Origin of the sequence: Sulfitobacter litoralis, from assembly GCF_900103185.1 — a bacterium.
Taxonomy (GTDB): Bacteria; Pseudomonadota; Alphaproteobacteria; order Rhodobacterales; family Rhodobacteraceae; genus Sulfitobacter; species Sulfitobacter litoralis.
The window spans coordinates 1-113,689 of the sequence record NZ_FNJD01000003.1 but is presented as its reverse complement, the minus strand read 5'-3'; the positions used below and the strand labels follow the sequence as shown (position 1 = coordinate 113,689).

The 113,689-nt window shown below is 59.6% G+C and carries 109 protein-coding genes (1 of these 109 cut by a window edge); 48 read left to right on the top strand and 61 right to left on the bottom strand.

The annotated features are described in order from the left end of the window. Positions 1-400: the 5' portion of an AAA family ATPase gene (locus tag BLQ98_RS03960; RefSeq protein WP_093732046.1), read on the bottom strand. The gene continues 608 nt to the left of window position 1, outside the view; 400 of the gene's 1,008 nt are visible here — the first part of the coding sequence; its start codon is at positions 398-400; its stop codon lies beyond the left edge, outside the window. Positions 401-470: 70 nt separating this feature from the next. Here BLQ98_RS03960 and BLQ98_RS03955 point away from each other — a divergent pair, with 70 nt between their 5' ends. Next, entirely contained in the window at positions 471-1,049 is a 579-nt protein-coding gene (locus tag BLQ98_RS03955) for a DUF1285 domain-containing protein (protein ID WP_093732045.1), read from the top strand. 134 nt (positions 1,050-1,183) lie between these two features. Here BLQ98_RS03955 and polA read toward each other — a convergent pair whose 3' ends face one another. The 3 genes from polA to BLQ98_RS03940 all read right to left on the bottom strand — a co-directional run bounded on the left by polA (position 1,184) and on the right by BLQ98_RS03940 (position 4,958). Then, positions 1,184-3,982: a DNA polymerase I gene (gene polA, locus BLQ98_RS03950; protein ID WP_093732044.1), complete on the bottom strand. Its 2,799-nt coding sequence runs from the start codon at positions 3,980-3,982 to the stop codon at positions 1,184-1,186. A gap of 119 nt (positions 3,983-4,101) precedes the next feature. Continuing rightward, a complete protein-coding gene (locus BLQ98_RS03945; protein WP_237272605.1) occupies positions 4,102-4,728 on the bottom strand; it encodes a TIGR02117 family protein in 627 nt (208 codons plus the stop codon). A 50-nt stretch (positions 4,729-4,778) separates the two neighbouring features. Then, positions 4,779-4,958 carry a zinc-finger domain-containing protein gene (locus BLQ98_RS03940; RefSeq protein WP_093732042.1) on the bottom strand — a complete coding sequence of 60 codons (180 nt, stop codon included), beginning with the start codon at positions 4,956-4,958 and terminating at the stop codon, positions 4,779-4,781. Between the two features lie 185 nt (positions 4,959-5,143). Between BLQ98_RS03940 and gpmI the strand changes: the two genes are divergently transcribed. Genes gpmI through BLQ98_RS03925 form a run of 3 tightly spaced genes read left to right on the top strand, consistent with a single transcriptional unit; the run spans position 5,144 to position 9,129 of the window. After that, entirely contained in the window at positions 5,144-6,661 is a 1,518-nt protein-coding gene (gene gpmI / locus BLQ98_RS03935) for a 2,3-bisphosphoglycerate-independent phosphoglycerate mutase (RefSeq protein ID WP_093732041.1), read from the top strand. Further along, positions 6,658-7,788 (top strand): murein hydrolase activator EnvC family protein, encoded by a 1,131-nt coding sequence (locus BLQ98_RS03930; protein ID WP_093732040.1) that lies wholly within the window; start codon positions 6,658-6,660, stop codon positions 7,786-7,788. Before gpmI ends, BLQ98_RS03930 begins: the two co-directional genes overlap by 4 nt. Before the next feature lie 3 nt (positions 7,789-7,791). Next, a complete protein-coding gene (locus BLQ98_RS03925) occupies positions 7,792-9,129 on the top strand; it encodes a S41 family peptidase (protein ID WP_093732039.1) in 1,338 nt (445 codons plus the stop codon). Between the two features lie 138 nt (positions 9,130-9,267). On the opposite strand, the gene BLQ98_RS03920 is transcribed toward BLQ98_RS03925, so the two are convergent. The 4 genes from BLQ98_RS03920 to ilvD form a co-directional block, all read right to left on the bottom strand. Further along, positions 9,268-9,639, bottom strand: a complete 372-nt coding sequence (locus BLQ98_RS03920; protein WP_093732038.1) for a hypothetical protein — start codon at positions 9,637-9,639, stop codon at positions 9,268-9,270. A 9-nt stretch (positions 9,640-9,648) separates the two neighbouring features. Further along, positions 9,649-10,422: a DUF6478 family protein gene (locus BLQ98_RS03915; protein WP_093732037.1), complete on the bottom strand. Its 774-nt coding sequence runs from the start codon at positions 10,420-10,422 to the stop codon at positions 9,649-9,651. A gap of 97 nt (positions 10,423-10,519) precedes the next feature. Next, complete coding sequence (locus tag BLQ98_RS03910) at positions 10,520-11,116, bottom strand: hypothetical protein (RefSeq protein WP_093732036.1); 597 nt, start codon at positions 11,114-11,116, stop codon at positions 10,520-10,522. Then, on the bottom strand, positions 11,097-12,863 hold the full coding sequence (gene ilvD, locus BLQ98_RS03905; RefSeq protein WP_093732035.1) for a dihydroxy-acid dehydratase: 1,767 nt from the start codon (positions 12,861-12,863) through the stop codon (positions 11,097-11,099). Before ilvD ends, BLQ98_RS03910 begins: the two co-directional genes overlap by 20 nt. A gap of 154 nt (positions 12,864-13,017) precedes the next feature. Between ilvD and BLQ98_RS03900 the strand changes: the two genes are divergently transcribed. The 5 genes from BLQ98_RS03900 to BLQ98_RS03880 all read left to right on the top strand — a co-directional run bounded on the left by BLQ98_RS03900 (position 13,018) and on the right by BLQ98_RS03880 (position 20,065). Beyond that, entirely contained in the window at positions 13,018-16,119 is a 3,102-nt protein-coding gene (locus BLQ98_RS03900; protein ID WP_093732034.1) for an ABC transporter transmembrane domain-containing protein, read from the top strand. Then, complete coding sequence (locus BLQ98_RS03895) at positions 16,116-17,006, top strand: CPBP family intramembrane glutamic endopeptidase (RefSeq protein ID WP_093732033.1); 891 nt, start codon at positions 16,116-16,118, stop codon at positions 17,004-17,006. The genes BLQ98_RS03900 and BLQ98_RS03895 overlap by 4 nt, the downstream gene beginning before the upstream one ends. A 58-nt stretch (positions 17,007-17,064) precedes the next feature. Next, positions 17,065-18,051, top strand: a complete 987-nt coding sequence (gene accD, locus BLQ98_RS03890) for an acetyl-CoA carboxylase, carboxyltransferase subunit beta (RefSeq protein ID WP_093732032.1) — start codon at positions 17,065-17,067, stop codon at positions 18,049-18,051. After that, positions 18,048-19,322 (top strand): bifunctional folylpolyglutamate synthase/dihydrofolate synthase, encoded by a 1,275-nt coding sequence (locus BLQ98_RS03885; protein ID WP_093732031.1) that lies wholly within the window; start codon positions 18,048-18,050, stop codon positions 19,320-19,322. Before accD ends, BLQ98_RS03885 begins: the two co-directional genes overlap by 4 nt. Before the next feature lie 95 nt (positions 19,323-19,417). After that, the gene (locus BLQ98_RS03880; RefSeq protein WP_093732030.1) at positions 19,418-20,065 is read left to right on the top strand and encodes a hypothetical protein; all 648 of its coding nucleotides are present in this window, start codon (positions 19,418-19,420) and stop codon (positions 20,063-20,065) included. Here BLQ98_RS03880 and zapE read toward each other — a convergent pair. Continuing rightward, a complete protein-coding gene (zapE, locus tag BLQ98_RS03875) occupies positions 20,062-21,120 on the bottom strand; it encodes a cell division protein ZapE (RefSeq protein ID WP_093732029.1) in 1,059 nt (352 codons plus the stop codon). The two genes, BLQ98_RS03880 and zapE, sit on opposite strands and share 4 nt — an antisense overlap. A gap of 181 nt (positions 21,121-21,301) precedes the next feature. Here zapE and BLQ98_RS03870 point away from each other — a divergent pair, with 181 nt between their 5' ends. Then, on the top strand, positions 21,302-22,486 hold the full coding sequence (locus BLQ98_RS03870) for an MFS transporter (protein ID WP_272903463.1): 1,185 nt from the start codon (positions 21,302-21,304) through the stop codon (positions 22,484-22,486). Here the strand turns inward: BLQ98_RS03870 and BLQ98_RS03865 are convergent. From BLQ98_RS03865 to paaI, 8 genes are all read right to left on the bottom strand, one after another. Further along, complete coding sequence (locus BLQ98_RS03865) at positions 22,483-23,406, bottom strand: alpha/beta fold hydrolase (RefSeq protein ID WP_093732027.1); 924 nt, start codon at positions 23,404-23,406, stop codon at positions 22,483-22,485. The two genes, BLQ98_RS03870 and BLQ98_RS03865, sit on opposite strands and share 4 nt — an antisense overlap. Further along, positions 23,403-24,323: an ornithine cyclodeaminase family protein gene (locus tag BLQ98_RS03860; protein ID WP_093732026.1), complete on the bottom strand. Its 921-nt coding sequence runs from the start codon at positions 24,321-24,323 to the stop codon at positions 23,403-23,405. Before BLQ98_RS03860 ends, BLQ98_RS03865 begins: the two co-directional genes overlap by 4 nt. Next, complete coding sequence (locus tag BLQ98_RS03855) at positions 24,320-24,940, bottom strand: HAD family hydrolase (RefSeq protein WP_093732025.1); 621 nt, start codon at positions 24,938-24,940, stop codon at positions 24,320-24,322. The genes BLQ98_RS03860 and BLQ98_RS03855 overlap by 4 nt, the downstream gene beginning before the upstream one ends. A 47-nt stretch (positions 24,941-24,987) precedes the next feature. After that, positions 24,988-25,437 (bottom strand): YaiI/YqxD family protein, encoded by a 450-nt coding sequence (locus BLQ98_RS03850; protein ID WP_093732024.1) that lies wholly within the window; start codon positions 25,435-25,437, stop codon positions 24,988-24,990. Between the two features lie 9 nt (positions 25,438-25,446). Continuing rightward, positions 25,447-26,280: an S-formylglutathione hydrolase gene (gene fghA, locus BLQ98_RS03845; RefSeq protein WP_093732023.1), complete on the bottom strand. Its 834-nt coding sequence runs from the start codon at positions 26,278-26,280 to the stop codon at positions 25,447-25,449. A gap of 100 nt (positions 26,281-26,380) precedes the next feature. Beyond that, on the bottom strand, positions 26,381-27,310 hold the full coding sequence (locus BLQ98_RS03840) for an AEC family transporter (protein ID WP_093732022.1): 930 nt from the start codon (positions 27,308-27,310) through the stop codon (positions 26,381-26,383). A gap of 201 nt (positions 27,311-27,511) precedes the next feature. Then, positions 27,512-28,822, bottom strand: a complete 1,311-nt coding sequence (paaK, locus tag BLQ98_RS03835) for a phenylacetate--CoA ligase PaaK (RefSeq protein ID WP_093732021.1) — start codon at positions 28,820-28,822, stop codon at positions 27,512-27,514. Beyond that, positions 28,819-29,256, bottom strand: a complete 438-nt coding sequence (gene paaI, locus BLQ98_RS03830) for a hydroxyphenylacetyl-CoA thioesterase PaaI (protein WP_093732020.1) — start codon at positions 29,254-29,256, stop codon at positions 28,819-28,821. The genes paaK and paaI overlap by 4 nt, the downstream gene beginning before the upstream one ends. A gap of 113 nt (positions 29,257-29,369) precedes the next feature. On the opposite strand from paaI, the gene BLQ98_RS03825 reads away from it, so the two are divergent. Next, entirely contained in the window at positions 29,370-29,720 is a 351-nt protein-coding gene (locus BLQ98_RS03825) for a DUF2794 domain-containing protein (protein WP_093732150.1), read from the top strand. Between the two features lie 31 nt (positions 29,721-29,751). On the opposite strand, the gene BLQ98_RS03820 is transcribed toward BLQ98_RS03825, so the two are convergent. The 3 genes from BLQ98_RS03820 to BLQ98_RS03810 form a co-directional block, all read right to left on the bottom strand. After that, entirely contained in the window at positions 29,752-30,561 is an 810-nt protein-coding gene (locus tag BLQ98_RS03820) for a C40 family peptidase (RefSeq protein ID WP_093732019.1), read from the bottom strand. After that, positions 30,558-31,940 carry a leucyl aminopeptidase family protein gene (locus BLQ98_RS03815; protein ID WP_093732018.1) on the bottom strand — a complete coding sequence of 461 codons (1,383 nt, stop codon included), beginning with the start codon at positions 31,938-31,940 and terminating at the stop codon, positions 30,558-30,560. The genes BLQ98_RS03820 and BLQ98_RS03815 overlap by 4 nt, the downstream gene beginning before the upstream one ends. Positions 31,941-32,007: 67 nt before the next feature. Next, a complete protein-coding gene (locus tag BLQ98_RS03810; protein ID WP_167354503.1) occupies positions 32,008-32,385 on the bottom strand; it encodes a hypothetical protein in 378 nt (125 codons plus the stop codon). 149 nt (positions 32,386-32,534) lie between these two features. Between BLQ98_RS03810 and BLQ98_RS03805 the strand changes: the two genes are divergently transcribed. Both BLQ98_RS03805 and BLQ98_RS03800 read left to right on the top strand, forming a co-directional pair. Further along, entirely contained in the window at positions 32,535-33,185 is a 651-nt protein-coding gene (locus BLQ98_RS03805) for a carbonic anhydrase (protein WP_093732017.1), read from the top strand. Positions 33,186-33,225: 40 nt separating this feature from the next. Next, complete coding sequence (locus BLQ98_RS03800; RefSeq protein WP_093732016.1) at positions 33,226-33,825, top strand: NYN domain-containing protein; 600 nt, start codon at positions 33,226-33,228, stop codon at positions 33,823-33,825. Positions 33,826-33,906: 81 nt separating this feature from the next. On the opposite strand, the gene BLQ98_RS03795 is transcribed toward BLQ98_RS03800, so the two are convergent. From BLQ98_RS03795 to BLQ98_RS03775, 5 genes are all read right to left on the bottom strand, one after another. After that, positions 33,907-34,929 carry an aspartate-semialdehyde dehydrogenase gene (locus BLQ98_RS03795; protein WP_093732015.1) on the bottom strand — a complete coding sequence of 341 codons (1,023 nt, stop codon included), beginning with the start codon at positions 34,927-34,929 and terminating at the stop codon, positions 33,907-33,909. Positions 34,930-35,005: 76 nt separating this feature from the next. Then, the gene (locus BLQ98_RS03790; RefSeq protein WP_093732014.1) at positions 35,006-36,181 is read right to left on the bottom strand and encodes an MFS transporter; all 1,176 of its coding nucleotides are present in this window, start codon (positions 36,179-36,181) and stop codon (positions 35,006-35,008) included. Further along, positions 36,178-36,954 (bottom strand): aldolase/citrate lyase family protein, encoded by a 777-nt coding sequence (locus BLQ98_RS03785; protein ID WP_093732013.1) that lies wholly within the window; start codon positions 36,952-36,954, stop codon positions 36,178-36,180. The genes BLQ98_RS03790 and BLQ98_RS03785 overlap by 4 nt, the downstream gene beginning before the upstream one ends. A gap of 124 nt (positions 36,955-37,078) precedes the next feature. Beyond that, positions 37,079-37,753 carry a winged helix-turn-helix domain-containing protein gene (locus BLQ98_RS03780; protein WP_093732012.1) on the bottom strand — a complete coding sequence of 225 codons (675 nt, stop codon included), beginning with the start codon at positions 37,751-37,753 and terminating at the stop codon, positions 37,079-37,081. A gap of 1 nt (position 37,754) precedes the next feature. Continuing rightward, entirely contained in the window at positions 37,755-38,048 is a 294-nt protein-coding gene (locus BLQ98_RS03775) for a hypothetical protein (protein ID WP_093732148.1), read from the bottom strand. Positions 38,049-38,235: 187 nt separating this feature from the next. Between BLQ98_RS03775 and BLQ98_RS03770 the strand changes: the two genes are divergently transcribed. The 3 genes from BLQ98_RS03770 (at position 38,236) to BLQ98_RS03760 (ending at position 40,821) form a co-directional block, all read left to right on the top strand. Further along, on the top strand, positions 38,236-38,814 hold the full coding sequence (locus tag BLQ98_RS03770) for a hypothetical protein (RefSeq protein ID WP_093732011.1): 579 nt from the start codon (positions 38,236-38,238) through the stop codon (positions 38,812-38,814). Between the two features lie 187 nt (positions 38,815-39,001). Beyond that, positions 39,002-39,619 carry a ribonuclease HII gene (locus tag BLQ98_RS03765; RefSeq protein WP_093732010.1) on the top strand — a complete coding sequence of 206 codons (618 nt, stop codon included), beginning with the start codon at positions 39,002-39,004 and terminating at the stop codon, positions 39,617-39,619. Positions 39,620-39,720: 101 nt separating this feature from the next. Continuing rightward, complete coding sequence (locus BLQ98_RS03760) at positions 39,721-40,821, top strand: site-specific DNA-methyltransferase (protein ID WP_093732009.1); 1,101 nt, start codon at positions 39,721-39,723, stop codon at positions 40,819-40,821. Between the two features lie 141 nt (positions 40,822-40,962). Here the strand turns inward: BLQ98_RS03760 and BLQ98_RS03755 are convergent, their stop codons facing one another. Both BLQ98_RS03755 and BLQ98_RS03750 read right to left on the bottom strand, forming a co-directional pair. Beyond that, on the bottom strand, positions 40,963-42,114 hold the full coding sequence (locus BLQ98_RS03755) for an alkane 1-monooxygenase (RefSeq protein WP_093732008.1): 1,152 nt from the start codon (positions 42,112-42,114) through the stop codon (positions 40,963-40,965). Between the two features lie 78 nt (positions 42,115-42,192). After that, positions 42,193-43,257, bottom strand: a complete 1,065-nt coding sequence (locus BLQ98_RS03750) for an A/G-specific adenine glycosylase (RefSeq protein ID WP_093732007.1) — start codon at positions 43,255-43,257, stop codon at positions 42,193-42,195. A gap of 84 nt (positions 43,258-43,341) precedes the next feature. Between BLQ98_RS03750 and BLQ98_RS03745 the strand changes: the two genes are divergently transcribed. The 3 genes from BLQ98_RS03745 to BLQ98_RS03735 are packed head-to-tail and all read left to right on the top strand — an operon-like array spanning position 43,342 to position 45,687. Further along, positions 43,342-43,851: a DUF721 domain-containing protein gene (locus BLQ98_RS03745; RefSeq protein WP_093732006.1), complete on the top strand. Its 510-nt coding sequence runs from the start codon at positions 43,342-43,344 to the stop codon at positions 43,849-43,851. A 13-nt stretch (positions 43,852-43,864) separates the two neighbouring features. Beyond that, entirely contained in the window at positions 43,865-44,575 is a 711-nt protein-coding gene (locus tag BLQ98_RS03740) for a DsbA family protein (protein ID WP_093732005.1), read from the top strand. After that, entirely contained in the window at positions 44,575-45,687 is a 1,113-nt protein-coding gene (locus tag BLQ98_RS03735) for a CaiB/BaiF CoA transferase family protein (protein ID WP_093732004.1), read from the top strand. Before BLQ98_RS03740 ends, BLQ98_RS03735 begins: the two co-directional genes overlap by 1 nt. A 46-nt stretch (positions 45,688-45,733) precedes the next feature. Here BLQ98_RS03735 and lpxK read toward each other — a convergent pair whose 3' ends face one another. The 6 genes from lpxK to BLQ98_RS03705 form a co-directional block, all read right to left on the bottom strand. After that, the gene (lpxK, locus tag BLQ98_RS03730; RefSeq protein WP_093732003.1) at positions 45,734-46,726 is read right to left on the bottom strand and encodes a tetraacyldisaccharide 4'-kinase; all 993 of its coding nucleotides are present in this window, start codon (positions 46,724-46,726) and stop codon (positions 45,734-45,736) included. Continuing rightward, positions 46,723-47,952: a 3-deoxy-D-manno-octulosonic acid transferase gene (locus BLQ98_RS03725; RefSeq protein WP_093732002.1), complete on the bottom strand. Its 1,230-nt coding sequence runs from the start codon at positions 47,950-47,952 to the stop codon at positions 46,723-46,725. The genes lpxK and BLQ98_RS03725 overlap by 4 nt, the downstream gene beginning before the upstream one ends. A 6-nt stretch (positions 47,953-47,958) precedes the next feature. Further along, positions 47,959-48,201, bottom strand: a complete 243-nt coding sequence (locus tag BLQ98_RS03720; RefSeq protein WP_005850395.1) for a DUF4170 domain-containing protein — start codon at positions 48,199-48,201, stop codon at positions 47,959-47,961. 42 nt (positions 48,202-48,243) lie between these two features. Next, positions 48,244-49,038, bottom strand: coding sequence for a 3'(2'),5'-bisphosphate nucleotidase CysQ (locus BLQ98_RS03715; protein ID WP_093732001.1), 795 nt, complete (start codon positions 49,036-49,038; stop codon positions 48,244-48,246). After that, on the bottom strand, positions 49,025-50,371 hold the full coding sequence (locus tag BLQ98_RS03710; protein WP_093732000.1) for a TldD/PmbA family protein: 1,347 nt from the start codon (positions 50,369-50,371) through the stop codon (positions 49,025-49,027). The genes BLQ98_RS03715 and BLQ98_RS03710 overlap by 14 nt, the downstream gene beginning before the upstream one ends. 95 nt (positions 50,372-50,466) lie before the next feature. Then, on the bottom strand, positions 50,467-51,996 hold the full coding sequence (locus BLQ98_RS03705) for a DUF2125 domain-containing protein (protein ID WP_093731999.1): 1,530 nt from the start codon (positions 51,994-51,996) through the stop codon (positions 50,467-50,469). Positions 51,997-52,230: 234 nt separating this feature from the next. Here BLQ98_RS03705 and BLQ98_RS03700 point away from each other — a divergent pair, with 234 nt between their 5' ends. The 3 genes from BLQ98_RS03700 to BLQ98_RS03690 all read left to right on the top strand — a co-directional run bounded on the left by BLQ98_RS03700 (position 52,231) and on the right by BLQ98_RS03690 (position 55,012). Next, positions 52,231-52,980, top strand: coding sequence for an SDR family oxidoreductase (locus tag BLQ98_RS03700; RefSeq protein ID WP_093731998.1), 750 nt, complete (start codon positions 52,231-52,233; stop codon positions 52,978-52,980). Continuing rightward, complete coding sequence (locus tag BLQ98_RS03695; RefSeq protein ID WP_093731997.1) at positions 52,977-53,612, top strand: enoyl-CoA hydratase/isomerase family protein; 636 nt, start codon at positions 52,977-52,979, stop codon at positions 53,610-53,612. The genes BLQ98_RS03700 and BLQ98_RS03695 overlap by 4 nt, the downstream gene beginning before the upstream one ends. A gap of 197 nt (positions 53,613-53,809) precedes the next feature. Next, on the top strand, positions 53,810-55,012 hold the full coding sequence (locus tag BLQ98_RS03690) for a TIGR03862 family flavoprotein (protein ID WP_093731996.1): 1,203 nt from the start codon (positions 53,810-53,812) through the stop codon (positions 55,010-55,012). Here BLQ98_RS03690 and BLQ98_RS03685 read toward each other — a convergent pair. The 5 genes from BLQ98_RS03685 to BLQ98_RS03665 form a co-directional block, all read right to left on the bottom strand. Continuing rightward, a complete protein-coding gene (locus BLQ98_RS03685) occupies positions 55,009-55,599 on the bottom strand; it encodes a glutathione S-transferase family protein (RefSeq protein ID WP_093731995.1) in 591 nt (196 codons plus the stop codon). The genes BLQ98_RS03690 and BLQ98_RS03685 overlap by 4 nt on opposite strands. A gap of 30 nt (positions 55,600-55,629) precedes the next feature. After that, on the bottom strand, positions 55,630-56,628 hold the full coding sequence (holA, locus tag BLQ98_RS03680; RefSeq protein WP_093731994.1) for a DNA polymerase III subunit delta: 999 nt from the start codon (positions 56,626-56,628) through the stop codon (positions 55,630-55,632). Then, a complete protein-coding gene (lptE, locus tag BLQ98_RS03675) occupies positions 56,625-57,110 on the bottom strand; it encodes an LPS assembly lipoprotein LptE (protein ID WP_093731993.1) in 486 nt (161 codons plus the stop codon). Before lptE ends, holA begins: the two co-directional genes overlap by 4 nt. Further along, entirely contained in the window at positions 57,097-59,643 is a 2,547-nt protein-coding gene (leuS, locus tag BLQ98_RS03670) for a leucine--tRNA ligase (RefSeq protein WP_093731992.1), read from the bottom strand. The genes lptE and leuS overlap by 14 nt, the downstream gene beginning before the upstream one ends. An 85-nt stretch (positions 59,644-59,728) precedes the next feature. Continuing rightward, a complete protein-coding gene (locus BLQ98_RS03665; RefSeq protein ID WP_093731991.1) occupies positions 59,729-60,226 on the bottom strand; it encodes a DUF3576 domain-containing protein in 498 nt (165 codons plus the stop codon). 286 nt (positions 60,227-60,512) lie between these two features. On the opposite strand from BLQ98_RS03665, the gene BLQ98_RS03660 reads away from it, so the two are divergent. Together BLQ98_RS03660 and BLQ98_RS03655 are read left to right on the top strand one after the other, a co-directional pair. Continuing rightward, complete coding sequence (locus BLQ98_RS03660; RefSeq protein WP_093731990.1) at positions 60,513-61,481, top strand: porin; 969 nt, start codon at positions 60,513-60,515, stop codon at positions 61,479-61,481. 103 nt (positions 61,482-61,584) lie between these two features. Beyond that, positions 61,585-62,238: a YggS family pyridoxal phosphate-dependent enzyme gene (locus BLQ98_RS03655; RefSeq protein WP_009825512.1), complete on the top strand. Its 654-nt coding sequence runs from the start codon at positions 61,585-61,587 to the stop codon at positions 62,236-62,238. Between the two features lie 9 nt (positions 62,239-62,247). On the opposite strand, the gene BLQ98_RS03650 is transcribed toward BLQ98_RS03655, so the two are convergent. Together BLQ98_RS03650 and ribA are read right to left on the bottom strand one after the other, a co-directional pair. After that, complete coding sequence (locus BLQ98_RS03650) at positions 62,248-62,739, bottom strand: L,D-transpeptidase family protein (protein WP_093731989.1); 492 nt, start codon at positions 62,737-62,739, stop codon at positions 62,248-62,250. Then, positions 62,736-63,824, bottom strand: a complete 1,089-nt coding sequence (ribA, locus tag BLQ98_RS03645) for a GTP cyclohydrolase II (RefSeq protein ID WP_093731988.1) — start codon at positions 63,822-63,824, stop codon at positions 62,736-62,738. The genes BLQ98_RS03650 and ribA overlap by 4 nt, the downstream gene beginning before the upstream one ends. Positions 63,825-63,989: 165 nt before the next feature. Between ribA and BLQ98_RS03640 the strand changes: the two genes are divergently transcribed. The 5 genes from BLQ98_RS03640 to BLQ98_RS03620 all read left to right on the top strand — a co-directional run bounded on the left by BLQ98_RS03640 (position 63,990) and on the right by BLQ98_RS03620 (position 67,534). Then, positions 63,990-64,676: a response regulator transcription factor gene (locus tag BLQ98_RS03640; protein WP_093731987.1), complete on the top strand. Its 687-nt coding sequence runs from the start codon at positions 63,990-63,992 to the stop codon at positions 64,674-64,676. Positions 64,677-64,918: 242 nt separating this feature from the next. Further along, on the top strand, positions 64,919-65,707 hold the full coding sequence (locus BLQ98_RS03635; RefSeq protein WP_093731986.1) for an exodeoxyribonuclease III: 789 nt from the start codon (positions 64,919-64,921) through the stop codon (positions 65,705-65,707). Positions 65,708-65,759: 52 nt separating this feature from the next. Continuing rightward, complete coding sequence (gene trxA, locus BLQ98_RS03630; protein ID WP_093731985.1) at positions 65,760-66,680, top strand: thioredoxin; 921 nt, start codon at positions 65,760-65,762, stop codon at positions 66,678-66,680. 27 nt (positions 66,681-66,707) lie between these two features. Then, positions 66,708-67,352, top strand: a complete 645-nt coding sequence (locus tag BLQ98_RS03625; RefSeq protein ID WP_093731984.1) for an LON peptidase substrate-binding domain-containing protein — start codon at positions 66,708-66,710, stop codon at positions 67,350-67,352. Positions 67,353-67,381: 29 nt separating this feature from the next. Next, positions 67,382-67,534 (top strand): Trm112 family protein, encoded by a 153-nt coding sequence (locus BLQ98_RS03620; protein ID WP_208596018.1) that lies wholly within the window; start codon positions 67,382-67,384, stop codon positions 67,532-67,534. A gap of 20 nt (positions 67,535-67,554) precedes the next feature. On the opposite strand, the gene BLQ98_RS03615 is transcribed toward BLQ98_RS03620, so the two are convergent. Further along, on the bottom strand, positions 67,555-68,781 hold the full coding sequence (locus BLQ98_RS03615) for an FAD-dependent monooxygenase (protein WP_093731982.1): 1,227 nt from the start codon (positions 68,779-68,781) through the stop codon (positions 67,555-67,557). An 89-nt stretch (positions 68,782-68,870) separates the two neighbouring features. On the opposite strand from BLQ98_RS03615, the gene BLQ98_RS03610 reads away from it, so the two are divergent. The 4 genes from BLQ98_RS03610 (at position 68,871) to BLQ98_RS03595 (ending at position 75,204) form a co-directional block, all read left to right on the top strand. Next, entirely contained in the window at positions 68,871-70,199 is a 1,329-nt protein-coding gene (locus BLQ98_RS03610) for an amidase (protein ID WP_093731981.1), read from the top strand. A 109-nt stretch (positions 70,200-70,308) separates the two neighbouring features. Then, positions 70,309-71,490: an aminotransferase class I/II-fold pyridoxal phosphate-dependent enzyme gene (locus tag BLQ98_RS03605; RefSeq protein ID WP_093731980.1), complete on the top strand. Its 1,182-nt coding sequence runs from the start codon at positions 70,309-70,311 to the stop codon at positions 71,488-71,490. Between the two features lie 17 nt (positions 71,491-71,507). Further along, entirely contained in the window at positions 71,508-74,429 is a 2,922-nt protein-coding gene (locus tag BLQ98_RS03600; protein ID WP_093731979.1) for a DNA translocase FtsK, read from the top strand. Positions 74,430-74,601: 172 nt separating this feature from the next. Then, positions 74,602-75,204 carry a LolA family protein gene (locus BLQ98_RS03595; protein ID WP_208596014.1) on the top strand — a complete coding sequence of 201 codons (603 nt, stop codon included), beginning with the start codon at positions 74,602-74,604 and terminating at the stop codon, positions 75,202-75,204. A gap of 57 nt (positions 75,205-75,261) precedes the next feature. Here BLQ98_RS03595 and BLQ98_RS03590 read toward each other — a convergent pair whose 3' ends face one another. Then, positions 75,262-75,852, bottom strand: a complete 591-nt coding sequence (locus BLQ98_RS03590) for a transglycosylase SLT domain-containing protein (RefSeq protein ID WP_208596013.1) — start codon at positions 75,850-75,852, stop codon at positions 75,262-75,264. Between the two features lie 424 nt (positions 75,853-76,276). On the opposite strand from BLQ98_RS03590, the gene hspQ reads away from it, so the two are divergent. Beyond that, positions 76,277-76,603 carry a heat shock protein HspQ gene (gene hspQ, locus BLQ98_RS03585; protein WP_005850331.1) on the top strand — a complete coding sequence of 109 codons (327 nt, stop codon included), beginning with the start codon at positions 76,277-76,279 and terminating at the stop codon, positions 76,601-76,603. Positions 76,604-76,639: 36 nt separating this feature from the next. Here the strand turns inward: hspQ and BLQ98_RS03580 are convergent, their stop codons facing one another. From BLQ98_RS03580 to BLQ98_RS03570, 3 genes are all read right to left on the bottom strand, one after another. After that, positions 76,640-78,217 (bottom strand): gamma-glutamyltransferase family protein, encoded by a 1,578-nt coding sequence (locus tag BLQ98_RS03580; RefSeq protein WP_093731978.1) that lies wholly within the window; start codon positions 78,215-78,217, stop codon positions 76,640-76,642. 314 nt (positions 78,218-78,531) lie between these two features. Then, the gene (locus BLQ98_RS03575; RefSeq protein ID WP_093731977.1) at positions 78,532-79,011 is read right to left on the bottom strand and encodes an ATP-binding protein; all 480 of its coding nucleotides are present in this window, start codon (positions 79,009-79,011) and stop codon (positions 78,532-78,534) included. Further along, entirely contained in the window at positions 79,008-79,349 is a 342-nt protein-coding gene (locus tag BLQ98_RS03570) for an STAS domain-containing protein (RefSeq protein WP_093731976.1), read from the bottom strand. Before BLQ98_RS03570 ends, BLQ98_RS03575 begins: the two co-directional genes overlap by 4 nt. 87 nt (positions 79,350-79,436) lie before the next feature. Here BLQ98_RS03570 and BLQ98_RS03565 point away from each other — a divergent pair, with 87 nt between their 5' ends. From BLQ98_RS03565 to rarD, 4 genes are all read left to right on the top strand, one after another. Continuing rightward, positions 79,437-80,609, top strand: coding sequence for a thiolase family protein (locus BLQ98_RS03565; protein WP_093731975.1), 1,173 nt, complete (start codon positions 79,437-79,439; stop codon positions 80,607-80,609). Positions 80,610-80,685: 76 nt separating this feature from the next. Further along, a complete protein-coding gene (locus BLQ98_RS03560) occupies positions 80,686-81,141 on the top strand; it encodes a GAF domain-containing protein (protein WP_093731974.1) in 456 nt (151 codons plus the stop codon). 35 nt (positions 81,142-81,176) lie between these two features. Next, positions 81,177-81,800 carry a LysE family translocator gene (locus BLQ98_RS03555; protein WP_093731973.1) on the top strand — a complete coding sequence of 208 codons (624 nt, stop codon included), beginning with the start codon at positions 81,177-81,179 and terminating at the stop codon, positions 81,798-81,800. Positions 81,801-81,894: 94 nt separating this feature from the next. Further along, positions 81,895-82,821 carry an EamA family transporter RarD gene (gene rarD, locus BLQ98_RS03550; protein ID WP_093731972.1) on the top strand — a complete coding sequence of 309 codons (927 nt, stop codon included), beginning with the start codon at positions 81,895-81,897 and terminating at the stop codon, positions 82,819-82,821. Positions 82,822-82,874: 53 nt separating this feature from the next. On the opposite strand, the gene BLQ98_RS03545 is transcribed toward rarD, so the two are convergent. Next, positions 82,875-83,285 (bottom strand): nuclear transport factor 2 family protein, encoded by a 411-nt coding sequence (locus tag BLQ98_RS03545; protein WP_093731971.1) that lies wholly within the window; start codon positions 83,283-83,285, stop codon positions 82,875-82,877. 59 nt (positions 83,286-83,344) lie between these two features. Between BLQ98_RS03545 and BLQ98_RS03540 the strand changes: the two genes are divergently transcribed. Further along, entirely contained in the window at positions 83,345-83,992 is a 648-nt protein-coding gene (locus BLQ98_RS03540) for a pseudouridine synthase (protein WP_093731970.1), read from the top strand. A gap of 76 nt (positions 83,993-84,068) precedes the next feature. On the opposite strand, the gene BLQ98_RS03535 is transcribed toward BLQ98_RS03540, so the two are convergent. Next, positions 84,069-85,508, bottom strand: a complete 1,440-nt coding sequence (locus tag BLQ98_RS03535) for an aldehyde dehydrogenase family protein (RefSeq protein WP_093731969.1) — start codon at positions 85,506-85,508, stop codon at positions 84,069-84,071. A gap of 164 nt (positions 85,509-85,672) precedes the next feature. Between BLQ98_RS03535 and BLQ98_RS03530 the strand changes: the two genes are divergently transcribed. After that, the gene (locus BLQ98_RS03530) at positions 85,673-86,326 is read left to right on the top strand and encodes a peroxiredoxin (protein ID WP_093731968.1); all 654 of its coding nucleotides are present in this window, start codon (positions 85,673-85,675) and stop codon (positions 86,324-86,326) included. A 100-nt stretch (positions 86,327-86,426) separates the two neighbouring features. Here the strand turns inward: BLQ98_RS03530 and BLQ98_RS03525 are convergent, their stop codons facing one another. From BLQ98_RS03525 to BLQ98_RS03480, 11 genes are all read right to left on the bottom strand, one after another. Further along, on the bottom strand, positions 86,427-87,227 hold the full coding sequence (locus tag BLQ98_RS03525) for an ABC transporter substrate-binding protein (protein WP_093731967.1): 801 nt from the start codon (positions 87,225-87,227) through the stop codon (positions 86,427-86,429). Then, on the bottom strand, positions 87,224-87,940 hold the full coding sequence (locus BLQ98_RS03520; protein ID WP_093731966.1) for an ABC transporter ATP-binding protein: 717 nt from the start codon (positions 87,938-87,940) through the stop codon (positions 87,224-87,226). Before BLQ98_RS03520 ends, BLQ98_RS03525 begins: the two co-directional genes overlap by 4 nt. After that, positions 87,934-88,638, bottom strand: a complete 705-nt coding sequence (locus BLQ98_RS03515) for an ABC transporter permease (RefSeq protein WP_093731965.1) — start codon at positions 88,636-88,638, stop codon at positions 87,934-87,936. Before BLQ98_RS03515 ends, BLQ98_RS03520 begins: the two co-directional genes overlap by 7 nt. 40 nt (positions 88,639-88,678) lie before the next feature. Beyond that, the gene (locus BLQ98_RS18565) at positions 88,679-88,810 is read right to left on the bottom strand and encodes a hypothetical protein (protein ID WP_272903163.1); all 132 of its coding nucleotides are present in this window, start codon (positions 88,808-88,810) and stop codon (positions 88,679-88,681) included. A 57-nt stretch (positions 88,811-88,867) separates the two neighbouring features. Continuing rightward, the gene (locus BLQ98_RS03510; protein ID WP_093731964.1) at positions 88,868-90,070 is read right to left on the bottom strand and encodes a formate dehydrogenase subunit gamma; all 1,203 of its coding nucleotides are present in this window, start codon (positions 90,068-90,070) and stop codon (positions 88,868-88,870) included. An 86-nt stretch (positions 90,071-90,156) separates the two neighbouring features. Continuing rightward, complete coding sequence (gene fdh3B / locus BLQ98_RS03505) at positions 90,157-90,750, bottom strand: formate dehydrogenase FDH3 subunit beta (RefSeq protein ID WP_005850298.1); 594 nt, start codon at positions 90,748-90,750, stop codon at positions 90,157-90,159. 13 nt (positions 90,751-90,763) lie between these two features. Then, entirely contained in the window at positions 90,764-93,742 is a 2,979-nt protein-coding gene (locus tag BLQ98_RS03500; RefSeq protein WP_093731963.1) for a formate dehydrogenase subunit alpha, read from the bottom strand. Between the two features lie 98 nt (positions 93,743-93,840). Beyond that, positions 93,841-94,029 carry a twin-arginine translocation signal domain-containing protein gene (locus BLQ98_RS03495; protein ID WP_093731962.1) on the bottom strand — a complete coding sequence of 63 codons (189 nt, stop codon included), beginning with the start codon at positions 94,027-94,029 and terminating at the stop codon, positions 93,841-93,843. Positions 94,030-94,087: 58 nt separating this feature from the next. Next, on the bottom strand, positions 94,088-94,696 hold the full coding sequence (locus BLQ98_RS03490) for a TorD/DmsD family molecular chaperone (protein WP_093731961.1): 609 nt from the start codon (positions 94,694-94,696) through the stop codon (positions 94,088-94,090). Then, positions 94,693-95,307: a DUF3306 domain-containing protein gene (locus tag BLQ98_RS03485; RefSeq protein WP_093731960.1), complete on the bottom strand. Its 615-nt coding sequence runs from the start codon at positions 95,305-95,307 to the stop codon at positions 94,693-94,695. Before BLQ98_RS03485 ends, BLQ98_RS03490 begins: the two co-directional genes overlap by 4 nt. Beyond that, positions 95,304-95,840, bottom strand: a complete 537-nt coding sequence (locus BLQ98_RS03480) for a DUF3305 domain-containing protein (RefSeq protein WP_093731959.1) — start codon at positions 95,838-95,840, stop codon at positions 95,304-95,306. The genes BLQ98_RS03485 and BLQ98_RS03480 overlap by 4 nt, the downstream gene beginning before the upstream one ends. A 366-nt stretch (positions 95,841-96,206) precedes the next feature. Between BLQ98_RS03480 and BLQ98_RS03475 the strand changes: the two genes are divergently transcribed. From BLQ98_RS03475 to BLQ98_RS03440, 8 genes are all read left to right on the top strand, one after another. Beyond that, a complete protein-coding gene (locus tag BLQ98_RS03475) occupies positions 96,207-98,159 on the top strand; it encodes a 4Fe-4S binding protein (protein ID WP_093731958.1) in 1,953 nt (650 codons plus the stop codon). Between the two features lie 36 nt (positions 98,160-98,195). Then, positions 98,196-98,396, top strand: coding sequence for a DUF6494 family protein (locus BLQ98_RS03470; protein ID WP_093731957.1), 201 nt, complete (start codon positions 98,196-98,198; stop codon positions 98,394-98,396). Next, positions 98,393-99,460, top strand: a complete 1,068-nt coding sequence (gene apbC, locus BLQ98_RS03465; RefSeq protein WP_093731956.1) for an iron-sulfur cluster carrier protein ApbC — start codon at positions 98,393-98,395, stop codon at positions 99,458-99,460. The genes BLQ98_RS03470 and apbC overlap by 4 nt, the downstream gene beginning before the upstream one ends. Further along, the gene (locus tag BLQ98_RS03460) at positions 99,457-100,158 is read left to right on the top strand and encodes a biotin/lipoate--protein ligase family protein (protein ID WP_093731955.1); all 702 of its coding nucleotides are present in this window, start codon (positions 99,457-99,459) and stop codon (positions 100,156-100,158) included. Before apbC ends, BLQ98_RS03460 begins: the two co-directional genes overlap by 4 nt. After that, on the top strand, positions 100,155-100,673 hold the full coding sequence (locus BLQ98_RS03455; protein ID WP_093731954.1) for a DUF6505 family protein: 519 nt from the start codon (positions 100,155-100,157) through the stop codon (positions 100,671-100,673). The genes BLQ98_RS03460 and BLQ98_RS03455 overlap by 4 nt, the downstream gene beginning before the upstream one ends. Positions 100,674-101,041: 368 nt before the next feature. Then, a complete protein-coding gene (locus BLQ98_RS03450) occupies positions 101,042-101,551 on the top strand; it encodes a hypothetical protein (protein ID WP_093731953.1) in 510 nt (169 codons plus the stop codon). A 57-nt stretch (positions 101,552-101,608) separates the two neighbouring features. After that, a complete protein-coding gene (locus BLQ98_RS03445) occupies positions 101,609-104,263 on the top strand; it encodes an NEW3 domain-containing protein (protein WP_093731952.1) in 2,655 nt (884 codons plus the stop codon). Between the two features lie 90 nt (positions 104,264-104,353). Continuing rightward, positions 104,354-110,116: a DUF11 domain-containing protein gene (locus BLQ98_RS03440; protein ID WP_093731951.1), complete on the top strand. Its 5,763-nt coding sequence runs from the start codon at positions 104,354-104,356 to the stop codon at positions 110,114-110,116. An 84-nt stretch (positions 110,117-110,200) separates the two neighbouring features. Here BLQ98_RS03440 and pnp read toward each other — a convergent pair whose 3' ends face one another. From pnp to rpsO, 3 genes are all read right to left on the bottom strand, one after another. Next, on the bottom strand, positions 110,201-112,336 hold the full coding sequence (pnp, locus tag BLQ98_RS03435) for a polyribonucleotide nucleotidyltransferase (RefSeq protein ID WP_093731950.1): 2,136 nt from the start codon (positions 112,334-112,336) through the stop codon (positions 110,201-110,203). Positions 112,337-112,551: 215 nt separating this feature from the next. After that, positions 112,552-113,025, bottom strand: a complete 474-nt coding sequence (locus tag BLQ98_RS03430) for a GNAT family N-acetyltransferase (RefSeq protein WP_093731949.1) — start codon at positions 113,023-113,025, stop codon at positions 112,552-112,554. 103 nt (positions 113,026-113,128) lie between these two features. After that, entirely contained in the window at positions 113,129-113,398 is a 270-nt protein-coding gene (gene rpsO, locus BLQ98_RS03425; RefSeq protein WP_093731948.1) for a 30S ribosomal protein S15, read from the bottom strand. Positions 113,399-113,689 lie beyond the last annotated feature (291 nt).

Below are 113,689 nucleotides of genomic sequence, written 5' to 3'. Positions count from 1 at the left end.
GCAACAACGCGGATTGAGTGCGCGGCGAGGCGCGGTTGATCTCGTCCGCCATCAGCAGTTGGCAAAAAATCGGGCCTTCGACAAAACGGAATGCGCGGGTGCCGTCGGCGGCGGTGTCCAGCACCTCTGACCCCAGAATATCGGCAGGCATCAGATCGGGCGTGAACTGGACCCGATTGCCATCCAACCCCATCACTGTGCTGAGCGTTTCGACCAACCGCGTCTTGCCCAGTCCTGGCAGACCGATCAGCAACCCGTGCCCGCCACACAGCAGCGCCGTCAGTGTCAGATCAACGACCCGCTCCTGTCCGATAAAGCGCCGGTTGATCGACGCCTTGGCCTCGGCCAGCTTTTCGCCAAGCGTCTCGATTTCTGCTACCATATCGCGGGCTTGGGTCATGACTTTTGCGTCCTTGGGGTTATATCAGTTAGATGTAAGTGTATCGTGTGAACAGGAAATGGCAAAAGCAATGAGTGGACAAAAAACCGTGACCCCAACAGCAGAAAGCCTTGCCGCGTCTGTTTCCGCCGCCAAAACACGCGGATTGCCGCCGGTAGAGAAGTGGAACCCCCCGTTTTGCGGCGATCTGGACATGGAGATCAAACGCGACGGCACCTGGTTCTATCAAGGCACTCCGATTGGCCGCATGGGGCTGGTAAAGCTGTTCGCATCGATTCTGATCCGTGAAGACGACGACTATTTCCTTGTGACGCCGGTTGAAAAGGTCGGCATCAAGGTCGAAGATGCCCCCTTTGTCGCCATCGATTTCGAGGCCGAAGGCAGCGGCACCGATCAGACGCTCACGTTCCAGACCAACCTTGGGGATATCGCGGTTGCTGGCCCCGATCTGCCGATCCGTATCGAGCGTGCCCCCGAAACCGGAGAGCCGGCACCCTACGTCCGTATCCGCCGCAACCTAGAGGCGCTGATCGACCGCAAAAGCTTTTACCGGCTGGTCGAACTGGGTCAGCACCACGAGGGCTGGTTCGGCGTATGGTCCGGCGGCAGCTTCTTTGGCATCATCCCGTCGGGCGAACTGCCTGACTGATTTCGGTGCGCGGAAAGCGCCCCGCTGCGACGCGCGACACTGAATGCCAAGATTGGGCCCGGTGCGAAACAGGTCTCGCGGAGCAAAGGCAGCCCTCACTGGATAGCGCTCACCTAGACAAACGGCAAAGGCGCTTAATGCGCCTCCGCCCAGTTTGACCCTATCCCTGCGTCCACCGTCAGCTTTACGTCCAGTTTGACCACCGGATCGGCTGCGTTTTCCATCACATGACGCGCGGCGTCGATCAGAGCATCTTCGGCCCCTTTTTCCACCTCGAACAGCAGTTCATCGTGCACCTGCAGCAGCATCGTGGCGGGCATGCCCTTGATCGCGTCGGGCATGCGGATCATCGCGCGGCGGATCACGTCTGCGGCTGTCCCCTGGATCGGCGCGTTAATAGCGGCCCGTTGGGCGAACCCCGCGCGGGGGCCTTTGGCGCTGATCTCTGGCGTGTGGATTTTGCGTCCGAACAGGGTCTGCACAAAGCCATGCTCTTTCGCAAACGCTTTGGTGTCGTTCATATAGGTGCGGATGCCGGGGAAACGTTCGAAATAACGGTCAATGAAGCCCTGTGCCTCGGCCCGCGGAATGCGCAGGTTGCGCGCCAGGCCAAAGCCCGAGATGCCATAGATCACGCCAAAGTTGATCGCTTTGGCCTGACGGCGCACGTCCGATGTCATTTCATCGAGCGGAACGCCGAACATTTCTGATGCGGTCAAGGCGTGAATGTCGATGCCGTCCTGAAAGGCCTGCTTGAGCTCAGGGATGTTGGCAATATGCGCCAGAATCCGAAGCTCGATCTGGGAATAGTCCAGCGCGACCAGCACTTTACCCGGCTCGGCAACAAAGGCCTCGCGGATGCGGCGGCCTTCTTCGGATCGGATCGGGATGTTTTGCAGGTTCGGATCGGTCGACGCCAGCCGGCCCGTCGATGCCCCCGCGATGGAGTATGAGGTGTGTACGCGTCCGGTGTCAGGGTTGATGTGGTCCTGAAGCGCGTCGGTGTAGGTCGATTTCAGCTTCGACAGCTGCCGCCAGTCCAGCACACGTGCGGGCAAGTCATGCTCTGTCGCGAGGTCCTCAAGCACGTCGGCACCGGTGGCATAGGCCCCCGTCTTGCCCTTTTTGCCGCCTTCCAGCGCCATCTCGTCAAACAGGATCTCACCAAGCTGCTTGGGCGATCCGACATTGAATTTGCGACCGGCGAGTTGATAGATTTCATCCTCAAGCCCTGCCATCTTCTGCGCAAAGGCATTCGACATCCGGCTCAGCGTATCGCGGTCCACCTTGACGCCAGACCGTTCCATCGCGGCCAACACAGGCACCAAGGGACGCTCAAGTGTTTCATACACCTTCGTCACCTCGACGCGGTGCAGCTGCGGCTTGAACAGCTGCCACAAACGTAGAGTAATATCCGCATCCTCGGCAGCATATTTCACCGCATCGGCCAGCGGGACCTTATCAAAGGTGATCGCGGATTTACCTGAGCCCAACAAAGGTTTGATCGGGATCGGTGTGTGCGACTGGTACCGTTCTGACAGCGTGTCCATCCCGTGCCCGTGCAGCCCGGCGTGCATCGCATAAGACAGCAGCATCGTATCGTCGATCGGGGCGACATTGATGCCGAGTTGCCCAAATATCTTGCTGTCGTATTTCATGTTTTGCCCGATTTTCAGGATCGCGGGATCCTGCAACATCGGGGTCAACAGGCGCAGCGCCTCTTCAAGCGGGATCTGCCCCTCGGCCAAATCGTCAGAGCCAAACAGATCATCGCTGCCACGCGCCTTGTGGATGAGCGGGATGTAGCAGGCTTTGCCGGGTTCGACGCAAAGCGAAACGCCGACCAGCTGCGCGACCATATCGTCCAGCCCCGTGGTCTCTGTATCGACGGCGACATAGCCGAATTCGTAAATCCGCTCGATCCAGGCCTGCAGGGCCTCTGTGTCGCTGACGTGTTCATACAGGTCTGCGTCAAAGGGCACGTCCGCCGCGGCGGGGGCATCGGCCGGGACCGGTGCGTCCGCGATGGTGGGGGCCTCTTTGCCCAACACCTCGGCCACGCGTTTTGACAGTGTGCGAAACTCCATCTCGGCAAGGAAACCGAGCAGCTGCTCGGCGTCGGGGTCGCGTACCTCGAGGTCGTCCAGCGTAAAGTCCAGCGGCGTATTCTCGTCCAGCTGAACCAGATCGCGGGACAGGCGGATTTGATCTGCGTGGTCGATCAAGGTCTGCCGGCGTTTGGGCTGTTTGATCTCGCCCGCGCGTTCAAGCAACGTATCAAGATCGCCATATTCGTTGATCAGCAGCGCGGCGGTCTTGATCCCGATTCCGGGTGCGCCAGGCACGTTATCGACGGAATCCCCGGCCAGGGCTTGCACATCAACCACACGGTCGGGGAACACGCCGAATTTCTCGAACACGCCATCACGGTCGATGCTTTTGTTCTTCATCGCATCCAGCATTTCGACGCCGCCGCCGACCAACTGCATCAAATCCTTGTCCGAACTAATGATGGTGCAGCGCCCACCCGCGGCACGGGCCTGCACGGCGAGCGTCGCGATGATATCATCCGCCTCATAGCCTTGCTTCTCCTTGCACGCGATGTTGAAGGCTTCGGTGGCGGTGCGGGTCAGGGGGATCTGCGGACGCAGGTCTTCGGGCATGGCCTCGCGGTTGGCCTTGTACTTGTCGTACATGTCATTGCGGAAGGTGTGGCTGCCCTTGTCGAAGATCACGGCCACATGGGTTGGCGCATCGGGCCCGGTGTTGCCTTCGACATAGCGCTGCAACATGTTGCAAAAACCGGCAACAGCTCCGATCGGCAGCCCGTCCGATTTGCGCGTCAACGGCGGCAGCGCGTGGTAGGCGCGAAAAATAAACGCCGACCCGTCGATCAGATGCAGATGGTGACCCTTGCCAAATGTGCCGGACATGTCGGTGCTCCTCTTTCAGACAAGCCTTCTTTTGTCACGAAGCAGCCAAACTCTCCAGCGGCCAATTGATAGGGACCGGCTTCATTTTGCCACTTAAACTCCCTGCGGAGCGTCCCACGTCAGCGGCGATCGCTTTGGTAAAGTTGATAGGACAGGCTGACCGAAAGAGGCAGCGGCGTCCAACGCCCAAAACGCAAGCCCGCCGCACGCAGCTGGTCGCCGATCCAGACATTACAGGTGCGCAGGATGCTAAAACGCCCCTCGGCCGCAAAGAATCCGTCTGTGGTGGTATACCCTGTGACCCCCACGCGTTCGGGCAGGCCATCGGGCCCGAGTGTAAACTCGGACCAGACATTATCTACCAGCGTGCGATACTGCCGTTCGGTCATGGCGACGCTCCGGCGTTTTATCTGCTGGTTTATTGGGCCGATCACGTCAATCCGCAAGACTGCGTCATCGCCGATAACACCGCGCCAGACATTGCCGGGCTTCAGCTCGCGATAGGTCGGGGTTTGCGTATAAAACTTGCGCGCGCCCCAGCCGATCACCAGCCAGCGCGCATCAGGGTGCGATAGCGGCACGCCACGCGCCTCGAGAGATGCAAAACGCGGCCGCGAAATGTCATCGAGCGGGATCAGCAGATCGTAATGGATCGGTCCGTGGATCAAAAGCACGTCGCGCGAGGGCATCGCACGGTCTTGGGCTACGCCGGGCGCCCAGACGGCACCGATAAGGGCAGCACTCACAAAACACACTGGCAAAAGCGCAAGTGCGCCCAGCCATCGTAACGCTTTGGTCAGACTTTGCCCTCAAACTCGGCGTGGATGAACTTGCAGTCGCAGTACCCACATTCGACCCAGCCTTTGTCTTGCGGGATTTGCAGCCAGACGCGCGGGTGCCCCAAGGCTCCCTCGCTGCCGTCACAGGCGACGCGCCAGGTGGTCACAATGCGGGTTTCCGGTGCTTGGAATGTCATGCTGTCGTCCTTGGCTTTGATGCGCCCATCTTATGACCAAACCGCGCCGGCAGGGCAAGGGTGCGCCGCGTGATTTGGCCAGCGCCAGCTTACAAGTTTGTAATCTGCAATGAATTAGGTTCACCATCCGTCTCAGAGCCGCTAAAAGACGGAAAACCACTGAAAATCTTCGGAGCGGTCTTAGGATGAACACCCCAAAACCTGTCGTATTATGCATTCTGGATGGGTGGGGCCTGTGCGATGATCCCAAAGGGAACGCACCGCTGCTGGCCAAAACACCGCATTTCGACCGGATCATGCAAAGCTGTCCCTCGGCCACGCTGACTACCTTTGGCCCTGACGTCGGGTTGCCACAGGGGCAGATGGGGAACTCCGAAGTGGGGCATACCAATATCGGGGCCGGTCGGGTGGTGGCGATGGATCTCGGTCAGATCGATTTGGCTATCGAAGAGGGGGCGTTTGCGAAGCATCAGCCTTTGATCGATTTTATTGCGACGCTGAAAAAGACTGGCGGTACGGCCCATCTGATGGGGCTGGTGTCTGACGGCGGCGTGCACGGGCATCTCACGCATATGATCGCCGCGGTGCACGCGATTTGCGATCACGGTGTTCCGGTGGTGATCCACGCTTTGACGGACGGGCGCGATGTGGCTCCACGGTCGGCACTGGGCTATTTCGAGACGTTGCAAGCCGCCTTGCCCGACGGGGCGTCCATCGCGACAGTGTTGGGGCGCTACTTTGCTATGGACCGCGACAACCGCTGGGACCGCGTGGCCAAAGCCTATGAGGCGATCGTGCTGGGCAAGGGCCGTGACGCGCCGACCGCGTCCGCTGCGGTGACGGATGCCTACGGGTTGGAAGAGAACGACGAATTTATTACGCCCACGGTGTTGCATGGCTATGAGGGTGTGCAAGATGGGGACGGGGTGTTTTGCCTGAATTTCCGCGCCGATCGCGCGCGCGAAATCATGTCGGCGCTTGCAGCTCCTGATTTTGATGCGTTCGACACGGGAGCGCGGCCAGCGTGGTCTGCGGTCATGGGCATGGCGGAATATTCCGATGCGCATATGGCGTTCATGACCACCATGTATCCCAAGCCCGAGATCGTGAACACGCTTGGCGCATGGGTTGCGCAGCATGGCCTGCGCCAGTTCCGTCTGGCCGAGACAGAGAAATACCCCCATGTGACGTTCTTCCTGAACGGCGGCGCGGAAACCCCGACGATAGGCGAAGACCGCTTTATGCCAAAGTCGCCTAATGTGGCGACCTATGATTTGCAGCCCGAGATGTCATGCGGCGAGGTGACCGACCATTTCGTGCAGGCGATCAAGGACCGTTATGACTTGATCGTGGTGAATTACGCGAACCCCGACATGGTGGGGCACACCGGCGATCTGGATGCCGCCATTGCCGCCTGCGAAGCGGTGGATACGGGCCTTGGCCGTGTGCTTGAGGCGCTAGAGGACGTCGGCGGTGCGATGATCGTCACCGCGGACCATGGCAATTGCGAGACGATGATTGACCCCGAAACCGGCGGGGCGCACACGGCACATACATTGAACCCCGTGCCGGTTGCGGTAGTGGGCGGGCCCGAAGGGGCCAGTCTGCGCACAGGTCGGTTGGCCGATCTGGCCCCCACGGTCTTGCAGCTGATGGGACTGGACCAGCCGGTAGAGATGACGGGAAAGTCCTTGCTCGAATGATCCGCCTTTGTGCCCTTGCTCTGATGTTCTGGCCCGTCAGCGTGTTTGCGCAGACAGAGGCGGCTGAGCAGGCACGTCGTGCGATGGCCGATCTTGAGGCGGCTTCTGCCCAGTTGGATGCAGCGGATGGGGCGCGGGACCGTGTTCAGGCACTCACCCAGACCATTCAGGCGTTTGAAACGGGTCTTGGTGCCATGCGCGAGGGGCTGCGTCAGGCGGCGATCAACGAAGCCCAGCTGAGCAAGAAACTACAGGCCCGCGATGGCGAGGTCGCGCAGTTGCTGGGGGTGCTCCAAAGCATTGGCGGCAACCCGTCGCCCACGTTGTTCCTGCACCCCGAAGGGCCTGTAGGCACGGCGCGCGCGGGCATGTTATTGGCAGAGCTGACACCCGCGCTGAACACCCGCGCCGATGTGTTGCGGCAGGATTTGCAAGACGTCCAGACGCTGCGCACCCTTCAAACCGATGCGGCACAGCGCCTGCAGGACGGGCTGACCGAAATCCAGCGGGCCCGTACTGAATTGAATCAGGCTATGGCCAACCGAACCGACTTGCCCAAACGCTTTAGCGAAGACCCGGTCCGCACCGCGATCCTGATTTCCTCCTCGGAAACACTGTCGGGGTTTGCCAGCGGCCTTTCGGAAATGACCTCTGAGCCAATCCCGGATGGGCCGGCTGATTTCGAAGGGCAGAAGGGCGAGCTCGCCATGCCGGTGCAAGGCGTGATCCTGCGCCGCGCCAATGAAACCGATGCCGCAGGGGTGACACGCCCCGGTATTATCCTTGCCACACGCCCGCGTGCCATCGTGACATCGCCAACAGCGGCAACAATCCGCTACACCGGCGCCCTTTTGGACCTTGGCAACGTGGTCATTCTTGAACCGCGGGCCGGCGCGTTGTTTGTGCTGGCGGGGCTGGATGTGGTCTATGGCGAGGCAGGACAGGTGATCGCGGCGGCAACGCCTATCGGTCTGATGGGCGGCCCGACCGGGGTAAATCAACAGGCGCTCTCACCAAATGGTGATGGGGCTGGCATAGAGCGTTCAGAAACGCTCTATATAGAAGTAAGAGAGAACAATGTTCCGCAGGACCCGTCAGACTGGTTCCGAACTGATAAGGATGGATAAACGATGAAGAAGTTCGTGATGGCTGCCGTGGGCGGTACGCTGGCAGGGGTAATTGCCACGACGCAGATTGCGGGCCCCTTGCTGGCACAGGAAACTGAAAAGAACAGCAACGTTTATGAACAGCTTGATCTGTTCGGCGACATCTTTGAACGCATCCGCGCGCAATACGTCGAAGAGGTCGACACCGAAGAGCTGGTAGAGGCCGCGATCAACGGCATGCTTACCTCGCTTGATCCACACTCCAGCTACCTGTCGCCGAAAGACGCGTTGAAGATGCGCGACCAGACGCGCGGAGAATTCGGCGGACTTGGCATCGAGGTGACGCAGGAAGAGGGTTTCGTCAAAGTTGTTTCCCCCATCGACGGCACGCCTGCCTCTGAGGCAGGAATCGAAGCGGGCGATTTCATCACCCATGTGGACGGCGAAAGCCTGCTGGGGCTGACGCTGGATGACGCCGTTGAGCTGATGCGCGGACCTGTCGGGTCCGAAATCGCGATCACCGTAGTGCGCGAAGGCGAGACAGAGCCGTTTGACGTGTCGCTGGTGCGCGATACAATCCAGCTGACTGCGGTGCGGGCGCGTACCGAGGGCAACGCTGTTGTTTTGCGTGTCACGACGTTCAACGAACAGACCTACCCCAAGCTGAAAGAAGGTCTGGACGAGCAGGTCGAGGCCGCCGGCGGCATCGAGAATGTCAGCGGCTTTGTCGTTGATCTGCGCAACAACCCCGGTGGGTTGCTGAATCAGGCCATCGCTGTGTCAGATGCTTTCCTTGAAGAAGGCGAGATCGTCAGCACCCGTGGCCGTGATGCGGCGGATGGCGATCGCACTAACGCGACCCCCGGCGATCTGGCCGAGGGTAAGCCGATTGTCGTGCTGATCAACGGCGGCTCTGCCTCGGCTTCCGAGATCGTTGCCGGTGCCTTGCAAGACCACCGACGCGCGATTGTGGTGGGCACAAAAAGCTTTGGTAAAGGGTCGGTGCAAACGATCATGCCGCTGCGCGGTGAAGGGGCGATGCGCCTGACCACGGCGCGGTACTACACGCCGTCGGGCCGCTCTATCCAGGCGCTCGGGGTGTCCCCTGACATCATCGTCGCACAGCCTCCGACCAAACCTGCGGACCCCGAAGACGAGGATACAGCAGCACGCCCCCTGCGTTCCGAAGCAGACCTGCGCGGCAGCCTCAACAACGACAGCCTGACCGACGATCAGGTCGACCAAATCATGGAAGACCGTGCCAAGGCCGAAAAAGCTGCGTCCTTGCGCGAAGAGGATTACCAGTTGGCCTATGCCATCGACATCCTCAAAGGCCTGTCCGCACTCGGCCCGAAAAAGTAAACATCTCACTCAGAAGCTATGCAAAAGGCCGGTCCGCAGTCATGCGGGCCGGCTTTTTGGTTCTATCTGTTTTTTTCAAATCGCTCTGTGGTGGCGGCATCCCGAGCCCCATCATAGGGTTGGCGCACACAGCGCCCGTCAGCTGGTTTCGACGCAATGCCGCCGGAAGGCCCGTTTAAGCATATCCAGCTCTGCACGCAGCAAATCCACCTCGGCACGCAGGTTCGGGCCCGTCACCTCGTCCCCGATCAGGGTGATGCTGGCCAGTGTTGTGCCCGATGTCCGATCTGCGACCAGCAGGGTGTGGATGCCGTCGGCAATTGCCGCAGCGGGAACGGGGATGCTGAGCACCCAATGGTCAGACCCCGCGTTATGTACCAGCTTTATGCCCGCTACGTCGGCATCTGCGTGGGTGACTGCAAGATCGGGTTGGGCGTCGCCCGCGCCGGTGACGATCCCTTGCCACGTGCCATCAATCATATGGGTCTTGGTGAGGGTCAGGTTGCTCATGCGGGGTTCCTATAGCTGGGCACGCGGGCGGCGCGAAAAGGTCAGGTCACGCAGCATGATCTGGTTCATCTCGGGGCCTTCAAAAATTAGGTCGATCCAGGCTTTCTCCACGCGTTTTTCGTTCAGGTTGGAATACGCGAGGTCGAACTCTGCGGTGATCTCGGTTTTGTCTAGCGGCAGTTCCTGAACCATCTGTTCGGTATTGGGGCCGTGGCGGATATTGAGACGGGCGAAGATCTCGATGGGTTTTTCCATCTCGATCACAGCATCTACACGCAGGACATGGGTCCGCTTAAGCCCCTCGACGCAGTCATCCGGCAAATCCAGAACCAGCGACAGGAACGACCCGTCAAACCGATAGACCTCCAGCCTCAGCCCATAGGGTGCCAGATGGGTCTCTTCGAGGTTGCGGATTTGCCGGATGCCCAATTCTGACAGGATGCAGTCGTGAAAGATCGTGACCTCATCGCCCATGGTCGCTTTGGGCTGAACGGACGACAGACCAGACTGCGCCAAAGGTGCGCGCCACAGCTGCGGACGCCAAGACCAGTCAGTGTTATGGGGCCGAGAGAACGTGTCAGAGCCGATGCGGGGCAGGGCAAGTCGGTCTTCGGCGGTATAGATCAGCTTGTCGAGATGTCGGCGCAACGCGCGCGCGTGACCCGCTTGCTTGCGCAGCACCGAGATGTCGGTGTGGGGGGCACGGTCTGCCTTGGCTGACCAGCGGCGGGTGAACCGCGCGATCATGGCGCTGTCGATCAGCTTTTTCCCAAGTTTGCGCATGGTGCCTGTTGCCCCGATTAAGGATTGGGTTGTTGGTCGTACCCTACCGGCTGCGGCTTGGGGGCACAAATGAAATGGGCGGGGTGTAATTGGCGCGTTAATTGCGCTTGGCGACAGTGGTTTGCGCGGGTGCGCTTGCCTTCATGCTACGGGTGATCAACTGAGACAACACCCCGCGCCCTGAGGCGCTTGCGATATCGCCGCGTTCCGGACCGTAGACCGCGATGCCGGCGGTCTGTGTGCCCATCCGTGCCACGCCGCGCCATTGGTTCGGGGAAAGACCGCCAACAGGAATACGTCCTTGAGCGCGGAAAGTGACGTGATTTTCGCCCTTTTCCACATTGCTCACGTTTTGCAGCGCGGTTTCTGCCGCGATCTGCTGTGCGCTTGGCAAGAGGCCGGATTTGGACGGGGTCAGGCTGACCGTGATCAACCCGCGCGGTGCAGCTCCCGCAGAGGCAGGTGCCCCTAACCCGTCACAGCGTGCAACCACGGCAAAGCGGGGTTCAAGGCTGGTCTGGTCGATGCAGAAACCGTCGGGGGCGACCAATACGACCCCGCCGGCCATTTTTGCACGCGACAGCGGTGGCTTGGCAGCACCCGAAGACGCGCCAAACCCCTGACCGCCCTCGCAGGCGGTCAGAAGCACCAGCCCAAGGGCCGCGAGCGGACCTTTACAGGTCCATGTAGTCATGGGTTTCCGCCTTTGCGCCGGGATGCGTGACCGCACCCAGATAGGTTGGGCCCACAAGCTGCGCGTATTTCCACAGTGCGCCGCTTTGGTAGTTGGTCTTGCGCGCACCGGGCCAAGCGGCTTTTCGCTCTGCCATTTCATCGTCCGAGATATCGACCGAGATAGAGCCGGTGATCGCGTTCAACGTGATCATGTCGCCCGCCTTGAGCAGGGCAATCGGGCCGCCATGTGCGGCTTCGGGACCAACGTGACCGACGCAGAAACCGCGTGTCGCACCAGAGAAACGGCCGTCAGTGATCAGCGCGACCTTTTTGCCCATGCCCTGACCAGAAAGTGCCGCTGTGGTCGCCAGCATTTCGCGCATGCCGGGGCCGCCCGCGGGGCCTTCGTTGCGGATCACGAACACGTCGCCTTCGCTGTAGGCGCGGTTTTGCACGGCTTCGAAAGCGTCTTGCTCGCATTCAAAGATCAGCGCCGGACCGGTAAACACGATGTCCTCTTCGGACATGCCCGCGATTTTCACGATCGCCCCTTCGGGGGCCAGATTGCCTTTCAGGCCAACGACGCCACCGGTTTTGCTGATCGGCGTTTCGATGGCGTGGATGACTTTGCCGTCGGCTTCGCGTTCGATCATGTCCAGCTCCTCGCCGATAGAGCGGCCCGAAGCTGTCAGACAGTCGGCGTGCAGCAGACCGGCCTTGCGCAGTTCTTTCATCACGACCGGCACACCGCCCGCGTCATACAGGTCTTTCGCCACATGCGACCCGCCGGGTTTCATGTCGACGAAATAAGGCGTGTCACGGAAGATTTCGCACACATCGCTGAGGTCAAACGAGATGCCCGCCTCGGCGGCCATGGCTGGCAGGTGCAGGCCGGCATTCGTCGACCCGCCCGTGCAGGCCACGATCCGTGCCGCGTTTTCAAACGCTTCGCGGGTGCAGATGTCGCGCGCACGAATGTTCTTTTCGATCAGGTGCATCACCGCTTCGCCCGAGGCGGCCGCATAGGCGTCACGCGATACATAGGGTGCGGGCATGCCCGAAGAGTTCAACAGCGCAAGGCCGATCGCCTCAGAAACGCAGGCCATGGTGTTGGCGGTGAACTGGCCACCACAAGCACCGGCCGTCGGGCAGGCCACGCGTTCCAAAATCTCGAGCGCGGCTTGCGACATGCTGCCGTTCTGGTAGTTGCCCACAGCCTCGAACACGTCTTGCACGGTCAGATCACGACTGGCGAAATCGGCAGGCACATCGGCCCCTTCCGGTACTTTGCCCGGCAGGATCGACCCACCGTAGAGGAACACGGACGGCACGTTCAGCCGCAGCATCGCCATCATCATGCCAGGCAGCGATTTGTCGCAGCCCGCAAGACCGACAATCGCATCGTAGCAGTGACCGCGCATGGTCAGCTCTACCGTGTCGGCAATCGCCTCGCGCGATGCAAGCGACGACCGCATGCCTTCGTGGCCCATGGCGATACCGTCGGTCACGGTGATGGTGGTGAATTCACGCGGCGTACCTTGCTGCGCCTTAACGCCGATCTTGACCGCTTGGGCCTGACGGTTCAGCGCGATGTTACACGGGGCCGCTTCGTTCCAGCAGGTTGCCACGCCCACCAGAGGCTGGTGAATCTCTTCTTCGGTCATGCCCATTGCGTAGTAATAGGACCGGTGCGGCGCGCGCTCTGGTCCTTCGGTCACGTGCCGGCTTGGCAGTCTGGATTTATCAAAGCGGGTGTTGGTGGACATGTGGCAGGCCTCCCTGAGTGGACGTTTACACCGGAATAGCCACCCAGACCTGCCGCTGCAAGGCTCAAGCCACCAGTTGAACAGCGGGGGCTCTGCGCGTAGGTGTTTAGCCGAACCTTGGCTCTGTGCCGCCCCCTAGCGAAAGCGACCCTGCATGGAGCAGTCGATTTTTTCCTTTATTTGGAAATACTCCCGTCGGGAACAATTGGTTTTGCTTGTCCTGACGCTGATTACCTTCCCTTTCCTCTATATCACGCTCGAACTGCCCAAGCGTATCATCAACGACGCTATCGGGGCCGAGACGGATGTGATCGACGCCTTCGGAATGTCGTTCAGTCAGGTGCAATTCCTGATGCTGCTGTGTTTTGCCTATTTGTTTGCGGTGCTGATCCACGGTCTGATGAAGATGCGTCTGAACACGATGAAGGGCGTTCTGGCTGAACGGCTTTTGCGGCGGTTCCGGTATCAGCTGATCGCCCGCATGATGCGGTTTCCACGCAGCTATTACGAAAATACCAGCCAAGGCGAACTGGTGTCGATGGTCACCTCGGAGGCGGAGCCGATGGGCGGGTTGATGGGCGATGCCGTTGCCCAACCCGTATTTCAGGCGGGGCAGATGTTGATCATTCTGCTGTTCCTCTTTTTGCAATCCCCGTGGTTCGGACTGGCAGGCGTCGCGCTGATCCCGTTGCAGGCCTATCTGATCCCCATGCTGCAACGGCAGATCAACCTGCTGAACAAAGACCGCATCAGAGAGGTGCGCCACCTGTCGTCAGAGATTGGCGAAACCGCGGCCGGCATCACGGACCTGCGCACCAATGGCGGCTGGCGCTACCGTTTGGCGTTGTTCACTGACCGGCTGGGGTACTTGTTCGAGATCCGCTTTCAGATCTACCAAAAGAAATTCTTTATGAAGTTTCTGAACAACTTCATCACCCAGCTGACACCGTTCTTTTTCTATGCTGTCGGGGGGTATCTTGCGATCAAGGGACAGATCACCGTCGGCGCGCTGGTCGCGGCGCTGGCTGCCTACAAGGATTTGTCGAGCCCGTGGAAAGAGCTGCTAACCTACTACAACCAAACGCAGGATATGTCGCTGCGGTGGGATGTGGTTGTTGAACGGTTTGCGCCCCGCGGAGAGATTGACGCAAGCCTGTTCGAGGGCGAGCCCGCCGAAATCCCACATCTGCGCGGAGCTATCGTGCTTGAACACGTGTCCCTGCGCACGCCGGATGGCAATACGATCCTGGATGATCTCAACCTCGAGATTCCCAAGGGCGCACGGGTGGCAATCGAGATGCCTAACCAGACCGAACGCACCGCCTTGGCAGAGCTTCTGACCCGGGAAGCGTTACCGACCCGAGGTCGGATCACCATGGCAGGGCACAATCTGGCAGAGCTGCATCAGGCGGTGTTGGCCGCACGCATCGGCTATGCCCACTCGAACCCCTATCTGTTTCAGGGCACGGTCGGGGATAACCTGCTGATGTCGCTCAGGTCGAGCCCAAAGACCGTGCTATGGGACCCGAAAATGACCGACCGAGCGGCGATAGAAACGCAGCGATCGGGCAACAGTCTGGACAGCACCAAAGCCGATTGGCTGGATCCGGGGCTGGCCGATTTGAACACCCGCACCGATATTTATGATTGGTGGTATCAACTGGTCAACGCCGTGGGCACCCAAGACGTGATGTTCCGCGCCATGGCCGTCGATCGGATGAATCCGGAGCAACACCCTGAACTCGCGGCGCGTGTCGTGACCTTGCGTGACGAGGTGCACGACCGGCTCAAGGAACAGGGGCTTGATAAAGTGGTGCATCGCTTTGACCCCGACCGGTTCAACCCGGCGTTGGCGCTTGGGGGCAACCTGATGTTCGCCGCGCCGATCCGTAGCATTTCACAAGCCGGTCTCGCGTTAGAACGCAGCTTTCTGGCGATGATCATTGAACAGGGGCTTGCCGAGCAGGGGATCGCGATTTCCCAGACGCTGGTGGAAACGCTGCACCAAACCTTTGGCCGCGATGGCACAGACCACCCGTTGTTCACAGCCCTTGGCATCGAAGAAGAGCTGTACGATCAACTGGTCGATATCGCGCTGCGCCGCCGCGCCAAAGGGGACGAAGCGCTCAGTGAGGATGAATTTTCGCTGCTGCTGACCGTGCCGTTCGCCTTTACCGCCGAACAGATCGGCCCTGCATTTCCCGAAACCTTCAAGGATGAAATCCTCAGGATCCGTAAAAATCAGGGGGCCGCGATGCGCGAACGGGCACGCGACCTGTTCGTACCAATTGCGTCCGACCAATATTTGCCGCGCCTGACTGTGCTTGAAAACGCGCTGTACGGCCGGATATCTGCTGTGGCGGGTCTGCAGGCTGATCTTATCCTTGATGTGGTGTCGGATGTGTTCAAGAAGCACGGTCTGCAACAGGATGTGGCGCTGAACGTCTTTGATCTGCCGGTCAGTATCGGCGGGTCGAACATATCGACGATGTTTCAAGAACGGGCAGGGTTCAGCCGCGCAGCGATGAAGCGCCCCGATATCTTGATCCTGAACCAGTCCCTTGCGGGTCATGATGCCGAAGGTCTTTCGCGTTTTCGCAACAAGATAGGTGAACTGCTGCCCGAAACGACCCAGATTTTCATGAACACCACATTCGCCAATCCCGATGATTTTGACGTCTACATCAAAATACGCGGCGGGCGCGTTGATGGTCTGGCACAGGTTGATACGCCGAACCAGGATGACAGTATTTCCGATGATTTACGGCGCAAACTTCGGATCATCGCGCGCAACGAATTGTTCGGAAACCTCGACTCGCGCAATCAAAGGCTGCTGGCTTTTGCCGCGCAGTGGTTCTCTGTCGACAAAGGAGAGGTGATCTTTGCGCAGGATCAGCGCCCGGATGCGGTATATCTATGTCTGGCGGGCAAGGGAGAACTCACTTGGCGTGACCCAGAAGGCTTGGCGCATCACGTATCGACCGTCGAAAAGGGCCGGTTGATCGGCGACCTTGCCGTCATCGTCAACGAGCCGCGGCAGATGGATTTTGTCGCGCTTGAAGACAGCCGGTTTTTGCGGATCGGCGCAGATCAGTTCCGGTCGGTGGTCGAAAACGACCGTTTCATCCTGCTGAGCCTCCTGCGGACCGTGTCGGGCCATCTGACCAACGCCGCCGACTTGCTTCGTGCGGCACGGGTGGATATCCCGCGCGAAGACGAAGCCTTGCCCCCGCCCGTAGGAGACGACCCCGCGTGACCCGATACGCTGCCCACAAAGCCTTTATCGCGCCTGCGATCCCTTCGGCAGCACCGTGGCGTCTGATCGTCGGATTTCTGGCGGCAACCGCGATCTATCTGCTGCTGAACAACCTGATGTTCACGACGCTTTTCAAACTGATGGGCCCGCGTGCGGATGGCTTCTATGATAGCTTGCTCACGGGCCAAACGCCTATGGCGATGCTTTTGCTGCTTGGCAGTTTCGGCCTGATGATTGTCGGCGTGGCAGTGGTGGCGCGCCTGATCCACAAACGTCCCGTGCGGGGCCTGATGGGGCCGGCACATCTGGTGGCACCGCAATTCTGGGCCGTACTCAAGATACTGGTGCTGCTGGGGGTGGTCACGTATCTACTGCCACCGTGGGACCTTGGGGCGCCCTATGTGCCCAACCTCGCGCTTGGCACATGGCTGCTGCTGCTCCCATTTTCTCTGTTGGGGGTGCTGGTACAGGTCAGCGCCGAAGAGATCGTCTTTCGCGGATATGTACAACAGCAGCTTGCGGCGCGGTTCAGCTCTCCGCTGGTGTGGATGGTATTGCCGGCAGTGATCTTCGCGCTTGGCCACTATCTGCCCGATCAAGCCGGCGAAAATGCGCTGGTCATTGCGCTTTGGGCCGGTGTCTTCGGGATGTTGATGGCCGATCTGACCGCGCGGGCAGGGTCGCTGGGGCCAGCCATTGCTGTGCATTTTTGCAATAACGTCGCAGCGATCGTGATCACCTCTATGCCTGATGATCTGTCGGGGCTGGCGCTGTATCTGACCCCCTTTGGAATGAACGACACCGAGGCCTTGCGCGCTTGGCTGCCTGTCGATTTCGCGCTGATGATGGTCAGCTGGCTTGCCGCGCGACTGGCGATCCGGCGTTGATTGCAATTTACATCGCGTCAGCTTATCTGGAAAGCGAAACTGGAAGCAAAGGTTCACCATGAACTGGATCAACAACTACGTCCGTCCCCGGATCAATTCGATCTTCTCGCGCCGCGAGACCCCGGACAATCTGTGGACGAAATGCGAAGAATGCGGCACCATGCTGTTCCACCGCGAGGTGTCGGACAACCTGAACGTCTGCACCAGCTGTGGTCACCACATGGCGATTACCCCGCGCGAACGGTTCAAAGCGTTGTTCGACGGCGGCATTTTTACCGAGGTAAAAGTCCCCGCGCCAACGCCGGACCCTTTGCACTTTCGCGATCAAAAGAAATACCCTGACCGCCTGAAGGCCGCCCAAAAGCAGACGGGCGAAGCCGAGGCCATGCTGGTCGCCACCGGTGAAATCGGCCGCACGCAAATCGTTGCGGCGGGGCAAGATTTCTCGTTTATGGCCGGGTCGATGGGCATGTATGTCGGGAACGCCATCATCGCCGCGGCCGAAAAGGCGGTAAAGCTGAAATGCCCGCTGGTGCTCTTCTCCGCCGCAGGTGGCGCGCGCATGCAAGAAGGCATCCTGAGCCTGATGCAGATGCCCCGCACCACCATCGCTGTGCAAATGCTGAAAGAAGCCGGACTGCCCTATATTGTTGTGCTGACGCACCCCACCACGGGCGGCGTCACTGCGAGCTATGCGATGTTGGGCGACGTGCAGATTGCCGAACCTAATGCGCTGATCTGCTTTGCCGGACCTCGGGTCATCGAACAGACCATCCGCGAAAAGCTGCCCGAAGGGTTCCAGCGCGCCGAATATCTTCTGGACCACGGTATGCTGGACCGCGTGACGCCGCGCACAAAGATGCGCGACGAGCTGATCGATATCACGCGCATGCTGATGAAGCTGCCTCCTGCGGTACGGGGTGATCTGCCGGCACCCACCGAGGGCGGCGATCTATCCCATGCGTTGACCCCCGCACCTGAGGCCGACAGCACAGCTGTTGCTGCGACGCCCAAGAGTACGGCTTTGGACGCTAAGGCGAAATGACGCAGAAGACATCGGATGCAGTGCTGGCGCGCATGATGGCGCTGCATCCCAAGATCATCGATCTGACGCTAGATCGCATGTGGCGGTTGCTTGATGCTTTGGGTAACCCACAGAATGATCTGCCGCCCGTCATCCACATCGCCGGGACCAACGGCAAGGGCTCTACCCAAGCGATGATCCGCGCCGGGCTCGAGGCCGATGGCCATCGCGTGCATGCGTATACGTCACCGCATCTCGCGCGTTTTCACGAACGCATTCGCCTTGCCGGAGAGCTGATTTCCGAAGCCGCGCTGACTGAATTGCTGGATGAATGCTATGCCGCGAACAATGGCGAAAGCATTACATATTTCGAGATTACAACCTGCGCCGCGCTGCTGGCTTTTGCCCGTACTCCGGCGGAGTATACCTTGCTCGAGGTGGGCCTGGGCGGGCGTCTGGATGCGACGAATGTTGTGGACCAACCTGCGTTGACAGTGATCACGCCGGTGTCCATCGATCACCAGCAGTTTCTGGGCACGACCCTGCCCGAGATCGCAGGCGAAAAAGCTGGCATCATCAAGCGGCGCGTCCCTTGCGTTGTCGGCCCTCAACAAGACGCGGCCCTCGAGGTAATAGAAGCACAAGCCGCCCGTAACCATGCCCCAATCCTCGCCTACGGCCAGCAGTGGCATGTCGGGCAAGAGGCCGGTCGTATGGTCTATCAGGATGACGCGGGGCTGCTTGACCTGCCCAAACCTAACCTATTGGGCGCACACCAGATTTCTAATGCGGGTGCGGCTTTGGCAGCGCTAAGGCAGTTGGGTGTCTCGGCCGAGGCCTGCGAGGCAGCCGTCACCCGTGCCGCGTGGCCTGCACGGATGCAGCGGCTGCGCGAAGGGCCATTGGTCGACAGCGCACCCCAGGCTGAATTATGGCTGGACGGGGGGCATAATCCGGCTGCGGGCGATGCGATCGCGGCTGTCCTGGACGCACTTCCCGCGCGTCCGACGTATCTCATTTGTGGCATGTTGAATACAAAGGACATCGGCGGCTATCTGCGTCCGTTGGCCGGGCATGCAGAAAGGCTGTTTGCGGTATCCATTCCGGGAGAGGCGGCGACCCTGCCCGCAGATGAAACCGCGCAGGCCGCAGCCGAGGCCGGATTGTCCGCATACGAAGCGCCAGGGGTGGCCGAAGCACTGGCAACTATCGTCGCGAATGTGCCCCATGCGAGGGTGTTGATCTGTGGATCGCTGTATCTCGCCGGAGCTATTTTACGGGAAAACGGATAGCGTTTTAACTAATAGAATTGGCAATATTTACGATTTATAGGGGATTTGCGTTCTAGGTTCCGAGGGTAACTTTTTGCCTTTGGGGGGCCAATGCAATGACCAAACCATATCAGAATTTCCCTGCTCTGCGCAGGATCGCATTCGGACATCTACAACTGATAGCGATCTTTATAGGAGTGACGTTTATCGTCGACCACTGGCGTTCGGCGGATCGCGCGAATGTTGTGCAGGGCTATATCAACGGGGGGGTGTCACGCCCGTCTGTCGGTGGGCCCGCCTTTGTGCCGCTGTCGCCCGCAACGCTGCTGAACAAGATGCACAAGGATGCTTCGTTCGACGTCGCCCATGCGGTAAGCGCGATCGTGCAGTCTTTTGACGACACACGACAGGGACAAGTGCTTGAATCCTATTTGATCTGGGCAATCAGTACAGAACGGTCGGACAGCTATATCGACACCCTATTAAATAGCGCGGCAGCCAAGGGCGATTTCAATGTTCCGATGGCGCTGACAACCACGTCAGGTGCATTCAATACTGCTGGTTTTCTCACCTCGGTTGTTATTGCGGAACGCAAAGCACTTGCAGCTCGTGGGGCGGCCAGCGATCAACAAGCCACATCGCAGGAAGGCCAGCGGATCAACCGGTCGGTCGCATTCTATCACAGTCAGGCTGCACCAGTGCGTCTGGCGGCGTTTGACCCATCAAGTAGCTGGGTGACCTCAGGGGGGCAGCAGCGCAATTAAGCGCCCCAGCCTTCGGCCTGCATTTCGCGCAGACGGGATGCTGTACGCTCAAACTCAAAGGTGCCTTCGCCCTCTAGATACAACATCTCGGGTTCAGCAGATGCAGAACAGATCAACCGAACCTTGGCTTCATAAAGCGCGTCAATCAGGGTCACGAAACGCTTTGCCTCGTTGAAGTTCGATCTGCCAAGGCTGGGGATGTCGTCCAGCATTAACACGCGCGCGGCCTCTGCCAATGTCAAGTAATCCGCCGCACCCAAGGGCCGACCACACAGCGCGTGAAACTTGGCGCGGGCGACCCCATTGCGAAACTCAGGGACCACCACATCGCGACCTTTAACCCGCAAGACCAGCCCCTCCCCCGGTCCGCCGGCCAGATCGGTCCAGACAGCATCCATCGCCGCACGGCTTTCAGGATTGACGGGGGTGAAATAGGATTTCGTACCAGCCAGCCGGTCCTGTCGGTAGTCCCGCGGACTGGCAAGCTCAATCACCTTCATCTTCTCTTTGATCAATTCGATGAAGGGCAGGAAAATCTGACGGTTCAGCCCGTCTTTGTACAGATCATCCGGTATTCGGTTCGAGGTCGTCACCACGACCACGCCCGCGGCGAAAAGCGCCTCGAACAGGCGTCCGACAATCATCGCATCGGTAATGTCGCTGATCTGCATCTCGTCAAACGCCAGCAGTTTCACATTTGCCGCGACCTCTGCCGCGACAGGTGCAATAGCATCATCCACACCGGTTTTCCGAGCCTCGTGCATCGCACTGTGAATTTCCTGCATGAACGCATGAAAATGCACGCGCCGCGTCGGCACATCGCCCATATTCGCTGCGAACATATCCATGAGCATCGACTTGCCGCGCCCCACACCCCCCCAAAGGTATAGGCCCTGCGGTGGTTCTGGTGCGCGTTTGAAAAACCCTTTTTTCTGCGGGGCCATCAACGCACTTCGGATGCGGTCCAGCTCTGGCAAAACAGCTTCTTGTGCTGCATCTGGCGACAGGCTGCCATCGGCAATTCGGTCTTCGTAAATGGAACGTAAATCGGTCATATCCCCGACTTACAACGTGCCACCTACTTTGAAAAGAAGCACTGAAGGCCGACCTGACCGTACAATTGAAATTGACCCTCTCGGTTTCAAAGCTACGGTGGCGACAACAGCTTCGGGGGGCGTCGTGGAAAAGAACGCATCAATCTTTACACCAGTGTTGATCGTCGGGTGTTTGATCATCATGGTCAGCTTCGCCGTGCGCGCATCCTTTGGTGTGTTTCAAATTCCGATCGCAGAAGAGTTCGGCTGGCTCCGGTCAGAGTTTTCGTTAGCCATCGCAATCCAGAACCTCGCGTGGGGCATCGGGCAACCGATCTTCGGCGCGATGGCAGAAAAAATCGGTGACCGTCGCGCCATCATAATCGGGTCTTTGATCTATGCCGTGGGGCTGGTTCTTTCGGCCAATTCCGTGTCCCCCATTGAGCATCAAACCTATGCGTGGCTGGTCGGCTTCGGGATCGCGGGGACGGGATTTGGCGTTATTCTGGCTGTGGTTGGCCGCGCCTCTACCGCCGAAAACAGGTCGATGTCGCTGGCCATCGCCACCGCTGCGGGCAGCGCGGGTCAGGTCTTTGGGGCACCGGTGGCTGAATGGCTGCTGGGTTTCCTCAGCTGGCAGGCCACATTTCTCGTTTTTGCCGGTGCGATCATGGCGATGCTGCTGACGCTGCCGTTGATGCGCACGCCTGCCATGGCAAGCAAGGCCGAGCTGGAAGAAAGCCTGTCACAAATCTTGGGCAAAGCGCTGCGGGATCCAACATTTACCTTCATTTTTATCGGCTTTTTCTCCTGCGGGTATCAGCTGGCTTTTATCACCGCGCATTTCCCCGCCTTCGTGACAGAGCTTTGCGGTCCGATCCTTGCCGGTGGCGTGCTGCATAATATCGGGATCACAACGACTTCGGCGCTCGGCGCGGTTGCGATTTCGCTGATTGGTCTGGCCAACATCGCCGGTACCTTGCTGGCGGGGTGGGCAGGTAAGCGGTATTCTAAGAAATACCTTTTAGCGGCGATTTATACGGGGCGTACCGTGATCGCAGCGCTGTTCATTATGCTGCCGATCACGCCGGTATCGGTCATTCTTTTCTCTGTCGGCATGGGGGCGTTGTGGCTGGCGACGGTGCCGCTGACCAGTGGTTTGGTCGCGCATATCTATGGGCTGCGCTATATGGGCACGTTGTACGGAATTGTGTTCTTCAGCCACCAATTGGGCAGCTTTTTAGGCGTTTGGCTGGGCGGGCGGATGTATGATGTTTATGGCGATTACACGGCCGTGTGGTGGATCGGCGTGGCCGTCGGCGCATTTAGCGCACTGATCCATCTGCCGATCCGCGAACGCCGGTTGCCCGGACTGGTGACTACTTAGGGCGTTGCGCTGATATGCGCCTTGATCGCCGCGACAATCTGGGGCCCGTGGGTATAGGGCAAGCCATGGCCCGCGCCCGCGATCACCTCGTGTTCGGCGGTGCGGTTCCACTCGGCGAGGCTGCCAATGGCTGAGGCGGGGATCACCTGATCCTCGTCGCCCCACACCGCCAGTACAGGGATGTCGAACGACTGGATCGCGCGGTGTTCGTCGCGTAGCACATCAGCCAGAATACCGCGGCGGCTGGCCAGCACCGCTGGAACATAATGCTTATAGTCCAGCTGCTCTGCCTGATGGTCGTGGATATGGGGCACCTGCACGGGAGTGTCGCGTTCGGCCTTGATGCCGCGGCGGAATGTGGGTGGGAAAAGCGCCAGCATCAGCCAATCGCCAATAACCGGCGTTTTGGCCATGAAATCTACCAGTTTGTTCTGCGCCAGCCCCATGCCTGCCGGTGCCAGCAAGATCAGCCGTTCTACCCGGTCGGGGAAGGCCGCGGCAAAACAGGTCGCGATAGAGCCCCCCATGGAATAGCCCAACAGGGTAAAACTACCGGTCACGTCTTGGTCTTCCAGCAGGTCTTGGAGTTGTTTGATAAAGAACTGTCGGTCCTGCGGTCCGGACGGGCGGTCTGAATATCCCCGCCCGTAAAGATCATAGGTCAGCGTGCGATAGCCCATCGATGCCAACCCCCGGGCAACTGCGCGCCAGGCGATGCTGGGTGTGGTCAGCCCGTGCACACAGACAGCAACAGGCCCTTGGGCGGGGCCGAGCCATTCATAGTGGGTCACGCCGTCAGGCAGTTCTGCAAACTGGCCAGAAGCGCTGCCCCGGTCCGCGTCTTCCATCTCGGCGCGGTTGCGTTCAATCACAAGCGGGATCGCAACCACCAGCATACCAAGGAGGAGAAACCAGATCATCTACGCGCGCGCCACCGGTCAAGGATGTAGCGGCTGGTCATCAGGTCAAGATGCGCGCCCCCGCCGTTTTTGAACAGGGTGATCTCGTCGTCTGACTGGCGGGTAAAAGATCCCATATCATAATAATCCGCAACGATGTCATTGGCAGAAAGCACCCCTTGGGCGATGGGGATTTTCAGCTCTCCGATGTGATCGACCGTGGTGTCGAGACTGTCGACGAATAGTCTGGTTTTGGTCAGCGCCGCGTCGTCGACCTCGCGCATGTCGGGGCGATAGGCTCCGATCAGGTCAAGGTGCTGGCCGGCTTGCAGCCACGCGCCCTTGATCAGCGGTTCGGTCGACATGGTGGCGCTGGTGATGATGTCCGCGTGGCGCACGGCGGCCTCAAGGTTGTCGGCGATTTTCAGACCCTTGATATCGCGGGCCATCGCTTGCGCATTCGGGGCAGAGCGGTTCCACACGGTAAACTCGGCATCAGGAAAGACCGCGCTATAAGCGGCATGCAGTCCGCGCCCTTGGGTGCCTGCGCCGACAATCAGGATTTTGCGGCTGTCAGGGCGGGCAAGCTTGCGGGCCGCCAGCAGACTGTCACCGGCGGTTTTCCATTTGGTAACAAGGTGAAAATCGATCAGCGCCTCGAGCGCACCGTGATCATCAGCATAAAGCGACACGCCACCGTTCACCATCGGTGCCCCTTTGGCGGGGTTGTCGGGAAAGATGGTGGCGGATTTCACGGCCAGCCCCAGCCCGTCGATCCAGGCGGCGCGGTTCAGCAGCGTATCCTTGCCACGGTACAAAAACGTATCCGCAATCTCGGCGCGCGGTAGTTTGTGGCCGGCGGCCAGCGCATCGGTCAGGCCGATCCAGTCCAGCCGCGCCTCGCCTTGGTCAAAGGGGATAATATCGAACTGGGTCATGCGGCTTCTTCCTCGGTCAGCAGACCTGCGGTGACCAGCCTGTCGGCCCACCCGTCCGGTCCGGTAAAGTGGTGGGTTTGCCAGCCGCGGGCGTTGGCGGCGTTGATATTATCGATGCGGTCGTCGGTGAACAAAAGCGCGTCGCCGGACAGGCCTGAGGTATCTTCAAGTGCGGCATAGATCGCAGGGTCCGGCTTGATCATGCCCATATGGCCCGAAATGAAATCGCGGTCGAACGCCCGCAAGAAAGGATAATGCTGCGCCGCAAGATCATAGGACTGGATGCCGAAGTTGGTCAGCGAAAACACCGGTACGCCCTTGGCCTGCAGCGCTTCTTTCAGCCGCAATGAGCGGGGGATCACGGGCGCTGCCATCTCGATCCAGCGGTCGTGCCACATGCGGATTTCAGTGCGCCACGCGGGGTTGGCCTCGGCGGCGGCATAGATCGTATCGGTGAAATGCTGCCCGCTGTCGACGCGGTCGTTCATCCCGTGCAGGTCGACTTCGGCGAACATGGCGCGGCGGCGGTCCTCTCCGATGACGGAATCGTAGAACCGTTCGGGCTGCCATTCGATCAGCACATTCCCAATGTCAAAGACGACTGCTGCTGGTTTCATGTGCTCTTCCTTTTGCCGGGTCCGAAGGGGTCTTGCTGCCCCGAGCCCTACCGTTGTGCCGCGCGAAGTTCGCGCTCTAGCGCTTCTAGAAAACGGGAGCGGTCTGTCTTTGTAAACCCTTTGCCGCCGCCCTGACGGAACGGGTCGGCGGCGCGCAGGTCGGTCATCAGATCGCGGGTTGCCAGCACGTTGCCGATATTGGCCGAGGTCAGCGCTTCGCCGTTGTGTTTCAGCACCCGTGCGCCCGCTTCGACGCAGCGCGCCGCTAGGGGGATATCGCCCGTGACCACCACATCGCCAGGGCCGCAGCGGTCTGCGATCCAGATGTCGGCGATGTCGGGGCCATCGGGGACAATCACTGTTTCGACCAGCGGGTTCTGCGAGGGACGCAGCCCGCCGTTGGACACCACATACATCCGCACCTTATGACGGGTGGCCACGCGTTCGGCCTCTGCTTTGACGGGGCAGGCATCAGCGTCGATATAAAGCGCGGTCATCGTCCCGGCCTATCGCGCATACAGGGCGTCGGCATGGAACGCGATGTGGTCTTCCATGAACGTCGAGATGAAGAAATAGCTGTGATCATATCCCGGCTGCATCCGCAGTGTGGCGTTCTGGCGTGCCTTCGCTATCGCCTCGGCCAATGCTTCGGGCTTGAGCAGATCAAGGAATTGATCATCCGTGCCCTGATCAATCAGGATCGGGCCGTCGAAACCGCGTTCGGTCATCAAAAGCGTTGCGTCATGTTTGGCCCATGTGGTTTCGTCATTGCCAAGGTATACGGCCAGCTGTTTGCGACCCCAATCGCTGCTGGTGGGGTGGGCGATCGGTGCGAAGGCAGAGACCGAGGTAAACCGTCCCGGCAGGTTCATCGCCAACGTCAGCGCCCCGTGCCCGCCCATCGAATGCCCGCAGATCGCCTGACGGTCCATATCCAGCGCGAAATTTTCGCCAAGCAGTGCAGGCAGTTCGTCGGCGATATAGTCCCACATCTGGAAATGCGGCTTCCACGGGTCTTGTGTGGCGTTCACATAAAAGCCCGCGCCTTTGCCCAGATCATAGGCGTCATCATCGGCCACATCATCCCCGCGCGGCGATGTATCAGGAAAGACGATTGCGATCCCGTGTTCAGCGGCCCATGCCTGTGCCCCAGCTTTGGTCATCGCGTTTTCATGGGTGCAGGTCAGCCCCGACAGGAACCACATCAGCGGTACCGGCCCCTGCTTGGCCTCTTCGGGGAGGAACAGGGCAAAGGTCATATCACAGCTACAGGCCGCGGAGCGGTGAGAATAGACGCCTTGGGTGCCTCTGAAGCTGGTATTCTCGGAAATCGTTTTCATTGGGCGTCTCCTATATCTGGTTGGTATATGGCTAGCGGGCATCGACGCGGGCGGCAAGGGCGGGACGCTGCGCGGCAAGTATTTGCGAAAAGGGTGAAGGCTACAGGCCTGTCACCCAAGCGATCACGAGACTGACGCTGAGAATGCTGAACAGCGTTGACACTAGGATCGCAGCAGAGACACGTTGCGGCCCCACGTTGTAGTGTTGAGCGAGCATATAGACATTGCCCGCAACGGGCAGCGCGGCGGTCGCGATGATCACACCTGCCTTATACGGGTCCACATGGAACAGCCACAGTGCAGCAAGGGCGACAAACGCGGGGTGGAGCACCAGCTTGCAAAATGATAACCATCCGGCAATGTGTAGTTTTTCGGCAGATTTTGTGGCCAACGAGGCGCCGATTGCGAACAAGGCACCCGGGGTTGCCGCACCACCTAGGATCGCCAGAAAGTCATTCATCGGGGCCGGAATGGGGATGCGCAAGCCGGACCAGATAAAGCCTAGCGTCATCGCGACGATCATCGGGTTTTTCACCAGCCCCAAACCAATGGTGCGCAAGGCGCGCAAGCTAAGTTGGCCGTCGCGCGACCCGGTGATCAGGATCACGATGAGGCTGGAAAAGACGATCAGATCTACCGCCAGTGCCAGTACCACAGGGCCGATTGCCTCTGCCCCGAGCAAAAGCGTGAGCATGGGGACGCCAAGAAAGCCGGTGTTGCCGATGACGGCGCATTGCGCCTCCATTGCTGTGCTGGGAACGTCAAGCCCGCGCCAAAATCCGACCAACGTGGCGATGCCGTAAACGAACCCTGTTCCCCACAGATAGGCCGCGACGAGCCGTGTGTCCCAGACCTCTGCCAGGGACAGATTGGCAGAAAAGCGGAACAGCATGGCAGAGAGCGCAAAATAGAAGACGAACTTGGTCAAATAGGCCGTGGCTTCTGCGGTGAAGAACCGCGTGCGCCCGGCCCAATAGCCCAGACCGATCAGCGCGAAAAAGGGCAGTGTTTTGAGAAAGATCGCCAACATGTAGAATTGGTAGCGGCTGCGTGTGCTTCGTGCAACGGGGCAACAGTGCTGTGATGCAAATACATCGGCCTGGAGTGGGGGGCGTCGGTTCTAAGGGCGGAGCGTGGCGGGCTATTCGGCAGCGTCTCCGCAATCTCAGAGGTATAAATCGACCGCGTGGTGAGATACGCGGTCGATGGGCTTACAGGTGTGTTGCTGGGGCTAGCCTTTGGGGCGGTTGTCGATGATGCGCACGGCTTTGCCTTCGGAGCGGGTGATGCTGTTCACATCGCCCACGTCGATTTGCACGCTGATGCCCACAGTCTCTTTGATCTGCGCGGCCAGCTGTTGCGCTGCAGCCTCACGGGCGAGGCCGCCAACGGTGGCGTCGGCGCATTCGCACAGCACGCGCATCTGATCCATCCGGTCCGGTTTGCTCAGCTCGATCTGGAAATGCGGGGCGAGGCCGGGTGTCGCCATCAGGGCTTCCTCGATCTGCGTGGGGAACACATTAACGCCGCGCAGGATGATCATATCGTCGCTACGGCCGGTGACTTTTTCCATCCGGCGCATGCTGCGCGCGGTGCCGGCGAGCAGGCGGGTCAGGTCGCGGGTGCGGTAGCGGATGATCGGAAACGCCTCTTTGGTGAGCGATGTAAACACCAGTTCGCCCTTTTCACCGTCGGCTACAGGATGGCCTGTTTCGGGGTTGATCACCTCGGGGTAGAAATGATCCTCCCAGATGTGCAGCCCGCCCTTGGTCTCGACGCATTCGCACGAGACGCCGGGGCCCATGATCTCGGACAGACCATAGATATCAACGGCATGCATATCAAACGCCTGTTCGATCTCGACCCGCATGGCGTTGGTCCAGGGTTCGGCTCCGAAGATACCCACCTGTAGCGAGGAGTGGCGCGGGTCGATGCCTTGACGCGCGTATTCGTCGAGGATCGACAGCGCGTAAGAAGGCGTCACAGTGATGCCGTCGGGCTTGAAATCTTCGATCAGGCGCACCTGCCGCGGGGTCATCCCGCCCGAGATCGGCACCGTGCTAAGTCCGAGGGTATCAGCCCCCAGATGTACCCCCAGCCCGCCCGTAAACAGACCGTAGCCATAGGCATTGTGCAGCATGTCGCCGGGTTTGAGCCCCGCAGCACGCAGGGACCGCCCCATGACAGTTCCCCAATTGGCGAGGTCTTTTTTCGTATACCCCACGACTGTTGGTTGGCCCGTCGTGCCCGATGACGCATGGATGCGCGCCAGCTGGTCGCGGGGCACGGCGAACATGCCAAAGGGGTAATTATCGCGCAAATCGGTTTTGACGGTGAAGGGGAACTTTGCAAGATCCGACAGGCTGTGCAGGTCGTCGGGGTGTACGGCCGCGGCATCAAAGCTTTGGCGGTAAAAGGGGACGTTCGCATAGGCGTGGTGCAGTGATTTTTTCATCCGCTCCAGCTGTAGGGCGCTGATTTCATCGCGGCTGGCAAGCTCGATCGGGTCGAGCGATGACCGGGCGGGCGTGAGGTCTTTCATGGGGTCATTTCCTCCTCGAAATGATGGCCTTTGATGGTGCGTGACAGGCCACGGAACAAGGCGATGGTGCGCCCGTCCTCCCCCGTGACTGTCACGTCATAAACGCCGGAGCGCCCGGTTTTTGATTGTTCCCGCGCTGTCGCCAGCAGTCGTTCACCCGATTTACCAGGGGCGAGGTAGGAAATCTGGTTCTGTTGGGCCACGGCAAGCTGGTTGTAGCTGTTGCAGGCAAAGGCAAATGCGCTGTCCGCGAGGGTAAAGATATACCCGCCGTGTGCGATGCCGTGGCCGTTGAGCATCACCGGGGTGATCACCATCGACAGGTCTGCCTCTCCGGGGCTGATATGGTCGATCCGCATGCCCAAGGATTGGCTGGCCGTATCAATGGACCACATGGCGGCAGCGGATTTTTCAGCACGGAGTTGCGGGGTCATGGCGGGCCTTTATGTTTCACAATTTTGATGCTTGCACAGATAATGTAACGCTTTCAAGAGAATTGATCGGTGGCTCTCTTGATTTGAGCGTCGAAGGGCGCAACTGTCAAAGCATGACAGTGCATATCCATCCCTCACACCCGCAGAACGAACGCGCACCCGAGCAGGTTTCCTTTCACCGGACCGAACTTGGCCCGATCCTGTCGCTTTACGGCCGAATGGTCGCGGCGGGTGAATGGCGCGACTATGGCATCTCTTCGCTGCGCGAAGTCGCGGTGTTTTCAATCTTTCGCAGGACCGCCGAGATACCACTGTACCACATCGAGAAACGCCCCAAGTTACGGATGAAACAGGGCATGTACGCAGTCATTGGTGCCAACGGGCAAGTGCTGCGGCGCGGTCAGGACCTTGCCTCTGTGCTGCGGGTGCTCGAGCGCAAGATGATCCGTGCGGTAGACACCTAACCGATTGCGCGCGCGGTAACCGGGGATGGATTTAAGGCCATTTGGAAGGGCTTAGGCGTTTGTGCCCGGTCAGCGGGCCGTCGATTTTGGCGATACGTGTCAAGGCGTCCTGAACGGGTTCGCGTGTGACGGCCATGTGATGCGCGTTCGCATGGATCATCGTCAAGGGGTCGAGCACCAGTGCGACATGACCTTTCCAGAACAGCAGATCATTGCGCCGGATATCACGGGGGGGGTGGCCAGAATCGGGCACGGGGTCGGCAAAGCTGGACTGCTGCTGGTCACTGTCGCCCGGGCAAGGAATGCCACAGGCAAGGAATGCGGCCTGCACAAGGCCCGAGCAATCGATCCCCCAGCGGCTGTTCCCCCCCCACAGATAGGGCGTGCCCAAAAACATCTCGGCCACGGCGGCGGGATCGCTAAAGTGGTGCGGCAGCGGCGCAAGATGTTGGGTCGGGATATAGCCAAGCGCGGTTTGCGCAAACCGGCCTTCAGTCTGGGTCACGGCAACACGGCTGCCAAAGCTGAGCGCACTGACATCGGGTGATTTCAGGTCGGCGTAGGTATAGGCGTGGGTGGCCGGTGCGGTCACGACATGGGTTGGTGTGGTCACAGGGCCGATGGCAGTTTCGTTAACGTAGCCGCAGTAGCTATCCTTGGTCAGTTGCACATAGGCGCTGCCATCGGCGCGATCCAGCACGGTCAGCGCCTCACCGTAGAGCGCCTGCCGGTCGCGGGGGCCGGTCGGGCTGCGGTCAAGATCGGTGACCGGCACGATGATTTGCGCCGGCGTTTTCTGGGTGATCCGCTCGGGGTCGGGATGCAGACGACGGTCGGTCATTTGGATAGGAACGTCCCAAGGCTGGCATGTAGCGCACGGGTTGCCTGTCCGACGCCGCCTTTGGCGCGGGCGGGCGCTGCGGCGGGTTGCCAGCCGTAGATGTCGAAATGCGCGTAGGGGCTGCCGGTGACAAAACGGCGCAAGAAAAGGGCCGCGGTAATGCAACCCGCGAACCCGCCCGAGGGGGCGTTATCCAGATCGGCGATGCCGGGTTCGATCAACGGTTCGTAGGGCGCGTGGAACGGCATGCGCCAGACCGGGTCCGCCTGCGCGGCCGCGGCAGCTTCAAGTGCGGCGATGAAATCGGGATCATCGCTGAAATAAGGCGCAAGATCAGGGCCCACGGCGACCCGCGCGGCACCGGTCAATGTCGCCATAGAGATGATCTGGTCGGGTTTGTCCTCATCCGCTAGTGCCAGCGCATCGGCCAGCACCAACCGCCCTTCGGCATCGGTATTGTTGATTTCGACCGTGAGGCCCTTGCGCGATGTCAGGATATCCTGCGGGCGGAAGGCATTGCCGGAGACCGAATTTTCAACCGCGGGGATCAGCACGCGTAGCTGCACGTCCATCCCTGTGGCCATGATCATATGCGCCAGCCCCAGCACCGCTGCCGCACCGCCCATGTCCTTTTTCATCAGCCCCATCGACGCGCCCGGTTTCAGGTTCAGCCCGCCGGTATCAAAGCAGACGCCTTTGCCCACCAGCGTCAGCTTCTTGCCGCTGGTGCCCCAGGTCATATCAAGCAGGCGGGGTGCGCGGTCGGCAGCGCGGCCCACGGCGTGGATCAGCGGAAGGTTCTGGGTCAGCAGATCGTCGCCGGTGATGACCGAGATTTTCGCCCCGTGCCGCTCGGCCAGTTTGCGCGCGGCGTTTTCCAGATCGGGCGGCCCCATATCAGAGGCAGGCGTATTGATCAGATCGCGGGTCAGCATCTCCCCTTCGGCGAGGGCGCGGATGTGACCGGCATCAACTCCGTCCGGCGCGACAAGGCGTGCGGCCATCGGCGATTGCGTGGCGTATCGGTCGAACCGGTACGAGGCGAGCAACCAACCCAGCGTTTCAACGGCCAAGTCAGCGGCGGACAGGTCGGCGTGTAGGACATAGTTACCCTTGGGCAGCTTGGCCGCAGCCCCTGCAAGATGAAAACGACCCCGTTTGCGGCCGTTGGCTGTGCCATACCCCGCCAGTGCCATGCGCAGCGATCCATCATCGCCCGGCAGCGTCAAGGCCTGTCCCAACGCACCGGTGAACCCCTGCACCTCGACCCATTTACGCACTGCGGCGGGTTGGCTGTCGAGCCAGCCGGATAGGGCGTTGCATCCGATCAGATGAAGCGGAATCGCAGAGGCGGTGGGGTCGGCGAAGAGAGCGGACATGGGGCAAGGCCTTTCGTGCGTGGTATTCGCGCGCAGCCTAGACGTATCCTGTGCCGCTGCAAGCCCGTCAAAGGGGGAAGTCATGCGTGTCCCAGATTGCAGTCAGCGACCGGTCGCCGATGCGGATCAGCCGCGTCAACGTCGCGCCAATGGCGACCGGGCTGGTCTGGTCGATCGCGCAGATCACATTCCCCGCGACATGCGCCAGTTTTTCCAGACCGACCTGTTCGGCAATCGCGATCAGGGATCGGCAGTTTTTACGCAGTTCGGGCCAGTTGGATGCCTGGTATAGGCGATTGCAGTGGGACATGCGCAGGGCCAATTCCTCCATGGCGCGGCAAACGACATCCTCGGCCCCTGTTTCGCCCAGTTGATCATATAAAATACCCAGACGTTCCTGATCTACGCGGACTTGTTCGACTGGCCGCATTTGCAATACATACATTCGTGTCACCTCATCATAACGCCCCCACAGCGCATCGGCACTATGTTGGCCAAATGATGTTCAATTCGTTAACGGCCGCGTGCGTTTTCGCTCGAATACGATGCGAATTCAGGGTATTTCGGCTAAAATTAAGTAAAGGCGAGACACAGATGGATATGGCGAAACCGCTCCCGAATTACCTGGTTCAGCGCTATCACGGTTGGAAAGCAACCAGTTACGCTGAAAACGAGTCGTGGTACCGACGGTTGGCCAGCGATGGGCAGCATCCCCGCGCGATGATCATTTCATGCTGCGACAGCCGAGTTCATGTGACGTCAATCTTTGGCGCAGATCAGGGTGAATTTTTTATTCACCGTAATATCGCCAACTTGGTGCCACCTTATCAGCCCGATGGGCAGCAGCACGGGACCTCCGCGGCGGTCGAATATGCGGTTCAGGCGTTGAAAGTCGCGCATGTAATCGTGCTTGGCCATTCCAGCTGTGGCGGTGTTCAAGGATGTCTAGACATGTGTCAGGGCAATGCGCCGGAACTGGACGCCAAAGACAGCTTTGTCGGACGTTGGATGGATATCCTGCGCCCGAAATACGAAGTTGTCGCGGATATCGAAGACCCGAAAGAGCAGGCACGCCAGCTTGAGAAGCACGCTGTAATGACGTCGCTTGAGAACCTGATGACGTTCCCCTTTGTGGCCGAGCAAGTCAAAGCGGGCGAACTGACATTGCACGGCCTGTGGCACAACATCGGCGAAGGCGGGCTGGAATGCTATAGCGCCGACAAAGAGATGTTCCGGCCAGTATAATGGACCAGCAAGTCCAGCGCGGTTTTGGCGGCGCTGACGCGTGATTGTTCCTGCGCTTTTACTGTTGGTGTCGATCATTGGCACGGTTATCGCGACCTCCCAGCCCGTCTGGGGGGATCTTGTCTTGCTGGCGGGGCCGAGCGCCGTCGCCAGCGCGATCCTGCTGCTGCGCGAAGCGCGGGTTTGGTTGGCGGGTCAGTCCCGACGCAGCGCCCGCGGGGCGGTGGTGATCGACGGGTCAAACGTCATGTACTGGTCGGGCGGCACGCCGTCGATCGCGCCAGTGCAGGATGTGGTCCGCACCCTGACGCAGCTTGGTTTCAAGACGGGCGTGGTGTTCGATGCAAACGCAGGGTACCTGCTGACGAATGCCTATAAGGACGATGCGGCGCTTGCGGCGATGCTCGAGCTGCCGGTGGATCAGGTGATGGTCGTTCCGCGCGGCTCTCCGGCGGATCCGTATATCCTGACCGCTGCGCGCGAGATGGGGGCCGTCGTGGTTACAAATGATCGCTACCGTGACTGGGCAGAGGATTTCCCCGAAGTGCTGGGTCACGGGCATCTGATCAAAGGTGGGTACCGGCAACAAAAACTGTGGTTTGATTTTGCGACCGTGCCAGACGGGCAAAACGCTGCATGATCCAAAGGTAGCCCGCCGGCAGTCGGATATAAAAAAGGCCAGCGCATCGCACTGGCCTTTGTTCAATTCAGGGTAGGGGGCTTAGCCTTTTTTCAGCACTTCGCGGCCCAGCAGTTCAGCGATCTGCACGGCGTTCAGCGCGGCACCCTTGCGCAGGTTGTCGCTGACGCACCACAGGTTCAGACCGTTATCGATCGTACTGTCCTGACGGATGCGGCTGATGAAGGTCGCGAAATCACCGGCACATTCGACGGGGGTCACGTATCCGCCGTCTTCCCGCTTGTCGATAACCATAACGCCCGGCGCTTCACGTAGGATGTCGCGGGCCTCGTTCTCGTCCAGATGATCTTCGAACTCGATGTTGATCGATTCGGCGTGGCCAACAAAGACGGGGACGCGCACGCAGGTCGCTGTGACCTTGATTTTGGGATCGACGATTTTCTTCGTCTCTACCATCATCTTCCACTCTTCTTTCGTGTCGCCGCTGTCCATAAAGACGTCGATATGCGGGATCACGTTAAAGGCGATCTGCTTGGTGAACTTGCGCGGCGGCTTGCTGTCGGTGGGGTTGTAGATCGACTTGGTCTGGTCCCACAGCTCGTCCATCCCGTCTTTGCCCGAACCGGACACCGACTGGTAGGTCGACACGACAACACGTTTGATCGTGGCGCGGTCGTGCAGCGGCTTAAGCGCGACAACCATCTGCGCGGTCGAGCAGTTCGGGTTCGCGATGATATTTTTCTTGGCGTAATCGTGGATCGCGTGGGCGTTCACCTCTGGTACGATCAACGGGATATCCGGATCGTAGCGGTACAGCGAAGAGTTATCGATCACGACACAACCGGCCTTGGCAGCCTTGGGCGCGTATTTCTTTGTCGCCTCTGACCCGACGGCAAACAGCGCCATATCCCAGCCCGTAAAGTCGAACGTATCCAAGTCTTTCGTCTTGAGTGTCTTATCGCCAAAGCTGACTTCGGATCCCATAGACTTGCGCGAAGCAAGAGCCACGATTTCATCTACAGGGAAGTGGCGCTCGGCCAGAATGTTCAGCATTTCACGGCCCACATTGCCTGTGGCACCCGCGATGACGACGCGATAACCCATCTTAAAACTCCAATACTAAAATGTGATGGTGCGGGCCTCTTATACCGCCTGGGGGCGCGGGGGAAGGGGTCGTGTCCTATTCACCTGCGTCACGCGAAAACAGATAGACGAACAGACCTGCCGCCATGAGCGCGGCAAACAGGGTAAATATCAGCACATAAGGGGCCTGAGCCGTGACAGCGGGCTGGCTGACTGCATAGACGCGGCCCGACAGAAACTGCGCCACGCCGACGCCTCCGATGCTGCACAGGTTCAGCAGGGTCATGCCGCGCCCGATGAGCTGCGGTGGCATAAAGCTGCGCCCATGCGCGATGATCACTGCATATGTCGCGCCAAAAAGACCGATCGCCGCCATCAAGGCTGTGGCAAGGATGATGCCACTGTCGGGGAACATCACAAGTGCGATCAGCGCGAGAAGGTTAAGCGCAGTGCCCCCGATGATCACCCACTTTGTGCTGCCAACAAAGCGGTCCAGTGGGCCGTAGGCGAGGCTGCCTGCGACCATGGCGATCCCCATCAACAGGGTTGCCCACCCGATTTGATGGGCGTTCGCGCCAAAGACGTCCTCGAAGTAGGGGCCGATCCAAAGCCCGCGCAACGCGCCGACCTGGGCGTAGCTGACGCTCATGATGGGGAAAATGAACCACAATGCTTTGATCTTAAAGACGCCAAGCAGGCTGCCGCGTTGTTCGCCTTCGGGGGTGGCGGGGTCGCGTACGACACACCAGATGCCAATCGCCGTGAGCGTCGTGATGGCGCAAAGCCCCCACAGCGACGCGCGCCATCCGATCGTTTCAGCCGCAATGGCCATTGGATAGGACGCGACGAGGTTCCCGAATGTGCCAATGCCGACCATGACAGAGGCCAGCACAACAAAGCGGCTTGGCGCAAATTCACGCGCGAAGATATAGTAGGCCCCCATCAGCACCGGCGCGCAACCGATCCCGATCAACACCATTGCCAGATTGATATGCAGCGGCTGCGTCGCCACCGCAAAAAGCGCAGCCCCGCCGCCACCGCCAATCAGCAGCAGGCTGGCCGCCGTGCGCCGTGGCCCGACTGTATCCAGCGCCCAACCAACGGGCAGTTGCATGGCCGCAAAGGAAAAGAACCACAGCCCCGACGCAAAGGCGAGGTCTTCGGGTGTGGCCCCCAGATCGACCCGCAAAGAGGGGCTGAGCACGGCCAGAAAGGCGCGGAAAAACTGGCTGAGCACATAGCCCAACCCCAACAAAGCTACCCCGCGCATCATTTCAGGGTATCACGCCATTTGCCTGCAAGCGCCTGCGCCGCGTGGCTGAGCAGCAAAACATCCGCCCCGACCGCAACAAACTGCGCCCCTGCTTCAAGCGCGTCGCGGGTCATGTCGTCGTGGGTCGACAGGATGCCCGGCGCTTTACCCGCTGCGTGGATCTTGTGCAGCGCGGTCATGATCGCGTCTTGCACTTCGGGGTGGAGCGCATTGCCCATGTACCCCATATCCGCCGCCAGATCCGCGGGCCCGATGAACACCCCGTCGATCCCGTCAACTTCCAGAATATCGTCGAGGTTCTCCAGCCCTTTAACGCTTTCAACCTGCACCAGCAGACAAATTTCATCGTCCGCCGTGGTGCCATAATCCGCGATCTGCGAAAATCGTGCTGCACGGGTCAGCGCATAGCCGACACCGCGGTCGCCGTGGGGCGGATAGGTGACATCGCGCACAAGCTGGCGGGCCTGATCGACATTGTCGACCATTGGCACCAGCAAGGTCTGCGCCCCGGCATCAAGCATCTGTTTGATCAGGTGAGTCTCGCCCACGGGGACGCGCACAACCGGATGGCTGTCTGATGCTTCAAGCACTTGCAGCTGCGCCAGAATAGAGCGCAGATCGTTGGGGGCGTGTTCGCCATCGATGACCAGCCAGTCAAAACCGGCGGTCCCCATCAGTTCAGCGCTATAGCTATCCGCAAGCCCCAGCCAGCAGCCAAAGACGGTATCTCCTTGTTTCAAAGCCTGTTTGAATGCGTTGAAGGGGGCTGGCATGGGCATGATCCTTGGTGCTGTTTCAGCGTACCCTAGGGTCAAGCATTGCGAAGTGTCCAGAGGGGGCGCTGCCCCCGTCGCGCGGGCGCGCCTCCCCCGGAGTTTACAGGGCAAAATGAAGAGGTCAGATGACCTTGATCACGTCCTTGTCGATGGCCAGCATGTAGCCGCGCCGCGCGATATTCTTGACCAGCAGTTCAGACACGATCTGGTTGCCTAATGTGTCGCGCAAACGTTTGATGCGCGTGGCCCCCGCCGCTTCGTCGCAGTCAGCGGCGGTCCGGCCGGAAATGACGCCTTCGATTTCAGAGCCGGACAGGACGTCGTCATCCATACGGGCTTCGGCGAGTACCGACATCGTCTCCATTGCGGCGGCGGTCAGTTTGAAACCGAGGTTATTAAGGTAGACGGTGTTCTCTTCGCGGCTGATCAGCAGAGAGTTCACCTGAATCCCGACCCGTTCGATCTGCGCCATGCGGCGATTGAAGCCCACAAGCATGATCAGAAAAACCAGCGCCGCGACCAGCATTGCGGTGGCAAAGACCAGCAGCACGATGATCACGATCCGGTAGCTCGACAGAGTTTCAGAGAAAGCGGTGCCCGATTGCGCGAGGATTTCAAGCAGCTTGATTTCAGCCTGTGCGGTCAGATCGTCGTTTTCGACAAAGATCCGTTCGACCTGTGCGTTAAAGGCATTGGCGTCGGGCAGCGCCCACAGCAAAAGCCCCGCGCCGATCAGAATGATCGCCACGACGGCCGCGATACCACCGCCGACAAAACGTCCGCCCGTGCGGCGCATCTCAGAAGCGGAGGAAGTTTTTTCCGGCACTCTCTTTCCTTTGGTTAAGCCCATCTTCGCCAAAGACAGAAACCACCGTCAGCAGCGTCCAGCCCTGTGCGGCCAAGCGTTTGGTCAGTTGTGACTGTGCCGTGGCACGGCTGCAGTCACCAGATACTTGCGCCACACCATAATGCAGGCGCAAGGGGTTTTCCTGCTTGGCCTTATAATCGGCAAAACATTCTGCCGCTTGGGCAGAGGGAGCGGAGAGGGCGAGCAGCCCCGCCGCGGCCAGGGAAAGGAGGATGTGTTTCATGTACATAAGACTGCGCTTATCCGGGCGGATATTCAATATCCATTGGGGCTGGGGGGCTTGATATCAGATAACAGCGGGGTGTTATTGCCTGTCTGAGGGGGGTTGCCCATTTTGATCACACGGCCTCGCTCTTGATGGCTTTGCATGGGGTGCTTCCCATGGTGCCCTTAACCGAAAGGATCAGACAATGCGCTTTACATTGCACCAGAAATTCATCGCCTCGATAGCAGCGGCAGCTGTCGCAATCACGGCTTTTACCGCCGTTCCAGCCGCCGCGGGTGATCGCAATAGGGATCTGGCAAAGATCGCGGTAGGGGTGCTGGGTGTAGCCATTGTCGGCAAAATCATTCACGACAAGAACAAGCGCGATGACGAACGGGCGCGGCAGGACGTGTCAAAGCATCGCCACGCGCCAAACACGGTGCACCGGGCCCCACGCCCCCCTCGGGCTGAACACGTACCGGTCTACCGCGCGCCCAAAGCGCAGCGCCATGTAGAGCCGCGCCCGCTGCCAAAGGGGTACAAGCGCCAGCGGTACGACAGGCACGCCAATGCCAAGCTGTTGCCGAAGCAATGTTTCCAAAGTTTCGATACGCGTCGCGGTCAGGTGCTGATGTTCGGCCGCCACTGTCTCGAGAATAATTTCCGTCATGCCGACCGTTTGCCGCAGCAATGTGCGCAGCAAATCCGGACCCATCGCGGCACCCGCTATGGGTATGACGCCCGCTGCCTGCGTGGCGCGGGATACAGTTTGGCGCGCGGTTAATCTCCGCGTGTCAATACCGGGGGGCATCTAGGTGTCCTTCATCGGGGAAGGGAGGAATGTTCGGGCATTCCTCCCTTTCTTATCGGCTGTGGATATCTTTTCCGATTGTGGCACCGCGGTCTTTGCAATGTCATAATTCGCGGTGTCGGGGCTTGAGCTTTGCGGCGGGTTGGGGTTTGCACACCCAATGAAACCAGATTTTGAATTTGAACGGGCCGCCCATGCGCGCGGCTTTCTGCGGGTCGCTGGCGTTGACGAGGTGGGGCGCGGGCCCCTGGCGGGGCCGGTCACGGCCGCTGCCGTCGTGCTGGACCCAGACCGTATCCCCGAGGGGCTGAATGATTCAAAAAAGCTGACCAAGCGGGCGCGAGAACGCCTGTATGAGCAGATTTTGCAGGTCGCGGATGTGAGCATCGCCCATGCCTCAGTCGAGGAAATCGAAGAGCTGAACATCCTGAGGGCGAGCCACCTTGCGATGGTGCGCGCGTTGGAGGGGCTGAAGACGCCGGCGGACTATGCACTGATCGACGGCAATATGATCCCGCGTGATCTGACGGTAGCGGCCGAAACCGTGATCAAGGGAGACGCGCGGTCGCAGTCGATTTCTGCGGCCTCTATTGCGGCTAAAATATGTCGAGATTGTGTCATGTTGTCATTGGCGCAACAGCACCCGGGATATGGTTGGGAAACCAACATGGGATACGGGTCAAAAAAGCACATGGAAGCGTTGCAGGAAATTGGTGTGACCCCACACCATAGACGTTTGTTCAAGCCGGTACACAACATGTTGTATCAAGATAAATAACTAACCACTTGATTCAAAAAAGAAATTGACCATGAATCGTCTGTCAGGGCATCTTGTGGATAACCAAGAGCACACAATGTGCCGGGCAAGAGGCAGCTATTATGAAGACGATGACCAAGGGTGCGGCAGCACTCCCTTTAAACACGATCATTTCTGGCGACTGTATCGAAGCGATGAATGCGCTTCCTGCGGAGTCGGTGGACCTTATCTTTGCAGACCCACCCTACAACCTTCAGTTGCGGGGTGACTTGCATCGTCCCGATAACTCGAAAGTCGATGCCGTAGACGATGCGTGGGACCAGTTTTCCAGCTTTGCCGTCTATGATAAATTTACGCGTGAATGGCTGAAAGCCGCACGTCGATTGCTGAAACCCAATGGCGCGATCTGGGTCATTGGCAGCTACCACAACATTTTCCGCGTCGGTGCCTCATTGCAGGATGCGGGCTTCTGGATCTTGAATGACGTGGTGTGGCGCAAGTCGAACCCGATGCCGAACTTCCGCGGCAAGCGTTTTACCAATGCTCATGAAACCATGATTTGGGCCGGTAAAGATGAGAATTCCAAATACACCTTCAACTATGAGGCGCTGAAGGCGCTGAACGAAGGGATCCAGATGCGCAGCGACTGGGTGCTGCCGATCTGCACCGGCCACGAGCGTCTGAAGGACGAAGCGGGCGACAAGGCGCATCCGACACAAAAGCCCGAAAGCCTTCTGCACCGCATTCTCGTCGGCTCTACCAACCCCGGCGATGTCGTGCTGGACCCGTTCTTTGGTACCGGCACCACAGGCGCTGTTGCCAAGATGCTGGGCCGTGATTTCATCGGGATCGAACGCGAGGAAGCCTACCGCAAGGTCGCTGAAAAGCGGATCAAATCCGTGCGCAAATTCGACAAAGAGGCGTTGCAGACCACCACGTCGAAGCGTGCAGAACCGCGTGTGCCGTTTGGCCAGTTGGTTGAACGTGGCATGCTGCGTCCGGGCGAAGAGCTTTATTCCCTGAACGGCCGTTACTCTGCCAAGGTCCGTGCTGATGGCACGCTGATCGGCAACGAGGTCAAAGGATCGATCCATCAGGTCGGTGCGGCGTATGAGAAAGCGCCAAGCTGCAATGGCTGGACATATTGGTGCTACAAGAAAGACGGCAAACGTGTGCCGATCGATATCTTGCGCCAGCAAATCCGGGCGGAGATGGCCAACTAGGCCTCTCCACCCCCCATTTACACCCTTTATACGAACACCGCCGGTGTCCTTGCCGCCTTATGAGAAGGCGTGCCTATAAGGACACTCACCTTGGCCCCGCCTTTCATTGGCGGGGTCTTTTTCGTTTCAAACCGAGGGGCGTTAGCGCGGATAAGGGGTCTTGCCCGCGTTATAGTCGGCCCATTCCGTAATCTCGGGGTAGTAGGTCCGACGCCATGCACGCACCCGCGGGTTCATTACGCGCCGCCAGATCCAGGGCATCATCGCGGCCATGGTCATAATAGGGTAGCCATAGGGCAGCTGCGGTGCCTGCGCGTCGCCATAGGTTTGCAGTACGGGAAACCGACGGTCCGGTTTATAGTGGTGGTCCGAATGGCGTTGTAGATTGATCAGCAGCCAGTTCGACGCCATATGCGCCGCGTTCCATGAATGGCGCGGCTGGACATGTTCGTATTTGCCCTCGCCCAGATGTTTGCGCGTCAGCCCGTAGTGTTCGATGTAGTTCACCAGTTCGAGCTGCCAGATCGCCACGCCCGCTTGCAGCAGGAACAGGCCCAGCCCGACCCAGCCGCCAAGGACCACGGCGAGGATCAGGCAGCCCGCTTGCAGCGCCCAGTATTTGAAGAATGGGTTGCTCAGGTCGGTCCAGGGTTTGCCCTTGCGTGCCAGCATCGCTTTTTCGGCCTGAAAGCTGGACACCAGCGATTGCCGCAGCACGCGCGGGTAAAAGCGGTGGAACCCTTCGTTATAGCGTGCGGTCACCGGATCCCGCGGGGTGGCGACATAGCGGTGATGTACTAGCAGATGTTCGGACCGGAAGTGCGAATAAAGGACCATCGCCAGCAGGGCATCGGCCCAGAACCGTTCGCGCTTGTTGCGTTGGTGCATCAGCTCGTGGGCATAGTTGATCCCGATGGTGCCGGTCATGACGCCCACCCCGAAGAAGACCGCGGCCTTCTCCCAGCCGGATAGATGCGCGGCCTGCGGCACGTACCAGAGCAATCCGAACAGCGTGAGAAACTGTACAGGCATCCACGCGGTTGTAATCATGCGGTACCAGAACAGATCGTCATCGGACGCGTCCGGATCGGCGTTATCAAGGTTCAGCCCCGCAATCGCGTCGATGATCGAAAACAGGTACCATGTGACCACCGGCATCAGGATCACCGTCCACCCGCCAACAGTGGCCGAGATCCAGACCAGCGGGATCAACCCGAATGACAGGGCAAAAGGCAGCGCTCGCCGGAACTGCGACAGCTGATCAGTGCTTAGGTTTGTCGTGGGCGAGGTCATGCTGCACGGCCTTTTGAGGGTGTCTGGCCCCGATGGACGGGCACAAGTTTGGCTGCGATAAACTATGACGTGCAGCCGCTACCGTAGCAAGTCATAGGCTTTGCGCATCACGGTGGGCAGATCCGAGGGGCGGAAGTTGTCCGGCGCAACAAAATGCCCGCGCTTCGGATCCGCCTCGGCCGGTAGGGGCGCGTGTATGACGGTCAGCATCAGGTGGAAATGAGTAAAGGTATGGCGCACCTCTCCCGCGAGCGGCTGCCAGTCGGCGGAAGCAGGCGGCGTGCCGGTCGGGCGCGGGGTGTCGGCGTTGATCCAGTCGGTGCCGGGCCAACCAAGCATACCGCCCAGCAATCCTTTGTCCGGGCGCGTCTCAAGCAGCCATGCCCCGTCCGCCCGCTGCCCCAGATAAACGGTACCATGCCGGATCGGTTTCGGCTTTTTCGGGGTCTTCTTTGGCAGCTCGGCTGCGGTGCCGTTGCGGCGGGCAAGGCAGGGATCGCGCCACGGGCAAATGCCGCAGGCAGGGGATTTCGGCGTGCAGATCGTGGCCCCCAGATCCATCACCGCTTGTGCGTAATCTCCGGGGCGGATGGCTGGGGTCAGCACCTCTGCACGTGTCATGAGGTCGGGCTTGGCGGCGGGCAGTGGCGTGTGAATGTCATAAAGCCGCGCCATCACCCGTTCGACATTGCCATCCAGCACCGTGAACGGCAGATCAAACGCGATAGAGGATACGGCCGCAGCGGTATAGGGCCCAATCCCTGGTAGCTGTAGCAGGGCGGCGTGATCGGCGGGGAACTGGCCGTCATGCTCGGCCACCACGGCGCGGGCGCATTTCAGCAGGTTGCGGGCGCGGGCGTAATACCCCAAGCCAGCCCATTCCCCCATCACATCGGCATCCGCCGCCGCCGCTAGATCAACCACAGTAGGCCAGCGTGCCGTAAACCGTTGGAAATAGTCGCGCACCGTCGCAACCGTGGTTTGCTGCAACATCACCTCGCTCAGCCAGATACGATAGGGATCGGGGCGCACGCCGGCCGCACGGTCCGCCGGAGGTGTCCGCCACGGCATCGCACGGGCATGTACATCGTACCACTCCAGAAGGATCAGCGGGAGGTCGCCGGAGGGGTCGGTGTCACGCAATGTTTATAACCTTTTCGGTTGGGTATGGCTGGTGATACGAGGCGGGATCGCTATGTTGTGGCTAGTCATTCGGGAAAGATAGTCATGGCGCCACGGCGTACCAGTACAAAAGGGTTCAAAAGGACCGATAGCCTGCTTTCGGCCAAGATCCGTCAGGCGAGCGAAACCCGTGGTTTTGCCCAGTCCCGCCTGCTGACCCAATGGGCCGAGATCGTGGGCCAAGACACCGCGGCCATTTCGCGCCCCGTTGAGGTAAGCTATGGCCGGGGCGGCATGGGGGCGACGTTGACCTTGCTGACGACCGGGGCGAATGCGCCGATGCTGGAAATGCAAAAAGAACAACTGCGCGCCAAGGTAAACGCCATCTACGGCTTTAACGCGATTGCGCGGGTGCGGGTGACACAGACCGCCGCGACGGGCTTTGCCGAAGGGCAGGTCGCCTTTGCACCACAACCCAAGACCCATCCCGAACCGCCGAACGATCCCGTTTTGCATCAGCGCGCTGTCGAAACCGTCGGCCCTGTCGCGAACGACGCCCTGCGCGATGCACTTGCACGTCTGGGCGAGAACATATTGAACAAGACCAAACGCTGAAAAAGGAAATCACATGAAACCGACATTCCCCATCCTTGCCGCTGTTGCCGTGGCCGCCGCAGGTGGCTGGTACGCTTTCAGCGGTACGAATGCCGTGGATAGCACGCAGATCACCCCTCTGGTCAGCGCAGCCAACGCACAAACAGCAAGCGCGGATAAAGCAGACACCGCTTCGTCCGAAACGACTGCCGAAACCGCTGCTATTGAGGACATGACACTGGGTAATCCCGATTCAGCTGTTCAGATCATCGAATACGCCTCTTACACCTGCCCGCACTGCGCCGCCTTTGACCAAGGCCCGTTCCAGCAGCTCAAGGCGGATTACATCGACAACGACAAAATCGGCTTTACGTACCGCGAGGTTTATTTTGACCGCTACGGTCTCTGGGCCTCGATGGTGTCGCGCTGCGGGGGCGAGGACAAGTTCTTTGGCATCACCGACATGATCTATGCCGGCCAATCCGAATGGGTCCGCGCCGGAGAGCCCACAGCTATCGTCGAAGAGCTGCGCAAGATCGGCCGCCTTGCCGGCTTGGATAACGAAGAACTGGATGCCTGCCTTCAGGACGGTGAAAAAGCACAGTCGCTGGTCGCATGGTGGGAAGAAAACCAAAAGGCGGACGACATCACCAGCACGCCTAGCTTTCTGATCAACGGCAAGAAATATTCCAACATGCCCTATGCCGAGATGAAAGAGATCATCGACGCAGCATTGGAAGAATAATGGCGGCCCCGCTGGCAGGGCTCAAGGTTATTGAGCTGGCTCGTATTCTGGCAGGCCCCTGGGCCGGCCAGACCCTTTCGGATCTCGGCTGCGAGGTCATCAAAGTTGAGAGCCCGGCGGGCGACGACACCCGCCAGTGGGGGCCTCCGTTCATTGAACGCGACGAGGATAAATCTGCCTCGTATTTTCATTCGGCCAATCGGGGCAAAGCGTCGGTTGTGGTCGATCTGACCACTGATGAAGGTCAGGCCAAGATGAAAGAGCTTTTGGCCGATGCCGATATCCTGATCGAGAATTTCAAAACCGGTGGGCTTGCGAAATACGGGATGGATTATGCCAGCTTGTCCAAGCAGTTCCCCAAGCTGATCTATTGTTCGATTACCGGTTTCGGTCAGGACGGGCCCTATGCGCATCGCGCGGGCTATGATTTCATCATCCAAGGCATGTCCGGCCTGATGTCGATTACCGGTGAACCCGACCGCCAGCCCCAGAAACACGGGATGGCGATCACGGATATCTTTACCGGTATCTATGCCACCACGGCCATTCTTGCAGCGGTGCACCAGCGTGGCCAGACCGGTGTGGGCCAGCATATTGATATGGCGTTGCTGGATTGTGCTGTTGCGGTCACGGGCAATCAGGCGATGAACTATCTGACAACGGGCAATGCGCCCACGCGGATGGGCAATGCGCACCCGAACCTGACCCCCTACGAGGTGTTCGAATCCTCTGACGGGCATCTGATCATTGCCACGGGCAATGACGGGCAGTTCCAACGGCTGTGCCGGATGTTGGGGCTGGATGACATGGCAACCTCGGCTGACTATGCCAAGAATGCCGACCGCGTCGCCAACCGCCCCGAGATGATCCGCCGTTTGACAGGGGCCACCAGTCAGCGCACCCGTGACGATCTGCTCGCCGCCTGCGAGGCAGAGGGCGTGCCGGCAGGGCCGATCAACGATATGGCCGATATGTTCGAAGACCCCCAAGTCATCGCGCGTGGCTTGAAGGTCGAACTGGACGGGGTGCCGGGCATCCGGTCGCCGTTCAAATTTTCGGGCGCCGAGCTGGCTTTGCATCGTGCAGCGCCAAAGCTGGGTCAGGACGACTAGGTCACACGCAAATCGCAGCCGGAGCCTGGTTGCAGGGTCCGGCGTGCTATTTGGGTTTCGACAGTTGGTCTAACGCCCCAAATAGCGCGTTTTCAGGATCGAACTTCAGACGCACTGGCAGGGTTATCACCTTCATTCTGAAAGACGCGGGCAGACGCACCGCGTCTTTTTCCGTTGTGACCAGCTGTGCCCCCCGCAAGGCAGCGTCAGCCTCAAGCCGTCCCATCAAGGCGGGGTTCAGCGGCTGGTGATCCTCCAGCGCTTCGGCGTGGACAATCTCGGCCCCGAGATCGCGCAGGGTGGCAAAGAATTTCTCGGGGTGGCCGATCCCTGCAAATGCCAGCGCCCGCGTGTCGGACCAATCCATCCCCGTTTGTAGCGGGGCGAGTTCGGCACGGACATGCGGCAATTCTTGGGGCAGCCCTGTGGTATCGAATTGCGCCTGATCTTGCGCATTGCCGATGGACAGTATGATATCCGCACGGGCCAGACCCGTAGCGACGGGTTCGCGCAAGGGGCCTGCCGGCAGACACAGCCCGTTGCCAAACCCCTTGGCCGCATCCACCACCACGATCGACAGGTCCTGATGCAGCGCGGGGTTCTGAAATCCGTCGTCCATCACAATCACTGACGCCCCCGCATCCGCAGCAGCCTGTGCGCCCGCGGCGCGATCTTGCGCGACCCAGACATCAGCAAAAGCAGCCAGCAGCAGCGGTTCATCCCCCACCTGCGCGGCACTGTGGCGCGAGGGGTCCACCTGCACCGGTCCTTTTAGCGTACCACCATACCCGCGCGAAACCACATGGGGCGTGTGATACTTGTCACGCAGATGTTCGACGACGGCCATGACTGTTGGTGTCTTGCCCGTGCCGCCAGCATTGATATTGCCGACGCAGACCACCGGAATATCCAGACGCAACGGTGTGCCCGCCGCCAGCCGTCGTGCAGTGGCCCTGGCGTAAAGCGCGCCCAAGGGGTGCAGCAGGCGTGCGCGCCAATCGGGTGTCGGGCGGTGCCAAAAGGCGGGGGCGCGTTTCATGGCTTGGCCTCTCGCTGATCAAGCGTTTCTTGCACAAGGTCGATCACCCTGTCGGTAACGGCGGCACCACGGCTGATGACATCCCACCCCGCCTGCGCCATCGTAGCGGCCTGATCCGGCGCGATCAGACGGGTCACGGCGGTGCCAAGGGCCGTTGCGTCATTCACGATACGCGCGGCACCTTCGGCAGCGAGACGGGTATAAAGCGGCAGATAACGCCGGACCTTGGGCCCGTAAAGCACAGCCGATCCTAATGCGGCGGCCTCGAACGGATCACAGCCGCCGCTGCCGTTGATCAAGGAATTCCCCAGAAAGGACACAGGCGCCAGCCGGTAGAACAGCCCGATCTCTGCCGGATCATCGGCGATCATCACTTGGGTCGAGGCGTCGGGATAGCCCGCATCACCCCATCGCAGCACGCGAAAGTTCTGATCGTCCATGCGCTGCGCGAAAGCATCGGCCTGTTTGGGGTCGGCGGGCGCGAGGATCAGCAGCAAGCGGTGCGACAAACGCAGACCCTGACGGTGCGCAGTGAGCACCGTGTTCAGCTCTCCTTCGAGCACCTGATTGGCAAACCAGATCGGGCGCCCAACAGCCGCTGCCGACAAATCCGCGAGATCAGAGTCCATACAGGGCAGCACACGTCCGCCGGCTTGCAGTGCGGGGGTCCGCTCTATGTCTTTGCGGGCCAGTCCCAGCCGGACCAGCCGCTGCAGCCCCGCGTCCGATCGCGTCATGATGGCCGAGAAATGCATCAGCAGATCGCGGGTCAGATCGCGCAGCCAACGGTCGCGCCGTCCGTCAAAGCCGTCGCTGTCGGCGTCGATCAGGAACATCGGACAGGCATGTGTGGTCATCTCTGCGATCATATTCGGCTGCAGACGCCCCCACGCCCAGACACAAGCATCGGGCTGCCAGTAATCGATAAAGGTCTTGGCGAGCGCCGGGTGGTCTTCGGGCAGGGTATCGATCAGCACGTCTGCCTCGCTACACGGCTGCAGGTCCACCGGCGTCGAGGCTTGGGGGACGGTGATCAGAACACTCAGCCCCGGACGGCTACGGCAAAGCCGTATGGCGAGGTCTTGTATCGCGAACAAGCTGCCGGGCTCGGGCGCGTGGCACCAGACAAGTTCGCCTTCGGGGCGCTTGTCCACGGGGGTGAATGGCGGCACGCCCCCGCGGCTGGTAAAGGCGCGATAGGCTGACAACCCAAGCGACCGCGCCATCAGAGTTTACCCCAGTTCTTCGGTAGAGGACGCTGCAGCTTCTTCGTCGCGCAGACGGTGCAGATGCGCGATAAAGTACCGCATATGCGCGTTATCGACCGTGCGCTGTGCTTCGTTTTTCCAAGCGTCATAGGCGCTGGCATAGTTCGGGAAGATCCCAACGACGTGGATGTCATCGACGTTCTTGAACGCGGTGCCGGTGGGCGAAATCAATTCACCCCCGAAAACGAGGTGCAGGCGTTGGGTCATATCGCGATCCTTTGTTTTCAAACAGATGGCCTTGGGCGCAATCTACGGGGTGGCTTGGGTCTGGGCAAGGCCGCTTAGCAGCGCCGCATGGACGGCACCGCCCCCCGCGACCACACCGTTCAGACGCGGATCGGGGTTGTTGAACCGCAGCGGCTGCCCCGTGCGGTCAGTGCACTGCCCGCCTGCTTCGGTGACAATCAGCGCGCCCGCGGCGATGTCCCATTCCCAGCTTTTGCGCAGCGTGACCATGCCATCAAACCGGCCCTGTCCCACCAGCCCCAGCCGATAGGCCAGCGAGGGACGGTGCGCGCGTTTGAAGCCGGGGTCGCCCTTGGCCCAATGCTGCATTTCCATCACCGGTTTGGTTGCCAGCACGGTGGCCTCGGACAAGGTGGCGATGTCGGAGACGGCAATCGGTTGGCCGTTCAGCGTCGCGCCACGCCCCGTAGCCGCCGCATAGAGCCGGTCCAGCATGGGCAAAAACACCACAGCTGCCGTGATCTTCCCGTTCCGCGAGATGGCAAGTGAATGGGACCATGTGTCGGACCCTTCGATAAAGCTGCGCGTGCCATCAATGGGATCAATGATAAAGAGATCGCGCTGCCCCAGGCGCTGCGGGCCATCGTCGCTTTCTTCGGACAGCCAGCCATAATCCGGACGGGCCTTTGTCAGCGTCTGGTGCAACATCGCATTGACTGCAAGGTCCGCCTCGGTCACGGGGCCGGCCTCGTCGGGCTTGTCCCAACGCTGCGCGGTTTTGCCGCTGAAAGAGGTCGCAATCTCGCCGGATCGGTGCGCGGCCTCTATCAGGAGGGAGAGGTCATTAAGCGCCGGCAAGGGTCATTCCCGAGACAAGCAAGGACGGCACGACGCGGCTCAGATGTGCGCGCGCATCATTGGCCGGCACGATCGATTGCAACATGTCACGCAAGTTGCCCGCGATGGTGCATTCGTTGATCGCATGGGTGATCTCGCCATTCTCGATCCACAGGCCAGACGCCCCACGTGAATAGTCGCCTGTATTTGGATTGATCGTAGAGCCGATCATCGAGGTCACAAGTAGGCCGGTGCCCATATCGCGGATCAGGTCAGCACGGGTGGCGTCGCCTTGGGACAGCGCGATGTTCCAAGTGGCCGGACCGGGGTTCGATCCGGTGCCGCGTGCCGCGTTGCCAGTCGGGGTCAGCCCCAGCTTGCGGGCCGTCGCGAGATCAAGTGTCCAGCCCTGCAATATCCCGTCTTCAACGATGGTACGGCGCGATGTGGGAAGGCCTTCGCCATCAAAGGGGCGCGAGCCTGCGACGCGGGGACGAAAGGGGTCTTCGATCAGGGACAGGCCTTTGGGAAGAACCTGATCACCCATAGCATCGCGCAGCCATGAAGCGCCACGCGCGATCGCGCTGCCGCTGATGGCCGACAGCAGGTGCCCGATCAGGGCAGAGGAAATGCGTTCGTCAAACAATACCGGATAGGCCCCCGTGGGCGGCTTGCGTGCGCCCATGCGTTCAAGAACGCGCTCACCGGCTTTGGTGCCGATGTCTTCGGGGCTGCGCAGGTCGGTCTGGAAGATGCGGCTGTCGCCGTCATAGTCCCGCTCCATCCCCGTGCCGGTGCCGGCGATTGCGACGCAGGACAGCCCGCGGTCGGTACGGCGGTATCCGCCTTCGAACCCGTTGCTGGCCGCCATAAATACCTGCTGCGCGCCATAGCCCGCACCCGCAGATTGCACCTGACTGACACCCTTGACGGCCAGCCCTGCGGCCTCGGCGCGGGCGGCATCCTCTTGCAGCGCTTCGGGCGAAGGTTCCGGCGCGGGGTCGTAAAGCTCAAGCGCCTCGACATCCCAATCGGTCGCCAGCTGGTCGGGATCGGCAAGGCCGATGTAGGGATCTTCGGGGGCCTCTTTCGCCATCGCCACTGCGCGGATCGCCATTTCCTCTATCGTGCGGTCCGATGTGTCGGACGCAGAGACATTGGCCGAGCGTTGCCCGACAAAAACCCGCAGCCCGATATCGACGCCCTCGGCCCGTTCGGCCTGCTCCAGCACCCCACCACGCACATCGACGTTCACCGAAGTTCCGCGCACGGCCATCGCATCAGCACTATCCGCACCCGCTTGACGGGCGGCATGCAGCAACGACTTGGTCAGCGCCTCAATGGTTTGCGACATGGGGGGATACTCCTTGAATGGGTGAAAGACTGCTAGCGCCCCTGCCGCAGCTGCGCAAGGGACGCCAGTCGCTAGAGGGCCGTGGCCGCGAAGGGTTACTTGATCCGCTGACCATTGGCGAGGATTTGCCCGTCGCGGGTGAATTCGAGCTTGGATTTCAGCGTATCCTCTTCACCCTCGGCCGGGACGGCGAACATGCCCATCATCATACGCGCACCCATCGCCATCTGGGCAGGCAGCAAGCCCGAGGACACCAACGTATCGATCAAGGTGTTCCCACCCACCAGCTTGACGTCCACAGCGCCCGACGGCTTGAGGGCCGTCGGGTCATTCTCGTCATGCTCGAACGTGACCGCGCCATTGCCGGTCAGCTTGGCCCCCAGTGCATCCACGATCAGCGCATTCAGATTCACGCTATCCAGCTGTGCTGGCACCTGTCCGGTCTCGGCCATTCTGGTCGCGGCTTCGGGGTCAAAGTAATCCATTAACAGGCGTGCCTTGCCCGAGACATCCAGCGACAGGTTCGCAGGATCACGGGGCAGGGTGCCTTGGGGGTTGATCATGCCCCAGACCATATCCGACATGGTGAACCCTTCAAGGTTCAACCCAAGCGCCACGTCCTGCGCATCATCGGTCTTGAGCACCGGCGCGCTGAGATTGAACGCCGCATTGTCGAGGCCGAAGGACAGCAGAAATGGGAACTGCTGCGGCTGCACAGACAGGGCCATCCCCTGACGCGAACCGGCATAGCTCATCCCGTCGGCGCTGGTTTCAACCGTCAAGCGGCCGCCTTCAGACGCGACTGCGGCGGACATATTGCCATTATCTGGGTCTTCGATATCCACCGTCAGCGTGCTGTTGCCGCTTGCGAGCGTGCCTGCGCCGGTCATGCCAGACCGCAGCATCGCTGCCATATCGCTGGCCCGCGCCACACCCAACGGCAATCGCCCGTCGCCGTCAAAGGTCATATTGGCCGACGTGCCATTGAGCGTTGCAATGGCGGGCTCTTCGGGGTCTTTGAACCGCATATCAAAGGTCATCGACGCGACGGAGCCGTCTTGCGCATAGGCGCGCATGTCCGTCAGTACCGATTTCGACAGATATTCGACGTCATTGAGCACCACGTTCCACGTCGCGTTATCGGGGCCAAAAGTTTCATCCCCCACTGTCATCTGATCAAGCGACAGGCCCAGCAGACCCGCGGCATAGGCGCTGCTCAGGTCGGTCGGTGTGCCGCTGATGCGCATGTCATGGCCGGTCTGGTTCACGGTCACTGCGGCGCGGACGCGGTCTTCATCGGGGTCGGTCGGGGTGATCTCAAGCACCAGAGGCATCGCTTCGGGCATCACGACTGACACTGTCCCATCATCGTTCTGCACCAGGCTCAACTGTTCAAGCGACATCGAGATTTGGGCCAGATCAGGTTCGCTTGATAGGTCAAAGCGGACATTGCTTACCGCAAGCGTGTCACCGGTCGCCTTTTCGGTCGCGGTCAGGGTGTAGCCCATGCTTTGCATATGATCTTGCCAGTCGCGCCACACATCCTGCGGGGTGACATCTGCCAAAGCGCTGGATGATGTGAAGAGAACTGAAAGGGCGGCACTGCCAAAGAGGGGGCGGATCATGAAAAATTCCTTTATCGCAAATCGCGGGCGGCCATCCGGTGATAGCGCGGTTGCGCTAAAGGTAATCGCCCGATGCCAGCTTACAAGGCAATGCCGCTCGCGCCAATCTGCGATCTTCCGCCCGAGTGAGCGCTTTTGATTGGCGCTGGTCGATGTTGTTGCTAACGATGTCACCAAGCGCCGAAGGCGGTGGCCTCCGGACGGGGGTATACTGAAGACAAAGGAAATTATACGATGGATATGACTGGCAAAACCGTGATGATCACCGGCGCAAGCCGCGGGATCGGTGCCGAAGCAGCGCGGGTTTTCGCCTCCGCCGGGGCGAACGTTGTGTTGATGGCGCGGTCGCAAGATGCGATTGCTGATCTGGCTGGGGAAATCGGCAAGCAGGCCATCGCGATCCCGTGCAACGTGGCCCGTTTCGGCGAGATGTCCTCGGCTGTGGAAACCGCGCTTGGGGCCTTTGGCAGCGTTGATGTGCTGATCAACAACGCCGGCGTGATCGAACCGATCTCGCATCTTGCCGCGTCGGACCCGGACGAGTGGTCTCAGGTCATCGATATCAACCTCAAGGGCGTCTACAACGGGATGCGCGCTGTGCTGCCGGTGATGAAAAACGCAGGCGGTGGGTCAATCCTGACGATTAGCTCGGGTGCCGCGCATCACGCCATCGAAGCCTGGAGCCATTATTGCGCGTCCAAAGCGGCAGTGAATATGATGGGGCGGTCGATCCATCTGGAAGAAGCCGCAAACGGCATTCGCGCCATCGGCCTGTCGCCGGGCACCGTGGCGACCCAGATGCAACGCGAGATCAAAGCAAGCGGCGTGAACCCCGTAAGCGAGCTGGCATGGGAAGATCACATCCCCGCCGATTGGCCCGCGCGTGCGTTGCTGTGGATGTGCAGCGCCGACGCCGACACATACTGCGGCGAGGAAATCTCGCTGCGCGACGAAGGCATCCGCAAAACGATTGGTCTGGTATGATTGATTTCGACCGCGAAGGGTCCGTCTGGGTTGCGACGATCAACCGGCCGGACAAAGCCAATTCCCTGACCCATGATATGCTGGTTGCGCTGGCCGAGTTCATGGAGGACGCCCAAGCCGCGCGTGCCGTGATCCTGACCGGTCATGGCAAGGTGTTCAGCGCAGGGGCCGATCTGGACGAAGCCCGCGCAGGGCTGGCCGTTTCCGACATCTGGGAGCGGCTGTCCGGTGCAATTGCCGCGTTGCCGGGGTTGAGCATCTGCGCGATGAACGGGACGCTGGCCGGCGGCGCAATGGGGATGGCGCTGGCGTGCGATCTGCGGATCTGCGTCCCGAGTGCCAAGTTCTTTTATCCGGTGATGAAACTGGGGTTCTTGCCACAACCCAGTGATCCTGCACGGATGGCGGCGCTGATTGGCCCGTCGCGGAGCAAGCTCATTCTGATGGGCGGCCAGAAAATCACCGCTGACGAAGCGCTGAATTTCGGTTTGGTAGATCGCATTGTCGCCGATGATGCGTTGATGGAAAGCGCGCGTTCTATCGTGTCCGACACGATTGCCGCTGCGCCTGATATCGCGAGCGGCATAAAATCGATGTGTGCGGCGTCAGCGAGCCCAGCCGAGGTTTTATAGCAGCCGAGCCTAGATAAACGGCACGAAGGGTACGCCGCAGCCTGCAAGCAAGGTGAGACCCGAGATGATTAAAATGATGCGCATATTTTGCCCTCTTGTTGGAATAATCACGATCGTCGTGCATTTGGTTTAAGGTCAAGTTAATGGTGTCGCTGTAACAAACAGCTATACCCTTAATCCGATTGAAAGAGCATGTCATGACATCAAATATTTTCCCCGCCCGGCGCGGGGTTGTCATTGGCGCGGGGCCTGCTGGGTTGATGGCGGCCGAAATGATGGCGGCCGCAGGGCTTTCTGTCACCGTCTGTGATCATAAACCGTCTGTCGCGCGCAAGCTGTTGATGGCCGGAAAATCAGGGCTGAACATCACTAAGGCCGAAGAACGCACCAAGTTTTTAAACGCGTTTACGACGGCAAAAGGGCCGCTTGAACCTATTCTGAACAGTTTCGATGCGCCTGCGGTGCAAGGCTGGGCGGAAGAATTAGGGCAAAACCTGTTCACCGGAACGACGGGGCGGGTGTTCCCAACAGTGATGAAGGCGTCGCCGTTGCTGCGCGCGTGGTTGGCACGTCTGTCGGACGAAGGTGTAGACCTGAAAACACGCTGGCGCTGGACCGGATGGGACGACGGCACGCCGGTTTTCGATACCCCTGATGGAATGCAACATCTACCGGTCGATGTAACGGTGCTGGCCATGGGCGGGGCAAGTTGGTCACGGCTGGGCGCCACTGGCGCATGGGCCTTACCCTTGCGTGACGCGGGCGTTGATATCGCCCCCTTTGCGCCTGCCAATGCCGGTATCGCGATGAAATGGTCGGCGCATATGGGGGCGCATTTCGGTGCGGCGCTGAAAGGCATCGGTTTGAAATCAGGAACTTACCGGTCCCGGGGGGAGGCGGTGATCTCTGCTCGGGGATTGGAAGGGGGCGGGATCTACACGGTTTCGCGCGGGCTGCGCGAGGGGCACCCGTTGATGCTGGACCTGCTGCCCGATCAAACGCGCGAGGCGCTGACAGAAAAGCTCGCTAAGCCACGCGGCAAGATGAGCCTTGCAAACTATTTGCGCAAAACGCTCAAGCTGGATGTGGCCAAGATTGCGCTGCTACAAGAAATGGCGCGACCCTTGCCGGGGGATGCTGCGGACCTGGCAAAACTGCTCAAGGCGTTGCCAGTGAAACACGCGGGATTGCGGCCGCTGGACGAAGCAATTTCCACTGCTGGTGGCGTGAAATTCGACGCGGTGGACGACGGGCTGATGCTGCGCGCACGCCCCGGTGTGTTCGTTGCAGGCGAAATGCTGGATTGGGAAGCGCCTACTGGCGGATATTTGATTTCGGCCTGCCTTGCGACAGGCCGATGGGCAGGTCAACATGCCGCCGCTTGGGCGCAACGGGATTAATCCTCGCGGGTCGCTGCGGCCTTGAACGCAGGGCGGTCGCGCATGGATTTGGCCCAATTTCCGAGCTTGTCATCCACCCGGGCAAAGCCCGCGCCGATGGACCAGTTGATGCAATGGGTCGCCAGCAAATCCGGTATCGTCACCTGCTCGCCCATCAGAAAGGGGCCGTCCAATCTGTCGGACAAATTTGCGGCGGAGCGGGCGAACTCCGCTTTCAGGCTGTCCTTGATCTCGGGGACGCGCTGCTCTTCGGGGAAAACAAAGCTGTGTTTGGCGGCCGCCCAAAGGATCGCGTCCATCTCGTCGATCAGCCAAAAGGTCAGCGCATCCTGACGCGCACGGGCCGGGGTCCCGGCAGGGGCCGTCAGCGCGCTGTGTTTATCCGCAAGATACTGCATTATCGCAACCGAATCGGTCAGAACCTCATCGCCGTCGACCAGCGCCGGAATTTTGCCCGACGGGTTGTATTGCTTCGCCGCGTCCGAGCGCGGCCCGCAGGGCACGTGTTCATAGGGCTGACCAAGTTCTTCGAGCATCCACATGACGCGCATCGCCCGTGATTTTGTCGCTCCGATTACCTTATACATCGACATTCCCTCCCAAGAATTAACCCGATTTTAGCGTTGTGCGCCCAGCATCGCGAGGCGGATAAAAGCACGTTCGACCAGCGCCATCGTCGGCGCATGTTGCCCCGCCGACCTGAGCGTCAGGTCGGTGTCCGTCAGCACGGTCAGCGCCGTTTCAAGCTTGGCTGCCCCCCAGCTTTTGGCTTGCCGCATAGCGCGGTCGCGATCGCGCACACCCCAGATCTGTCCGCCCGGATTGCTCGCGATGCGGTAAAGCGTACGAAAGTGACGTGTCGCCATGATGATCAAGGTGACGGCATTTACACCCTGTGCCTGCAGCTTTGCCATAACCGGCCCGATGTCTCCTGCGCGGGCCTCGGCTACCACATGCAGAATGTCGTCGACCTCTGCTTCGGTAGAGGTGGGTGCGCAATTGGCGACATCCTCGGCGGTAAGCGGGCCAGCGTCGCTGATCTTGTAGAGTGTAATCTTATCAACCATTTGACGAAAATCGCCCGGATCGAGCACACGCGCCAGTTCGGTCAGCACCCCCATCGCGTCAGGCTCGGGGCTTAGCTTTGCCTCGGCGAGCACGCGTTCAATCTCTGCCCGGTCAGGCGGATTATCGTAAATCGGGGTCGCAAAAGCATTTTTATGGGCTTCAAACGCCTTGAGCACCTTGGAGGTTTTTTTAAGATCGCCGGCTGTTACCACAATTTGCGCATCGCCCGGCTGCCAGTCGGCCAGCGCATCAGACAGAATTTTGGCGATATTGTCATTGGCATCTTCAACGAAGGCCGCACGGGGGCCGGGGAAAAAGCCGACGGCCTTTATCGCATCAAGAAGCATCGGCGCGTCACGGCGCAGATCGGCGGCCTGAATACGGGTCAGGCGCATTTCTTCTTCTGCGTTGGGACCCAATAGGTTTTTCAGAAAGCTTTGCCTCTTCAACGCGACACGCATCGCGTCGCCGCCATAGATCAAAAGCCCAGTCTTGTTCGGATCGGGCTTGGCGAAATAGGCATTCGCGTCGCGCGGGGGCAGCTTCATTGGACCAGATCAGCCGCGTAAAGGCGTGTAACCAGCTGCTCTGCCAACATGACCATCAACCGCTTTTGCGCATCCCGTTCTGCTGCGAGGGTTGCAACAGTCGATCCGGTCGCGGAATAGCCCGTAAAGTTTTCGACATTTCCCGACGTGACAACTTGGCCGGTGGAGATGTTGCGCAAGGCGAAATCGACATCGCCGACCAAGTTATAGCGTGTGGTGTTGTCCTCGCTATCGATCGCCAACCCCTCTTGAGAGGTATCGACCGTTAGAGCCAGCGCATAGCGGGGGCTGGCGGCGCGGCCCAATCGTGTCTCGATCTCGCGGACCAGCGTATAGGAGAACGCGTCATCCGGCGCGTCGACCTGTACCGCATTTTGCAACGCGGTACCGCTGCCGCCGGGGCCATAAACGGGTTGGAACCCGCAGGCCGCCAGCAGCAGCAGTGGCATAGCAAAAAGAAAACGGCGGTTAAGCAACGACATTGACGATCCGTCCCGGCACAACAATGACCTTTTTGGGCGTGGCCCCATCCAGAGTACGAATGACAGCTTCGTGGTTGAGCGCGATCTTTTCAACCTCTTCCTTCGACATATCCGCAGGGACTTGGATTTCCGCGCGGCGCTTGCCGTTGATCTGGATCGGCAGTGTAACGGTATCATCGACCAGCATAGCGTCGTCGGCTTTGGGCCAAGCAGAGGTGGTGATGAGATCGGCACCGCCTTGAGCGGCCCAGATTTCCTCGGCCAGGTGGGGGGTCATCGGGGCCATCAGCTGCGCCAGCGTCATAATCGCCTCGCGCTGCGTGGCCTTGCCCGCTTTTGATTTCTGCAACGTTGCAGTAAAGGCGTAAAGCTTGGCAATTGCGGCGTTAAAGCCAAAGGATTCGACACCCATCGTCACGTCGTGAACGGTTTTATGCATCGCACGCAGCAGGTCATCGTCGCCCGTGCCTGCCGCACTTTCGTCCATTTCCGCGATGCGGGTGCTGATATTCCAGACCCGGTTGAGGTGCTTATAGGCGGCCTCGGCACCCGATGCAGTCCATTCGACATCGCGTTCGGGGGGCGAATCGGACAGCACGAACCAGCGGGCTGTATCGGCCCCGTAGTTCGCGATGATCCCCAACGGGTCGACGACGTTCTTTTTCGACTTCGACATTTTGGCCGAGGGGATGATTTCGACCGCAGTCCCGTCGGCGAGTTTGCCGTCTGTCACATCCTCCGGCAGGTGGTAGACCGGCCGCCCGTTGTCACCGGGGGTCTGGTAGATTTCGTGGGTTACCATGCCTTGGGTGAACAATGCGTTAAACGGCTCGATTGCTTTGTCGGGCAAGTGGCCAGTGATTTGCATCGCCCTGGCAAAGAAGCGCGAATACAGAAGGTGCAAAATCGCGTGTTCGATGCCGCCGATATACTGGTCGACATTCATCCAGTATTCCGCATCCGCCATATTGGTTGGCGTGTCCGCATGCGGCGCGGTGAAACGCGCGAAATACCATGAGGAATCGACGAACGTATCCATCGTATCGGTCTCGCGTTTTGCAGGTGCACCGCATGAAGGGCAGGTGCAATCGCGCCATGTCGGGTGGCGATCCAGCGGGTTGCCCGGCGTGTCAAAGCTGACATCATAGGGCAGTTCGATCGGCAGGTTCTCTTTCTTCTCGGGCACCACACCACAGGCGTCACAATGGACGACAGGAATCGGGCAGCCCCAATAGCGTTGCCGTGACAGGCCCCAATCACGCAGGCGGTATTTGGTCACGCCCTGGCCCACGCCTTGCGCTTCACAGGCGCCGATGGCTGCCACAATGGCGTCTTCGCCGGTTTGCCATTTCTCGCCTGCGAACCCGCCGTTGTAATACACTTTTTCGGATTTTGCCGGCACGAAAGGCGCGGAAAGTTTGGGGTCCGCATCTTCGTCAGGCAAGAAGGTCGAGGTGATCGGCAGCCCGTATTTGGTAGCAAATTCGAAATCCCGCGCGTCATGCGCAGGGCAGCCAAAGATAGCCCCCGTGCCGTAATCCATCAGGATGAAGTTCGCGATATAAACCGGTAGTTCCCACGCGGTGTCAAATGGATGACGGACGCGCAGGCCTGTATCCATCCCGAGCTTTTCGGCGGTCTCAATCGCTTCCTCCGTCGTGCCACCCTTGCGGCATTCAGCGCAGAAGGCCGCGATCTCGGGCGAATCTTTTTCTAGCAGCTTGGCCAGCGGATGGTCCGGCGAGATCCCGACGAAGCTGGCCCCCAGCAGGGTGTCGGGGCGCGTGGTGTAAACCTCTATCCGGTCGTGGCCTTCGGGGGCATCAATGGTAGAGAACGCAAACTGCAGCCCGCGCGACTGACCGATCCAGTTGGCCTGCATCAGTTTGACCTTGGCGGGCCAATTATCAAGTGTGTCTAGCGCCCCCAGCAGTTCTTCGGAGTGGTCAGAGATCTTGAAAAACCACTGCGTCAGTTCGCGCCGTTCAACCAGCGCGCCGGAACGCCAGCCGCGCCCTGCTTCGACCTGTTCGTTGGCAAGCACGGTCATGTCGACCGGGTCCCAGTTCACAACGGCATTTTTGCGATAGACCAGACCCTCGGCTAGGAAATCGAGAAACAACGCTTGTTGCTGGCCGTAATATTCCGGATCGCAGGTCGCAAACTCGCGAGACCAGTCAATCGACAGCCCCAGCGGTTTCATCTGGCCGCGCATGTCGGCGATGTTGCCGTAGGTCCAGTCTTTGGGGTGGCCGCCGATCGCCATCGCCGCGTTTTCGGCTGGCATCCCAAAGGCGTCCCAGCCCATCGGGTGCAATACGTTGTGGCCCGTCGCGATCTTATAGCGCGCAATGACATCGCCCATCGTATAGTTGCGCACGTGCCCCATGTGAATGCGCCCCGACGGATAGGGGAACATTTCCAACACATAATACTTGGGCTTGTCGGCGCTGCGTACCGCTTGGAACACATCGTTCTTTTCCCAGGCGGCTTGCCAGCGGGCTTCGATTTCGGCGGGGGAGTAAGAGGACATCTTGGCAGACCTTATGAACGAAAAACGCCGGGCGAGCGACTAGCGCGTGGCCCGGCGTTGTAATGGGGAAGGGACGGGTGCGGGCTTAGAATTTGGCGTCGGCGATGCGCATCTCGCGCGCTCGGCTCAGGATCGCATCCTCGACAGCACGAGAGGTCGCTTTGCTCACCGTGCGACCGCCGCGGGTTTGCAGCGCGATGTTCAAGGACCGTGCATCAAGGGCAGGGTCGTCAATCAGGACCGTCGCGCGGTAGGACTGATTGCCACCCGGAGGCGTGCCATAGCCCGTGACGATCACCCCAGTATAGGGATCAATGGATTGCACCGGCAGGAAGTTCAGCACTTCAAGCGACGCAGACCACAGGTACTTGTTCACCGAGACGCTGGTGTCGGTATTCTTGCGGTTGAAGATCGACCAGATCGTATTGTCTGGGTCCATCTCGACGTAGTTCGGGTTAGTGGGGGCAAGACCCAGGTTCGGGTCGCGATCTGCGGGCGGGCCGAAGTTGAGCGCGCCGCATGCGCCAAGCGACAAGACCGCCACGAGGGCTAGTGTAGATTTGAATACCGAACTGCGCACCATCTCGACCGTCCTTTGCCTGTTTGCGCACAGGTCTATCCAAGCAGGGTTCGGTCGGCAAGCGCAATGTCTGTATATACTATAGTATGGGGCAACTGTGCTCTTGCCTTCTTGGCCCGGTCGACTTTCGGGCCCGAATATGACTGTGACATAGCTGCATCACAGTTTTGCCCAATGTTGTGGGGGCCTCCGCGATCCTTGCCAAAACAAAGGCAAACGCTGAAAACACACTCATACCTCTACCGGATTCCCCGGTATGGGCATATGAATTCAAACCGAGGGATAACTCATGAAAAAAGTTCTCTTCGCTACAACAGCTCTGGTTGCGACCGCTGGCGTTGCAGCTGCAGACGTTACATTCGGCGGCTACGGCCGTTTTGGTGTTATATATTCAAGCGCAGCGGGTGCCAACGGTATCGCCCAGACATTCGGCGATGACGGCACTGGCGACAGCTCTGTGGATATCACCAGCCGCTTCCGCCTTCAGATCGACGCCACAGCCGAATCGGACGCTGGCGTTACGTTTGGTGCGCGTGTGCGGATCGAGCAGGAAAATGACGAGATTTTCGGACCACCTGCTGGTGATGGTTCGTACAACAGTACTGGTATCAACGCGCCTCGTTTCTTTGCCCGTTCCGGCGGTTTAGAAGTTGGTGTTGGTAACATCTTCGGCGCTTTGGAATTCATGCCTGGCATGTACCCGATCGACTTGGGTTTGACCGGTTTGCAATACGAATACACACCCTACCAGTATGGTGGTGACTTCTACGACTCCGACGGTGCTGGCGCGGCTTCGACCAACAACGCCGTCGAGGTTATGTACTCCGCTGGCGACCTATCAGTTCATGTGTCCGCATCAGACGGTCCAAACGAGCGTGTTGCAGCATATGTTGCATACGCATGGAACGGTTGGAAATTTGCACTGGGTGGTCAAGATTCCAACAGTGCGTCCGATACGGAACTGGCAGCATCTGCTGGTGGTAACATCGGTCCAGCGTTTGTTTCCCTTGCTTGGGCAGATAACGGCACCAACGGTGATCAATTCACGTTGGCTGCACGCTTTGATGTTGGCGCAGCAACAAATATCGAAGCCTACATTTCTGACGCGGACACCATCTTTGGTACGCCGACGCAGAACACTGGTTACGGTATCGATTTCAACCACGACTTGGGTGGCGGCACGTCGCTCCGTGGTGGTGTTGCGAAGCTTTTTGCGGGCCATACGGTTGCGGACCTGGGTGTTCGCTTCAACTTCTAAGTTGAACGATACAGTCTAAAAGAGGGGCAGGCCGTTGGTCTGCCCCTTTTCTTTTGCGCCAAGCTGTTGTTCTGTGCGCCCTTAACAACGAGGGCCGACTGACATGAGCTTGCACGACATCACATCCCGCATCGCCAAAGCCGAAGCTGACGCAGGCCGCACGCCGGGCAGCGTCCAATTGATCGCGGTGAGCAAGGTGCAGCCGGACACCCGCGTGGCGGCTGTTCTGGACGAAGGGCACCGTTATTTTGGCGAAAACCGCGTGCAAGAGGCGGAGGGCAAATGGCCCGCCTTTCAACAACAGTATGACGGAGTGGGCTTGCACCTGATCGGCCCGCTGCAAAGCAACAAGGCGCGCAGCGCGATGGAGCTGTTCGACGTGATCCACACGCTCGACCGTCCTAAATTGGCCCAAACCTTCGCGCGGCTGGCGCAGGAACTGGGGCGCTGCCCTGATATGTTCGTGCAGGTGAACACCGGCGAAGAGGCACAGAAGGCAGGCGTCCTACCGGCAGATGCGGATGCGTTTATCAAGGAATGTCAGTCGCTTGATCTACCCGTGCGCGGATTGATGTGTATCCCGCCGGTCGACGAGGAAGCCGCGCTTCATTTTGCGTTACTGGCCAAGATTGCGGCGCGAAACGGGGTAGGCGACTTGTCGATGGGGATGAGCAGCGACTTTGAAAAGGCCATCGCGCTTGGTGCGACCCATGTGCGCGTCGGCTCTGCTATCTTTGGGGAACGCAGCGCGGGCTAAGGCTGCCTGCTAGACGATCAAACGGCTATGACGGGTCAGCCGTGCCGCTATGTCATGAAGGTGCGCGCGTGAAAACGCGACGCAGCCTTCGGTGGGATATCCGGGGCGGCGCTGTTGGTGGATAAAGATCGCAGACCCACGCCCCGGCACGGCATCGGGCCAGTTCCAATCGGTCAGGATCACCAGATCATAAAGCGGGTCAGCCCTGCGCAGTGCTTCGTGGCTGTGCGGGTAGGGGGTTTGCACGAGACTGTTGTACTGGGGCTGTGTCACATCATCTGACCAAAGATCGCGCGGCCCGATGGGCACGGCCCACGGCACGGGGGCGGGGATGCGGTCGGGCCGGTATAGCATCCCGACAATGCGGTGAATGCCGGCGGGCGTGGCCTTGTCGCCCTCTTGTTTGGTGTGAGTAACGCCGGTTTTGCCAATGGTGCAGGGGTACAACCGCCCTTGAAACCGGACGCCTTGCCGCGTGAGGACCAGATCGTCGGGCGTCACAGCAGGTGACCGGATTTAGCGGCTTTCGTCGCAAGGTAGGCGTGATTGTGACGGTTTTCGCCCACCTTCAACGGGACGCGCTCTGCGACTTTGACGCCGCTTGCCTCCATCATCTCGACCTTGCGGGGGTTGTTGGTCAGCAGGCGTACCGATGAAAACCCCATCGATTTCAGGATATCCGAGCCCAGTCGAAAATCCCGTTCATCGTCTTCAAAACCCAGACGGTGGTTGGCCTCGACGGTGTCAAAGCCTTGATCTTGCAGGGAATAGGCGCGCATCTTGTTGGTCAGCCCGATGCCGCGCCCCTCTTGGTTCAGATACAGCAATACGCCGTTTCCTTCGGACCCCATCTGGGCCATCGCCGCATGAAGCTGCGGCCCGCAATCACATTTCAGGCTGCCCATGATGTCGCCGGTAAAGCAGGCAGAATGCAGCCGTGCCAGTACCGGTTTGCTACGGTCGGGGCGGCCGATTTCGATGGCATAATGCTCTTCTCCGCCATCATCGGGGCGGAAAATATGCAGACGCCCTGCCTCTGACACTTCCATCGGGAGGCGGGCGTTGACTACAGGATGCAGCGGGCTGCGGGCGGCGAGGATCGGTTTGGCCGCGTTCAGATCAATCACCGTCAGGCCATTTTGCATCGCGAATTGCGCGGCGTCTGTAAGGTCTAGTATGACTGCGGCGGGCAGTAGCCGTGCCGATTTTATCAGATCGATCGCCAACCCATGTGGCGTCGCATCGCCGCCGCGGGCGCAGGTAAGGGGGCCCTTCATCGGGTTGCGCAAATCGTCGGCAGGATCGGCAACGGATTTAACCCACCGCAAAGCGGCATCATGCGGCAATAGCACCCGTGCAAAGCTGCCATCATAGGCGTGTGCTTTCAAGGTTTCGGCCCGACGCGCAGTGATCGCCAGCACCGGTTCACCGCCCAGTGCAAGCAGTCCGGTCAAGCGGGCAGGCGTCAGCGTTTCGGCGGCCATAACCAGAACCGGACGCGATCCGGCCAGTACAATGGGAACGCCCAAACGAAGATCGGCGCGGGCGCGTGCCAGTTGCTCGGTGATGTCGGGCCCAAAAACCATGATTTGTAATCTTTCATGTTATGTTGTCACATTTATTAGTGCAGATGCGCGAGGATTGAAACATTGCGCGACAATTTCGCACGGTCGTGTGATCAAATGCCTGCTGCTCTTGTGTGCACGGGTTTGTGAACACATCTGTAAGTCAGTTGTAGAGGATGAGTTGATATGGCCCAGCTAAAGAAAATTTTGCTCGTAGATGACGACGACGACCTGCGCGAAGCGCTGAGCGAGCAGTTATTGCTGACCGAAGACTTTGATGTATTCGAAGCAGGCAATGGTGCGGATGCTAAAACCCGCGCCGCCGAAGCGCTGTATGATCTGGTGATCTTGGATGTCGGGCTACCGGATATCGATGGCCGCGATCTGTGCCGCGACCTGCGCACGCAGGGCGTCAAAAGCCCCATTCTGATGTTGACGGGGCACGACAGCGACGCCGACACGATCATGGGTTTGGATGCGGGCGCGAATGATTACGTTACGAAGCCCTTCAAGTTCCCCGTACTGCTGGCGCGTATTCGCGCCCAGCTGCGGCAGCACGAACAATCCGAAGAGGCGATTTTTCAGCTTGGTCCCTATACGTTCAAGCCCTCGGCCAAGATCTTGATCACCGAGGACGACAAGAAAATCCGGCTCACCGAAAAAGAGACGAATATCCTCAAATTCCTCTATCGGGCTGGGGCCGGTGTGGTGCCGCGCGATACGCTGTTGCACGAGGTCTGGGGTTATAACGCCGGTGTCACGACGCATACGCTGGAAACGCACATCTACCGTCTGCGCCAAAAGATCGAACCCGATCCTTCGAATGCGCGGATTCTTCTAACGGAATCAGGTGGATACAGAATTGTTTCTTAATTTCGGAACCCAAAGCGGGTCCGGTTGTTATTCCTTCGAGAGACGGGGTTTTCATGACCCGTCGATCGGTTTGAACCCGAAGTTTGTATCCGGGAAATGATACATACCTCCCTGTTGGACTAGGCCGGGCCTTTGTGCCCGGTCTTTTTTTGTCTGCACCTCAAAGTCTCTGGAATTCGGCATGGTGGATACCGCGCAATTCGCGGTAGGGTGTGCGCGATTTGACCCAAGGGAGCTGCCTCATGCCATTCACGCTGGCCACATGGAATATCAACTCTGTCCGGTTGCGCGAACCGATTGTGCTTAAGTTGCTGGCAGAACATGGGCCCGACGTTCTGTGCTTGCAGGAATGCAAAAGCCCCGTTGATAAGATCCCGACCGCCGCATTTATCGAAGCAGGCTATACCCATATGGTGGCGCGTGGGCAAAAAGGATACAATGGTGTTGCAATTCTGTCGCGACTGCCGCTGGTTGATGCCGGCGGTCACGATTTTGCCACCCTTGGTCATGCCCGCCACGTTGCGGCCAAGCTCGAGAACGGGGTGACAGTGCACAACTTCTATGTGCCGGCGGGTGGCGATGTGCCTGACCGCGAGGTGAACGAGAAGTTTGGCCAAAAGCTCGATTATCTGGCGGATATGCGCGACTGGTTTCATGGCGACAAGCCCGAGAAATCCATTCTGGTCGGTGATCTGAACATTGCCCCCCGCGAGGATGATGTCTGGGACCACAAGAAGCTGCTCAAAGTGGTCAGCCACACCCCCATCGAGGTCGAAAAACTAGCCGAAACCCAGGACGCGGGCGGTTTTGTCGACGTCACGCGGCAAGATGTCCCCCAAGGCAACCTGTATAGCTGGTGGTCCTACCGGGCCAAAGATTGGGATGCTGCCGACAAAGGGCGCCGTCTGGACCATGTCTGGGCCACGGGCGATATCTCGGGTGCGGCGCATTCCAGCCGTGTGCTACGCGAAGCCCGTGGATGGGAGAAGCCCAGCGACCACGCGCCGGTCTTTGCGACATTCGACCTTTGAAATAGACAGACGCGCCCTCATATAAAGGGCAACCCCAAGCGAGGATTTTGATATGATGGATTTGAACCTTTCCCCCGTTGCCGCCGGTGATGCCGATCTGATCAAAGATACCACCGAAGCGACGTTCATGGCCGATGTCGTCGAGGCGTCGCAAACCGTGCCGGTGATTGTCGACTTTTGGGCCCCTTGGTGCGGCCCGTGCAAGACGCTTGGTCCGATGCTCGAAGACGCGGTGCGCGCGGCCAAAGGCGCGGTCAAGATGGTCAAGATTAACGTCGACGAAGCCCAGCAGATCGCGGGGCAGTTGCAGATTCAATCGATCCCGACGGTCTATGCCTTTTTCAAAGGCCAGCCTGTTGACGGGTTTCAGGGGGCCTTGCCACAATCCGAGATCAAGGCGTTTATCGATCGCGTGATCAAGGCAGGTGGGGGCGAAGCCCCTGGCGAAGAGCTTTCCGAAGCTGTGGCAGCGGCTGATGACATGTTGGCCGAGGGCGCTGCCCAAGACGCGCTGGACACCTTTACTGCGATCTTGAGCGAAGACCCGAACTACGCTGGTGCCTATGGTGGCATGGTGCGTGCGTACATCGCGCTGGAGCAGCTGGATCAGGCCGAAGCCCATCTGAATGGCGCCCCGATGGAAATTTCCAAAGCGCCCGAGCTTGAAGCAGCGCATGCACAGCTGCAACTGGCGCGACAGGCGGCGGATGCCGGTCCGGTGGCCGAGCTTCAGGCCGCGGTTGATGCCAACCCCGACGACATGCAGGCCCGTTTCGATCTGGCGCAGGCGCTTCAGGCGCACGGCGATACCCAAGCCGCCGTGGATCAGCTGCTAACGCTCTTTGGGAAGGACCGTGAGTGGAATGATGGCGCCGCCAAAACCCAGCTTTTCACCATTTTCGATGCGCTGAAAGCGAACGATCCCATTGCGTTAAATGGCCGCCGCAAACTTAGCTCGATGATATTTGCATAAGGCGGGCTGCGCCCTAGGTAAGCTAACATGATACAGCAATCAGACCTGCCAGACACAATCGCGATCTTCCCGTTGTCGGGCGCTTTGCTGCTGCCGCGCTCGCGGCTGCCGCTGCACATCTTTGAACCGCGCTATTTGCAGATGATCGAAGACTGCCTGAAAACGCCGGGACGGTTGATCGGCATGGTGCAGCCGAATGTCGTGCCGGGCCGCGAAGGCCCGGGACTGCAGACCATCGGTTGCGCAGGGCGGATCACCCAGTTCTCTGAAACCGAGGACGGGCGCTATATGATCACCCTTGCGGGGATGTCGCGCTTTCGAGTAGTGAAAGAGGTCGACGGCTTTGCCCCATACCGACGCTGCGATGTGAGCTGGGACGGGTTTGAACGCGACCTTGGTAAGGATGAACAGGATTGCACGTTCGACCGTGATACCTTCTTGAACAAACTCAGCCGCTACTTCGATGCTCGCAACCTGTCGGCGGATTGGGATACGCTGCAAGAGGCCGACGATGAACTGCTGATCAACTCGCTGTCGATGATGCTTGATCTGGACAGTGAGGACAAACAAGCCTTGCTTGAAGCGCCATCCCTCTCTACCCGACGCGAGACGTTATTGACGTTGATCGAATACACCCTGCGGGGTGGCCAAGAAGGGGAGATGATGAATTGAACGCCGAAGAGATACCGTTTGACCGCCGCATGCTAGAGGCGTTGATTTGCCCCCGAACCCAGATGCGTCTGACCTATGATGCCGACAAACAAGAGCTGATCTCTGAGGCGGCCGGCCTCGCCTATCCGATCCGCAACGGTATCCCCGTGATGCTGGTCGACGAGGCGCGGATTATCGATTGATACGCTGGGGGCATCTGCACCTAAAGCGCTTTGCCCTGCATCAAACGGGGCAGGGTGCCGGTCAGCCCTGCGGCCTCGCGCATAAAGCCACGCCGCGCATCGGGCAGCGCATTGATCGCCGCCATCCCAACATCACGCGCTAGACGCAACAGCGGATTATCGTTCGAAAACAGCCTGTTGAAACTATCTGTCGCCAAGGCCAGCGCGGTGTTATCGAACCGGCGCCACAGCTGATACTGTTCCAACACGGTGGCGCTGCCGATATCCTGCCCGCGTCGGTGCGCATCTGCGATGACTTCGGCCAATGCGGCGACATCGCGCATACCGGCGTTTAACCCCTGACCGGCAATCGGGTGTACGCCGTGCGCGGCATCCCCCAGCAGCGCGACACGCGTGGCCATCATCGCATGCGCCAATGACAGGCTCAGCGGGTAGGTGTAGCGCGCGCCGGCAAGGGAGATTTCGCCCAGAAAGTCACCGAACCGCGGGCGGAGCACGTCCAGATATCCGTCGTCTGGCAGCGCGTTGATAGGTGCGGCATTGGCGGCGGTTTCGCTCCAGACGATGGACGACCTGTTGTCGGTGAGCGGCAGGATCGCGAGCGGGCCGGGCGGCATAAAGAACTGATGCGCGATACCGTGATGCGGTTTTTCATGCGCGATGGCGCAGACCAGCGCGGTTTGAGCATAGCCCCAGCCGATCCGCTTGATCCCCGCACGCATTGCGGTGCCCGATGCGCGGCCATCCGCGCCGACAACCAGCCGTGCGCGCAGGGACTTGCCGTCTGCGAAGGTCAGGGTGATACCCGAGGGTGCCGCGTCCTGCGCGACAACCGTTTCGCCGTCCAGCCGCGTGATCCGGGCGTCAGCGCTCACCGCCTCTGCCAATGCGCGGCGCAGGTGGCGGTCCTCGACCATATGGCCCATTGGCCCTTCTTCGATCTCTGCGTGATCGAAATGCATGAAGAAAGGGGAGGGGCCTTCGCCCGCGCGCCCGTCCGTCACTTTGATCTCGAGCATCGGTTGCGCGTGGGGTTTCACGCCCTCCCAGATCCCGAGCGCCCCCAGCATCCGTGTCGAGGTCAACGCCAGCGCATAGGATCGCCCGTCAAACGCCGCATCTTCCCGCGTGGCAGCGGGCAGCCTGTCGATCAACGTGACCCGCAGGCCGATCTGTGCCAAAGCCAAGGCAAGGGTCGGGCCATTCAGCCCCCCACCGACGATTGCGATATCTGTATCAAAATCCATAGCTTTAGATATGGGCGTGCAGCAGGGATTGTCCATGCGCGCTGGCGTCGCTACCGTCCCTTTTCCAAAGCATTATTCGAGGAAGCAACATGCAAGAGTGGTTAACCATGACAGCCGCAGATTTGGGACGGGGCATCGGGGACGGCCAGATTGACCCGGTGGTGCTGTGTCAGACCTATCTTGACGCAATTGACGCACACCCGCTGCGGGACCGTATCTATGCCCGCGTGACGGCTGACCGTGCGCTGACCGAAGCCGGTGCCGCGCGGGATCGCGCTCGCACAGGCCAGCGTTTGTCACTGCTGGATGGTGTGCCGATCAGCTGGAAAGACCTGTTTGACACGGCGGGCGTCGCGACAGAAGCAGGTAGCGCCCTGCTGAAAGACCGCGTGCCCGACCGCGACGCGCGTGTGCTGGCGAATGCGACGGCAATGGGGCTGGTCTGTCTTGGCAAAACCCACATGAGTGAACTGGCGTTTTCGGGGCTCGGGTATAACCCCAGCACCGCCACCCCGCCTTGTGTCAATGACGAAGACGCTGTTTCGGGCGGGTCATCTTCGGGGGCTGCGGCCTCTGTCGCTTTCGGTTTAGCGGCGGCGGCGATCGGATCAGATACCGGCGGATCGGTGCGCGTGCCTGCAGCTTGGAACGATCTGGTGGGGCTGAAAACCACATCGGGCCGTGTGTCGCTTGAGGGTGTCGTGCCCTTGGCCGCCAAGTTCGATACCGTTGGGCCACTTTGCCGGTCGGTAGAGGATGCGAGCCTGCTGCTGGCCCTCACCGAAGGGTCCAAGCCGATGGACATGGGCAGCACCGACATCGAAGGGCGTCGCTTTGCGATCCTGCGAACTGTGGCGTTCGACGATATTGAAGACGCCCCCGCAGCGGCTTTCGACGATGCTGTCGCACGGCTAAAGGAGGCCGGCGCGGTGATCGAGGACATCGATTTCGACCCTATCAAAGAGGCGATGCCGCTGAGCGGGTGCCTTTACACCGCCGAAGCCTACGGCCTGTGGCGCGACGTGATCGAGGCGAACCCGGATGCAATGTATGGTGAGATCCTTGAAAGGTTCCGTCTGGGTAAATGCCACTCCGGCCCCGATTACGTCGCGGCCTGGGCCAAGATCGACCACATCCGCGCGGCCTATGTGAAAGCTGTGGCGGGCTATGACGCGGTGCTGATCCCCACCGCACCACTGTTGCCCCCCAAACTGGACCGGCTGGAAACCGAGCATGACTACTACGTCTCGGCCAACCTCATGACCTTGCGCAACACGCGCATCGGGAATCTTATGGGGGTAGCAGCGGTGACGCTGCCCACGGGCACCCCTTCCTGCGGCCTGATGCTGATGGGCACGCCCAACGGCGAAGAACATCTGCTGCGCGTCGCCGCAGCCGCCGAGGAAGCACTGGCCTAAATGACACAAACGCTGCCCTGCGTCCTGCAATGTCTGGACGCGGGGCAAGCCCTTGGGTACTCTGGAACAAACGGGGCATGAATGATCCCGAACCCGAGGCAGTGAAATGATGTACCCCGAGCGGTTTTCGAACCTTCCGGCCCACGCGTGGCCGCGCCTGCGCGCATTGCTTGATGCGCATGAAGGCGGTGGCACGCCGATCCATATGACGATTGGCGAGCCGAAACATGCTTTTCCAGCGTGGGTCACCGATGTGATCGCGCAAAATGCGGCTGGGTTTAACAGCTATCCCGCCAATGACGGCACGCCCCAGTTGCGTGGTGCGATTGCCGGATGGATCAAGCGGCGCTACGGCGTGGCGGTCGACGCAGATACGCAGGTCATGCCGCTGAATGGCACCCGCGAAGGGCTGTATAACGCGGTCATGGCCGTGTGTCCGGAAACGAAGAACGGCCAGAAGCCGGCCATTCTGATGCCGAACCCGTTTTATCAGGTCTATATGATCGCCGCGATTTCCGGTGCGGCTGATCCGGTCATGGTCCCCGCGACGCGCGACACCGGTCATTTGCCCGATTTTGCCAATCTGCCCGAAGACGTGCTGAACCGGACCACAGCGGCCTATATCTGTTCGCCCGCCAACCCGCAGGGCGCTGTCGCCACCCGTGACTATTGGGCCGATCTAATCGCTTTGGCTGAAAAATACGATTTCAAGATTTTCGCGGATGAATGCTATTCCGAAATCTACCGCGACACGCCGCCCGTCGGTGCGTTGCAGGTCGCCCAAGAGGTCGGCGCTGATCCGGACCGTGTGGTGATTTTCCATTCGCTGTCAAAGCGGTCGAACTTGCCCGGACTACGGTCCGGCTTTGTGGCATCAGGTGTCAACACCATGCGCGAAATCAAGCAGCTGCGAAACTATGCCGGCGCGCCGCTGCCGCTGCCCTTGCAAGCGGCGTCGGCTGCGGTGTGGGACGACGAAGCCCATGTAGCCGAGAACCGCGCGCTATATGTTGAAAAATACGAAGTCGCCGACCGGATTCTGGGCAATGTTCCCGGTTACCAAAGCCCCGAGGCAGGGTTCTTTTTGTGGCTGCCGGTCGAGGATGACGAGGCCGCGGCACTGAAACTTTGGCGTGAGACCGGCGTGCGGGTGCTGCCGGGCGGTTATCTGGCGCAAACCGTAAACGGCGAAAACCCCGGTAAACAGTATATTCGGGTGGCGATGGTCGCCCCAAAAGAAGAGACGACGCGCGGGATTGAAGCGATCCGCCGCTGTCTCTATCCAGAGTAAGACGAGGGATCAGAGCAATGGCATATCAGACACGTGGGCGCGACCCTTTGCTAGACACAAACATGGCAGAAGCGATCGAAAAGCGCGGTAAGGAATTGCTGGGACTTGGGTTGATAGCCCTTGGCCTGATGGCCGCGATGATGATTGGCAGCTACACCCCCGATGATCCGAACTGGATGGTTTCGACCGATGCGCCGGTTCAAAACTGGCTGGGCCGCATGGGCGCATCGATCGCGGCACCGCTGTTCATGATCGTGGGCTGGGGCGCGTGGTCTGTTGCGGCAGTCTTGCTGGCGTGGGGCGTACGTTTCGCCCTGCACCGTGGCGAAGAACGCGCAGTTGGCCGGTTGATTTTCGCCCCGATTGGCGTCGCGCTCTGTTCGATCTATGGCGCGACCCTGACGCCGGATGCGGCTTGGCTGCAAACTCACAGCTTTGGCTTGGGCGGGCTGTTCGGCGATACCGTGATGGGGGTCATCCTGACCGTTCTACCCATCGGATCGACCTTTACGATCAAGCTGATGTCGCTGCTCATGGGCGTATCGATCCTCGTGTTTGGCGCCTTTGTCTTCGGCTTTACCCGTCTGGAACTGCAACGCCTGTTCCGCTTCATGCTGGTGGGGCTGATCATGGGCTATGCTGGTTTGATGACCCTCTTGGGACGCGGTGCATCTGGCGCGGTTTCAGCGGCACAGGGGCTTCAGTCACGTCAGCTGGAACGTCGCGAACGCAACCGCGTAGAGGCCGAAGAGAACGCCGAATTGGCTGCAAGCCAGGGGTATTACAACGATGCGTCGGCCTATGATAATGCGCCTGAACCTGCGCCCAAAACCGGTTTGCTGTCGAAGATGCCGGCACTGGTCAAACGTTCCGATCCGCTGCCCGAACCTGAATTGGTCGAAACATGGGCCGATCCGGAACTGGACGAAGGCCCGAGCGATGACCGCATCAAATCCAAGATCGCCGATGTGATTAAAAGCCGTGTGCGCAAGGGCGGCGGCGTGCACACCCCGTCCACCGCGCCTTTGACACGCGGTCGCGGACGTGGGCCCGATCCACTGCTGCTGGATACGACAGCGCGGGGTGCCCATCGTGCAGAACCTCCGCTCACCGGCGCTCAGGCCCCCTCCCCTACCCGGGTAGAGCCCCCTTTGGTTGCCAGCCGGAGCCCTTTGATCGCCGAACGGCCTGTGCTTGAACTGACCCCCTCCGAGCCCGACTATGATGCGGATATGGCGGTTCTGGATGATGATCCGATGTTCGACAGCCAGCTGCCTTTGCAAGAGGCAGAGCCTGACACGTCCATGCAAATCCCTGTCGCGCAGCCACGCAAAGTCGTGCAGCCGCAGGTCCGCAAACCGGTTCAACCCAGCAAGCAGGCGCAGGTCGAAGCGCAGCCTGCGCTGACCTTTGAGGATACCCACCCGGGATTCGAGCTGCCCCCCCTTAACCTGCTGGAAAGCCCCGACACAGTTGAACGTCTTCACCTGAGCGATGACGCGCTGGAAGAGAACGCGCGCATGCTTGAAAACGTGCTGGACGACTATGGCGTGAAGGGCGAAATCGTCGCCGTGCGTCCCGGACCAGTTGTCACCATGTACGAACTTGAACCGGCTCCGGGCCTCAAGGCGAGCCGTGTGATTGGTCTCGCGGACGATATCGCACGCTCCATGGCGGCACTGTCGGCGCGTGTGTCCACTGTGCCGGGCCGCAGCGTGATCGGGATCGAACTTCCCAACGAAAACCGCGAGAAAGTCGTCTTGCGCGAAATACTTGCCGCCCGTGATTTCGGCGACAGCACCATGCGTTTGCCGTTGGCCTTGGGCAAAGACATTGGCGGTGATCCTGTCGTTGCGAACCTTGCCAAAATGCCTCACCTGCTGATTGCGGGGACCACGGGGTCGGGTAAATCGGTAGCCATCAACACGATGATCCTGTCGCTGCTGTACAAGCTGACACCGCAAGAGTGCCGGATGATCATGATCGATCCCAAGATGTTGGAACTGTCCGTTTATGACGGCATCCCGCACCTGCTGTCCCCCGTTGTGACCGACCCGAAAAAGGCCGTTGTCGCGTTGAAATGGACCGTAGGAGAGATGGAAGAGCGCTATCGCAAGATGTCCAAGATGGGCGTCCGCAACATCGAGGGCTATAACGGCCGTGTGCGCGATGCTTTGGCCAAGGGCGAAATGTTCAGCCGTACCGTTCAGACCGGTTTTGACGATGATACGGGCGAGCCGATCTTCGAGACGGATGAGTTCAAGCCCGAGGCGCTGCCCTACATCGTTGTTGTCGTTGACGAGATGGCCGACCTGATGATGGTGGCAGGCAAAGAGATCGAAGCCTGTATCCAGCGTCTTGCGCAGATGGCGCGGGCCTCCGGTATCCACTTGATCATGGCAACACAGCGCCCGTCGGTCGATGTCATCACCGGCACGATCAAGGCGAACTTCCCGACCCGGATTTCCTTTCAGGTGACGTCCAAGATCGACAGCCGCACCATCCTTGGCGAAATGGGGGCGGAACAGCTTCTTGGCATGGGCGACATGCTGTACATGGCAGGCGGGTCCAAGATCGTGCGCTGCCATGGGCCATTCGTCAGCGATGAAGAAGTCGAAGAGATCGTGAACCACCTCAAGGCATACGGCGAACCCGATTATGTATCGGGCGTGGTCGAAGGACCATCTGACGACCAAGAGGGCAGCATCGACGCAGTTCTGGGCCTTGGCGGGAACACTGATGGCGAAGACGCACAGTATGATACGGCTGTCGCCATCGTCGCAAAGGACCGCAAATGTTCGACGTCGTACATCCAGCGTAAACTGGGCATCGGCTATAACAAGGCGGCACGTCTGGTCGAACAGATGGAAGACGCAGGGCTTGTGTCGCCAGCGAACCATGTGGGCAAACGTGAAATCTTGATACCTGAACAGGGTTAACCTGCAAAATTTATCGGAACGTCATAGCGACGTTGGGGGTTGGCTTGGGAACAGGCCGACCCCTTTTACATTTGCGCCGTGTTAAACGATATCCTGCTGCGTGATATCGCATATCATGACGCGACACCCTATGTCGAAGGCAAGGCTCTGGAATAAGAATAGGAAGACTATGATGCGTTTTGTGACAACCACCGTACTGGCCATAGGCTTGGGGCTCGCGGCTGTGATGCCCGCCGCCGCCGACAAACTGCCGCTGAACGAAATTTCCGGCTATTTGAATAAACTGAAGACCGCCAAGGGCGAATTCACCCAGATCAACGATGACGGATCAATCAGCACGGGCACGATCTATATCAAGCGCCCGGGCAAGGTGCGTTTTGAATATAACGCGCCGGATTCCGGTACTGTCATCGCGGGCAGCAACACCGTTGTCATCTATGACAAGAAATCGAACCAGCCGGCAGAGACATACCCCCTTTCCAAGACTCCGCTGTCGATCATTCTTGCGGCGAATGTGAATCTGGGTCAGGCCAAGATGGTCACGGGGCACAGCTATGATGGCACCGCGACCACCGTGCGTGCCCAGGATCCTGCGCATCCTGAATACGGTAACATCGAACTTAAGTTCACCGGTAGTCCCGTAGAGCTGCGTCAGTGGATCATCAACGATGGCAATGGCACGCGCACCACGGTCGTTCTGGGTGACCTGCAAAAGGGCGGCAGCCTGCCTAACAGCCTGTTTGATGTCGGCAGCCCCGGCAAAACAAACCGCTAAACGAAAAAGGGCCCCAGCAGCTGCGAGGGGCCCTTTCTTTATACTTTATCGATTGGCTTACCAACGTGACAAGCGGCACCCTGCGATCTGCTGCTGGTACATATCAGACCGCGCACGTACCTTGCGGGCCACGGCGACCAACCAAGGTTTGGAATTATAGCTTTGGCGCGCGTAGCCGGTATTGCCTTCGTGGTAGGCAAGATACTGGTTTTCGGCGTCATGCAGCGCGATACCGTTCTTTTCCCGGCTCTTGTTCATATACCAGCCCATGAAATCAGAGGCGTCGTTGATCCGATCACGCTTGGCGCGAAAACCGCCGGATTCGGCAAGGTATTCATCCCACGTCGCATCAAGCGCTTGGCTATAGCCAAAGGCGCTGGACTGACGGCCCATGGGGATGACGCCGATCACATAGCGAAACGGTGTACGGGCATCCGCAATGAATTTGCTTTCTTGATGGATCGTTGCCATCTGCACATGCACAGGCACACCCCAACGGCGTTCGGCGGCACGGAATGCACGATAGTATTCTGGGCGCTCTTTGAGAATCGCACATGCGTTATCAAGGTCTCGTGGGGCGCTCGTCGGGCCGCCACTACATGATGCCAAAAGCACAGCAATTATCAGGGCGCAAAAGGTTCTGCTCATCGGCCTCTCACATTTTTCGTGTTTTTATTGTCTTTAGTTTATCAGATCAGCCGCCAGACGCCCACCAGAAATTTACCCTAGAAACCCCAGTCTGAGCGGTATTCCCACACACCACGGCATGCGCAAAACGACCGGCGCGCATATTGAGCAGCCTGCATTTCGCCATTGTTTTCAATCCAGAAAGGGCGGCCAACGGATGGTGCTTGGCCGGTCTGCCAGGACTAAGGCGTCACGCCATATGGCGGAGACATCAAAATCCGGCCTTCCGCTTTCAGGACTACACTGGCTGTTCAAACAGATCATGACGGCAATCTGTCCAACGCACATGGGATGCGTTCACGAACTGTTTCCTTGGTTTGGCGTGGCAGGATTGGACAAAAGCCCCTTGAAGGGACTACGAACGAACGGTAGGTGCACCGAAGTTATGATAAGAACGCGCGCGAAATATCACTTGGGCCAGATTGTCCGGCACAAAAAGCATCCCTTCCGAGGGGTGATTTTTGACGTGGACCCAGAATTTGCCAATACCGAAGAGTGGTACGAGGCGATTCCCGAAGACAGCCGTCCCGAGAAAGACCAGCCGTACTATCACCTGCTCGCTGAAAATGAGCAAAGCTATTATGTGGCCTATGTCTCTGAACAAAACCTCGTGGCCGATTACTCGGGCGAGCCGGTAGACCACCCTGACATCCCCGATCTTTTTGGTCCGTTCACTGACGGTGCCTATCCGCTGCACTTCCAGTTGAACTGAGGCACAGCGCGGATCATCCGCGCCATGCCGCGCTGTTCAATAGCCCAAGGCACATCCGTCTTTGCGGGCGTCGCTCGCTCCTTCTAGCAGGCCGCTATCATGCAGTTTGATGGCCTGCGCACCGCCGATTGCTGTGGCGGGAATCTCGACCTTGTGGCCCATGTCTGACAGTTGCGCGCGGACCGCATCGCTATAGCCGCGCTCTACCTTCAGGATGCCCTTGTCGGAAAACGCGCGTGGCGCATCGATCGCGGCCTGCGGGTCCATCCCGAAATCGGTGAGGTTGGAAACAAGCCGCGCGTGGCCATTTGGCTGATACGCACCGCCCATCACGCCAAAGGGCATAATCACCTTGCCGTCGCGTTTGATCATCCCCGGAATAATCGTGTGCATCGGGCGCTTGCCGCCTTTTAGCTCGTTCGCATGGCCCTGTTCAAGGGTGAAGCCCGCCCCACGATTTTGCAGCAGGATACCGAATTTATCCGACGCGATGCCGGACCCAAAGCCGTGGAAAATCGAATAGATCAACGATACCGACATGCCGTCCTTGTCCACGACGGTGATATAGATCGTGTCCTTATGCACCGCTTCGGACAGGGCGACGGGGTCGGGCATGGCTTTCTTCGGGTCGATCAAAGCAGCTAGCTCCCGCGCTGTTTCGGGCGCAAGCATATGGGCCAACCGCGCGGTGTGATCAGGGTCAGCCAAAAAGCGATTGCGTGCATCATACGCCAGTTTGGCGGTTTCCGCCTCGAGGTGCACACGCTCTGCGCCCCACGGATCCATTGATGCGATGTCGAAATGTGACAGCATGTTCATCATCAACAGTGCGGTGGCCCCTTGACCGTTCGGCGCATGCTCCAGCACCTCGACATCTTGATACCGTGTGGCAATAGGATCGCCGGGCGTGCAGGCCACAGCGGCGAAATCCTCTGCCGTATGCAGCCCGCCTTGGGCGTTGAGGGACGCGACCATATCATCGGCGATCTCACCGGAATAGAATGCATCCCGCCCGTCTTTGGCGACGCGACGCAGCACCTCTGCCTGGCCAGGCGCACGGAACATGTCGCCTGCCTTGGGAGGTTGGCCACCGGACAGGTAAAAATCACGCGCAGCCCCTTGCAAGGTGTCCGCGTCGTTCCCCCAGTCAAAAGCGACGCGGGGCGCGACTGGCACGCCCTCATCGGCATAACGGATCGCTGGGGCAAGGAGCGCATCCAGACCCATGGTGCCGACACTGTCAGACAGGTGGCAAAAGGCGTCGATCGCGCCAGGAACCGTGACGGCATGGGCGCTGCGCAGGGGCACATTCGTTTCGCCGGCGTCACGCAGATGACTGGCGTCCAGTGCAGCGGGGGCACGGCCTGAACCGTTCAACGCATGTACATCTTCGCTGCCCGCTGGCGAATAAAGCACAAAGCAGTCACCGCCGATCCCCGTCATCTGCGGTTCGCAGATTCCCAACAACACGGCCCCTGCAATCGCGGCGTCCATCGCGTTGCCACCGCGTTCCAGAATGTCGATAGCGGTTTTCGCCGCAAGAGGATGGGACGTGGCGCACATGCCGTTTCGGGCCAGAACAGGGGAACGTCCGGGAAGGTGGAAATCGCGCATTGGTCAAGGCCCTCAGTTGCAAAGCATTCGCGCGAGCCTAGCGTGGGCGATATCGCGCGGGCAATCTTTTAAAAGGATTCGATCAGGAAAATGTGCCTCGGCATTGCGTACTGGGTGGGGGCTATTAAACGCAACGCCGAGGGAAGCTATATGCAGCTACACGACCGACATTGCCTGCAAAAATGGGCGGAAATATGAAACATTTGAGGCACCAATGCGAAGCTTTCGGAGGCACTGAGGTCTCGATGGCCTAGCGCTCTAAACCGACGCACAGCAAAGTCGCTCGCCCGTTTGCATCGCATCGCGTATCTGCGTCACCCTGCGGCAAGAGGTATGCGCAGGGTCAACAGGTTCATATCACCCATGCGAGAATACGCTAGATTGCAGCTTAGCAGGCGGATCAATCCCCAACCGAACCCACCTTCGGGCAGCACATCTGCGATTTCATGCCGCTTGAACGGCTTTCCAGCGGGAAGGGTGAACCCGGGCATCGGTTTGCCGATATCCGTGATGCGAAGACGCAGATCCTCCCCCGAATATGTCCCCCGCACCCCGATCAGCCCGGCTTGCGGCGCACCGGCATACGCGTGTTCGACAACGTTATTCAATGTTTCTGCCATCACCAGTTCGATCACTTCCAAATTCTCTTTGGATAGGCGGTGTCGGGCCAATTCTGCGCGAATATGACCCAAGGCCGCACATACTGCATCAGGGGATGCTTCAAGGGTGACTTCAAAGCCATAGGGTGCGGAGGCTGGTTTCACAGCGTCATTGTGCCGGTACAGTGCGCTCATGCCGTTGCGGGCCCGGCCATGGCCGCATCCATCGTCGGAAAAAGCGAAAAGACGCTGTCCATTCGCGTAAGTCGAAACACCCGGTCCACCGCGGGCGTTAGGCCCGCCAGCGACAACTTACTGCCCGGGGGGAGTAGTTTCAGCGTGGCAACAACTGCCCCAAGCCCGCTGGAATCGATAAACGAGACCTGCCCCAGATCCAGAATAACACCAGGCGGCGCGTGTTCGACCATGTCACGCATCGCTTCCTTAAAGGCACGCGCAACGGCGGCATCTATGCGGTCTTCCATGACGGATATGATTTGCAGCTGCCCTTCTGTTCTGGTTGAGAGTTTCATATGGTCATCCCCAAGGTGTCCCTGAAGCCTAAATGCATAACGCCGATACCTTACCAAAAGATGATCATTTCCCGGGGAGGGGACGAAATGGAAAAAGTCGTGATAGCAGGTGCCGCGCGGACGCCTATGGGCGGATTTCAGGGGGTTTTTGCCGACCTGACCGCCGCCGATCTTGGGGGGCACGCGATCAAGGCCGCGATGGACGGGGCCGGAACGGACACCGTGGACGAGGTGCTGATGGGCTGCGTTCTGCCTGCGGGCCAGGGACAGGCGCCGGCACGGCAAGCGGGATTCAAGGCGGGCCTGGGTGAGGACGTGCCTGCCACGACACTGAACAAGATGTGCGGCTCTGGCATGAAAGCGGCGATGATTGCCTTTGATCAGATTGTATTGGGGCACACCGGCGTCATGATCGCCGGCGGCATGGAAAGCATGACTAACGCGCCCTACGTCCTGCCCAAGATGCGCAGCGGCGCGCGGCTGGGGCACGGGCAGGTGATTGACCACATGTTCCTCGACGGGCTCGAAGACGCCTATGACAAAGGCCGTCTGATGGGCAGTTTTGCCGAAGACTGCGCAGAGACATTTCAATTCACCCGTGCCGTGCAAGATGACTATGCGCTGGCCTCCTTGTCGCGCGCGCTAGATGCGCAAAATAGCGGTGCTTTCGACGGCGAGATCGCAGCGCTTGATTTGAAAACGCGCAAGGGTGCCGTGACCGTCTCGGCGGACGAACAGCCCGGCAACGCGCGTCCCGAAAAGATCCCCCAGCTCAAACCAGCCTTCCGCGAAGGCGGCACGGTGACTGCGGCGAACGCGTCCTCTATTTCGGATGGGGCGGCCGCTTTGGTGCTGGCCTCTGAAACCGCGGCAAAGGCCCAAGGGCTGACCATGCGCGCGCATATCCTTGGCCATGCCAGCCATGCGCAGGCACCGGGGCTGTTTACGACGGCACCGGTCCCAGCCGCACAAAAACTGCTGGACCGGTTGGGTTGGCAGAAAGAGGATGTCGATCTGTGGGAAGTGAACGAGGCGTTTGCCGTCGTCCCCCTGGCTTTCATGCACGAGATGGGGCTGTCCCATGACATCGTGAACGTGAATGGCGGTGCCTGTGCACTGGGGCACCCCATCGGAGCCTCGGGCGCGCGCATCATAGTCACCCTGTTGAACGCCTTGGAAAAACGCGGGTTGAAACGGGGGATCGCGGCGATATGTATCGGCGGCGGCGAAGGCACCGCAATCGCCATCGAGCGGCCCTGAATTTCCAAATGGAAAAAATCCTCGGGGGTCGGGGGGCAGACTGCCCCCCGGTCCGACAGTAACAAAAGGCACTTATATGCGCGTTGACTATACGACCCTTTCCAAGACCCTCCATGCCTTGACCGAAGGCGAAACTGACAGCGTGGCACTGATGGCCACCGTCGCCTGCGAGGTCCACCATGCCGATGATCGTTTCGACTGGACGGGATTTTACCGCGTTACCGACCCCGAGCTGTTGAAAATCGGTCCGTATCAGGGCGGGCACGGTTGTCTGGTGATTCCCTTCGCGCGTGGTGTCTGCGGTGCGGCGGCGCGCACTGGCGAAACACAACTGGTAGAAGATGTGGATGCCTTTCCAGGGCACATCGCCTGCGCCTCTTCCACGCGGTCCGAAATTGTCTTGCCGGTTTGGGACGGCAAAGGGGAGCTGTTGGGTGTCTTCGATATCGACAGCAACCAACCGGCGGCATTTGACCAGACCGATGCAGACGCACTCGCCGTGATCTTGAAATCTGTCTTTTCTAACGTCTAGGCCGGTGAACCTGCCCACCGATCAAAGGAAACGCCATGAGCTTTGACGCATGGATCATTTTCGCCCTGTTCTGGGTGGTGTTTGTCACCACGCCGGGGCCAAATGCGGTGAACTGCATCAGCAACGGTATGAACCTGGGCTTTTCGCGGGCCATGGTGGGCGTGTTGGGAATCTTGACACAAGCGTCTTTGTTTCTGGCCCTGTCTGCAGTTGGTGTGACGGCGCTGCTGACGGCCTCGGCGACAGGGTTCTTTGTGGCCAAGATGATCGGGGCGGGGTTTTTGATCTACCTCGGCGTGCGCGGATTGATCATGGCGGGCAAACCCGTGGTGATGGATGATCGTCCCGCCGCGTCCATCTATTGGCGGTCCTTTGCGATTGCGACGATCAACCCGAAATCCGTTGCGGGATACCTTGCGGCCTTCAGCCAGTTCGTGCAGCCGGATGTGCCGATCTGGGATCAGATGATCGTGATTGTGCCCACCGCGCTGACGCTTACCGCGGCAAGCTACACGGGGTTTACCGCGCTTGGTGCCGGATTGGGGCGGGCGGCCTTGGGGGCAGTGTTCAACGTCTGGTTCCGCCGCGTGATGGCGGTCAGCTTTATCATCTACGGAGTGCTGTTGGGCAGCGCGCATACGCCGGTGATCAAGGGCTGATCCAGCGCGCCGGTAGGGCAGGTGCACTTGGGTCAGTCTTTCCCTCTGGCCCCTTGGGTCCTGCAGGCGTAAGCAGACCCCAAGGAGACACGACATGCGCAACCCCGATACCCTATCCGCCAACCAGCCCGCCCCGCCCGAAGACACGCCCCAAGGGCTTGCTTTTGCGATTGGGGCCTATGGTCTGTGGGGGTTTCTGCCGCTTTATATGAAGGCCATGGCCCATATTCCTGCGGCTGAAATCGTGGTGCATCGGGTCATCTGGTCCGTCCCCGTGGGCGCGTTGGTGTTGATCTTGCTAGGCCGTACCGCCACCCTGCGCGAGGCGTTCAGGTCTCCGCGTACCTTGGCGATGGGCTGCGTCACGGCGACGCTTATTTCGGTCAACTGGGGGATCTACATCTGGGCGGTGAACTCGGGTCACGCGCTGGATGCGGCCTTGGGCTATTATATCAACCCGCTATTTAGCATTCTGCTGGGGGCGCTGCTGCTGGGGGAACGTCTGTCGCGGCTGCAACTGGCGGCGATTGGGCTGGCGGCGGTGGCCGTTGCGATCCTGACCCTCGATTCAGGCCGTTTCCCATGGGTGGCCCTCAGCCTGACAGTGACTTTCGGGCTGTATGCACTGGCGAAAAAGCGGCTGCCTATCGGGCCCAACCAAGGCTTCCTGCTTGAGGTGTTGATCCTGCTTGCCCCCGCGTTTGCCTATCTGGTCTATCTGATCATGACGGGGCAGAACCACTTTGGTCAGGGCGTTTCGTTCGATACATGGATGCTGGTGGGCTGCGGCGTGGTCACGGCTGTACCGTTGATATTTTACGCCAATGGGGCCAAACGGCTGCGGCTGTCTACCATTGGTATTTTGCAATATATTGCCCCCACGATGATCTTCCTATGCGCGGTTCTGGTCTTTGACGAACCCTTCGGGCGGGCACGTATGATTGCGTTTCCATTGATCTGGGCGGCTTTGGTGATCTATTCGATCTCGCTATTCCAGCAGATGCGTCACAAGCGAGCGTGATCGGGGCGGAGGGCACCTCAGCTGCGGTGCCCTTCGTTTGCTGCGTCGGGGATTTAGGACAGCGCGTCTTTGAACGCGAGAAAGCTCGGGTCTTTCATCACGCGCGCGTTCATCGCTTCGCGTAGGGCACCGATGGATTTATAGGGGCGCATCACCACCTCGAATTTGGCGACCAGACCGTCGTCACCCAAGGTGATCAGATCGACGCCAACGGCATCCAGATCCCCGATCTTGCATTGAAACTCCAGCGCCCAATCTGCGCCTTCGCCCATAATCCGACGGTATTTGAAGTCGCTAAAGACATTGCCAACGTGGCCCAGTACGGCGGCCACTGGGGCGCGACCGGTCCATGTTTTGTAGTAGGTCGGCGGCATAAAGGTGACATCCTCGGCGAGAAGCGGGGCGATCTTGTCTGTCTCTCCCTTGGCGACCACATCAATCATCTGGGTAATAGTAGGGTGCATTCCGGATCCTTTGGTACAGATTGGGTTGAAAAACCACCCTACATCTGAGACGGACACCTATGGAAACAGAATATAATCCGCCCCAGGATCCGCTAGTGATTTTGCATGAAGATGCCGAAGTGTTGCTGGTCGATAAACCCGCAGGCTTGCTTTCGGTGCCAGGCAAGGGGCCGCATCTGGCCGATTGTCTCATCGCGCGGGTGCAGGATGCATTTCCGGACGCGCTGCTGGTGCATCGTCTGGATCGCGACACCTCAGGCGTGATGATCTTTGCGCTCACACCTTATGCGCAGCGCCATCTGGGGCTGCAGTTCGAAAAGCGGATGACGCGCAAAACCTATGTGGCGCGGGTCTGGGGCGTGCCGCAGGAAAAGACCGGCACCGTCGATCTGCCGCTGATCGTGGACTGGCCCAACCGCCCGCGCCAGATGGTCTGTCATGAAACTGGCAAGTCCGCGCAAACCGACTGGCGCCTGCTGAAAGACGAAGGCGACACCGCTCGCGTCCGGCTTAGCCCCAAGACAGGGCGGAGCCACCAGCTGCGGGTGCATATGCTCAGCCTCGGGCATCCGATCCTGGGGGACCCGTTTTATGCCACGGGTCCAGCGTTGCAGTATCCGCGCCTGATGCTCCATTCAGAAGAGCTGCGGTTCAACCACCCTCAGGGCGGGCATTCGACCAAGATCCGCGCCAAAGCGCCATTTTAAAGGCACGGTTGCGCGAACGAAAAAGGCCACCCCGCAAGGTGGCCTTGGTGTTTGTGGGGGATGCCGAAAGGGCTGCTTATTCAGCGGCCCAGCCAGAGACGGCTTTGATCTCGGTAAAGTCCTCGATCCCGTACATGCCACCTTCGCGCCCGTTGCCCGACTGCTTCATGCCGCCAAAGGGCGAGCCCGCGGCACGGCTTTGGCCGTTCATCTCGACCATGCCCGAGCGCAGCTGGCGTGCCAGACGGTTGCGGCGCTCGCCGTCTTGCGACTGCACATAGTTGGTCAGGCCGTAAACCGTGTCATTGGCGATCTGGACCGCTTGCTCTTCGCTGTCGAACTTCATGATCGACAGAACCGGGCCAAAGATTTCCTCGCGGGCGATGGTCATGTCGGGGGTCACGTCGGCAAAGACGGTGGGTTTGACAAAGAAGCCGCGGTTCAACCCGTCGGGACGTCCGGTGCCGCCCGCAACCAAACGCGCACCTTCGTCGATGCCCTTCTGGATCAGATCCTGAATCTTGTTGAACTGCGATTCATTCACAACGGGGCCGATGTGACGCCCATCTTCGGAGGCAGGACCAACGGTGACCTGCGACGCGACAGCGCCTGCTTCTTCGACGGCTTTGTCATAGACATCGGATTGCACCAGCATACGGCTGGGGGCGTTGCAGGACTGGCCGGTGTTGTTCATCATGTGCAGAACGCCACGTTTGACGGCTTTGTCATCCGCATCGTTAAAGACGATGTTCGCGCCCTTGCCACCCAGTTCAAGATGGACCTTTTTCAGCGTATCGGCTGCCGCTTTCGAAATCAGCGTGCCCGCGCGGGTCGATCCGGTGAAGCTGATCATGTCGATGTCTTTATGCGACGACATCTGGCTGCCAACGCCGACGCCGTCACCGTTCACAAGGTTGAACACACCTTTGGGGAAGCCTGCCTCGTCGATCAGTTCGGCAAAGATCATCGCGTCCAGCGGGCTTTCCTCGGAGGGTTTCAGCACCATTGTGCAGCCGGATACGACCGCAGCCCCGACCTTGAGCGTGATCTGGTTCATCGGCCAGTTCCATGGCGTGATCAGGCCCGCGACGCCAACCGCCTCGCGGATGATCCGGTCGTTGGGTGCGTGGTCGCCAAGCGGCTGTTCGAATTTGAACTCTTTCGCGGCTTTGATGAAGTTGCCCAGATGGTATGCGCCGGCCCCGACCTGCGCGGTGCGGGCCAGATCCATCGGCGCACCCATGGCGGTGCTCATCGCCTTGGCCAGATCTTCGGCGCGGGCCTGATAGACCTCGAGGAGCTTTTCCAAAAGCGCGATGCGGTCAGCCGGAGGGGTCGCCATCCAGCCGGGCAGGGCCGCTTTGGCGGCGGCAACTGCAGCGTCGGTATCTGCCTGATCCCCAAGCGAGATGACCGCGCAGGGCTCCTCTGTGGTGGGGTCGATCACGTGATAGTCATTCGGCTTGGCGGGGGATACCCATTCACCGTTGATGTAAAACTCGCGCTTCTCCAGCATGGGAAAACTCCTTTTGTCATGCGGTGTCGAGGGCATTTCCCCGACCTGTTGCGCGTACCATGTCACCACATTTGCAGACCCGCAAGTGAGGGGGTGAAACCGGCAGCGCAACGTCTTATATAAGTACTGAACGACAAACCGAAACCATGAAGCCGGAGTATATTATGTCCTTGCGCATCAACGATACCATCCCCGATCTGACCGTCGAAACCGATCAGGGCACGATCAGCCTGCACGACTGGGTTGGCGACAGCTGGGCGATCCTGTTTTCGCACCCCAAGGATTTTACCCCCGTTTGCACAACCGAATTCGGTGCGGTTGCCCAGCTTGCCGATGAATGGGAAAAGCGCGGCACCAAGGTGATGGGCATTTCCGTCGATGGCGTCGAAGAGCACAAGAAATGGAAAGGCGACATCGAGAATTTTGCGGGTGCCGAAGCGGGCTTTCCGATCATTGCCGATAGCGATCTGACCGTTGCCAAGGCGTTCGACATGCTGCCTGCCGACGCCTATCTGCCCGACGGCCGCACGCCCAATGACAGCGCCACAGTCCGCGCCGTGTTTATCATCGGTCCTGACAAGCAGCTGAAACTGTCGATGACCTATCCGATGACCGTTGGCCGCAACTTTGCCGAAGTGCTGCGTGCGCTGGACGGGCTGCAAACCTCGACCGGCAAGGGCGTGGCAACACCGGCGAACTGGAATGTCGGCGACGATGTGATCATCCCCGCAACCCTGTCGGACGATGATGCCAAAGCGAAATTCGGCGACTTCAACAAAATCCTGCCTTACCTACGCACCACTAAAGCGCCGAGCTAAAGCCAGATCTGAGGCCTTTGAAGCAAAACACCCGCATCGCGATATGTCGATGCGGGTGTTTTCTGCCGGAGCGATAAACGCGGCCTGCTAAAGGCGCGGATTACTGCTGTGCGTTAAAGGTGAACAGCTTTTCGCCGTTGATCGTATAGCTGTCGATCAGGCCCTTGGCGCGGTCGCCGACCAGCCAGCCTTCCAGCTGGGCCGCGGCGTCCTTGTTCACATGCGCGTGCTTTTCGGGGTTCACCGGAATATAGGCGTATTGGTTGAACAGCACCGGATCGCCTGCAAAGAGGATCGCCAGATCGGCCTTGTTGTCAAAGTTCAGCCAGCTCGCGCGGTCGGACATGATATAGGCACCCATCCCCGCAGCAGTGTTGAGGCTCGCGCCCATACCTGCGCCGACAGCTTTGTACCATTCGTCGAATGTCGCTGGGGCGAGATCGGCACCTGCCCAAAGGGACAGCTCTTTCTTATGGGTGCCGCTGTCATCGCCACGGCTCACGAAGGGAGCCTGGGCCTTTTCGATCCGGGCCAACGCGTCCTTGGCGGCCTCGGAATCCTTGATCTGGGCGGGATCGTCGCTGGGGCCAATCAGGACAAAATCATTATACATGATCTCGCGGCGGTGGGTGCCATATCCGTCGGCGACGAACGCCTCTTCGGCTTTCTTGGAGTGGACGAGGATCGCATCGACATCGCCCGCTTCACCCAACCGCAAAGCCTGACCGGTGCCGACGATCAGCAGTTGAACATCAAGGTCTAGATCTTCCTTGATGGCAGGCAGCAGCACGTCGGACAGACCAGAATTGTTAAACGACGTGGTGACAGCCATTTTCATCGTATCGGCCTGAACAGCAGTGGTGCCAAGCGCCACAACAAGAGCGGTAATCAAGGATTTCATATCAAAATGTCTCCGTTCAAAAAGGATTTGAATTCCGGGGTCTGCGGGGCGTCAAACGCATCGGGCGCCGGGCCGGCCTCGTGAATGTGACCTTTAAACAGAAACAATATTTCAGTTGCAAGCCGCCGCGCCTGACCCAGATCATGGGTCGCCATGACGATACGCGTCCCAGCCTGATGGGCGGCAGTCAGTAAGGCCTCGATATCCTTTACGGATCGGCCATCAAGGTTCGAACAGGGTTCGTCCAACAGCAGAATTTCAGGGTCGCGGATCAATGCGCGGGCAAGGGCGAGCTTTTGCTTTTCACCCCCCGACAACCCTGTCGCGGGCCGGTCCAGCGCTGCCGTCAGGCCAATCCGCGTGGCCCATGCCTCTACCGCGTCATTCACCTGCGCCTTTGGCTGGCCAAGAATCGCTAGTGGATATCCCAGATTGGCGCGCACGGACCGGCGCAGCATAACTGGGCTTTGGAATACATAGGCCTGTTTCATCCGCGCGACGTCATCCGGCGCGGACCATGTGACTGATCCCGTCGACAGCCGTTCAAGCCCGTGCAGCGCCTTGAGGAAGGTCGTCTTGCCGGCACCATTTGGCCCCAGCAGGATCGTAAACCCCGACTGACCAAGGGTCAGGTCCACAGGCCCCAACACTTGCTTGCCCTGACGGGTGACGGTCACATCGCGCATATGGGCTGGCATCAAGGGGGTCACCATCTGCCCTCTCTTTCGGTACGGGACAGTGCGTGGATGATCAGGTTAACGGTCAGCGCCAGCGCGATCAGAACAAAGCCGAGCCCAAGCGCCAGTGCGAAATCACCTTTACCGGTTTCCAGCGCAATAGAGGTGGTCAGCACGCGGGTGGCGTGGTCGATATTGCCGCCCACGATCATGATCGCGCCGACCTCGCCGATGGCACGGCCAAAGCCTGCCAGCGCCGCAGTCAGCAAGGCGCGCCGCCCGTCCGAAATTAACGTCAGGATCCGCCGCGTCGGCGTGGTGTTCAGCGAGATCAGCAAATCATGGTATTCGGCCCAAAGATCGCGCATCGCCTGATGGGTAATAGAGGCAATCAGCGGGGTAATGATGATCACCTGCGCGATGATCATCGCCGTGGGGGTGAACAGCAGACCCAACACACCAAAGGGGCCCGACCGCGACAACAACAGATAGACGATCAGCCCCACCACGACAGGCGGCAGACCCATCAGCGAGTTCAGCACGGCAATCGCAGTGCGACGGAAGCGGAAACGGCGGATGGCCAGCCACGTGCCAAACGGCAGCGCGATGGCTGAAGCGATCACCAGCGCGGTCAGGCTGACCTGCAACGACCTGAGCGTAATCTCGATCAGATCGGGGTCACCGGTGACAACCAGCCAGAACGCAGAAGAAAGGCCCGCCCAGATATCATTCATCGGGCGGGCCGTCGGAGTTTGCTATGCATAGGATGCGGTCTTAGTCGCCCAGCCGGACATTACGATCCGAAGAGGTCTGCTCGGCCGCGGAGAACCCAGCGTTGTCCAACGCAAAGTTCATGCCCGCAGCAAGAACGACCAAGGCGACGATGGCAGTGATAAAAGCTTTCATTCAGTACCTCGTTGATGCGCATTGGCACGCTGGGTGGGGGGCGTTTTTCGCATCATATCACTCTGCCGGCTGCGTGCCAGAGGCAGGTTTACCCTGCTTTGCGACAACTTCGTCGGCCCAGATGCTGTGGTGCTCGCGTGCCCATTCAAGGTCGACATCTCCCGATCCCATTGCTTCAAACGCGCCCTCCATACCGAGTGTTCCGATATAGATATGCGCGATGATCACAGCCATCAGAACAAAGCTGATAACCGCATGCCACAGCTGGGCGTATTGCATTTCCTCTTGCGGGGTCAGCGTGGCGTCTATTGTACCAAGGCCGAGCAGTTGCGGCACGCCCATATCATTCAGCAGCGCCAGCGTGGGTTCGAACATTGTCAGCTCGAACGGGAACAACAGCGAGATACCCGAGACAGAGATCGAGGTGCCCAGAATGATCACGGCCCAGAAGATCAGCTTTTGACCGGCGTTGAACTTCTTGGCGGGCGGGTGGCCCTTGCCGAAGATACCGCCGCCTTTGAGGATCCAGTTGATGTCAGTGCGGTCCGGCAGGTTGTGGACGATCCACATGACGAACACCATCACCAGCCCCAGCATAAAGGCCCATGAGACGTTGTTGTGCACCCACTTGCCCGCGATGGCAAAGGTCGAAAACGCCTCGTGGCCGAACAGCGGGATCAGCAGCTTACGCCCGGCAAGCGACACCAGACCGGTGATCGCCAGCAGGATAAAGGAGCTGGCGATCAGCCAGTGTCCAAACCGTTCGATAAACTTGAACCGTTCGATGGTGATGCCCGCGCGCCCGTGTTCGATGCGGATACGACCGCGGATCAGATAGAAGATCGCCATTAGTACAACTGTGACGCCCAACAGCAGGCTGCCATATGTCAGCAGGGGGCCGTGGCGGAAATTCAGCCACCACATGCCACCGTCCTGCATCAGCACCTTGGCTGCAGGTCCGCGGTTGCTGGCGCGCGCGTCGGGCAGGGCGTCCGCCCGGATCTCGCGCCATAGGTCGGCATCAGAGGATGCGCCAAGCGGCCCAAGGTGGCTTTCCGCCGGCGGGGCGTCCCCCTCGAGCGGCAAAGGAAGCTCTGCCCCGAAAGGCACGTCCTCGCCGCGTTGGCGGGCCATGATGTCTTCAAGCGACTGTTGGCCCGGTGTTAGAACCGAGGCATCGCCCGAGGTGTCCTGCGCGGCAGAGAGGCCGGCAAAGGACACAAGGAATATAAGAGGCAGCAGAACGCGCAGCAATGTCATCGGGACCTCCGACAGGATAAAGATAGTTGGCCCGCCAGCAGCAGGTGCCAGCGGGCCAAGGAAAGCATGAATATGCGAAAGGGGGATTAGCCGCCCTTTTGCTCGTATGCCGTGCCCCAGCCCCAAGCGCCCGAGCCAAAGCCGCGTGCGACAACGCGTTCGCGGTAGATGCCCGAGACGACGTCGCCGTCACCGGCCAGCAGTGCTTTGGTTGAACACATCTCGGCGCAGATTGGCAGCTTGCCTTCGGCGATCCGGTTGCGGCCGTACTTTTGGAATTCGGCTTCGGAGTGGTTTTCCTCGGGGCCACCGGCGCAGAAGGTACATTTGTCCATCTTGCCACGCGATCCGAAGTTGCCTGCCTGTGGATACTGCGGCGCGCCGAAGGGGCAGGCGTAGAAGCAGTAACCACAACCGATGCAGAGATCCTTGGAGTGCAGGACAATGCCGTCGTCGGTCTGGTAGAAACAGTCTACTGGGCAGACGGCCATACAGGGCGCGTCTGAACAGTGCATACACGCGACTGAAATCGACCGTTCGCCGGGTTGGCCGTCTTGGATCGTGACGACCTTGCGACGGTTGATGCCCCACGGCACTTCGTGTTCGTTCTTACAGGCTGTGACGCAGGCGTTGCATTCGATGCAGCGTTCGGCGTCGCAGAGAAACTTTGCTCTTGCCATCTTGTTGGTCTCCTTACGCTGTCCAGATTTTGCAGAGGGTCGCTTTGGTCTCTTGCATCTGAGTTACTGAGTCATAGCCATATGTTTGCGCGGTGTTGGTGGATTCACCCAGGACGTAAGGGTCAGCCCCGTCTGGATATCTGTCCCGCAAATCGACGCCTTCCATGTGGCCGCCAAAGTGGAACGGCATGAATGCCACGCCGCTTTCGACACGTTCCGTGACCATCGCCATCACTTTGATCTTGCCGCCTTCGGGGCCTTCGACCCAGACATCGGCCCCGTCACGCACGCCCAGATCGTTGGCGTCCCGGGTGTTGATCTCGATAAACATGTCTTGTTGAAGCTCGGCCAACCAAGGGTTGGACCGGGTTTCGTCGCCGCCACCTTCGTATTCGACCAACCGACCAGAGGTCAGCACGATCGGATAGTCCTTGGAAAAGTCGTTTTCCTGAATGGACTTATACATTGTTGGCAGGCGCCAGAACTTTTTGTCGTCATAAGTCGGGTAATCGGCGACCAGATCACGACGGTTGGTGTACAGCGGCTCGCGGTGGATTGGCACCGGATCGGGGAAGGTCCAGACCACGGCGCGGGCCTTGGCGTTGCCGAAAGGGGCACAGCCATGCTTGATCGCGACACGCTGGATGCCGCCCGAAAGGTCGGTTTTCCAGTTCACACCACCGGTATCGGCAACGTAATCCGACGGAGTTTCGCCGGTTTGCGATGTTTCGCCGACTTCCTCGTTCGGCTTTGCATTCGCCGGTGCGCCTTCGGGATAGCCCGCGACATAGTTGATCACCGCCATCTCGTCGTCGGTGAGGTCTTTGTCCCAGCCCAGTTCACGCAGCATGGACATGGTGAACTCTGGGTAGCCGTCCTTGATCTCGGACCCGGCGCTGTAAACGCCGTCGGCAAGCAGGCTTTCACCGTCACGCTCGACGCCGAAACGGGCGCGGAAGGTCAGGCCGCCTTCGGCCACTGGCAAGGACATATCGTACAGGTTCGCCGTGCCGGGGTGGTTCATCTCGGGGGTGCCCCAAGCGGGCCATGGCAAGCCGTAGAAGTCGCCATCGGCAGGTCCGCCCTTGGCGCGCAGGGTGGTGCGGTCAAAGGTGTGCTGGTTGGCCATGTGCATCTTCATGCGTTCAGGGCTTTGAGCGGTGTATCCGATGGTCCACATGCCGCGGTTGAATTCGCGGGTCAGGTCCTCGATGTTGGGCTCATCGCCGTCTAGCGCGATGTTCTTGAACAAACGATCGCTGAAGCCGAACTTGTCGGCGAACAGCTTGATGATCGTGTGGTCGGGCTTGGATTCGAACAGGGGTTCAACGACCTGATCACGCCACTGCAGCGACCGGTTGGACGCGGTGACAGAGCCGCGCGTTTCGAACTGGGTCGTTGCGGGCAACAGATACAGCCCGTCTTGACGGTCTTGCATAACGGCGGAAACCGTTGGGTACGGATCGACAACAACCATCAGGTCGAGCTTTTCCATCGCCGTGACCATTTCCTTTTGGCGGGTCTGCGAGTTGGGCGCGTGGCCCCACAGAACCATCGCGCGGGTGTTGTCCGGCTGGTCGATGTTTTCCTTGTCTTCCAGCACACCGTCAATCCAGCGGCTCACGGGGATACCGGTCAGGTTCATCATCGAGGTGTCGTTGAACGACGCCTTGGAGAAACGGGATTGCAACCATTCAAGGTCTTCTTCCCAAACCCGTGCCCAGTGTGCCCAAGCGCCTGCGGACAGTCCGTAGTAGCCCGGGAGTGTATCCGCCAGAACGCCCAGATCGGTGGCACCCTGCACGTTATCGTGGCCACGGAAGATGTTGGTGCCGCCGCCAGCGGTGCCCATGTTGCCAAGGGCCAGTTGCAAGATGCAGTAGGCGCGGGTGTTGTTGTTACCGTTGGTGTGCTGCGTGCCACCCATGCACCAGATCACGGTGCCGGGACGGTTGTTGGCCAGCGTACGCGCGACGCGCTCAAGCTGGGAGGCAGGTGCACCGGTAACGCGTTCAACCTCTTCGGGTGTCCATTTCGCGACTTCGTCACGGATCTGGTCCATGCCCCAAACGCGGGTGCGGATGAATTCTTTGTCTTCCCACCCGTTTTCGAAGATGTGCCAGAGGATACCCCAGACCAGCGCCACGTCCGAACCGGGACGGAAGCGGACATATTCATCCGCATGGGCCGCCGTTCGGGTAAAGCGTGGATCGCAAACGATCATCGGCGCGTTGTTCTGCTCTTTTGCCTTCAGCAAGTGCAGCAGCGATACAGGGTGCGCCTCGGCAGGGTTGCCACCGATCACAAAGATCGCCTGGCTGTTGTGGATGTCGTTATAGCTGTTGGTCATGGCGCCGTAGCCCCATGTGTTCGCAACGCCCGCAACGGTGGTGGAGTGACAAATACGCGCCTGGTGGTCGACGTTGTTTGTGCCCCAATAGGCCGCGAACTTGCGGAACAGATACGCCTGTTCGTTGTTATGCTTGGCAGAGCCGAGCCAATAGACGGAATCGGGACCGCTTTCTTCGCGGATCACGTTCATCTTGTCGCCGATTTCGTTGATCGCCTGTTCCCAGCTGATCCGAACCCACTGGCCACCCTCTTTTTTCATCGGGTATTTCAGACGGCGTTCACCGTGGGCGTGCTCACGTACCGAGGCCCCTTTGGCGCAGTGCGAGCCAAGGTTGAACGGGCTGTCCCAACCGGGCTCCTGCCCCGTCCAGACGCCATTCGTCACTTCGGCAATGACCGTACAGCCAACCGAACAGTGGGTGCAGACCGACTTGATCGTCTCTACCGCGCCGCTGACGGCTGTTGCTGCCGACGCTTGCGTCACAGAGCCCGCGGTCGATGCGATCGCCGCAAGGCCACCGATGGCCAGACCGGACCCGCGCAGGAACGCGCGACGGTCAACGGATTTTTCCGCGATGTCGGATAGCATGCCCGCCCGCTGGGGCCGCCGTGCCATCCCGTTGGTCTTTTTCCGAAGCATAATAGTCTCCCTAGAGGCCCGCGTGCTCTGACCGCGAGGGTCGGATCGGGGCTGAGTTTTCCTCCCGCGGTTGGGCCCGCGGGTCGTTGATCACTGAATTAGAAGCGTGTGCTTTCCAGGTAGGCGCGGGTATGCGCGGTATCCTGCATCCGGTCCGACTGCAGATCGACGGGCTGCGCTTCTGCGGCGGTGCCGCTGGTGGCCACGGCGACGGCGGCTGCCGGTGCAGCGGTTCCTGCCAGTTTCAGGAAATTGCGGCGGTTGGTGCCTTTGGTATCCTGGGTCATGGGTTAAACCCCTTTCCTTGGTTGCGCGGGGGGTAAGGCCCCGCCTGATGTTGTGCGGTTATCCCGCCGTCATACGAAATGCTTCGCGTTCGATGTCCATGAAGGCGCTGCCGACAGCGGCAACCCCTGCATACAGGACGGAGTTTTTGGCCCCTTGGAGGTCGGTAAAGAAGTGACCAGCCCAAGGCGCGATGTGTTTGTTAAAGAATGCCCGCTGCGCGGCATCGCTGGCGGGCGTGCCAAAGCGGCCCACGATCATGCCGCCCATCATCTCCATCAAGGATGCGATATTGTCTTCGGGTTCAAAGACGTTTTCGGCGCGGCTGATGCGCTGTGCGGCCATGTCGCTGCGCAAGGCTGCCAGTGGTTTTTCATTCAGAAAACCTGTTAGGTAATAGCTGGCATAGGGCAAAAGTTCGCCCCGGCCGAGCCCGATGAACAGCGCGTTAAATTCCGTCTGCACCTTTTTGGTCGTGACGGCCTTGGCCACACGCGCCAGCCCGTTGATCGCCTCGCCCAAGGCGCTGTCGGCCCCCGACAGGCCAGCGGTCTGGTCCAGCAGCATCTGGTCGGCGGGCCGTGCCAGCATCACGCCAAGATAGTTGTACAAATCGGCACGCAGACGGTCTTCGGCAGAGACCTGTATGGTTTGGGCGGCAGCAGTCATGCGCGGTGCTCCTCAAAACGAAAGGCCATCCGGCGCGGGGGCAGGGCGGCGGGTTCCTCTATCGCGGCGTCGGCGATAGCGGTTTCTGCGGGGGCGTCCGCTTGAGCGACTGCGGCGGGCGCGTCGATCTCTACCGGTGCAGCGGGCTGTGTGTCTTCGTCGATCGCAGGAGCCTCTGCCGTATCAGATGCCGCTTCTAGCGATGCGGCCGCTTTGCGTGCGACATCTTCGATATGGCGGCGTAGCCCCTTGCCCACCTCATAGCTTGTGGTGAAATTCGTTACTGCAGACGCTTGGGTGTAGTCGTCGGCATAATCTACCAGATCATCCAGACAGGCCAACGCCGGATCAGACACCCACAGCTTGCGCAGCGCACGGCGGCGCAGGTGTTCAGGAATGGCACGTGCCATGAACGCCGAGAAATCATCGCCGGACTTCATCGTGTCGGGATCGGGTAGGTCAAGCTCTGCCAGCAGGTCTTCGTCGGTCTTTTCCGCCAGCGTGGCCTGATGCTCTGCCTCGGCTTGCGCAACGGCGGCTTGTTGTTCGGCGGCCTGCTCTGCTTTGACGGCAGCGCGGCGACGATCCCAGAAAGAGGTTTGACGGGTCATTGCGATGACCCCGAACGGACCGTACGCGGCGCACGGTATACATCAGAGGTCTGCGAGATGCGCGCATCCCCGATGCCGTCTTGTTTCGGCTCTTGGTATTTGTCGCGCCGCCGCTTCACAAAGGCTTCTTCTTCGTGGTGCGTTTCGACATAAGCGCTGATCCACGCGTGAACCTGTGGCGTCATCATCACCTTTTCAACGATGTCTTCGCCATTGTCGCTGTAGTCTTGCGCCTCATAGGGCGATGCGGTGACCATCACCACGTCAAGCGGGCGGTCGGCGTCGCGGGTCTCGCGGCAGATGATGTAAAGGCAGGGCACATTGGCGGCGAGGCCGTGAACATAAGCCTCTGTATCAGAGCGATACAGCGTCAGCGGCACGGTGGTCACGTGATAATCAGAAACACCGCCTTCTGTGCGCAGCAGCTTCCAGTCGGCAGGGTCGGCACCCGGCAGAACGCAAACCGCACGCCAAACGACCTTCGCCCACCGAGTCACGCCAGGCGACTTGCGAAGGACAACCCCTACGGGCATCGTTTGCGCTGATTTAAGCGGTGCGTTCAATTTCAGTTTCCAATGATGTTTCAGGCGTTTCCGACCCCATATTGACGTAATCATAACGCGGATCAAAGGGGATTCTAGGGCTGAATCACACAGTTTTGTGAATGCCGCAATGCAGCATTTACCGAACGTCAATATTTGCCATATTTACTTGGGGCTTGGCTCTTTCTGACTGTTTTTGTTGGGTAATTCATGCTGTGGATGCAAACGTCCCCTTCGCGGCCAAGGGGGGTAAATAGGGGTTTGCGGCGGGTCGCGAACACCACTAGCTTGTCGGGCAAGCGCTGACAGCACCCTGACGCTTGCTTGATACCCATCGGTGCTGTCCCTGAGGAGATTATGGAAAAGACTTTTCTGCTTTGCGACTGTTTGGGCAGTCAGGATATTGATGCGCCTGCTTTGTCAAAGGCGACGGGTCTGCCGTGCTCCAAGGTCTATACCTGCCTGTGCACAGATCAGATTGGCATTGCCGCAGAGGCGATGGCGGCGGGCGACACCGTGATCGCCTGCCAGCAAGAGCGCCCCCGCTTTGAAGAGCTTGCCGCCGAGATCGAAGCAGATGTGCCCGAGTTCGTCGATATCCGTGACCGCGCCGGCTGGCATGATGACAAGGGTGACGCGACGCCCAAGATGGCGGCGCTTTTGGCAGAGCAGCAACTGGCGGCACCGGCTCCGCGTGTGTTGGATGTGGTGTCCGAAGGCACTTGCCTGATCATGGCCCCCCCGGCCCTCGCGCTTGAGGTGGCTGAAACCGTGGCCGATACATTGGCCGTGACGGTGTTGTGGCAGGGTGATTATGACACGGCGGTTGATCCGCGTTTCGACGTGGTCAAAGGCGACCTGCGCAAGGCGTCGGGCGCGTTGGGCAATTTCAACCTGACTTTTGACCAGTTGCAGATGTTGATCCCCGGTGGGCGCGGTGCGCCGTCGTTCACCGCGCCGCGGGACGGGGCAAAATCGCAATGCGATATCATTCTCGATTTGACGGGAAATACATCGCTGTTTCCCGCGCCGCACAAACGCGACGGTTATCTGCGGGCCGATCCGGGCAGTAAGCCTGCTGTGGCAGAGGCCGTACGCGAGGCCATGCAGATGGTCGGGACCTTTGAAAAGCCGCTGTATGTCCGGCTGACAAAAAGCCTGTGCGCCCATTCGCGAGCCGAACAGCCCGCCTGTTCCAATTGCCTGGACCTGTGCCCGACGGGGGCTATTACCTCTGCCGGTGAACATGTCGCGATCGACCCGATGATCTGCGCGGGTTGTGGCAGCTGTTCGGCCGTGTGCCCGTCCGGCGCAATCACCTATGACGCGCCGCCCGTGGATACGCTGTTTCGCCGGGTGTCGACGCTGGCATCGACCTATCGCAAGGCAGGCGGCAACGCGCCGCGCTTGTTGGTACATGACGAAGACCACGGGGCCGAGATGATCCGCCTTTACGCGCGGTTCGGCGCTGGCTTGCCGGTCGATGTTATCCCGCTGGCCGTAGATGCGCTTGCAGGGTTCGGCCATGCAGAAATGCTGGCCGCACTTGGCTGCGGTTTTGCGCATGTGGATGTATTGCTGTCGCCGCGTACAGAGCGTGACGTGATCGAGGTTCAGGCCGAGCTTGCCCGTGCCATCAGTGGCACCGATACGATCCGCCTGATTGATGTTGCCGACCCCGATGCGCTGGAGACCGCATTGGTTACCGAAACCGCGCAGCCCGCGCATGACACGCTGCTGCCGCTGGGTACCCGCCGTCAGGTCGCGCGGCTTGCGGGCAAGACCTTGCAGCCCGAGGCCAAGGTGATCGATCTGCCCGATGCTGCTCCCTATGGTGCGGTGCTGGTGGATACGGATGCCTGCACGCTGTGCTTGTCGTGCGTGTCGCTCTGCCCGTCGGGCGCGCTTGGCGATAATCCCGATCTGCCGCAGCTCCGCTTTCAAGAAGATGCCTGCCTGCAATGCGGGCTCTGTGCCAATATCTGCCCCGAAGACGCGATCACGCTGAAACCCCAGCTGAACCTGACCGCGCAGGCCTTTACCCAAGTGGTGCTGCACGAGGAAGAACCCTTTGCCTGCATCGAATGCGGGTCGCTGTTCGGCGTGAAATCCACCGTGGAAAAGATCACCGAAAAGCTGGCGGGCAAGCACGCTATGTTCGCCTCGTCCGAGGCGGCAAAGATGATCCAGATGTGCGACAATTGCAGGATCAACGCGCAGTATCACGCGCAGAACAATCCGCTAGCGGGCAAAGACCGTCCCCGCGTACGCACATCCGAAGACTATTTTAGCAAGCGCAAAGACCACTAGGCGCTGTGCAGACCCACCCCAGAACAGGAGAAAATCATGAGCGATGATTTCAACATGTCGATGCGCAAGTTCCTCAAGCAGGTCGGCGTGACCTCGCAGCAAGCCATCGAAGAAGCGATGCGCGAAAACGGCGATACCGGCGGCAAGACATTCGAGGCTAAAGTGGTGCTGACCGTTGACGGGCTGGACCTTGAACATGTCGTGACCGGCAAAATCCAAGGGCAGTCCGAAGCGTGAGCGTCACCCGTGATGCCGTATTGGCCTGCCTGAAAACCCTGAATGACCCCGTGTCCGGCAAGGACATCGTCGAACTGGGCCTCGTTAAAGCATTGACCGTTGACGAGGGCGCGGTGCGCTTTGTGCTTGAGGTGAACCCAAGCCATGCCGACGCCTACGCCAAGTTGCGCGACGAGGCAGATGCCGCGGTCAAAGCGCTTGAGGGGGTTGCCTCTGTCTCGGCGGTGCTGACCGCCCATTCCAAACAAGCCCCACCGCCCGATCTGAAACTGGGCCGCAAATCCGAACCCGCAGGGCCAGAGAAGATCCCCGGCGTGGACCGTATTATTGCCATCGCGTCAGGCAAGGGTGGCGTCGGGAAATCTACCGTTGCTGCGAATCTTGCTTGTGCGCTGGCCGCCGAAGGCCGCCGCGTGGGCATGCTGGATGCCGATGTCTACGGTCCGTCGCAGCCGCGGATGCTGGGTGTTTCCGGCCGGCCTGCGTCGCCTGATGGTAAAACGATCCTGCCGATGCGCAACTTTGGCGTGACAATGATGTCGATCGGATTGATGACCAACGACGATCAGGCGGTGGTCTGGCGCGGTCCGATGCTGATGGGCGCATTGCAGCAGATGATGATGCAGGTGCAATGGGGCGCACTGGATGTGTTGATCGTCGATCTGCCGCCCGGCACCGGCGATGTGCAGATGACCTTGGCGCAAAAGGCCCATGTGGACGGCGCAATTATTGTTAGCACACCGCAGGATGTAGCGCTGCTGGATGCCCGCAAGGGGATCGACATGTTCAACCAGCTCAAGACGCCGATCATCGGGATGATTGAAAACATGAGCACGCATATCTGTTCCAACTGCGGGCACGAGGAACATGTCTTTGGGCATGGCGGTGTCGCCGCCGAGGCAGAAAAGCTGGGCGTGCCTCTGCTGGCAGAGATACCGTTGCATCTGGATATCCGTGTCGCGGCTGACGGGGGCGCGCCGATTGTCGTGTCCAAACCCGACAGCACGCAGGCCGAAGGCTTCCGCAAAGTGGCCAAGGCCCTGATAGCGGGCGGACACGCATGAGCGACGGCCCCGTTTTTCCACCCTTGCTGGCGGGTGCGCAGGCTGATGACCCCTTCGAGCAGGCCTGCGCAGAGGCGCGGCAGGGGTGTGATGCGGGGCTGGTGCTGTATGATCTGGGGCCGAGCGTCTTGCAGGTCGCCATCGTCTTTGCGCCCGAGGTGCCGCTTGCCCAAGCAATGGCCATGCTGCCGCTTTGCGCCGTGGGGTTCCAGAATGCCCTTGGCGCGCTAGCGCCGCCCGAGGTGGGCGTACATCTGGCATGGAACGGTGATTTGCGGCTGAATGGCGCGATTTGTGGGCAGATGCGTGCAGCGGCCTCTGAAAGCGATCCGACCCAAGTGCCTGACTGGCTGGTCGTAGCGTTTCACGTGAAGCTATTGCCGCAGAATGACACGCCAGGCGATACGCCCGATGTGACCACGCTGTATGGCGAAGGCTGTGCCGAAGTCGGTTCGGTCGACCTTCTTGAGGCTTGGGCGCGGCATATGCTGGTTGCGCTGAACCGCTGGATGGATGACGGCGCAGGCCCGCTCCATAAAGAATGGACGGGGCTGGCCTGGGCCATGGGAGAGCACATGACGCATGGCGACCTGACCGGCAGCTTTACCGGTGTTGACGAAAACTTTGGCCTGCTGCTGAAAACCGACAAGACCACGCATCTTATTCCACTGACCGACCTGCTGGAGCCAGCCTCATGAGTGATCTATTCCTCGCCCGCGCCATCCACTTTGATGAAAGCGACCGTAATGTATTTCATTCTCCGGCGCGTACGGGCGAATGGTGCGTATCCGGCGGGTTCGAGTTTTCGAACTGGTCCGAAGGCGATCTGACCGGCAAGGCGCGGCAGGCATTTGCGAACGGCTGGATGGGCGTGGAAACCTTTGGCCGCGTGACATTTGTCGCGGTGACCAAGGCGGAACCGTTTGAGGTCGAGGCAATCACATTGCAGCTGATGAAGCATTTCGTCGAGATCTATGGCGCACCTTCGCCCGAAGCCGCGCGCCCTGTGGCAGAAGAAGAAGTCGCCCAGATGATGGAGCTTTGCGCCGACCACGCCCCCAACACGCTGCTGACCGTCGCACGCGAACTGTCCGACAGCGGTGTGCGCGAAAGCTATCGTTTCATCGAACCGCAGGATGCGGGGATTGATCAGTTTGCCGTGCACGGATCGCTGGATGAGGACGACCACGGTGGGCACGGTCACTCTCACTAACCGTTAACTATACGAAACACCCTGTCCAGTTATCCGGACGGGGTGTCGCATATTCTTCGCCCCAGATCGGGGCGATATTCCCCCCGAATAGATAGAATCAACGCCCTGTTTCACGTGGGCGAACCGCCTGCCTTGTGCAGTCCGACGCGGGATTGCAGCTGCAATCACCGCGCGAATTGCGTGTTGTGCCCTCGAATTGATAGCGCCGCATATACGGACGGGTAGAGGGCTGCCCAGCAGATCAAAAATCTAACCCTAAGCGAGAATGCAGCGCGAGATATTTCCCGTGATGATGAATTCAGGACAGCCCAGCCACTGGGACAGTTCATCAAAACTGCCGGCGAGGGCCGGCCTATAGGGGAAACAATATGTCACTTAAAACCAACCAGATTGCCCGTGCGTTGCTCGCAGGTGTTGCGATTTCTGTCGCCGGTGTGCCGGCTTTTGCCGACGCACTTTCAAGCAGCTTTTCCTTCCGCATTGTTGAAGCAGCCGAGGGCGAAGAAGCGCTGATCGAACGGGGTACAGTACGCCCCGGCGAGGTTGTTCAATACCAGCTGCAGCACGAGAACACGACCGAGCAAGCCCTTGCAGGGATCGTCATTGCGGCACCGGTACCCGAAGGGGTGACCCTGACGCTGGGCGCCGAAAGCACCTCCATCAAGGCTGTGTTCGAAGTGCAGGCAGACCTCGACCCTGAAAACGATGGCCTCGAATGGTCCACACTCCCCGCCACACGCATGGTCGCCGGTGCAGATGGCACACTTCAACCAGAACCGCTTCCTGAGGATCAGATCGCTGCCGTCCGTTGGACGCTAAGCGAGCCTTTGGAGTCAGGCGAAATCGCACTCAACAGCTACCGGGTGCGCGTCAACTGATCGGGGGGAACCTGATCCAATTTGCTTATTTCAAATTAAATCAAAGGAACGACTAACGTGAAACATCAATCATTCTTCATGCGCTCTGCAAGCGCGATGGCGGTCACAGCCGCATTTGGCGCAGTCGCCATGGCGGCCTCGCCAGATGCCGGGTCCGTGATCGGCAACCAAGCGGTTGCGACGTATACAAACGAAGCTGGCGATACCATTACGGTCACGTCAAACACAGTTGAAACGATTGTGCAGCAGGTTGCTGGCGTCACGATGACGTCGAATAACAACGAAACAATTGCACCTGGTGGTAAGGCTTTCCTGCCGCATATCATTACCAACGACGGGAACGGCGCAGACTTTTTCACACTCGCGGCAACTGAGTCAGGTACAGGCTTTCTTGAGCCCACTGGCATCGTCTTCTATCCGGATGCGAACATGGATGGTGTCGCCGATAGCGCTACGCCGTTGAGTGAAACACCAACATTAGCCTCGGGCGAACAGTTCGGCGTCATCATCGAAGTCACTGCCCCATCAAATGCATCAGGCACTGACGACATGGCCGTCACAGCGGTCTCGAACCTTGATGGCACCGAGACAGCGCTCAATACCGATACATTGACCATCTCTAACGATGCGATTGTCGAACTGGTCAAATCCATGGTTGCGGATGCAGGCTCAGGCGGGAACACAAACATCGTCGACGCCGGTGACACAGTGACCATCAAGCTGACCTACTCGAGCACCGGCCTTGCTGCTGCGCAAAACTACGTTGTGGATGACATCCTGGACGGACGTCTGGAATACGTTCCGGGCTCGGCTCAGTGGTCTGATGCTACAGATCCGCTGGATGATACCAATGGGTCGTCGACACCTGACGCCTATAACGGTCCAAATACGGCCACGGCTGACTCCATCGCCTTCGATAACAATGGTCAAAGTGTGAACTTTACCATCTCGAATATCGACTCTGGTCGTTCTGGCAGCGTGACGTTCCAAGCGGTGATTTTGGACACTGCGGATGCGGGCATCATCGAAAATGTCGCGACTCAAGAAGTTGACTCCGTCGCTTTCCCGCCATCGAACACAGCCTCGATCATCGTGGACGACCAGTTCGCTGTGTCCATCGCTGATACAGCCATCGACGGTGCCGGTGCGGCAGATGCAACCACTGCTTCAGGAACCGATGATGACGGGCAAAACAACGATGTCGTGACAGAGACCGCCGATGCGCAACAAGGCGGCACAATCAAACACGAGTTCGTTCTGACCAACCGTTCCAACCAGACCGACAACCTGACGCTTGATATCAACACTGTCACCGATACCTATCCAGATGGCACAACCTTCCGGTTCGTAGGTGCGGATGGGATCACACCAATCATCGGTTCTGTAGGCCCGATTGCTGCAGGTGACAGCGTCAAGGTTACCTTGATCGCTACACTGCCAACAGACGCCGCACCAACCGGCGCTGCCAATTACAGCGCCACCGTGAAAACCACATCGGATGCCTCAGGTGTATCGGATACATCGACAGCGACATTCACGGGTGCTGTCCTTGCATCGTCCGTTGATCTTGAGAACGCGGTCGTAGGGTCCGAAGGCGATGGCCTTGACCCCACGAACGGCGGCGCGCCCTGGGTGACCTATCCCACCGATCCCGGTGCGCCGGTCACCTATGACATGGTCGTTCAAAACAACGGTCCGGTATCTGACAGCTACAATCTGTCGCTTGCGCAAGCTTTGCCCGCTGGCTGGACCGTCGAATTCCGCTCTGCTGACGGGTCTGCGATTACCAACACCGGGACCATCCCGGCTGGTTCAAGCGATACCTTCACCGTTGTGATCACCCCGCCTGAAGATCAGCTCCCTGGTGACACCTTGGTAGACATCGCGTTGATCTCTTCTGTATCGGGCCAAGGCGACCGGATCGTCAACGCAGTCACCGTAAGAGAGATCTATAATGTAGAGATCATCGATGACCAGACGGCTCAGGCTTCGCCGGGTGGGATCGTCGATATGACCCACACCATCACCAACACCGGTAACGTTGCTATCACCGAAGGCGCAATTGATGATGCAGGGCTAGACAACTTCTCGGGCGCATTGTTCTGGGACGCCAATGGCAACGGTGTGATCGACCCCTCTGAACTGGTGATCGACAACTTTGATGATCTGACGGACGGTGTATCGGCTGGTGTGAACGGGCTTGCCCCCGGTGACAGCATCTCGGTGATCTACCGTGTGCAGACCCCTTCGACATCGACAAGCGGTGTGACCGAGAACAGCGTTATCACCCTTGATCCATCGCTGAACAACGCCACAGCGACCGATGCGGATCCGACTGACAACGCAGTAGAAGACCGTATCGTGATCATCTCTGGTGACATCACGCTGAGCAAGTTCCAGTACATCGACGCCGGCTGCACTGGCGCTGTCGGGACCTTTACCAAGACCCGTCAAGACGTCGAACCAGGTCAGTGTATCCGCTACAAGGTTGTAGCTGAAAACACCGGCTCCTCTCCCGCTGCAGACGTCATCATCTCTGATGCCGCGCCCGCCTACACGTCGATTGTCGATTGTGGCGGCACATGCAGCGAGACGCTCATCCCGGCAGGCAGCACATCCACAGTCACAACGAGCAACATCTCAAGTGACCACGGCACGGTGCTTCCGGGTTGGTCCGCTGAACTCGAATTCACCGTTCAGGTGGACGAGTAAGCGTACCCTTGGTCCCCCGGAGCACCTTCCCCCCCCTCGCTCCGGGGGGCCGCATTTCCTCTTAACAAAGATAAAACAGGGTTAGATCAAATGGGCCACACTGTTCACAAAACCGCTCTGCGCATGATGTCGTGTTTCTGGACCGTCGCGCTGGTGATCTGCCTCCTGCCACAGGGTGCCGCTGCCAAGCAGGTCCCTGCGGGAACCTTTATCCGCAACGTCGCGCAGACGATCTATTTTAACGAAGCGCTGGGCATCATCGAAACGGTTTATTCGAATGCCGTCGATGCCAAGGTCGCCGCAGTGCCCGCGCTGGATGTAACCGGATACTCTGAATTGTTGCTGACCCGCGGCGCGATGGCCCAATACTACTTCGAGGTCACCAATATCGGAAATGTGCCGCTGAACACCAACATGTCCATGAGCCACCAGGCCGGGGCGGCGATGATGAACGACACGCGTCTTGTCCACGATGCGAACGCGAATGGGCGCATCGACAATGGCGAGGCCACGATGAACTCCGGCGCGCCGATGTATATGGATGTGGGCGACACCGCTCAGCTTATCTACGAATTCCGCACCTCGTTTCATGCCACGCCTACCACGCTGATGCAGTCGGTGTTGTCAGTGTCGGCCACCAGTGCCACGGGCACCGCCACGCGCAATACCACGCGCAGCGCCAGCCGTCGGATACTGTCGGGCGCAGCAATTGGTAAAACCACCATCGTAGGCAGCACGCTTGAACTGCAAAAGGAACAGAGCGTTCGCGAGACGGAGGACGAGACACAGCTGACTTACACGCTGCGCCTGCGCAACGATTCTGACGGGGACGTGCTGGCCTATGGTGACGTGCATGGGGCGCAGATCCGCATCGACGGGGCGAGTGTCACCGGGGTTCTGCTGCGCGACGAGATCCCGTTGAACGCCCGTTTTCACAGCATCACCGATCCTAGCGCCATGGTTGCACTGTACCACGCAGCGGGCGACGCGCGTCATGACTACCGGACCACGCGCCCTGCTGGCGAAGTCGACGCAGTAGCGTTCTTTCACGAGGGTGACTACGAGGTCGGCTTAGCCCGCGACCCCGCCTTTATGGTGAGCGCGCCCATGGGACTGGGCGATATAGAGGTCGCCAACACTGCCCGTAGCTTTATGAAAATGGAAGATCGCACTGTCGATATCGACTCTAACACGACCGTTTATCGCCGCGATACCTCGGGTACGGGCACCTTGCGATTTGAACACCCCGAAACCGCAGAGGACCAGCCTTATGCAGTGCCCAACAGCGATACGCGGCTTCGCCTTACCGCGGGTGCTTGCAACGACACAATGTCGGTGGACCGTGCGATCGTCACCCTGCGTAGCTTTTTGACCGGAGACGTAGAGCGTGTGACCGCGACCGAAACAGAGCCTAACAGCGGCATTTTCCTCACGCCGGCCGTACCCATGGCGCGGATGGACATGCCAGCGTCCGGTGACAATGTCGTTGCAACCACGGATGGGGACCGCCTGATCGCCACCGCTGATTGCGCCGACGCCGCGCTGGAAGATCATTTGCTGATCACACCGGGTAACTTCTTGTTCAACTCCCTGACAAACGAGCCGATTGGTGATGTGACCATTGCGCTGATGGATATGAACACGGGCGCTGAAATGGCGCGTCGCATGACCGATGCTCGCGGCTTCTTCAGCTTCGGGGAGATGCCTGCCGGTGAGTTCCAGTTTGCGGTCATGAACGCCCCTGAATGGGACGTGCCTTCCGTGCGTGCTGATTTTGCGGGCTTTAACCGTCGCGTTGCCAGCGCCGGTTTCATGGCGAGCTTCCGTCATAGCGGCGGTATGCTGGCGGTATCGGATATCCCTGCGGATCCACATTACAGCCTGCCCCTCACACTCGCAAAGCAGGCAGACAAAGACACGGTCGGCGCAGGCGAGTTCGTCGTCTATACCCTGAATTTCTCTAATAACATGGACCAGGCGCTGATCGGTGCGGAAATCCTGGATCGCCCGCCTTATGGCAGCCAATTGGTTGCAGGCTCAGTGACCTTCAACGGTGACCCTATCGACGACCTCACCATCGATGCATCGGGTGATATGACCTATGCCTTGGGGCCGCTTGCACCGCTCTCGAGCCATGAGGTGAGCTATGTCATGCAGTTCACTGCAGCCGCCCGCGAAGGCCGCAACGAGAACACAGCGGTGCTGACCGGACGTCAGGCCGGCACCGGGACTGTGATCCAGTCCCAGACCGCCCGCGCAATGGTCAAGCTGAACAACAGCGGTGGCGTCTTCGCGCGCGAAGCCACTGTCATCGGGTCGGTCTTCCTGGATTGCGACAAAGACGGTATTCGCGGCGACCACACAGAGCCAGGCATCCCCGGCGTGCGTATCGTGACGCAAGAAGGCCTGTCGGTCGTGACTGATATGGATGGTAAATACTCTTTGTTCGGTCTGCGCCCTGTCACCCATGCGTTCCTGGTGCAGCAAGAGACCCTCCCCGTAGGCACCGAAGTGACCGTAACACGCACCAACGATCTGCTGCGCGGTGGTTCGCGGTTGATCCCCTTGCGCAAGGGGGAACTGCGTGCCGAACATTTTGCTGTGCGCGACTGCACCGCCGAAGCAATGGCCGAAGTTGCGCAGCGGCAGAAACATTTCGAACAGCAGCCCCAGTCCAATGCACTGACGGCGGCCGATCTGCCCATCGAAGGCCAGCGTGCGCCCGTGCGTTCCGTGCGCAGCGAAGCCGGCGTGGCGACGACCACCCAGCTGACACCGCGCCTGATGCAGCGGTTGGACGAAAGTCGCGCGGCGAACTCTGTTGCTGAAAAGGCGACTGGCAGGGCGAAGCGCCAATCGCTTGAGCTGCTGATCAAGACCCTCGACGACGCATCTGGTTTTATTGACCTGACCGACGGGCAGACGCTAGACCGCCGCACCCAAAGTGTACGGGTCAAAGGTAAGGGCGACCTGTCGCTGGGCCTGCTGGTGAACGGACGCGAGCTAAGCAGTGACCGTGTGGGCGAGCGTACGAGCTTTGAGAAAAACAACACGCAAGCGCTGGATTTCGTGGCGGTAAAGCTGAACGCGGGGAAAAACACCCTGACACTGGTTGGTCGTGACGGGTTCGGCATCGAACGTGCGCGCCAGCAGATCACAGTTATTGCCCCCGGCAAACCCGCAAAATTCGAGGTGATCTTGCCCGCCACCGCACCTGCATCGCCGACCGATGTGATCCCGGTTTTGGTGCGTGTTCTGGATGCTCGTGGCCTGCTTGTGCCTACCTCGGGCACCATAACGCTAAGCGCAAAGTTGGCTCTGTGGGACGTGACAGACATCCGCGACGGTACCCCCGGCGTGCAGGTCTATCTTGACAACGGCGAGGCGACATTCGGGCTGATCCCGCCACAGGTTGCCGGCACGGACCGTATCACTATCAGCGGTGCCTTTGGTCGCGCCGAAGAAACCATCACCTTCACACCTGATCTGGACCAACGCATCATGGTTGGCGTGATCGAAGGGGCTGTGGCCTTGGGCGGTGCGCAGGGTGAACTGCTGGACGCGGACCGCTTTAGCTCTTTCGAAGATACCACCACCGGTCTGCGCGGCGAAGTGTATCTGAAGGGCGTGATCTCGGGCGATGCGCTGTTAACCTTGCGCTATAGCTCGGACCGCGACACCGAAGATCGCCTGTTCCGCGACATCCGCGGTGATGAATTTTATCCGGTCTATGGCGACAATTCCGAACGCGGCTTTGACGCACAATCCTCCGAAAACCTGTACGTTAAGGTTGAAAAAGGGCGTTCCTACATCCTCTACGGTGACATCGCGATCGAACCCGAGGCCAGCGCGCTCAAGCTTGACGGTATGCGGCGCGTAGTGACCGGTGCCAAGGCACATTGGGAAAACGACAAGGTCGGCGTAACCCTGTTTGGTGCCCGCACCGCCCAAGAGCAGCGCGTGCAGGAATTCGCTGGGCGGGGTGTTTCCGGCCCCTACGATCTGGATCTGGACGGTTATGTTCAAGGCTCCGAACGGGTCGAACTGCTGGTGCGTGATGAAGAAGGTGGTGATGTGATCTCGGCCACCGCCCTGCGCCGTGGCAGCGATTACCTGCTTGATTTCTTCGGTAACTCGATCACCTTTGACAATGCCGTGCGCCAGTTCGACGGTCAGGGCAATCCTGTGTCGGTGCGCGTGACCTACGAAGTGGACGTGGAAGGGGCCGACCGCTACTGGCTCTATGGCGGGGAGGTGAACGTCGCGTTGACCGACCGCACAACCGTTGGTGCGCGTATCGTTCATGCGGACGCCGAACGGGGCAATACCGCCCGCGAGCGGCTGCACTCTGCCTATATCCGCCACGAGGGCACGCAGGGTGGCGTATGGGAAGCCGAAGCCGCACGCTCAGAAGATGCAAACGGTATATCGGATACCGCCTACCGCCTGTCCTATGACATCCGCAAGGAAACCGGTCACTTCAACTTTGAAATGGTGCATACAGGGGAAAAATTTGCCTCGCGCGGTGGTCTGGCGCTGCCCGGAACCACCCGTACACGGCTGAACTACGGTTTTGAAATCGACGGGACCAGCGACTTTGTTCTCGGTGTGGACTATGTACGTGACCGCACCTCTGACATAGAGCGTCTGACTGTCGATGCCGTCTATGCCAAAGAGTTCAGCACAAATCTCAAGGGCTACATCGGGCTGGAGTACCGCCTGGATCACACTGCGACCTCCAAAAAGGCCCATCCCGGTTTGATCCTTGGTGGCCGCTGGACCCCGGCGAACCGCCCCGGCACCGTCATCACCGCAGAGCTGCGTCATCCCTTTGGCGGCTCTGACCGTCCGACGGAGTTGACCTTGGGTATGTACCGCGAGCCCGTTCCCGGCTGGCGTGCCTATAGTGAGGCCGAAATGGCCTTCGGTGACGACACTATGACCACACACGCCAAGCTTGGTTTCTCCTACGACCTGAATGACTGGCTGCGCGGAAGCACGGATTTCGTCAAAGGCTTGGGGTCTTCGGACACCATGTTTACCCAAGCAATGATGGGCAAATGGGCGATGAACGGGAACACGACTTTCAGCTTCGGAATCGAACATTCCCGCAGCATGGAAACCGACGATCACCGTCTAACCAGCGTAGCGCTCGGCGCGAAATGGGGCTCCAGCGCACAAAGCTGGGTGGGGGATGCCGATGCGGACACAACGTTCGAAGACACCGGAAATACCCATTATGCGAGCTTCGGTATCGCAGGTAAGATCACGCCGGACTTCACAATGTTAGGCCGCACCCGCGTCGCCTTGGACAAGCGCGAAGGGCGTGATCACCGCCGCATCCGGTCGCGCGCCGGTATTGCCTATCGCCCGGTCCACGATCCACGTCTTGAAGTGCTGGCATGGTACGAGCACCGCATCGAGCAGCGCGAGACCAAGTCGGTAACCCATATGTGGTCGGTCGATGGAGCGTATGAAATGGATGCCGATCTGCGCTTGAACGCCAAATACGCGGGCCAGTCGCAACGGTTGACGACATCGGGCGGCATCTCTGCCCGGGCTCTGACCCAGTTGCTTCAGGCCGGCTTTAACTACGAATTCGGCAACAACCGGTTCCAGATTGGCATGAACGCCGCGCATCTGTGGGACAATCAAGGCAATACGACCAACGGCATCGGTGCAGAGATCGGCTTTGCCCCGACCAAGGGTGCGCTGATCGCCTTGGGCTATAACCACGCGACGCGCAAGTCCTCCCTGCGCAGCGACCTGTATCAGGAGGGGCTCTACCTTCGGTTCAAACTACTGCTCGACAACTCCCTTTGGGATCGTCTGGACGGCTTTATGGAGGGATAAACGGTAAACACGTATCGTAGACAGGATACAAAAAAGCCCCGGCATTACTGCCGGGGCTTTCTGTATTCAGAACGAGGAGGATGATTACTCTTCGCTACCTTCTTCTTTTTTGATCTCTTCGCCGGTTTCCTGATCGACAACTTTCATCGACAGGCGCACTTTGCCGCGATCGTCAAAGCCAAGCAGCTTTACTTTCACTTCCTGACCTTCCTTCAGAACATCCGAAGGGTGGTTCAGGCGGCGGTTTTCGATCTGGGATACGTGGACCAGACCGTCGCGCTTGCCAAAGAAGTTCACGAAGGCACCGAAATCAACGATCTTGACCACGGTACCGGTGTAAACCGCACCTTCTTCAGGCTCGGCCACGATGGACCAGATCATGTCGTAGGCTTTCTTGATCGAGTCGCCGTTTGGCGATGCGATCTTGATGATGCCCTCGTCGTTGATGTCGACCTTCGCGCCGGACACTTCAACGATCTCGCGGATCACTTTACCGCCGGACCCGATAACTTCACGGATCTTGTCGGTTGGGATCTGCATCGTTTCAATGCGTGGTGCGTGGACCGAGAATTCGCCCGCGCCGGAAATGGCTTTGTTCATCTCGCCAAGGATGTGAACGCGGCCAGCCTTGGCCTGTGCCAGAGCTTTTTCCATGATCTCGGGCGTGATGCCTGCGATCTTGATGTCCATCTGCAGCGATGTGATGCCCGCTTCGGTACCGGCAACTTTAAAGTCCATGTCGCCAAGGTGGTCTTCGTCACCCAGGATGTCGGACAGGATCGCATAGGAGCCGTCTTCTTCGAGGATCAGACCCATAGCAACACCAGCAACCGGTGATTTCAACGGCACGCCTGCGTCCATCATGGACAAGGAGCCACCGCAAACCGACGCCATTGAGCTCGAGCCGTTCGATTCAGTGATCTCGGACACAACGCGGACGGTGTAGGGGAAGTCGGTGGACGCAGGCAGAACCGCCTGCAACGCGCGCCATGCCAACTTGCCGTGACCGATTTCGCGACGACCAGGGCCCGAAACGCGGCCAACTTCACCAACCGAGTAGGGCGGGAAGTTATAGTGCAGCATGAAGTTGGATTTGAAATTGCCGTGCAGCGCATCAATGAACTGTTCGTCGTCACCGGTGCCCAACGTGGTCACAACCAGACCCTGCGTTTCGCCACGTGTAAACAGCGACGACCCGTGGGTACGGGGCAGGATGCCGGTTTCAGCCACGATATTGCGGATCTCGTCGGTCTTGCGACCGTCAATACGCGTACCGGTTTTAACAACGTCACCGCGCAGGATGGACGCTTCGAGGCCTTTCAACGCGGAACCAAGGTTCGCATCGTCTTTTTGCTCGTCGGTCAGGGCTGCTTTGATTGTCTCGCGTGCGGCGGCAACCGCGGCTGTGCGCTCTTGCTTGTCTGCGATTGCAAACGCGGCGCGCATAGCGTCCTCGCCAGCGGATTTGACAGCTGCGGACAGGTCCGAATAGTCAACCGGCTGGAAATCAAACGGCTCTTTCGCGGTGTCTTCGGCCAGATCGATGATCAGGTCGATGACCGGCTGGATCTGCTCGTGCGCGAATTTCACCGCACCTAGCATTTCTTCTTCCGACAGCTCGTAGGCTTCGGATTCAACCATCATCACCGCGTCTTTGGTGCCAGCGACAACCAGATCAAGACGTTGATCAGGATTCAGGCGCAGGTCCTGCATGTCGTCAACAGTTGGGTTCAGAACGTAATCGCCACCTTCAAAACCAACGCGGCAGGCAGCAATCGGACCACGGAACGGCGCGCCGGAAATGGTCAGCGCGGCCGAGGCGGCGATCATCGCGACCATATCGGGATCGTTAACCAGGTCGTGCGACAGAACGGTACACATCACCAGAACTTCGTTTTTGAAGCCGGGAACGAACAGCGGGCGGATCGGACGGTCGATCAAACGGGCTGTCAGGGTTTCTTTCTCGGTGGGGCGGGCCTCACGCTTGAAGAAGCCACCCGGCACTTTACCGGCGGCATAGTATTTCTCTTGGTAGTGTACGGTCAGCGGAAAGAAGTCCTGACCGGGTTTTTGCTGGCGTGCAAAGGTGACGTTCGCCATGACGCTGGTTTCGCCCAGTGTCGCGATCACCGAACCGTCTGCTTGACGGGCCACTTTGCCAGTTTCCAGTGTCAGCGTTTCTTCGCCCCACTGCATGGATTTTTTCGTTACATTAAACATCTACGTTTCCTGTTTCGGCCCGGATCGGGCCATTTGCGTAGAGGGCATATTCCCCCTGACTCCGGTATCTTCTTTGTCGGGCGCTGGAGTCCGGGCGCCGGCTTTCAGATTGTGCGGCCATACAGCAGTTTCGATGCGATGGGAAGGGAAGCGTTGCCCCCTGCACGCGGCCCTGCTGGCCACAGCGGGCAAGCCGCAGCAGAGTGGCGAGGGGATCAGCCTGGCAAGGGCTTGAACATCTTGTAGTTTTGCAAGGTGACCCCGCCTTTGGTGACGATATTGGGGGTCTCGACGGTCCAGCCCATGCGCGTGAAAAACGGCTTTGCCATTTCGCTGGCAAAGGTCCGAAGACGTCGCGCGCCGAATGTGCGGGCACGGTCTTCGATGGCAAAATACACAGTGCGCCCCACGCCCGTGCCCATATGATCGGGATGCACAAAGGCCAGATCGATCAGCCCCTCGCGGTCAAGGGTCATGAACCCTGCCATACGGTTGTCTATCAAGGCCACGATACCCGAGACGTTGTCAAACCGCCCTCGCCATGTGGCGGGTGCAGGCGCTTTCCCGGCCCACGCGATGCGTTGTTCGACCGAATACACATCCGCCGTGCCCTGATGCACCGCAGCAAAGAAAAGCAGCGCGGCGGCGTCGGTATCTTGCGGGGTGAGGTCGCGCAGGTTGATTGGCATGGGCCCTCCTTTTGGCAAACATCACTAAAGCACAGAGGTAAACGAAAAAACCGCCCCCTGTTGCCAGGGAGCGGTTTTCATCGTTGTGGCGGTGCAGCGCGGGTTAGCGGCGCAGGCCCAAACGTTTGATCAGGTCCTGATAACGCGCGTCATCTTTACCTTTGACATAGTCCAGCAGCTTGCGGCGTGTCGCAACCATTTTCAAAAGGCCACGGCGACCGTGGTTGTCTTTCTTGTGGGTTTTGAAGTGCTCGGTCAGCGTTGCGATGCGCGAGGACAGAATGGCAACCTGTACTTCGGGCGAACCGGTGTCGCCTTCTGTGGTGCCGAATTCTTTCATGACGCGTGCTTTTTCTTCTGGCGTAATCGACATCGGGGTCTCCTTTTCGAAAGGTTAAAGTGATGGCACAGGCCGGGATGTCGTCCAGCGCAGGCCCATGGAGTATCCCCCGCTGACAGGAATCAACGGGCGATGGGGGCGTATAGGAAAGTTTCGCCCTCTTGGCAAAGGATTATTGTCCGGTCGAAGTGTACCCCGCATTGAGGAGGCGCGGGCAGGGGCGCGCAGTCATAGTTTTCATCCGCGCGTGAGAGTGTCCGATCTTCTGTGTAACTGCGATCTGGTCCATGCTTCCTGAGAGGAGCAAGGACGATGACCATATCC

Bases quoted from the DNA above. Each gene is read 5' to 3' on its own strand.
- BLQ98_RS03955 (WP_093732045.1), top strand. From the start codon at position 471: ATGAGTGGACAAAAAACCGTGACCCCAACAGCAGAAAGCCTTGCCGCG.
- polA (WP_093732044.1), bottom strand. From the start codon at position 3,982: ATGTCCGGCACATTTGGCAAGGGTCACCATCTGCATCTGATCGACGGG.
- BLQ98_RS03940 (WP_093732042.1), bottom strand. From the start codon at position 4,958: ATGACATTCCAAGCACCGGAAACCCGCATTGTGACCACCTGGCGCGTC.
- gpmI (WP_093732041.1), top strand. From the start codon at position 5,144: ATGAACACCCCAAAACCTGTCGTATTATGCATTCTGGATGGGTGGGGC.
- BLQ98_RS03930 (WP_093732040.1), top strand. From the start codon at position 6,658: ATGATCCGCCTTTGTGCCCTTGCTCTGATGTTCTGGCCCGTCAGCGTG.
- BLQ98_RS03925 (WP_093732039.1), top strand. From the start codon at position 7,792: ATGAAGAAGTTCGTGATGGCTGCCGTGGGCGGTACGCTGGCAGGGGTA.
- BLQ98_RS03920 (WP_093732038.1), bottom strand. From the start codon at position 9,639: ATGAGCAACCTGACCCTCACCAAGACCCATATGATTGATGGCACGTGG.
- BLQ98_RS03915 (WP_093732037.1), bottom strand. From the start codon at position 10,422: ATGCGCAAACTTGGGAAAAAGCTGATCGACAGCGCCATGATCGCGCGG.
- BLQ98_RS03910 (WP_093732036.1), bottom strand. From the start codon at position 11,116: ATGACTACATGGACCTGTAAAGGTCCGCTCGCGGCCCTTGGGCTGGTG.
- ilvD (WP_093732035.1), bottom strand. From the start codon at position 12,863: ATGTCCACCAACACCCGCTTTGATAAATCCAGACTGCCAAGCCGGCAC.
- BLQ98_RS03900 (WP_093732034.1), top strand. From the start codon at position 13,018: ATGGAGCAGTCGATTTTTTCCTTTATTTGGAAATACTCCCGTCGGGAA.
- accD (WP_093732032.1), top strand. From the start codon at position 17,065: ATGAACTGGATCAACAACTACGTCCGTCCCCGGATCAATTCGATCTTC.
- BLQ98_RS03885 (WP_093732031.1), top strand. From the start codon at position 18,048: ATGACGCAGAAGACATCGGATGCAGTGCTGGCGCGCATGATGGCGCTG.
- BLQ98_RS03880 (WP_093732030.1), top strand. From the start codon at position 19,418: ATGACCAAACCATATCAGAATTTCCCTGCTCTGCGCAGGATCGCATTC.
- zapE (WP_093732029.1), bottom strand. From the start codon at position 21,120: ATGACCGATTTACGTTCCATTTACGAAGACCGAATTGCCGATGGCAGC.
- BLQ98_RS03870 (WP_272903463.1), top strand. From the start codon at position 21,302: ATGGTCAGCTTCGCCGTGCGCGCATCCTTTGGTGTGTTTCAAATTCCG.
- BLQ98_RS03865 (WP_093732027.1), bottom strand. From the start codon at position 23,406: ATGATCTGGTTTCTCCTCCTTGGTATGCTGGTGGTTGCGATCCCGCTT.
- BLQ98_RS03860 (WP_093732026.1), bottom strand. From the start codon at position 24,323: ATGACCCAGTTCGATATTATCCCCTTTGACCAAGGCGAGGCGCGGCTG.
- BLQ98_RS03855 (WP_093732025.1), bottom strand. From the start codon at position 24,940: ATGAAACCAGCAGCAGTCGTCTTTGACATTGGGAATGTGCTGATCGAA.
- BLQ98_RS03850 (WP_093732024.1), bottom strand. From the start codon at position 25,437: ATGACCGCGCTTTATATCGACGCTGATGCCTGCCCCGTCAAAGCAGAG.
- fghA (WP_093732023.1), bottom strand. From the start codon at position 26,280: ATGAAAACGATTTCCGAGAATACCAGCTTCAGAGGCACCCAAGGCGTC.
- BLQ98_RS03840 (WP_093732022.1), bottom strand. From the start codon at position 27,310: ATGTTGGCGATCTTTCTCAAAACACTGCCCTTTTTCGCGCTGATCGGT.
- paaK (WP_093732021.1), bottom strand. From the start codon at position 28,822: ATGAAAGACCTCACGCCCGCCCGGTCATCGCTCGACCCGATCGAGCTT.
- paaI (WP_093732020.1), bottom strand. From the start codon at position 29,256: ATGACCCCGCAACTCCGTGCTGAAAAATCCGCTGCCGCCATGTGGTCC.
- BLQ98_RS03825 (WP_093732150.1), top strand. From the start codon at position 29,370: ATGACAGTGCATATCCATCCCTCACACCCGCAGAACGAACGCGCACCC.
- BLQ98_RS03820 (WP_093732019.1), bottom strand. From the start codon at position 30,561: ATGACCGACCGTCGTCTGCATCCCGACCCCGAGCGGATCACCCAGAAA.
- BLQ98_RS03815 (WP_093732018.1), bottom strand. From the start codon at position 31,940: ATGTCCGCTCTCTTCGCCGACCCCACCGCCTCTGCGATTCCGCTTCAT.
- BLQ98_RS03810 (WP_167354503.1), bottom strand. From the start codon at position 32,385: ATGTATGTATTGCAAATGCGGCCAGTCGAACAAGTCCGCGTAGATCAG.
- BLQ98_RS03805 (WP_093732017.1), top strand. From the start codon at position 32,535: ATGGATATGGCGAAACCGCTCCCGAATTACCTGGTTCAGCGCTATCAC.
- BLQ98_RS03795 (WP_093732015.1), bottom strand. From the start codon at position 34,929: ATGGGTTATCGCGTCGTCATCGCGGGTGCCACAGGCAATGTGGGCCGT.
- BLQ98_RS03790 (WP_093732014.1), bottom strand. From the start codon at position 36,181: ATGATGCGCGGGGTAGCTTTGTTGGGGTTGGGCTATGTGCTCAGCCAG.
- BLQ98_RS03785 (WP_093732013.1), bottom strand. From the start codon at position 36,954: ATGCCAGCCCCCTTCAACGCATTCAAACAGGCTTTGAAACAAGGAGAT.
- BLQ98_RS03780 (WP_093732012.1), bottom strand. From the start codon at position 37,753: ATGCGCCGCACGGGCGGACGTTTTGTCGGCGGTGGTATCGCGGCCGTC.
- BLQ98_RS03775 (WP_093732148.1), bottom strand. From the start codon at position 38,048: ATGAAACACATCCTCCTTTCCCTGGCCGCGGCGGGGCTGCTCGCCCTC.
- BLQ98_RS03770 (WP_093732011.1), top strand. From the start codon at position 38,236: ATGCGCTTTACATTGCACCAGAAATTCATCGCCTCGATAGCAGCGGCA.
- BLQ98_RS03765 (WP_093732010.1), top strand. From the start codon at position 39,002: ATGAAACCAGATTTTGAATTTGAACGGGCCGCCCATGCGCGCGGCTTT.
- BLQ98_RS03760 (WP_093732009.1), top strand. From the start codon at position 39,721: ATGAAGACGATGACCAAGGGTGCGGCAGCACTCCCTTTAAACACGATC.
- BLQ98_RS03755 (WP_093732008.1), bottom strand. From the start codon at position 42,114: ATGACCTCGCCCACGACAAACCTAAGCACTGATCAGCTGTCGCAGTTC.
- BLQ98_RS03745 (WP_093732006.1), top strand. From the start codon at position 43,342: ATGGCGCCACGGCGTACCAGTACAAAAGGGTTCAAAAGGACCGATAGC.
- BLQ98_RS03740 (WP_093732005.1), top strand. From the start codon at position 43,865: ATGAAACCGACATTCCCCATCCTTGCCGCTGTTGCCGTGGCCGCCGCA.
- BLQ98_RS03735 (WP_093732004.1), top strand. From the start codon at position 44,575: ATGGCGGCCCCGCTGGCAGGGCTCAAGGTTATTGAGCTGGCTCGTATT.
- lpxK (WP_093732003.1), bottom strand. From the start codon at position 46,726: ATGAAACGCGCCCCCGCCTTTTGGCACCGCCCGACACCCGATTGGCGC.
- BLQ98_RS03725 (WP_093732002.1), bottom strand. From the start codon at position 47,952: ATGGCGCGGTCGCTTGGGTTGTCAGCCTATCGCGCCTTTACCAGCCGC.
- BLQ98_RS03720 (WP_005850395.1), bottom strand. From the start codon at position 48,201: ATGACCCAACGCCTGCACCTCGTTTTCGGGGGTGAATTGATTTCGCCC.
- BLQ98_RS03710 (WP_093732000.1), bottom strand. From the start codon at position 50,371: ATGTCGCAAACCATTGAGGCGCTGACCAAGTCGTTGCTGCATGCCGCC.
- BLQ98_RS03705 (WP_093731999.1), bottom strand. From the start codon at position 51,996: ATGATCCGCCCCCTCTTTGGCAGTGCCGCCCTTTCAGTTCTCTTCACA.
- BLQ98_RS03700 (WP_093731998.1), top strand. From the start codon at position 52,231: ATGGATATGACTGGCAAAACCGTGATGATCACCGGCGCAAGCCGCGGG.
- BLQ98_RS03695 (WP_093731997.1), top strand. From the start codon at position 52,977: ATGATTGATTTCGACCGCGAAGGGTCCGTCTGGGTTGCGACGATCAAC.
- BLQ98_RS03690 (WP_093731996.1), top strand. From the start codon at position 53,810: ATGACATCAAATATTTTCCCCGCCCGGCGCGGGGTTGTCATTGGCGCG.
- BLQ98_RS03685 (WP_093731995.1), bottom strand. From the start codon at position 55,599: ATGTATAAGGTAATCGGAGCGACAAAATCACGGGCGATGCGCGTCATG.
- holA (WP_093731994.1), bottom strand. From the start codon at position 56,628: ATGAAGCTGCCCCCGCGCGACGCGAATGCCTATTTCGCCAAGCCCGAT.
- lptE (WP_093731993.1), bottom strand. From the start codon at position 57,110: ATGTCGTTGCTTAACCGCCGTTTTCTTTTTGCTATGCCACTGCTGCTG.
- leuS (WP_093731992.1), bottom strand. From the start codon at position 59,643: ATGTCCTCTTACTCCCCCGCCGAAATCGAAGCCCGCTGGCAAGCCGCC.
- BLQ98_RS03665 (WP_093731991.1), bottom strand. From the start codon at position 60,226: ATGGTGCGCAGTTCGGTATTCAAATCTACACTAGCCCTCGTGGCGGTC.
- BLQ98_RS03660 (WP_093731990.1), top strand. From the start codon at position 60,513: ATGAAAAAAGTTCTCTTCGCTACAACAGCTCTGGTTGCGACCGCTGGC.
- BLQ98_RS03655 (WP_009825512.1), top strand. From the start codon at position 61,585: ATGAGCTTGCACGACATCACATCCCGCATCGCCAAAGCCGAAGCTGAC.
- ribA (WP_093731988.1), bottom strand. From the start codon at position 63,824: ATGGTTTTTGGGCCCGACATCACCGAGCAACTGGCACGCGCCCGCGCC.
- BLQ98_RS03640 (WP_093731987.1), top strand. From the start codon at position 63,990: ATGGCCCAGCTAAAGAAAATTTTGCTCGTAGATGACGACGACGACCTG.
- BLQ98_RS03635 (WP_093731986.1), top strand. From the start codon at position 64,919: ATGCCATTCACGCTGGCCACATGGAATATCAACTCTGTCCGGTTGCGC.
- trxA (WP_093731985.1), top strand. From the start codon at position 65,760: ATGATGGATTTGAACCTTTCCCCCGTTGCCGCCGGTGATGCCGATCTG.
- BLQ98_RS03625 (WP_093731984.1), top strand. From the start codon at position 66,708: ATGATACAGCAATCAGACCTGCCAGACACAATCGCGATCTTCCCGTTG.
- BLQ98_RS03620 (WP_208596018.1), top strand. From the start codon at position 67,382: ATGCTAGAGGCGTTGATTTGCCCCCGAACCCAGATGCGTCTGACCTAT.
- BLQ98_RS03615 (WP_093731982.1), bottom strand. From the start codon at position 68,781: ATGGATTTTGATACAGATATCGCAATCGTCGGTGGGGGGCTGAATGGC.
- BLQ98_RS03610 (WP_093731981.1), top strand. From the start codon at position 68,871: ATGCAAGAGTGGTTAACCATGACAGCCGCAGATTTGGGACGGGGCATC.
- BLQ98_RS03605 (WP_093731980.1), top strand. From the start codon at position 70,309: ATGTACCCCGAGCGGTTTTCGAACCTTCCGGCCCACGCGTGGCCGCGC.
- BLQ98_RS03600 (WP_093731979.1), top strand. From the start codon at position 71,508: ATGGCATATCAGACACGTGGGCGCGACCCTTTGCTAGACACAAACATG.
- BLQ98_RS03595 (WP_208596014.1), top strand. From the start codon at position 74,602: ATGCGTTTTGTGACAACCACCGTACTGGCCATAGGCTTGGGGCTCGCG.
- BLQ98_RS03590 (WP_208596013.1), bottom strand. From the start codon at position 75,852: ATGAGCAGAACCTTTTGCGCCCTGATAATTGCTGTGCTTTTGGCATCA.
- hspQ (WP_005850331.1), top strand. From the start codon at position 76,277: ATGATAAGAACGCGCGCGAAATATCACTTGGGCCAGATTGTCCGGCAC.
- BLQ98_RS03580 (WP_093731978.1), bottom strand. From the start codon at position 78,217: ATGCGCGATTTCCACCTTCCCGGACGTTCCCCTGTTCTGGCCCGAAAC.
- BLQ98_RS03575 (WP_093731977.1), bottom strand. From the start codon at position 79,011: ATGAGCGCACTGTACCGGCACAATGACGCTGTGAAACCAGCCTCCGCA.
- BLQ98_RS03570 (WP_093731976.1), bottom strand. From the start codon at position 79,349: ATGAAACTCTCAACCAGAACAGAAGGGCAGCTGCAAATCATATCCGTC.
- BLQ98_RS03565 (WP_093731975.1), top strand. From the start codon at position 79,437: ATGGAAAAAGTCGTGATAGCAGGTGCCGCGCGGACGCCTATGGGCGGA.
- BLQ98_RS03560 (WP_093731974.1), top strand. From the start codon at position 80,686: ATGCGCGTTGACTATACGACCCTTTCCAAGACCCTCCATGCCTTGACC.
- BLQ98_RS03555 (WP_093731973.1), top strand. From the start codon at position 81,177: ATGAGCTTTGACGCATGGATCATTTTCGCCCTGTTCTGGGTGGTGTTT.
- rarD (WP_093731972.1), top strand. From the start codon at position 81,895: ATGCGCAACCCCGATACCCTATCCGCCAACCAGCCCGCCCCGCCCGAA.
- BLQ98_RS03545 (WP_093731971.1), bottom strand. From the start codon at position 83,285: ATGCACCCTACTATTACCCAGATGATTGATGTGGTCGCCAAGGGAGAG.
- BLQ98_RS03540 (WP_093731970.1), top strand. From the start codon at position 83,345: ATGGAAACAGAATATAATCCGCCCCAGGATCCGCTAGTGATTTTGCAT.
- BLQ98_RS03535 (WP_093731969.1), bottom strand. From the start codon at position 85,508: ATGCTGGAGAAGCGCGAGTTTTACATCAACGGTGAATGGGTATCCCCC.
- BLQ98_RS03530 (WP_093731968.1), top strand. From the start codon at position 85,673: ATGTCCTTGCGCATCAACGATACCATCCCCGATCTGACCGTCGAAACC.
- BLQ98_RS03525 (WP_093731967.1), bottom strand. From the start codon at position 87,227: ATGAAATCCTTGATTACCGCTCTTGTTGTGGCGCTTGGCACCACTGCT.
- BLQ98_RS03520 (WP_093731966.1), bottom strand. From the start codon at position 87,940: ATGGTGACCCCCTTGATGCCAGCCCATATGCGCGATGTGACCGTCACC.
- BLQ98_RS03515 (WP_093731965.1), bottom strand. From the start codon at position 88,638: ATGAATGATATCTGGGCGGGCCTTTCTTCTGCGTTCTGGCTGGTTGTC.
- BLQ98_RS18565 (WP_272903163.1), bottom strand. From the start codon at position 88,810: ATGAAAGCTTTTATCACTGCCATCGTCGCCTTGGTCGTTCTTGCTGCG.
- BLQ98_RS03510 (WP_093731964.1), bottom strand. From the start codon at position 90,070: ATGACATTGCTGCGCGTTCTGCTGCCTCTTATATTCCTTGTGTCCTTT.
- fdh3B (WP_005850298.1), bottom strand. From the start codon at position 90,750: ATGGCAAGAGCAAAGTTTCTCTGCGACGCCGAACGCTGCATCGAATGC.
- BLQ98_RS03500 (WP_093731963.1), bottom strand. From the start codon at position 93,742: ATGCTTCGGAAAAAGACCAACGGGATGGCACGGCGGCCCCAGCGGGCG.
- BLQ98_RS03495 (WP_093731962.1), bottom strand. From the start codon at position 94,029: ATGACCCAGGATACCAAAGGCACCAACCGCCGCAATTTCCTGAAACTG.
- BLQ98_RS03490 (WP_093731961.1), bottom strand. From the start codon at position 94,696: ATGACTGCTGCCGCCCAAACCATACAGGTCTCTGCCGAAGACCGTCTG.
- BLQ98_RS03485 (WP_093731960.1), bottom strand. From the start codon at position 95,307: ATGACCCGTCAAACCTCTTTCTGGGATCGTCGCCGCGCTGCCGTCAAA.
- BLQ98_RS03480 (WP_093731959.1), bottom strand. From the start codon at position 95,840: ATGCCCGTAGGGGTTGTCCTTCGCAAGTCGCCTGGCGTGACTCGGTGG.
- BLQ98_RS03475 (WP_093731958.1), top strand. From the start codon at position 96,207: ATGGAAAAGACTTTTCTGCTTTGCGACTGTTTGGGCAGTCAGGATATT.
- BLQ98_RS03470 (WP_093731957.1), top strand. From the start codon at position 98,196: ATGAGCGATGATTTCAACATGTCGATGCGCAAGTTCCTCAAGCAGGTC.
- BLQ98_RS03460 (WP_093731955.1), top strand. From the start codon at position 99,457: ATGAGCGACGGCCCCGTTTTTCCACCCTTGCTGGCGGGTGCGCAGGCT.
- BLQ98_RS03455 (WP_093731954.1), top strand. From the start codon at position 100,155: ATGAGTGATCTATTCCTCGCCCGCGCCATCCACTTTGATGAAAGCGAC.
- BLQ98_RS03450 (WP_093731953.1), top strand. From the start codon at position 101,042: ATGTCACTTAAAACCAACCAGATTGCCCGTGCGTTGCTCGCAGGTGTT.
- BLQ98_RS03440 (WP_093731951.1), top strand. From the start codon at position 104,354: ATGGGCCACACTGTTCACAAAACCGCTCTGCGCATGATGTCGTGTTTC.
- pnp (WP_093731950.1), bottom strand. From the start codon at position 112,336: ATGTTTAATGTAACGAAAAAATCCATGCAGTGGGGCGAAGAAACGCTG.
- BLQ98_RS03430 (WP_093731949.1), bottom strand. From the start codon at position 113,025: ATGCCAATCAACCTGCGCGACCTCACCCCGCAAGATACCGACGCCGCC.
- rpsO (WP_093731948.1), bottom strand. From the start codon at position 113,398: ATGTCGATTACGCCAGAAGAAAAAGCACGCGTCATGAAAGAATTCGGC.